At 68.9% G+C, this 115,343-nt stretch carries 98 protein-coding genes and 2 pseudogenes (2 of these 100 running past the window's edge); 19 read left to right on the top strand and 81 right to left on the bottom strand.

Annotated features, from left to right (window positions below):
• The 21 genes and pseudogenes from N787_RS05200 to N787_RS05100 form a co-directional block, all read right to left on the bottom strand.
• On the bottom strand, window positions 1–1,887 hold the 5' portion of the coding sequence (locus N787_RS05200) for a heavy metal translocating P-type ATPase (RefSeq protein ID WP_084590631.1). The gene continues 450 nt to the left of window position 1, outside the view; only the first 1,887 of its 2,337 coding nucleotides appear in the window; its start codon is at window positions 1,885–1,887; the stop codon falls past the left edge of the window.
• A 14-nt stretch (window positions 1,888–1,901) separates the two neighbouring features.
• Window positions 1,902–2,459: a DUF411 domain-containing protein gene (locus N787_RS05195; protein ID WP_245593961.1), complete on the bottom strand. Its 558-nt coding sequence runs from the start codon at window positions 2,457–2,459 to the stop codon at window positions 1,902–1,904.
• Window positions 2,460–2,468: 9 nt separating this feature from the next.
• Entirely contained in the window at window positions 2,469–3,005 is a 537-nt protein-coding gene (locus tag N787_RS05190; RefSeq protein ID WP_034211226.1) for a YybH family protein, read from the bottom strand.
• Window positions 3,006–3,030: 25 nt separating this feature from the next.
• Window positions 3,031–3,786, bottom strand: a complete 756-nt coding sequence (locus N787_RS05185) for a c-type cytochrome (RefSeq protein WP_084062423.1) — start codon at window positions 3,784–3,786, stop codon at window positions 3,031–3,033.
• Window positions 3,787–3,801: 15 nt separating this feature from the next.
• The gene (locus N787_RS05180; RefSeq protein ID WP_211252130.1) at window positions 3,802–5,133 is read right to left on the bottom strand and encodes a multicopper oxidase family protein; all 1,332 of its coding nucleotides are present in this window, start codon (window positions 5,131–5,133) and stop codon (window positions 3,802–3,804) included.
• On the bottom strand, window positions 5,130–6,956 hold the full coding sequence (locus N787_RS05175) for a TolC family protein (protein WP_084590630.1): 1,827 nt from the start codon (window positions 6,954–6,956) through the stop codon (window positions 5,130–5,132). Before N787_RS05175 ends, N787_RS05180 begins: the two co-directional genes overlap by 4 nt.
• Window positions 6,957–7,054: 98 nt before the next feature.
• The gene (locus N787_RS05170; protein ID WP_034211224.1) at window positions 7,055–7,465 is read right to left on the bottom strand and encodes a CopL family metal-binding regulatory protein; all 411 of its coding nucleotides are present in this window, start codon (window positions 7,463–7,465) and stop codon (window positions 7,055–7,057) included.
• 185 nt (window positions 7,466–7,650) lie between these two features.
• Complete coding sequence (locus N787_RS05165; protein WP_034211223.1) at window positions 7,651–7,989, bottom strand: four-helix bundle copper-binding protein; 339 nt, start codon at window positions 7,987–7,989, stop codon at window positions 7,651–7,653.
• Between the two features lie 183 nt (window positions 7,990–8,172).
• Window positions 8,173–9,204, bottom strand: a complete 1,032-nt coding sequence (dmeF, locus tag N787_RS05160) for a CDF family Co(II)/Ni(II) efflux transporter DmeF (protein WP_052575173.1) — start codon at window positions 9,202–9,204, stop codon at window positions 8,173–8,175.
• A 29-nt stretch (window positions 9,205–9,233) separates the two neighbouring features.
• Entirely contained in the window at window positions 9,234–12,440 is a 3,207-nt protein-coding gene (locus N787_RS05155; protein WP_034211222.1) for an efflux RND transporter permease subunit, read from the bottom strand.
• Complete coding sequence (locus tag N787_RS05150) at window positions 12,430–13,680, bottom strand: efflux RND transporter periplasmic adaptor subunit (protein WP_034211221.1); 1,251 nt, start codon at window positions 13,678–13,680, stop codon at window positions 12,430–12,432. The genes N787_RS05155 and N787_RS05150 overlap by 11 nt, the downstream gene beginning before the upstream one ends.
• Window positions 13,677–14,954 carry a TolC family protein gene (locus tag N787_RS05145; RefSeq protein WP_034211220.1) on the bottom strand — a complete coding sequence of 426 codons (1,278 nt, stop codon included), beginning with the start codon at window positions 14,952–14,954 and terminating at the stop codon, window positions 13,677–13,679. The genes N787_RS05150 and N787_RS05145 overlap by 4 nt, the downstream gene beginning before the upstream one ends.
• 535 nt (window positions 14,955–15,489) lie before the next feature.
• Window positions 15,490–17,490, bottom strand: coding sequence for a heavy metal translocating P-type ATPase (locus tag N787_RS05140; protein ID WP_052575147.1), 2,001 nt, complete (start codon window positions 17,488–17,490; stop codon window positions 15,490–15,492).
• 77 nt (window positions 17,491–17,567) lie between these two features.
• On the bottom strand, window positions 17,568–17,897 hold the full coding sequence (locus N787_RS05135; protein WP_034211219.1) for a P-II family nitrogen regulator: 330 nt from the start codon (window positions 17,895–17,897) through the stop codon (window positions 17,568–17,570).
• Window positions 17,894–21,007 carry an efflux RND transporter permease subunit gene (locus tag N787_RS05130; RefSeq protein ID WP_034211218.1) on the bottom strand — a complete coding sequence of 1,038 codons (3,114 nt, stop codon included), beginning with the start codon at window positions 21,005–21,007 and terminating at the stop codon, window positions 17,894–17,896. The genes N787_RS05135 and N787_RS05130 overlap by 4 nt, the downstream gene beginning before the upstream one ends.
• Before the next feature lie 30 nt (window positions 21,008–21,037).
• Window positions 21,038–22,264 (bottom strand): efflux RND transporter periplasmic adaptor subunit, encoded by a 1,227-nt coding sequence (locus N787_RS05125; protein ID WP_052575146.1) that lies wholly within the window; start codon window positions 22,262–22,264, stop codon window positions 21,038–21,040.
• Window positions 22,261–23,553 (bottom strand): TolC family protein, encoded by a 1,293-nt coding sequence (locus N787_RS05120; RefSeq protein ID WP_084590628.1) that lies wholly within the window; start codon window positions 23,551–23,553, stop codon window positions 22,261–22,263. Before N787_RS05120 ends, N787_RS05125 begins: the two co-directional genes overlap by 4 nt.
• A 65-nt stretch (window positions 23,554–23,618) precedes the next feature.
• Entirely contained in the window at window positions 23,619–23,984 is a 366-nt protein-coding gene (locus N787_RS05115) for a hypothetical protein (RefSeq protein ID WP_034211216.1), read from the bottom strand.
• Between the two features lie 229 nt (window positions 23,985–24,213).
• Window positions 24,214–24,717 (bottom strand): annotated as a pseudogene (lspA, locus tag N787_RS05110) (signal peptidase II).
• Between the two features lie 77 nt (window positions 24,718–24,794).
• Window positions 24,795–25,403 (bottom strand): cation diffusion facilitator family transporter, encoded by a 609-nt coding sequence (locus N787_RS05105; protein ID WP_034211214.1) that lies wholly within the window; start codon window positions 25,401–25,403, stop codon window positions 24,795–24,797.
• Between the two features lie 189 nt (window positions 25,404–25,592).
• Entirely contained in the window at window positions 25,593–27,434 is a 1,842-nt protein-coding gene (locus N787_RS05100; RefSeq protein WP_245593960.1) for a cytochrome c/FTR1 family iron permease, read from the bottom strand.
• Window positions 27,435–27,636: 202 nt separating this feature from the next.
• On the opposite strand from N787_RS05100, the gene N787_RS05095 reads away from it, so the two are divergent.
• The 3 genes from N787_RS05095 (at window position 27,637) to N787_RS05085 (ending at window position 30,408) form a co-directional block, all read left to right on the top strand.
• Window positions 27,637–28,038, top strand: coding sequence for a MerR family transcriptional regulator (locus N787_RS05095; RefSeq protein WP_034211210.1), 402 nt, complete (start codon window positions 27,637–27,639; stop codon window positions 28,036–28,038).
• 294 nt (window positions 28,039–28,332) lie between these two features.
• The gene (locus N787_RS05090) at window positions 28,333–28,845 is read left to right on the top strand and encodes a hypothetical protein (RefSeq protein ID WP_156968906.1); all 513 of its coding nucleotides are present in this window, start codon (window positions 28,333–28,335) and stop codon (window positions 28,843–28,845) included.
• A 492-nt stretch (window positions 28,846–29,337) separates the two neighbouring features.
• Complete coding sequence (locus tag N787_RS05085; RefSeq protein WP_052385545.1) at window positions 29,338–30,408, top strand: phospholipase D-like domain-containing protein; 1,071 nt, start codon at window positions 29,338–29,340, stop codon at window positions 30,406–30,408.
• A gap of 140 nt (window positions 30,409–30,548) precedes the next feature.
• On the opposite strand, the gene merR is transcribed toward N787_RS05085, so the two are convergent.
• The gene (merR, locus tag N787_RS05080; RefSeq protein WP_034211207.1) at window positions 30,549–30,968 is read right to left on the bottom strand and encodes a mercury resistance transcriptional regulator MerR; all 420 of its coding nucleotides are present in this window, start codon (window positions 30,966–30,968) and stop codon (window positions 30,549–30,551) included.
• 71 nt (window positions 30,969–31,039) lie between these two features.
• Here merR and merT point away from each other — a divergent pair, with 71 nt between their 5' ends.
• From merT to merA, 3 genes are read left to right on the top strand one after another with little or no spacing between them, the layout of a single operon-like run.
• Window positions 31,040–31,390, top strand: coding sequence for a mercuric ion transporter MerT (gene merT / locus N787_RS05075; RefSeq protein WP_034211206.1), 351 nt, complete (start codon window positions 31,040–31,042; stop codon window positions 31,388–31,390).
• A 12-nt stretch (window positions 31,391–31,402) separates the two neighbouring features.
• Window positions 31,403–31,681: a mercury resistance system periplasmic binding protein MerP gene (gene merP / locus N787_RS05070; protein WP_034211205.1), complete on the top strand. Its 279-nt coding sequence runs from the start codon at window positions 31,403–31,405 to the stop codon at window positions 31,679–31,681.
• 10 nt (window positions 31,682–31,691) lie between these two features.
• Complete coding sequence (merA, locus tag N787_RS05065; RefSeq protein ID WP_034211204.1) at window positions 31,692–33,374, top strand: mercury(II) reductase; 1,683 nt, start codon at window positions 31,692–31,694, stop codon at window positions 33,372–33,374.
• 262 nt (window positions 33,375–33,636) lie between these two features.
• Here the strand turns inward: merA and N787_RS05060 are convergent, their stop codons facing one another.
• Window positions 33,637–34,503 (bottom strand): helix-turn-helix transcriptional regulator, encoded by an 867-nt coding sequence (locus tag N787_RS05060; protein WP_169742284.1) that lies wholly within the window; start codon window positions 34,501–34,503, stop codon window positions 33,637–33,639.
• A 97-nt stretch (window positions 34,504–34,600) separates the two neighbouring features.
• On the opposite strand from N787_RS05060, the gene N787_RS05055 reads away from it, so the two are divergent.
• The 4 genes from N787_RS05055 to N787_RS14245 are packed head-to-tail and all read left to right on the top strand — an operon-like array spanning window position 34,601 to window position 41,225.
• Complete coding sequence (locus N787_RS05055; protein ID WP_156968905.1) at window positions 34,601–36,031, top strand: Wadjet anti-phage system protein JetA family protein; 1,431 nt, start codon at window positions 34,601–34,603, stop codon at window positions 36,029–36,031.
• Complete coding sequence (locus N787_RS05050; protein ID WP_034211201.1) at window positions 36,028–36,633, top strand: DUF4194 domain-containing protein; 606 nt, start codon at window positions 36,028–36,030, stop codon at window positions 36,631–36,633. Before N787_RS05055 ends, N787_RS05050 begins: the two co-directional genes overlap by 4 nt.
• Window positions 36,620–40,057: an SbcC/MukB-like Walker B domain-containing protein gene (locus N787_RS05045; RefSeq protein WP_034211200.1), complete on the top strand. Its 3,438-nt coding sequence runs from the start codon at window positions 36,620–36,622 to the stop codon at window positions 40,055–40,057. The genes N787_RS05050 and N787_RS05045 overlap by 14 nt, the downstream gene beginning before the upstream one ends.
• The gene (locus N787_RS14245) at window positions 40,032–41,225 is read left to right on the top strand and encodes a Wadjet anti-phage system protein JetD domain-containing protein (RefSeq protein WP_052575143.1); all 1,194 of its coding nucleotides are present in this window, start codon (window positions 40,032–40,034) and stop codon (window positions 41,223–41,225) included. Before N787_RS05045 ends, N787_RS14245 begins: the two co-directional genes overlap by 26 nt.
• 90 nt (window positions 41,226–41,315) lie before the next feature.
• Here N787_RS14245 and N787_RS05035 read toward each other — a convergent pair whose 3' ends face one another.
• The 23 genes from N787_RS05035 to N787_RS04925 all read right to left on the bottom strand — a co-directional run bounded on the left by N787_RS05035 (window position 41,316) and on the right by N787_RS04925 (window position 66,117).
• On the bottom strand, window positions 41,316–43,544 hold the full coding sequence (locus tag N787_RS05035; protein ID WP_034211199.1) for a TonB-dependent receptor: 2,229 nt from the start codon (window positions 43,542–43,544) through the stop codon (window positions 41,316–41,318).
• A 160-nt stretch (window positions 43,545–43,704) separates the two neighbouring features.
• A complete protein-coding gene (locus tag N787_RS05030; protein WP_034211198.1) occupies window positions 43,705–44,331 on the bottom strand; it encodes a hypothetical protein in 627 nt (208 codons plus the stop codon).
• 14 nt (window positions 44,332–44,345) lie between these two features.
• Window positions 44,346–44,804, bottom strand: a complete 459-nt coding sequence (locus N787_RS15210) for a hypothetical protein (RefSeq protein ID WP_211252129.1) — start codon at window positions 44,802–44,804, stop codon at window positions 44,346–44,348.
• A 79-nt stretch (window positions 44,805–44,883) separates the two neighbouring features.
• Window positions 44,884–45,561 carry a DUF6629 family protein gene (locus N787_RS05020; RefSeq protein ID WP_052575142.1) on the bottom strand — a complete coding sequence of 226 codons (678 nt, stop codon included), beginning with the start codon at window positions 45,559–45,561 and terminating at the stop codon, window positions 44,884–44,886.
• Window positions 45,562–45,660: 99 nt separating this feature from the next.
• Window positions 45,661–46,542, bottom strand: coding sequence for an alpha/beta fold hydrolase (locus N787_RS05015; RefSeq protein ID WP_169742283.1), 882 nt, complete (start codon window positions 46,540–46,542; stop codon window positions 45,661–45,663).
• 22 nt (window positions 46,543–46,564) lie between these two features.
• On the bottom strand, window positions 46,565–47,083 hold the full coding sequence (locus N787_RS05010) for a DUF1269 domain-containing protein (RefSeq protein WP_034211194.1): 519 nt from the start codon (window positions 47,081–47,083) through the stop codon (window positions 46,565–46,567).
• 67 nt (window positions 47,084–47,150) lie between these two features.
• Window positions 47,151–48,305 carry a cyclopropane fatty acyl phospholipid synthase gene (gene cfa / locus N787_RS05005; RefSeq protein ID WP_084590625.1) on the bottom strand — a complete coding sequence of 385 codons (1,155 nt, stop codon included), beginning with the start codon at window positions 48,303–48,305 and terminating at the stop codon, window positions 47,151–47,153.
• The gene (locus N787_RS05000; RefSeq protein ID WP_034211187.1) at window positions 48,302–49,429 is read right to left on the bottom strand and encodes an acetate/propionate family kinase; all 1,128 of its coding nucleotides are present in this window, start codon (window positions 49,427–49,429) and stop codon (window positions 48,302–48,304) included. The genes cfa and N787_RS05000 overlap by 4 nt, the downstream gene beginning before the upstream one ends.
• Complete coding sequence (locus N787_RS04995; protein WP_034211186.1) at window positions 49,426–51,033, bottom strand: ABC1 kinase family protein; 1,608 nt, start codon at window positions 51,031–51,033, stop codon at window positions 49,426–49,428. The genes N787_RS05000 and N787_RS04995 overlap by 4 nt, the downstream gene beginning before the upstream one ends.
• Entirely contained in the window at window positions 51,030–53,492 is a 2,463-nt protein-coding gene (locus N787_RS04990) for a phosphoketolase family protein (protein ID WP_052575141.1), read from the bottom strand. The genes N787_RS04995 and N787_RS04990 overlap by 4 nt, the downstream gene beginning before the upstream one ends.
• A 40-nt stretch (window positions 53,493–53,532) precedes the next feature.
• The gene (locus N787_RS04985; protein WP_034211184.1) at window positions 53,533–54,450 is read right to left on the bottom strand and encodes a ribose-phosphate diphosphokinase; all 918 of its coding nucleotides are present in this window, start codon (window positions 54,448–54,450) and stop codon (window positions 53,533–53,535) included.
• Window positions 54,447–55,958 carry a thymidine phosphorylase family protein gene (locus N787_RS04980; RefSeq protein WP_034211182.1) on the bottom strand — a complete coding sequence of 504 codons (1,512 nt, stop codon included), beginning with the start codon at window positions 55,956–55,958 and terminating at the stop codon, window positions 54,447–54,449. The genes N787_RS04985 and N787_RS04980 overlap by 4 nt, the downstream gene beginning before the upstream one ends.
• A complete protein-coding gene (locus N787_RS04975) occupies window positions 55,955–57,346 on the bottom strand; it encodes an MBL fold metallo-hydrolase RNA specificity domain-containing protein (protein ID WP_034211179.1) in 1,392 nt (463 codons plus the stop codon). The genes N787_RS04980 and N787_RS04975 overlap by 4 nt, the downstream gene beginning before the upstream one ends.
• Before the next feature lie 119 nt (window positions 57,347–57,465).
• Complete coding sequence (locus tag N787_RS04970) at window positions 57,466–57,867, bottom strand: hypothetical protein (RefSeq protein WP_052575140.1); 402 nt, start codon at window positions 57,865–57,867, stop codon at window positions 57,466–57,468.
• A complete protein-coding gene (locus tag N787_RS04965) occupies window positions 57,864–60,296 on the bottom strand; it encodes a heavy metal translocating P-type ATPase (RefSeq protein WP_245593959.1) in 2,433 nt (810 codons plus the stop codon). Before N787_RS04965 ends, N787_RS04970 begins: the two co-directional genes overlap by 4 nt.
• The gene (locus N787_RS04960; protein ID WP_034211177.1) at window positions 60,293–60,946 is read right to left on the bottom strand and encodes a methyltransferase family protein; all 654 of its coding nucleotides are present in this window, start codon (window positions 60,944–60,946) and stop codon (window positions 60,293–60,295) included. Before N787_RS04960 ends, N787_RS04965 begins: the two co-directional genes overlap by 4 nt.
• Complete coding sequence (locus N787_RS15455; protein ID WP_211252135.1) at window positions 60,943–61,233, bottom strand: DUF2933 domain-containing protein; 291 nt, start codon at window positions 61,231–61,233, stop codon at window positions 60,943–60,945. The genes N787_RS04960 and N787_RS15455 overlap by 4 nt, the downstream gene beginning before the upstream one ends.
• Window positions 61,234–61,329: 96 nt before the next feature.
• Window positions 61,330–61,605 (bottom strand): c-type cytochrome, encoded by a 276-nt coding sequence (locus N787_RS04955; protein ID WP_169742282.1) that lies wholly within the window; start codon window positions 61,603–61,605, stop codon window positions 61,330–61,332.
• 43 nt (window positions 61,606–61,648) lie between these two features.
• Window positions 61,649–62,296 carry a c-type cytochrome gene (locus N787_RS14885; protein ID WP_169742281.1) on the bottom strand — a complete coding sequence of 216 codons (648 nt, stop codon included), beginning with the start codon at window positions 62,294–62,296 and terminating at the stop codon, window positions 61,649–61,651.
• A gap of 11 nt (window positions 62,297–62,307) precedes the next feature.
• A complete protein-coding gene (locus tag N787_RS15125) occupies window positions 62,308–63,399 on the bottom strand; it encodes a hypothetical protein (protein WP_034211174.1) in 1,092 nt (363 codons plus the stop codon).
• Entirely contained in the window at window positions 63,396–63,680 is a 285-nt protein-coding gene (locus N787_RS04935; RefSeq protein WP_156968901.1) for a DUF5676 family membrane protein, read from the bottom strand. Before N787_RS04935 ends, N787_RS15125 begins: the two co-directional genes overlap by 4 nt.
• Window positions 63,677–64,426 (bottom strand): MerR family DNA-binding protein, encoded by a 750-nt coding sequence (locus N787_RS15405; RefSeq protein ID WP_084590623.1) that lies wholly within the window; start codon window positions 64,424–64,426, stop codon window positions 63,677–63,679. The genes N787_RS04935 and N787_RS15405 overlap by 4 nt, the downstream gene beginning before the upstream one ends.
• A gap of 569 nt (window positions 64,427–64,995) precedes the next feature.
• Window positions 64,996–66,117, bottom strand: a complete 1,122-nt coding sequence (locus N787_RS04925; protein ID WP_034211172.1) for an MFS transporter — start codon at window positions 66,115–66,117, stop codon at window positions 64,996–64,998.
• 141 nt (window positions 66,118–66,258) lie between these two features.
• On the opposite strand from N787_RS04925, the gene N787_RS04920 reads away from it, so the two are divergent.
• Entirely contained in the window at window positions 66,259–67,503 is a 1,245-nt protein-coding gene (locus N787_RS04920) for an MgtC/SapB family protein (protein WP_034211171.1), read from the top strand.
• Here N787_RS04920 and N787_RS04915 read toward each other — a convergent pair.
• The 10 genes from N787_RS04915 to N787_RS04870 all read right to left on the bottom strand — a co-directional run bounded on the left by N787_RS04915 (window position 67,500) and on the right by N787_RS04870 (window position 79,881).
• A complete protein-coding gene (locus tag N787_RS04915) occupies window positions 67,500–68,618 on the bottom strand; it encodes an ABC transporter permease (protein WP_034211169.1) in 1,119 nt (372 codons plus the stop codon). The two genes, N787_RS04920 and N787_RS04915, sit on opposite strands and share 4 nt — an antisense overlap.
• The gene (locus N787_RS04910; RefSeq protein WP_034211167.1) at window positions 68,615–69,712 is read right to left on the bottom strand and encodes an ABC transporter permease; all 1,098 of its coding nucleotides are present in this window, start codon (window positions 69,710–69,712) and stop codon (window positions 68,615–68,617) included. Before N787_RS04910 ends, N787_RS04915 begins: the two co-directional genes overlap by 4 nt.
• Window positions 69,709–71,394: an ATP-binding cassette domain-containing protein gene (locus tag N787_RS04905; protein ID WP_034211473.1), complete on the bottom strand. Its 1,686-nt coding sequence runs from the start codon at window positions 71,392–71,394 to the stop codon at window positions 69,709–69,711. Before N787_RS04905 ends, N787_RS04910 begins: the two co-directional genes overlap by 4 nt.
• Entirely contained in the window at window positions 71,391–72,350 is a 960-nt protein-coding gene (locus tag N787_RS04900; RefSeq protein WP_034211159.1) for an HlyD family secretion protein, read from the bottom strand. The genes N787_RS04905 and N787_RS04900 overlap by 4 nt, the downstream gene beginning before the upstream one ends.
• Before the next feature lie 40 nt (window positions 72,351–72,390).
• Window positions 72,391–72,897 (bottom strand): hypothetical protein, encoded by a 507-nt coding sequence (locus N787_RS04895; protein WP_156968900.1) that lies wholly within the window; start codon window positions 72,895–72,897, stop codon window positions 72,391–72,393.
• The gene (locus tag N787_RS04890) at window positions 72,894–73,541 is read right to left on the bottom strand and encodes a methyltransferase family protein (protein WP_034211155.1); all 648 of its coding nucleotides are present in this window, start codon (window positions 73,539–73,541) and stop codon (window positions 72,894–72,896) included. Before N787_RS04890 ends, N787_RS04895 begins: the two co-directional genes overlap by 4 nt.
• A 14-nt stretch (window positions 73,542–73,555) precedes the next feature.
• Window positions 73,556–73,852, bottom strand: coding sequence for a DUF2933 domain-containing protein (locus tag N787_RS04885; RefSeq protein WP_084590652.1), 297 nt, complete (start codon window positions 73,850–73,852; stop codon window positions 73,556–73,558).
• Window positions 73,853–74,061: 209 nt separating this feature from the next.
• The gene (locus N787_RS04880; protein WP_052575137.1) at window positions 74,062–77,223 is read right to left on the bottom strand and encodes an efflux RND transporter permease subunit; all 3,162 of its coding nucleotides are present in this window, start codon (window positions 77,221–77,223) and stop codon (window positions 74,062–74,064) included.
• A gap of 1 nt (window position 77,224) precedes the next feature.
• A complete protein-coding gene (locus tag N787_RS04875) occupies window positions 77,225–78,577 on the bottom strand; it encodes an efflux RND transporter periplasmic adaptor subunit (RefSeq protein ID WP_052575136.1) in 1,353 nt (450 codons plus the stop codon).
• Window positions 78,574–79,881 carry a TolC family protein gene (locus N787_RS04870; protein WP_052575135.1) on the bottom strand — a complete coding sequence of 436 codons (1,308 nt, stop codon included), beginning with the start codon at window positions 79,879–79,881 and terminating at the stop codon, window positions 78,574–78,576. Before N787_RS04870 ends, N787_RS04875 begins: the two co-directional genes overlap by 4 nt.
• 730 nt (window positions 79,882–80,611) lie before the next feature.
• Here N787_RS04870 and N787_RS04865 point away from each other — a divergent pair.
• The 3 genes and pseudogenes from N787_RS04865 to N787_RS04855 all read left to right on the top strand — a co-directional run bounded on the left by N787_RS04865 (window position 80,612) and on the right by N787_RS04855 (window position 82,931).
• Window positions 80,612–81,928 (top strand): hypothetical protein, encoded by a 1,317-nt coding sequence (locus tag N787_RS04865; protein ID WP_052575134.1) that lies wholly within the window; start codon window positions 80,612–80,614, stop codon window positions 81,926–81,928.
• A gap of 314 nt (window positions 81,929–82,242) precedes the next feature.
• A pseudogene (locus N787_RS15450) lies at window positions 82,243–82,431 on the top strand (helix-turn-helix domain-containing protein); the annotation flags it as partial.
• Window positions 82,432–82,505: 74 nt separating this feature from the next.
• Window positions 82,506–82,931 carry a DUF11 domain-containing protein gene (locus N787_RS04855; RefSeq protein WP_156968899.1) on the top strand — a complete coding sequence of 142 codons (426 nt, stop codon included), beginning with the start codon at window positions 82,506–82,508 and terminating at the stop codon, window positions 82,929–82,931.
• Window positions 82,932–83,074: 143 nt separating this feature from the next.
• Here N787_RS04855 and N787_RS04850 read toward each other — a convergent pair whose 3' ends face one another.
• The gene (locus N787_RS04850; protein ID WP_034211149.1) at window positions 83,075–83,824 is read right to left on the bottom strand and encodes a hypothetical protein; all 750 of its coding nucleotides are present in this window, start codon (window positions 83,822–83,824) and stop codon (window positions 83,075–83,077) included.
• A 111-nt stretch (window positions 83,825–83,935) separates the two neighbouring features.
• On the opposite strand from N787_RS04850, the gene N787_RS04845 reads away from it, so the two are divergent.
• On the top strand, window positions 83,936–84,484 hold the full coding sequence (locus N787_RS04845; RefSeq protein ID WP_034211147.1) for a DUF2058 domain-containing protein: 549 nt from the start codon (window positions 83,936–83,938) through the stop codon (window positions 84,482–84,484).
• Here N787_RS04845 and moeB read toward each other — a convergent pair whose 3' ends face one another.
• On the bottom strand, window positions 84,485–85,618 hold the full coding sequence (gene moeB, locus N787_RS04840; RefSeq protein ID WP_034211145.1) for a molybdopterin-synthase adenylyltransferase MoeB: 1,134 nt from the start codon (window positions 85,616–85,618) through the stop codon (window positions 84,485–84,487).
• A 123-nt stretch (window positions 85,619–85,741) separates the two neighbouring features.
• Between moeB and N787_RS04835 the strand changes: the two genes are divergently transcribed.
• The gene (locus tag N787_RS04835) at window positions 85,742–88,315 is read left to right on the top strand and encodes a cation-translocating P-type ATPase (protein WP_034211460.1); all 2,574 of its coding nucleotides are present in this window, start codon (window positions 85,742–85,744) and stop codon (window positions 88,313–88,315) included.
• Here the strand turns inward: N787_RS04835 and N787_RS04830 are convergent.
• From N787_RS04830 to ndk, 9 genes are all read right to left on the bottom strand, one after another.
• The gene (locus N787_RS04830) at window positions 88,312–89,550 is read right to left on the bottom strand and encodes a molybdopterin molybdotransferase MoeA (RefSeq protein ID WP_034211143.1); all 1,239 of its coding nucleotides are present in this window, start codon (window positions 89,548–89,550) and stop codon (window positions 88,312–88,314) included. The two genes, N787_RS04835 and N787_RS04830, sit on opposite strands and share 4 nt — an antisense overlap.
• Window positions 89,547–90,122 (bottom strand): molybdenum cofactor guanylyltransferase, encoded by a 576-nt coding sequence (locus tag N787_RS04825; RefSeq protein ID WP_034211141.1) that lies wholly within the window; start codon window positions 90,120–90,122, stop codon window positions 89,547–89,549. Before N787_RS04825 ends, N787_RS04830 begins: the two co-directional genes overlap by 4 nt.
• Window positions 90,119–91,516, bottom strand: coding sequence for a ribosome biogenesis GTPase Der (gene der / locus N787_RS04820; RefSeq protein ID WP_034211139.1), 1,398 nt, complete (start codon window positions 91,514–91,516; stop codon window positions 90,119–90,121). Before der ends, N787_RS04825 begins: the two co-directional genes overlap by 4 nt.
• Window positions 91,517–91,545: 29 nt before the next feature.
• Window positions 91,546–92,766, bottom strand: coding sequence for an outer membrane protein assembly factor BamB (gene bamB / locus N787_RS04815; protein ID WP_034211137.1), 1,221 nt, complete (start codon window positions 92,764–92,766; stop codon window positions 91,546–91,548).
• Between the two features lie 4 nt (window positions 92,767–92,770).
• Window positions 92,771–93,415: a YfgM family protein gene (locus N787_RS04810; protein ID WP_034211135.1), complete on the bottom strand. Its 645-nt coding sequence runs from the start codon at window positions 93,413–93,415 to the stop codon at window positions 92,771–92,773.
• A gap of 69 nt (window positions 93,416–93,484) precedes the next feature.
• Complete coding sequence (locus tag N787_RS04805; protein WP_052575133.1) at window positions 93,485–94,447, bottom strand: helix-turn-helix domain-containing protein; 963 nt, start codon at window positions 94,445–94,447, stop codon at window positions 93,485–93,487.
• Complete coding sequence (gene pilW, locus N787_RS04800; RefSeq protein WP_052575132.1) at window positions 94,444–95,235, bottom strand: type IV pilus biogenesis/stability protein PilW; 792 nt, start codon at window positions 95,233–95,235, stop codon at window positions 94,444–94,446. The genes N787_RS04805 and pilW overlap by 4 nt, the downstream gene beginning before the upstream one ends.
• A complete protein-coding gene (gene rlmN / locus N787_RS04795) occupies window positions 95,225–96,406 on the bottom strand; it encodes a dual-specificity RNA methyltransferase RlmN (RefSeq protein WP_052575168.1) in 1,182 nt (393 codons plus the stop codon). The genes pilW and rlmN overlap by 11 nt, the downstream gene beginning before the upstream one ends.
• A gap of 23 nt (window positions 96,407–96,429) precedes the next feature.
• A complete protein-coding gene (ndk, locus tag N787_RS04790; RefSeq protein WP_034211133.1) occupies window positions 96,430–96,855 on the bottom strand; it encodes a nucleoside-diphosphate kinase in 426 nt (141 codons plus the stop codon).
• A 232-nt stretch (window positions 96,856–97,087) separates the two neighbouring features.
• Here ndk and N787_RS04785 point away from each other — a divergent pair, with 232 nt between their 5' ends.
• The 3 genes from N787_RS04785 to N787_RS04775 are packed head-to-tail and all read left to right on the top strand — an operon-like array spanning window position 97,088 to window position 101,321.
• Entirely contained in the window at window positions 97,088–97,711 is a 624-nt protein-coding gene (locus tag N787_RS04785) for a TetR/AcrR family transcriptional regulator (protein WP_034211126.1), read from the top strand.
• A 36-nt stretch (window positions 97,712–97,747) separates the two neighbouring features.
• Window positions 97,748–100,117 (top strand): 3-hydroxyacyl-CoA dehydrogenase/enoyl-CoA hydratase family protein, encoded by a 2,370-nt coding sequence (locus tag N787_RS04780; RefSeq protein WP_034211124.1) that lies wholly within the window; start codon window positions 97,748–97,750, stop codon window positions 100,115–100,117.
• Between the two features lie 4 nt (window positions 100,118–100,121).
• Complete coding sequence (locus tag N787_RS04775) at window positions 100,122–101,321, top strand: acetyl-CoA C-acyltransferase (protein ID WP_034211122.1); 1,200 nt, start codon at window positions 100,122–100,124, stop codon at window positions 101,319–101,321.
• Between the two features lie 215 nt (window positions 101,322–101,536).
• Here the strand turns inward: N787_RS04775 and N787_RS04770 are convergent, their stop codons facing one another.
• The 14 genes from N787_RS04770 to serC all read right to left on the bottom strand — a co-directional run.
• Window positions 101,537–101,884: a tRNA-binding protein gene (locus tag N787_RS04770; RefSeq protein WP_034211120.1), complete on the bottom strand. Its 348-nt coding sequence runs from the start codon at window positions 101,882–101,884 to the stop codon at window positions 101,537–101,539.
• A complete protein-coding gene (locus N787_RS04765) occupies window positions 101,881–103,170 on the bottom strand; it encodes an NAD(P)/FAD-dependent oxidoreductase (RefSeq protein WP_034211118.1) in 1,290 nt (429 codons plus the stop codon). The genes N787_RS04770 and N787_RS04765 overlap by 4 nt, the downstream gene beginning before the upstream one ends.
• Window positions 103,171–103,184: 14 nt before the next feature.
• Complete coding sequence (gene galU / locus N787_RS04760; protein ID WP_034211112.1) at window positions 103,185–104,063, bottom strand: UTP--glucose-1-phosphate uridylyltransferase GalU; 879 nt, start codon at window positions 104,061–104,063, stop codon at window positions 103,185–103,187.
• Entirely contained in the window at window positions 104,060–105,952 is a 1,893-nt protein-coding gene (locus tag N787_RS04755) for a nucleoside-diphosphate sugar epimerase/dehydratase (protein WP_052575131.1), read from the bottom strand. Before N787_RS04755 ends, galU begins: the two co-directional genes overlap by 4 nt.
• Window positions 105,953–105,955: 3 nt before the next feature.
• Window positions 105,956–106,963: an MraY family glycosyltransferase gene (locus N787_RS04750; RefSeq protein ID WP_052575130.1), complete on the bottom strand. Its 1,008-nt coding sequence runs from the start codon at window positions 106,961–106,963 to the stop codon at window positions 105,956–105,958.
• The gene (gene lapB / locus N787_RS04745; protein WP_034211110.1) at window positions 106,960–108,135 is read right to left on the bottom strand and encodes a lipopolysaccharide assembly protein LapB; all 1,176 of its coding nucleotides are present in this window, start codon (window positions 108,133–108,135) and stop codon (window positions 106,960–106,962) included. Before lapB ends, N787_RS04750 begins: the two co-directional genes overlap by 4 nt.
• On the bottom strand, window positions 108,128–108,391 hold the full coding sequence (locus tag N787_RS04740) for a lipopolysaccharide assembly protein LapA domain-containing protein (protein ID WP_034211108.1): 264 nt from the start codon (window positions 108,389–108,391) through the stop codon (window positions 108,128–108,130). The genes lapB and N787_RS04740 overlap by 8 nt, the downstream gene beginning before the upstream one ends.
• 56 nt (window positions 108,392–108,447) lie before the next feature.
• A complete protein-coding gene (locus N787_RS04735) occupies window positions 108,448–108,747 on the bottom strand; it encodes an integration host factor subunit beta (RefSeq protein WP_034211102.1) in 300 nt (99 codons plus the stop codon).
• 78 nt (window positions 108,748–108,825) lie between these two features.
• The gene (rpsA, locus tag N787_RS04730; protein ID WP_034211101.1) at window positions 108,826–110,508 is read right to left on the bottom strand and encodes a 30S ribosomal protein S1; all 1,683 of its coding nucleotides are present in this window, start codon (window positions 110,506–110,508) and stop codon (window positions 108,826–108,828) included.
• 159 nt (window positions 110,509–110,667) lie between these two features.
• A complete protein-coding gene (gene cmk / locus N787_RS04725; protein WP_034211099.1) occupies window positions 110,668–111,360 on the bottom strand; it encodes a (d)CMP kinase in 693 nt (230 codons plus the stop codon).
• 36 nt (window positions 111,361–111,396) lie between these two features.
• On the bottom strand, window positions 111,397–112,710 hold the full coding sequence (gene aroA, locus N787_RS04720; protein WP_034211098.1) for a 3-phosphoshikimate 1-carboxyvinyltransferase: 1,314 nt from the start codon (window positions 112,708–112,710) through the stop codon (window positions 111,397–111,399).
• Window positions 112,707–113,828 carry a histidinol-phosphate transaminase gene (hisC, locus tag N787_RS04715; RefSeq protein WP_034211097.1) on the bottom strand — a complete coding sequence of 374 codons (1,122 nt, stop codon included), beginning with the start codon at window positions 113,826–113,828 and terminating at the stop codon, window positions 112,707–112,709. Before hisC ends, aroA begins: the two co-directional genes overlap by 4 nt.
• A gap of 2 nt (window positions 113,829–113,830) precedes the next feature.
• Window positions 113,831–115,039, bottom strand: a complete 1,209-nt coding sequence (gene pheA, locus N787_RS04710) for a prephenate dehydratase (protein WP_034211096.1) — start codon at window positions 115,037–115,039, stop codon at window positions 113,831–113,833.
• Window positions 115,040–115,042: 3 nt separating this feature from the next.
• Window positions 115,043–115,343 carry the end of a 3-phosphoserine/phosphohydroxythreonine transaminase gene (serC, locus tag N787_RS04705; protein WP_034211094.1) on the bottom strand. It continues 785 nt past the right edge of the window, so 301 of the gene's 1,086 nt are visible here — the last part of the coding sequence; its start codon lies off the right edge, out of view; its stop codon occupies window positions 115,043–115,045.

The following is a 115,343-nucleotide window of genomic DNA, read 5'->3' as shown; positions in this document are numbered from 1 at the left end:
CACCGCTTGGGCCGTCGTTTCGCCATCGCCCGTGGCCATGATCAGCCGCAGACCGGCAGCGCGCAGTTGGGCGAGCGCCTCGGGCGTGGATTCCTTGATGGGATCGGACACCGCCAGCAGGCCGGCGATGCGGCCATCAACCGCCAAGAACATCACACTGGCGCCCTCGGCCCGCAGCCGCTCGGCGGCGCCCTGCAGGACGGTCACCTCCACCCCTTCTTCGGCCATCAGGGTCCGGTTGCCCAGCGCCAGCGCCCGGCCATCGACGCGGCCGCGCACGCCAATGCCGCTGGCCGACTCGAACGCGTCCGGGACCGACAGCGCCAAGCCGCGGTCGCGGGCTTCGGTCACGATGGCCGCGGCGAGGGGATGCTCGCTGCCCTGGTCGAGGCTGGCGGCCAATCGCAGGACTTCAGCGGGACTGAAACCCGGCAAGGCGGCCGTGTCCCGATAGCGCGGCCGCCCTTCGGTCAGGGTGCCGGTCTTGTCGACGATCAGCGTATCGATCTTGCGCAGGTTCTCGATCGCCTCGGCATCGCGGAACAAGACGCCGACGCTGGCAGCGCGACCGGTGGCCACCATGATCGACATCGGTGTCGCCAGGCCCAGGGCGCAGGGGCAGGCAATGATCAGCACCGCCACGGCATTGAGCACGCCATACACCCACGACGGCTCGGGGCCGAACAAGCCCCAGACCAGCAGGGTCGCCAAGGCGATCGCCAACACCGCCAGCACGAACCAGAACGACACCGTGTCGGCCATGCGCTGCATGGGCGCCCGCGAGCGCTGGGCGTTGGCGACCAATTGCACGATCTGGCTGAGCACCGTGTCGGCGCCGACCTTGTCGGCCACGATCACCAGGCTGCCGGTCGTGTTCTGGGTCGCGCCGATGACCCGGTCGCCCGGGTTCTTGCCCACCGGCATGGGTTCACCCGTGAGCATGGACTCGTCCACGCTCGAGCGTCCCGCCACCACCTCGCCGTCGGTCGGCACGGTCTCACCCGGGCGCACCCGCAGGCGGTCCCCGACGTGAACGTGGCTCAGGGGAATGTCTTCCTCGCCGCCATCGGCGTTGATGCGACGGGCGGTCTTGGGCGCCAGCCCCAGCAGCGCCTTGATGGCCGCCGAGGTCTGCGAACGTGCCTTGAGCTCGAGCAGCTGGCCCAGCAAAGTCAGGGACACAATGACCGCCGCCGCTTCGAAGTAGACCCCGACGCGACCGTGCTCCTGGAACGAGGCCGGGAACCACCCGGGCGCTACCGTCGCCGCGACGCTGTAGCCGAACGCGGCACCCACGCCGGTGCCGATCAGGGTCCACATATTCAGGTGCCCGGTCCGCAGCGACGCCACGCCGCGCACGAAGAACGGCCAACCGGCCCACAGCACCACCGGTGCCGACAGCCCGAGCTCAAGCCAGGTTCGTGTCACCGTGTCCAGGCCGCTCCAACGGTGCCCAAACATCGCCAGCACCAGCACGATCGCTGTCAGGGGTAGGGTGCCCCAGAACCGGCGGGTGAAGTCGACCAGTTCGGGGTTTTCCTCCTCCTCGAGCGAGGGCAGCATCGGCTCGAGCGCCATTCCGCATTTGGGGCAGGTGCCCGGTCCGTCCTGGACGATCTCCGGGTGCATCGGGCAGGTGTAGCGAGCGCCCGGCACGGCCGCGACGGGCGGCGCCGATGTCATCCCGTCTTTGGGCTCGTCTGTCGCCAGGTAGTGCTCGGGGTCGGCCAGAAACTTCTGGCGACAGCGCTCCGAGCAGAAGTGATAGCGGGTGTCCCCGTGCAAGACAAACAACGGACCGGCGACGAACATGCCGCAGACCGGATCGCGGGGCTGCTCGGTAGGCGTCGTTGCCGACGGCGGGGGATGGCTGGCGTGGGTGGTCATGAGGGCGACTCCGGTCAATGACCGTGTTGGCTAAAGGGCGTGCTGCTGCCGTCTTTGCCAATCAGGTACACGGTGTAGGGGCGCGGCGGACCCGGCATGCCGGGGGAGCCGATCGGCATGCCCGGGGCGGACAGGCCGCGGGCGTCGGGGCGCTCGGCCAAGAGACGGTGGATGTCCTCGACCGGCACATGGCCTTCGATGAAGTAGCCCTCGACCTGGGCGGTGTGGCAGGAGCCCTTGCCGGCAGGAACGCCCACGCTGCGCTTGAAGGCGTCCATGTTGCGATCAACGACCACGCTCACGGGGAAGCCGGCGCCCTCGACATGCCGGGCCCACAAGCTGCAGCACTCACAGTAGGGGTCCTTGTGCATCGTGATCGGCGGCAACGCCGTGGGGCGCTCGGCGACATGGGGCGCGGAGGTGTCATCCGCCCGCAGTGGCGTCACGCTCGCAGCCGGAGTCGCCACCACATGGGGACCGAAGGCTTCCGGCGGCGGGTCCTTGCGGCCCTCGCACGAGGCGAGGGCCAGCGGCAGCACCACGGTGGTCACAATCGAAGTGAACCGGCGCATGGCGACCTCCTAGTGATGATCGCCCGGCGCTTTCGTGCGCGAGGACCAGTGGATGTGGACGATTTTCCAGCCAGCGTCCGAGCGCTGCACCAGCATGGTTTCGGTGCTGAGCACCGTGACCGGCTTGCCGTCCTTGCTCAGGTGCAGTTCGCTTTCGCTCGCGACCCAGGCCAGATCGCCGCTGACCTGGGCCGTGCGGCGGATCAGCTGGATGTGCGCGGTCTTGAGGAAGGCGGCGTCGCCCTTGGCGTGACCCCCCAGGTACTCGGCGGCGGAGCGTTCGGCGCCGCCGCTCTCCAGGATCAGCACATTCGGATCGAGCTCCGCGCCGGCGGCGTCGAGTCTTCCCGCGACCAGCGCGGTGGAGAAACGTTCGACGGTCGCCACCGCCGGCTGCGCCTGCGCAGGAATGTTCAGCACCGGGCCGGCGGTTGCCTGCGCGGTGGACGCGTCGTGAGCGTGGGGCGGGGTGACCGGGCCTTCAGCGAACGCGGGGCTACCGGCGGCGGCGAGAGAAAAGACAGCAAGGGTGGCAATACGCTTCATGGTGGTGGGTCCTGTCAGAGAGGGGTCAGTGGTCATGCGGTGGCGCGCCAGCGTCGTCGTGGGCCGGCGGCGGGGGCGCGTCGTGGTCGTGAGGCGGTGCACCGGCATCGTCGTGCGCAGCCGGGGCGGGGGCACCGTGATCGTGCGGCGCCGAGCCGGCATCGTCGTGCGGCGCGACCTCCGCGCCACCGTGGTGATCCGCGCTCTCGCCGTCCATGCCCGCCATGCCGGGCATGCCGTCGTCGTGCGGCATGCTCTCGCCGCCGCCGTGGTCATGGCCGCCACTGCTGGCCACCAGGGCCTGGTATTGCTCGGGCGACATCGTCGGCATCTGCTGCAGGAAGGCGACCATGTTCCAGATGTACTCGTCCGACATGCTCTTGCCCCAGGCAGGCATGCCCGAGGCCTTGATGCCGTGCTTGATGACCCAGAACGCGCGGGCGGGATCGGGCGCCCCCAGTTGGGTCAGGTTTGGCGGCGCGGGATACAGGCCTTGGCTGAGCTCGGTGGCAGCCATGCCCGGCGCGAGGTGACAGGTGGTGCACATGGCGGCGTAGTTGCCCGCGCCGGATTTCAGCTGGGCCGCCTCCCCCAGTGCGGGCACGGTGACGTCGTGGGCGCGCACGGCGATGGCGCGGTCCCGCGCCGTTTCGATCAGCTTGAAGACGACCGCCGAGTGCGGTTCATCGGCGCCGGGGTGCACGGCGCCAAAGTAGATGCCACCGGCCACAGCCGCGGCACCGAAACCCACGAGAATCAAACCACTCTTGATAAGGGACATTTGCGGATCTCCTGGTTAGCGGGGGCGACGGGGCGGGTTGCCGAACGCGGGATCGTTGCTGACGCGCCGGGCGACGGAGCCGGCAGGATTGCGGTACCAGCCCGGGTCGCTGAAATCGCCCGGCGCGAGGTCATCGCGCACCTTGACCACGGTGAGCATGCCGCCCATCTCGATGTTTCCGAACGGGCCCTTGCCGGCCATCATCGCCAGCGTGTTCGGGGGCCCTGGCATGCCGCCATCGGTATGGTCCTGGTGCTCGCCCATGCCGTCTTCGCCCATGGCCATGTAGCCCGGGAGCATCTGGCGGATCTTCGCCTCCACGCCGCGCTGGTCCACCCCGATGGTGTTCGGGATGTCATGTCCCATCGGTCCCATCGTGTGGTGCGACATATGGCAGTGGAACGCCCAGTCGCCCGGCACCGCGGTGAACTCGATATCGCGCATCTGGCCAACCCCGACGATTTCGGTGACCTCCGTGCGCCATTGCGAGCGCGGCAAGCGGCCACCGTCGCCGCCCGTAATGTGGAACTGCACGCCGTGCAGGTGGATCGGATGGTTCCACATGCTCAGGTTGCCCACGCGGATCCGGACCCGCTCGCCGGTACGCGCCACGATCGGTTCGATCGCCGGGAAGACCTTGGAGTTGAAGGTCCACAGGTCGAAGTCCTGCATCACCGCCGGGTCCGGCCGGCGGGTGCCCGGGTGCAGCGCGAAGTTGTGCAGCAGGAACGCGTAGTCGCGGTCAATCGGCACCGCCTCGCCCCGCCTGGGGTGGATGATCAGCAGGCCCATCATGCCCATCGCCATCTGCACCATCTCGTCGGCGTGCGGGTGGTACATGTGGGTGCCGTGCTGCTTGAGCGTGAACTCGTAGGCGAAGGTCTCTCCGGGCTTGATCTGCGGCTGGTTCAGGCCGCCCACGCCATCCATGCCGCTGGGCAGGATCAGGCCATGCCAGTGGATGGTGGTGGCTTCGCGCAGGCGGTTGGTGACGAAGATACGGATCCGGTCGCCCTCGGTCGCCTCGATGGTCGGCCCCGGCGTGGAGCCGTTGTAGCCCCAGCAGATCGCCTTGGAGCCGGGCGCGAACTCGTGTTCGAACTCCTCGGCGACCAGATGGAATTCCTTGACGCCGCCGTTCATGCGGTAGGGCAGGGTCCAGCCGTTGAGCGTGCGTACCTTGCCCGCTCGCGGGCGGGAGACCGGTGGCGCCTCCGGAGGCGCGTCGGGCTCTTTCATCTGGCTCATGTCGTGGCCCTGACTCTGGGCGCGGGCCATGCCCGTCGCGGCCGTCGTGACCAGACCGGCCCCTGCGCCCAGCAGGATGTCGCGTCGTGTGATCTTCATGGGGTGTCTCCGTGGGCGCTGTGGTCGGGCGGGGTGGGGGTGTCTTCCTCGGTTTCCTTCTCATCCTGCGTCGGCGGTGCGGGGGACGCCGGCGGCGCACCGTGCTGGGAGTGATCGACCGGTGTCGGTGTCGCCGGCATGTCATGGCCGCTGTGGTCCATGCCTTCCATTTCGTCGGCGGGCGCAGACGCCGGAACCGCGGGCGCGGCCGGTTTTGCTGGCATGTCCATGCCGCTGTGGTCCATGCCTTCCATCGCGTCGGCGGGCGCAGCCGCGGGGGCCATCGGCGCATCCGGCTTCGCCGGCATGTCCATACCGCTGTGGTCCATGCCCTCCATCGCGTCGGCCGGAGCGGCAGGCATCGACGACATGTCGTGGCCGCTATGGTCCATGCCCGGCATCGCCTCCTCGGCCGAGGGCGTCAGGATGTCCTGCACGCTGGGGGTGCGGTCCCCAATGGCGGCGTCGCTAGGCAGGCGCTGGCCGACGGCCCGCATCAGCTCCACGCGAGCCAACCAGTAATCGCGCACGGCTTCAAGATAGCTCTCGTAGGCGTTGTATTCCTGCACCTTGGCCTGGATCAGCTCGAACACGCCGATGAGCATGAAGTTCTGCTCCTGCTGGCTGCGCTCGACCACTTTTTCGCGCTGCGGAATCAGGGCGTCCCGGTGGATCGCCACGACCTGACTCAGTTCGCGGACCTGTTCGGCCCCCAGGCGTACCGCGTTGTCGACGCCGAGCTCTGCCGTGGCCACGCGGGCGCGAGCCCGGGCGAGCAGCGCTTCGGCCCGGGCCAACTTGGCTTGGCCCTGATTGAAGATCGGCAGCTCCAGATCCAGTGTCGGACCGCGTAGACGCGACCCGTCCGCGTCGCGTTCGCGTTCGTAGCCGATCTCGCTGCCGCCGAGCCACCGCAGCTTGCGGGTAATGCCCAACGCGTCGACCAGGATCTCGGCCTGCTGGCGCGCCGCCAGCAATTCCAGGCTGGAGGTGCGCGCCAGGTCCGCCAACTGCTGGGGATCGTCTTCGGCGCCCACCGGCATGGGCAGGCGATCGCTGGTCGCCCACGCCGCATCTTCGCCGCTGAGGCCCAGGAGGGTATTGAGGGTGAGGCGGGCGCGGCCGGCATCGGCACGGGCCCGGGCGGCGATGATGCGCGCCTCGCTGGCGGCCGCCTGTTCCTGCTTGAGCTGCAGCTCGCTGATATTGCCGGCATCAAAGAAGCGCTGCGCCAGTTCGGCCGCGGCATCGGCGCCACCGGCCACGGCCGTACGCATATCCGCGACTTGCTGGGCACCCACATAGGTGTACCAGGCGGCTTCCACGTCGGCCGCGACGTTCAGGACCGCGCCGGCGATCTCGAGCTTGGCGCGCTCGTACTCGGCGCGGGCCAGGCGCGTGCGCACCGGCAGCACCAGTAGATCGGCCAGTGGCATGGTCAGGCCGGCCAGACGGTTGTAGCCGCTGCCCGGGTCCAGATAGGACCGGGAGAGCGAGAGGGTGGGGTTGGCCACTTGCACGGCCTCGAGCACGTCGGCCCGGGCCAGGCCCAGCCGCGCATATTCTTGCTGGAGGCGGGGACTGCGCAGCATGGCAACCCGCACCGCCGCCTCCGCGGTCATCGGCGCACCGAGCCACTGGTCGATGGCCTGGCGTTCTGGGGGCGGTTGGCCCACCGCGGACCACTCGACCTGCGGGCCACGTCGTTCGGCCAGCAGGGCATTGATGTCGGTGTCACCGGGGCGCGAGGCCAGAGAAGCACAGCCGGTCAGGGCCACGCTCAGAGCCACGGCCAGGGCGGCCGGGCGGAAACGTACAGTCATGGGAAACCCTCCAAAGCACCCGCGGCGACAGGCCACGGGCAACACGACCCGGATGCCGGGTCGAGCGAATGGGGCGGATCAAGATCCGCCGGGAGGGCTTAGGCGATCGGAGGTCGGATGGCCGGCGCCGAGGGCGCGGCCGGGACCGACGCCAGGCGGCCCAATTGGGCCACCCAGCGATAGGGGGAAACCGCCCACGGGGCGTCGGTGATCACGACGACCGGCGCATGATGCAGGCAGCTGCAGGTGCAGGTCCCGCCGTCACAACAATCCAGCGGCGAGTCAGGGCTGGGCACGACGGGCGTCACGGCGGCCGTCACGGCGGCCTCGTCATGGCACGACGCCATGTCGCCGTCGGCCATCGAATGCCCCGCCGCCGCCATGTCCTGGTCCACCTCCGCGCTCTGGTGCGCGACATGATCGACCGCGGACGCGACCGACGGCAGCCCGGCGTTGGCGATCAACGCCAAAGCGAGCAGCAGGTGGCCGACGGTGCGCAGCAGGGACATGGCCGGAGTCTACACCCAGAAAAAAGCGATGGGATACACCCCAGAACTGGGGAAGATGCGGTCTAGACCGCCATTGGAGCCAGAAAGTTCCCCGGGCGGAGCGGTTCGCCGATGTTCCCCGGCCCCCGTGGGGCCGAAGGAACGGGTTACCCGGCTTGGGAAGTTTTACCGCGTGGGGACGTCGTTCAGGGCGACGCCGCCATCGCCTCGCAGGCTTGTGCGCACTGCCGGCAGGCGCGCACGCAGGCCTCCATGCCGTCCAGTTCTTCGCAGCTGGCGGCGCAATCGCGGCAGATCTGCGCGCACAGGCGGCAGAACTCGGCGTGGTACGGGGAGTGATTGATCATGAGCGCGGCGGCGGCGCGGCAGGCCTCGGCGCAATCGATCATCAGGCGAAAATGATCCGGCGCCACGTGGGGGCCGCCTTTTTCCAGGCAGGTGGTCAGGGCCATGTGCTGGCAGTGCTGATAGCAGTCCAGACAGCTGCGGATGCAGGCCTGCATTTCGGACGAGAGCTGATGCATGAGGGGCTCCTTGGGGGGGGGTGACGGGACGTCGGCAACGCGCCCCGTCCCCTGACGTAGCAAGGTTTATGCCAACCGGACGCTCGCGTTTACCGGGAATTCCCACGCCCGTTGGATTCCCCTGATCCTGCAGTCTGCCTATCCCACGCCCGACGGCCGCGCAAAATGCACTGCCCATCGCCGTCACAAGGTCGCGCCAGGGCTCGCGGGGTTGACCGGACGGTCGGCCCCGGCCTCAGACCGGCCTAGGGGCGCATCGCAACAATGAACTTCAATCGTCGCGTGCACGACTTCGGAGTGGATCGCCAGTCGCTCGCGGATATGTTGCGCCGTCAGCGTCGCGTCAGGCGTCACCACCGTCAGGGCGCAGGCATAGGACGCCCGGCCCACCCGCCAGACGTGGAGGTCGGTCACACGGCTCGGCGCGCCCTCTTGTGCGAGATCGATGGCCTCGCGAATTTCCTCGACGACCGGATGATCCATTTCCCGGTCCAGCAACACCCGGGACGTGTCGATGATCAGACGCCGCGCCCAAATGGCCACCAGCACGGCACCCACGATGCCCATCACGGGATCAAGCCACTGCCAGCCGTACCACCAGCCGCCCGCCAGGGCGATCAGGGCAAGCACCGACGTGGCCGCGTCGGCCAAGACGTGCACGTAAGCTGAGCGCAGGTTCAGGTCGGTGGCGGACTCCGGCCCGTGGGAGTGCCCGTTTTCATGGCCGTGCCCGTGCCCGTGGTCATGGGCATGCCCATGGGTATGGCTGCGCCCCAAAATCCACGCGCAGACCAGATTGACTCCCAGCCCGACAGCCGCCACGAGCAGCGCCTCGCGATAGCGGATCGGTTGCGGATCCAGAAGCCGCTCGATCGAGGCAAATGCCATCAGCGCCGCGACCCCCAGCAGCAGCACCGCGCTGGCAAAGCCGCCCAGCACCTCGATCTTCCAGGGGCCGAACGCGAACCGGGGGTCGTCCGCGTAGCGCCGCGCCGCCCCATAAGCCAGCACGCTCAGACCGATGGCCAGCGCGTGCGAACTCATATGCCAGCCGTCGGCCAGCAGGGCCATCGAGTTGTATACCCAGCCGGCGATGATCTCCACGACCATCGCCAGCAACGTGATCCACAACACCACGCGGGTACCCCGTTCGGCGGCCGACGTATCGGCCGCATAGTCATGCCGGTGGCTCCACGGCGACGTGTCAAATTCCATAGCCTCGCTCTCCCGCAAAGAGTCGTTGGTCATCGATGAAGTTGGCCATCACCCGCCTCGGTGTCCCGGTGCAGCAGCCGGTACAGCGCCGGCAGCACCAGCAGGGTCAGCAGCGTCGAGGACACGATACCGCCGATGACTACGGTGGCCAGTGGGCGTTGAACTTCCGCGCCGGCGCCAACGTTGAAGGCCATCGGCACGAACCCGAGCGAAGCCACCAGCGCCGTCATCAGCACCGGTCGCAGCCGGCCCAGAGCGCCATCGCGGATGGCGTCCTCCAGCCGGTCGCCCTCCTGCCGCAGCTTGCGGATGAAGGCGATCATGACCACGCCGTTGAGTACGGCCACGCCCGACAAAGCGATGAAGCCCACGCCGGCCGAGATGGACAGCGGGATGTCTCGCAGCCACAGGGCGAGCACGCCGCCGGTCAGCGCCAGCGGCACGCCACTGAAGATCACCGCGGCATCCCGTCCCGAGCCGAACGCCATGAACAGCAGCCCGAAGATCAGCATCAGCGTGACCGGAACCACCACCGACAGCCGCTGGCTAGCCGCGATCAGCTGCTCGAAGGTGCCGCCGTAGTCGACCCAGTAGCCGGACGGTACGGTGACCTCGGCATCGATGCGCTCGCGCAGATCGGCGACGAAACTGCCCAGATCGCGGCCCCGCACATTGGCGGTCACCACGATGCGGCGCTTGCCGTTCTCGCGGTTGATCTGGTTCGGCCCCTCGACGATCTCGATCGTGGCCAGTTCCCGAAGCGGCACCGTCGTGGGAATGCCGCTGGCCCAGTTGGCGCCGCGGCTGGCTTCATCGCGCCCCACGTCCTGGGAGGGCAACGGCACCGGCAGGTCCGCCAGCCGGGCCGGGTCGGTGCGCAGGGCCTCGGGCAGCCGCACCACGAGGTCAAAGCGCCGGTCGCCCTCGAACAGTTGGCCGGCCACCGTGCCGCCCACCGCGGTGCCCACCGCCTCCTGCACCGCGACCTGATTCAGCCCGTAGCGGACCAGACCTTCGGGGTTGGGGGTGATGGTTAGCAGCGGCAGGCCGGTCGCCTGCTCGAGCTTGACATCGGCGGCACCGGGCACGGACTTGGCGACCGCCTCGAGCTGTTTGCCGACCTCCACCAGGGTTTCAAGATCATCGCCGTATAGCTTGATCGCGACGTCTGCGCGGACGCCCGAGATCAGCTCGTTCATTCGCATCTGGATCGGCTGGGTGAACTCGTAGTTGTTGCCGGGCAGCTGCTTCACTGCCGCCTCGATCTCGGCCACCAGCACGGCCTTGGTCTTGCGGGGGTCCGGCCACTGCTCGCGTGGCTTGAGCATGATGAAGGTGTCCGCCACGGACGGCGGCATCGGGTCCGTGGCCACTTCGGCCGTCCCCAGCTTGCCGAACACCCGCGCCACCTCGGGGAACTGCTTGATGCGCGCTTCCAGGGTGGCCTGCATGGTCACGGCCTGACCCAGGCTGGTACCCGGGATGCGCAAGGCGTGCAGGGCGATGTCGCCCTCATCCAGGCTGGGGATGAACTCCGAGCCCAAGCGCGAGGCCAGCAGACCGAACACGACCACCAGGGCCGCCGCGCCAGCCACCACGGGGACCCGGAACCGCAGGGCCCAGTCCAAAGCCGGCGCATAGGCGCGACGGACGGCCTGCAGTACCCGGCTTTCCTTTTCCTGCACCTTGCCACCCAGGAACACCGCCACCGCCGCCGGCACGAAGGTCAGCGACAGCAGCATCGCCGCGGTCAGCGCCAGCACGACCGTGAAGGCCATCGGGTGGAACATCTTGCCCTCGATGCCGGTGAGGGCGAATACCGGCAGGTACACGGCCGCGATGATCGCCACGCCGAACAAGCTGGGCTTGATGACCTCGGCCGTGGCAGACGCCGTCAGATCGAACCGCTCCTCCCGGGTCAGCAGCCGGCCCAGTGCGTGCTGGCGGTCGCCAAAGCGGCGGATGCAGTTTTCGATGATGATCACCGCGCCGTCGACGATCAGGCCAAAGTCCAGGGCGCCCAGGCTCATCAGGTTGCCCGAGACCCCGCCGCGCACCATGCCGGTGATGGTCATCAGCATGGCGATCGGGATCACGGCCGCCGTGATCAGTGCGGCACGGATATTGCCGAGCAGGAGCAGCAACACCACGATGACCAGGATCGCGCCCTCGACCAGGTTCTTGGTCACGGTGGCGATGGTGCGATCGACCAGCGAGGTTCGGTCGTAGACTGGTGTGGCTGCGACGCCCGGAGGCAGCGATTTGGACACCTCGGCCAAGCGTTCGGCGGTCGCGCGGGCCACGGCGCGACTGTTTTCGCCGACCAGCATGAACACCGTGCCCAGCACCACCTCTTCTCCGTTCTGGGTCGCGGCGCCCGTGCGCAGTTCGGGACCTTCGCCGACGGCGGCGACATCGCCGACCCGGATCGGCACGCCCTCGCGGCGGTCGAGCACAATCCGCCGCAGGGCCCCGAGGTCCGCCACCTGGCCCGGCACGCGCACCAGGTACTGCTGGCCGTTGCGCTCGATGTAGCCGGCGCCGATGTTCTGGTTGTTCCGGGCCACGGCGTCGACGACGTCCTGCAGTGTGAATCCGAAGGCGACAAGCTTGGCCGGGTCGGGCGTGACGTGGATCTGGCGGGCGAAGCCGCCAATGGTGTTGACCTCGGTCACGCCCGGCGTATTGCGCAGCTGCGGCCGCACCACCCAGTCCTGCAAGGTGCGCAGGTCCGTGGGCGTCCAAGGCGTGCCGTCGGGCTTGGTCGCCCCCGGGGCGGCCTCCACGGTGTACATGTAAATTTCGCCCAGGCCGGTGGCGACGGGCCCGAGTTCGGGCTCCAGGCCAGGCGGCAGCTGCGACTTGGCCTGCTGCAATCGCTCCGCCACCTGCTGGCGGGCGAAGTAGATGTCGGTGCCGTCCTCGAACACGACCGTGACCTGCGACAACCCGTAGCGGGAGATGGAACGGGTGTACTCGAGTCGGGCAAGGCCAGCGATCGCCGTCTCGATCGGGAACGTCACCCGCTGCTCGGACTCGAGCGGCGAATAGCCGGGGGCCTCGGTGTTGATCTGGACCTGGACGTTGGTGATGTCCGGAGTAGCGTCGATGGGTAGTTTGGTGAAGCTCCAAATCCCCAGCGCGCATAGCCCTGCCGTCAGCAGCAGCATCAGCCACCGATGCGCGATGGCGAACCGGATCAGTTTCTCGAGAAACCCAGGCGTCTCAGTGGTCATGGGACGCTCCCGACTTCTCGATGTCGGCCTTCACCAGATAGCTCTGGGCGACGACCACCGGATCGCCAGCCTTCAGACCACCGAGCACTTCGACATTGACGCCATCGCGGCGACCCAGTTCCAGCGGCCGGATCTCGTAGTCATCGCCGAAGCGAACGAACACCACGTCCCAGTCGCGGAATCGCTGCAGTGCGGCCAGCGGCACCATCAGGTCCACCGGCTGCTCGGCCACGGTGACGCGGGCGCGCACCGCCGCGCCTGGCCGCCAGCGACCGTCGGCGTTGTCGATAGTGGCGCGGGCGACCGTGCTCTGGCTGGCCGTCGCCGTGCCGGGCAGCACCCGGTCTAGCGTGGTGCGGGCACTGACGCCATCGCTAAGCCGGGTCACTTCGACCGGCAGGCCGGGCGTGATGTGCTGGGCGTCGGCGCCGAAGAGGTGAAGGTCCACCCACAGCGCCGAGAGGTCGGCGATCTCGAACAGCGGCTGTTCACCCGCCAGATCGCCTACGGCCACATTGCGCGCCAGCACGGTGCCCGCCAGTGGCGCGGTCACGGCATAGTCCGACAAGCTGACGTTGCTTTCGATCGTCGCCAGCGACTGGCCCGCCCTTACGCTGTCACCCAGACCCACGCGCACGGCCTTCACCGGTCCCGGGAAGCGGGCCACGATGCGGGCATGACGACCTTCCATGGGCGTGAGCAGGCCCTGCACATCATGTTCGTCGCGGATTACGCCGGGGACGACCGGGGCGACCACTATGCCGGCGTCCTGGGCCACGGCGGCCGGAATGGAGGTGCGGCCTTCGTAGCTGGGGAAGGACCACGCCAGTGTCTGGCCATCGATGCGGGCGGTGACAGCCACGTCGAAGGAGTGCGGCTCAAAGACCTCCAGGCTGCCCTGCAAGTATTCGTCTTTGGCGGTGAATGCATGCGTGTCAGTGACATCGCCCAAGCGCGTGAGCACGACCGTCAGCTCGCCAGCGGTCGGCGGCAGCGGCTCGCCGTCCTTGTAAAGCCAGGCGCGGTACTCAGGCGGCACGCCGTCTTCGAAGATTGCCAGCTCCACGGTGTAGGGCCCGTCGGTGAGCAGGCGGCCGTTGTGGGCGCCCTTGGCGGGCTCGGCGTCGGCTTCGGACTCCGAGTGCCCGGCGGTTTCGCCCTGGACCTCGGGTTGGGAGCCACCGCAGGCCGCAAGGCTCAGGGTCAGCAGGAGCGGGATCAGGAATGAACGCAAGGTCATGGCGTGCTCTCATCAGTTGTGCGCTCGGCGAGCACGAAGGGCTCAGCCGTCAGACGCTGGATTTCAATCAGGGCTCGGTGGAAGTCGCGTGCGGCAGCAATGCGGTCGCGGCGGGCGGCCAGCAGTTCGGACTGAAGCTGCGCCCACTCCAGGTAGCTCAGTGCGCCTGCGCGGTAGGCCTTGCCGGCCGCAGCCTCGGCGCGCTCAAGCGCTGGCAGCACCTTTTCCGTGGTCTGGTGCACGGCCAGGGCATCGACCTGAAGCCGGCCGTGGGCTTCGGCCAGCGTTGCGCGAAGGTCCAGTTCGCCGGCTTCCCGCTCTAGGGCCAGGGCGTCGAGTTCAGCCCGTGCGGCCCGGATCGCGGGTTCGGCGCGGCGCCGGCTGCCCAGAGGCATCGAAAGTCCGCCCATCAGCGCCCAGTCGTCGCTGCCCTGCAGGCGGCGCAGGCCCACCTGCCACTCCAGATCCGGACGAGTTTGGGTCTGCGCCAACTGCAGGCGGGCTTCGCGCAGGCGGGCTTCGCCAGCGAAACGCTGCAGGTCCGGCGTGCTTTCCAGTAGCGTGACCACGTGGTCGAAGTCGGGCGTGGCTGGCAGCGCCAGCAGTTCGCCCTCCACGGTCCCGACCGGATCACCGCCCCACATCAGCGCCAGTCGACGGCGGGCGGCTGCCGTGGCGGCCTGCGTGCGGGCGAGCTCGAGCTCGGCACGTGCCACTGCGGCTTCAGCGCCCAACTGCACCGACGCCGGCGAAGCGCCGGCGCCCACGCGGCGACGCGCGGCCGCCGCCGCGGTGCGCCGCTGCGCGACCGTCGCGTCCAGCGCCGTGGCTTCCTCCTGAAGGGCGAGCACCTCCAGATAGCGGCGGGCGACTTCGGCCAAGAGGTCCAGACGGCGGCCTTCGGCCGCGATATCCAGTCCAGCCAGGCGGGACTGCGCCAGACCTACGCGTGCGTCACGGCGTGCCTGGGGCTCGATGACAGAACCCAAGCTCAGGGTTAGTTCGGCGGCATCGGCGCCGCGATAGGGGCCCGTGCCTAGCGCGTTTTCCACCCCAGCGCCTGCTACCCAAGCGGGGGACTGGGCGGCCAGGTCGGCTTCGGCGGTCAGGGCCACTTGCTGCAGCGGCAGTCGCCGCAAGTCGGGATGGCGCTCGAGCGTGAGCGCGAAGGCCTGATGCAGGTCCAGTTTTGGCGCGGGCGAGGTGGCCTGGGCCGGCAGAGCCAGCACGGCACAGCACCACAGGACGGCCAGGGCCGTCTTGGTTCTCAACATGGGAATTTTCTCCGGGAACGGGCAATCGGGGCGTGAGCCCCGGGGACGTGAGGACGTCAGGCCGCGATCGGAGGGCGCAGGAACCGAGAGAGGGGCGAGGGGACCGCGAGAGGCAAAGCCGTTTGGGGTGGCACACTGCGCAACATGCACGCAGACCACGGTAGTCCAGTACCGGTCAAGGCAGTAGCATTTACGTAACCGTCAAAGGCATGCAGCAACCCATCCAGGGTGCCTGGAATCGGGGATACCTGGGCGGCCGACGTGCTGGCGTCGCCGGTCGCATCCAATTGCGCATGTTCCCACTCGTGAAGGTCCTGGACCGAACTCAGCACGGGCTGGACCATCACACCCAACAAAATCAGCGCCCAGAAAAGGGCGCGGACAACTCGGAGTAGGGGACGGGGGGTATGGCTCACAGTCATAAGGTTACAGCGTAGTGCGCCCGGTCCACAACTTTCTACTACGCTTCGTATCCGATCAGCAGAGAGGTAGGCGCTAACTTCTATCGCCACACCGGCAACCACGATGCGCGTCGCTAGTCCAGAACGGGACGGTACGCTAGCAGGCGCAGCGCGTTCGCCACCACCAAGAGGGTGGAACCCTCGTGGAAAAGCACGGCGACGCCCATCTTCATGCCCAGGATCGTTGCCGGAATGAGGATAGCCACCATGCCTAGGCTGGCCCACAAGTTCTGGCGGATGATGCGCCGGGTCTGCCGGCTCAACCCCACGACGAACGGCAGGTGCTCAAGCTTGTCGCCCATCAAGGCCACGTCCGCTGTCTCAAGCGCGACATCTGACCCCGCGGCTCCCATGGCAATGCCGACCGACGCGCTGGCCAGCGCCGGCGCATCGTTGACGCCGTCGCCCACCATGGCGACCTCGCCTTCGGCACGCAGCGTCTTGATCGCCTTGACCTTGTCCTCCGGCATCAGGTCGCCATAGGCCCGGTCGATGCCCACGCTGGCGGCCACCGCATCGGCGACCCGTTGGTTGTCGCCCGAGAGCATCACCAGCCGGGTCATGCCGAGTTCACGTAGCTGTGACATCACCGCCCTGGCTGCTTCCCGGGGCGTGTCCATCAAGCCCACGACACCCAGATACCGCTCTCCCTGGCGCACCACAAACACCGTCCGGCCTTGATGCTCCAAGTCCAGCACCCGGGCCTTCAGGGAGGGGGGCAGGCCCGGACCGCCGATCGCATCGAACAGGCTCTTCTTGCCCAGGTGCACCGTCTCGCCCGACACGGACGCCTTCAGGCCGCGCCCGGTGAGGCTCTCCAGGTCCGTCGCCAGCGGCGTGGCGTGTTCGCCCAGCCGGACCAGGCCATCGCGCACCACTGCGGCAGCCAAGGGATGGTCACTCAGACGTTCGACCGCGATGGCCACGCTCAACAGTTCCTGCGTCGTCACGCCATCGGCGGGCATGACGTCCGTCACCTGCGGTCGGCCCTCGGTCAGCGTGCCGGTCTTGTCGAACGCGAGCGAGTGCAGAATGCCTAGCCGCTCCAGCGGGCCGCCCCCCTTGATCAGCACGCCGCCACGTGCGGCCCGCGCCACGCCGCTCAACACCGCGCTGGGCGTGGAAATGGCCAAGGCACAGGGACTAGCCGCGACCAGCACCGCCATGGCGCGGTAGAAGGTCGCGCTGAACGGTTCATCCACCACCAATCCGGCGAACAGCAGCAGGCCCACCAGCACCAGCACTGCGGGAACGAAGATCTTCTGGAAGCGGTCCGTGAACAGCTGCGTCGGGGATTTCTGGTGCTCCGCCGAACGCACCAGTTCCACGACTCGGGCCAAGGTGCTCTGGCTGGCGAGGCGGGTGACTTCGACCTCCAGGACCTTGCCCTGGTTGATGGTGCCGGTGAAGACGCGATGCTCGGGGCCGACCGCGTCAGGGCGTTGCCTGGCCTCGGCCACGTCCACCACCGGCCGCTTGTCGACCGGCACGCTCTCGCCCGTGATGGCGGCCTGGTCGATGCTGCTCTCGCCCAGCACGACGAAGCCGTCCGCCGCCACGCGTTCATCAGGCTTGACCACCACGACATCGCCGATGACCAGGTCGTTTACGGATACGTCGACCAACTGGTCACCGCGACGCACCAGCGCCGTCTCGGGCCGCAACTCCGCCAAGGCCTCGATGGCGCGACGGGCGCGGCCCATGGCGTAGTTCTCAAGCGCATGGCCGAGACTGAACAGGAACAACAGCAACGCGCCCTCGGCCCATTGGCCCAGGACCGCTGCGCCCGCGGCCGCCACGATCATCAGGGAATCGATCTTCAGCTCGCGGTGCCGCAGATTCTCGATCGCCTCGCGCACGGTGAAAAAACCGCCTGCCGCATAGGCCAGCAGCAGCAAGATGAAGGGACCGGTGGCATTGTCGCCCTGCGTTCGACCCCAGGCCCAGCCGGCCAGGAGGAAGGCGCCGGAGGCCAGGGAAAAAATGATCTCGGCGCGGCCGGCCCAAGGGCCCCCGCTGCCGTGATCGTGGTTGTGTCCCGCGCTCGCGGCCGGGGGAGGCGTGGCATCACTCATCGGACATTCCTCGAACGTGGATACTGCAGGCGCGCTCGGACCGAGCGCGCCTGCCTCGTGGCCTTCGTGGTGCTGAGCTAGGCCGGCACGTCCGCCCGGTCGATCAGCAGCACATCGTCGATGGAACTGGTGAAGATCCATCCGGCATTCACCTGCCCGGTGCGGCCGTGCTGCCGGATCAACGCAATGATCGTGTCGACCCGCTCGTCCTCGCAGAACACGTCCAGCTGGATTTCCTGGGTCACCCGTTCACCCAGCTCGACCGAGTAGTCCTGCTCGCGGGCGCTGGCGGCCTGCAACAGCCCTCGCGCCTGGACCACGCTCAGACGCCGCTCACCGGCGGCCTCCAGGGCGTGCACGATGTCGCTCATCCGATGGGCGTGCAGCAAGGCAGTAATGCGCTTCATGGCGTTGCCTCCGGGTTCTTGCGTTCGGCGCGGGTTTCCAGCCACTCGTAGAGCACGGGCAGCAGGAACAGGGTCAGCAGGGTGGCGCTGAGCAGGCCGCCCACCACCACGGTGGCCAGCGGGCGCTGGGTCTCGGCGCCGACGCCACTGGAGATCAGCATCGGCACCAGGCCCAGAATCGCCACGCTCGCGGTCATGAGCACCGGGCGCAGCCTGAGGGCCGTGCCTTGCAGCACCGCCTCGCGCACCGAGAGACCACGTTCGCGCTGCTCGTTGAGGAAACTCACGAGCACGATGCCATTGAGCATCGCCACGCCGAACACGGCGATGAACCCGATCGCCGACGGCACCGACAGGTACTGGCCGGTCAGGAACAGGGCCAGCAGGCCGCCGATGGTCGCGAAGGGCACGTTGGCCAGGATCAGCGCCGCGAACTTGATCGAGTTGAACGCGGTGTACAGCAGCACGAAGATGAAGAAGATCGTGATGGGCACGATCAGGCTCAGCTTGGCCAAGGCGCGCTGCTGGTTCTCGAACGCACCGCCCCACTCGATCCAGTAGCCGGGCGGCAGGTCCACCTGCGACTTGATCGCCGCCGTGGCATCGGCCACGAAGCCATCGACATCCCGGCCCCGAACGTCCATCTGAATCACGGCATAGCGCTGCAACTGCTCGCGACGGATGAACGAATAGCCCTCGGCGACCGATACCGTCGCAACCTCGGACAGCGGCACCAGCGCTCCCGAAGCGGCCTTGAGCGGAATCCGTCGCAGCGCTTCGACCGAACTGCGCGTACCGTCATCAAGGCGCACGGAGATGTCGAACCGCCGCACGCCGTCCAGCAGCACGCTGACCGGTTCGCCACCCAGGCCATTGCGCACGATGGTCAGCACTTCCTCGGCGTTCATGCCGTGCCGGGCCAACTCGGCCCGATCCACCTCGATGCGGATCTGCGGCTTACCGACGTTCGCTTCCAGCGAGAGGTCGGCGACGCCGTCGATACCGGCAAGAACCGGCTTTAGCTGACTACTGAGGCGATCAAGTTCGCCCAGATCCTCGCCGTAGAGCTTGAGCGCGAGGGTCGCGCGCACGCCGGAGATCAGCTCTTCGACGCGCATCTGGATCGGCTGGGTGTAGCCTGGCACCACGTTGGGCACGACCTCCTCCAGCGTCTCCTGCATGGCCTCCTCGAGCTCCTTGATCGAGCGGCCGGTGGTCCAGTCCTCCTCGGGGGTCAGCGCCGTGTAGATCTCCATGTAGTTGACGTCGGCGGTCTCGCCCTTTTCGGCGCGGCCGATCATGGCCAGCGTGGTCTCCACTTCCGGGAACTTCTTGAAGGCCTCGGCAATGACATTGCTCGTGCGGATCGACTCATCCAAGGACGTCGACGGAATACCCGTCACCCGCCACATGATCGAGCCTTCCTGCAGCTGGGGCATGAACTCCTTGCCCAGGAACGGGAAGAGCCCCAACGCCAGCACCAGCGCCACGGAAGCCGTGATCACCACGGCGCGTTTGGCGGACAGGGCACGCTCCAGCAGCGGGCGATAGCGACGCTTGAGGAAGGCCACCAACCGGGTGTCCTTCTCTTCCTTTGGCTTGAGGATCATGGCCGCGAGAACCGGGATCAGCGTCAGGCTCAGCAGCATCGAGCCCGCCATCGCGAACGCGATGGTGAAGGCCATGGGCTTGAACAGCTTGCCCTCCAGGCCCTCGAGGCTGAACAGCGGCAGGAACACCACGATGATGATCAGGATCGCAAACGAGATGGGATTGGCCACTTCCTTGGCCGCCGCCAGCACCGCCGAGGTCCGGTCCACCTTTTCGCCATGGGCGTGCCGCTCGGCCATGATGCGGTAGGCGTTCTCCACCATCACCACCGCGCCGTCCACCATCATGCCGATGCCGATGGCCAGGCCCGCCAGGGACATCAAATTGGCCGACAGTCCGAACTGGCCCATGCCGATGAAGGCCATCAGCATCGCCAGCGGCAGGGTCACGATCACGACCAGCGCCGAACGCAACTCGCCCAGGAACAGGAACAGCACGATGGCCACCAGGATCGAACCCTCGATCAGGGCCCGCGTTGCCGTGCCCACGGCCTTGTTGACCAGGTCGGTACGCTCGTAGATCGGGCGCACGACCATGCCCTCGGGCAGCGCGTCCTGGACGGTGGCCAGCTTGGCCTTGACGGCCTCGACCACGTCCTTGGCGTTCTCGCCGATGCGGGCCAGCGCCATGCCCAGCACCACTTCTTCGCCATCGCGGGTGACAGCGCCAAAGCGCGGCGCCGGCGACTCGATGATCCGGGCGACATCGCGCAGGTAGACCGGCACGCCGTCCTCGGATTTGAGCACGATCGCGCCGATGTCCTCGGTCGAGGACAGCAGGCCCAGGCCGCGCACCAGGTACTGCTCGCGACCCACGTCCATCACGTTGCCGCCGACCTGGCCGTTGTTGGCCGGCAGGGCCGCAATCACGTCGGCAAAGCCCAGGCCCCGGGCATAGAGCCGCTGCGGGTCGATCCTGACCTGGTACTCACGTTCGCCGCCGCCCCAGGAGCTGACGTCGTCCACGCCCGGCGCTGTGCGCAGGATCAAGCGCACCGTCCACTCCTGCCAGGTACGCAGGTCCATGTCGGTGACCTGGTCCTTGCTCACGCCCGGAGCGCGCTCGACCGTGTACCAGAACACCTGGCCCAGGCCCGAGCTGTTCGGACCCATGCTGGGCTTGCCGTAACCCTCGGGCAGGCGGTCGCCGATTTCCTGCAGCCGTTCATTGACCAGCTGCCGAGCGAAGTAGATCTCCATGTCGTCCTCGAAATAGACGGAGACGTAGGAAAGACCAAACAGGCTCACCGAGCGGATTTCCTGCACCTTGGGCAGGCCCGCCAACGCGGACTCCACCGGGGTGGTCAGCAGCAGCTCGACGTCTTCTGCCGCCAGGCCCGGCGATTCGGTATAGATGTTCACCTGCGCCGGGGTCACGTCCGGGAAGGCGTCGATGGGGACGTCACGCACGGCGCGCAGGCCCAGGAAGGCCACCACGGCGAAGATGATCAGGACCAGGAACTTGTAGCGCAGGGAGAGTTCGACCAGGCGGTTCAGCATGGCGCACCTCCGCGCTCGGCGACTCGGGCGTCAATGACCATGACCTTCTCCCAGTTGCGCCTTGAGCATCTGGGCCTTGAGCACATAGGCGCCCTCCACGACCACCCGGTCGCCGATGACCAGGCCGTCGGCGATGACGGTGTGGTCGCCGACCACCGGACCGGGGCGAACCGCCACGGGCGCCAGGGCGCCATCGGTCTCCTTGAAGACCACGTTCTCGCCCTCCAACTGCACCAGCGCCGCCGTCGGCACCGCCAGCTGCGGGTCGCTGCCACCGCCGGCATCGAGGTAGACCTCAACGTAGTCGCCACCGTGCAGGCGATCCCCGTCATTCGCCACCTCGATCCGCACCAGCGCGGTCCGGGTGTTCTCGGACGTGCGGTGGGCGCGCTGCACCACCTTGCCGGGCAGTCGCACCTGGCCCAGCACCACCTGCGCAGTGCTGTCGATGGCAATGCGGCGGGCTTGCTCGGCCGGCAGCGTGGCATCGACCCACACCACGGACTCATCAACCAGGCGGAACAGCGTGCGGCCGGGCTCAATCCGCTCGCCGACCACGAAGGCATCCTCGGTCAACCGCCCCGCGTGCGGCGCGGTCAGCGTGAACTCGCCGTTGGACCGGCCCGTGGCCGTGCCCGGCAAGCCGTAGGCCCGCGCCGTCGCCCGTGCCTGCTCGACGGTGACCTGGGCTTCCTGGTAGCGGCGGCCCGACACGGCTTCGCGTCCCAGGGATTGAACGCGCTTCCAATCCTGCTCGGCGATGGCCAGCGCCCCTTGGGCTTGGGCCACCTCCACGGACGACAGCGTCACCAGTGGCGCGCCGGCGGCCACTTCGTCGCCAAGCTTGGCATGGCGGCGGACCACCAGGGCCTCGACCCGCGGCGTGATCAGAGTGGTGCCGTAGGCGTTGTCCAGGACTTCACCCGGGGCCTGCAGCGGTTCGCTCAGTGAACGCGCATCCAGGGTCGCCAGCGTGATGCCGGCGGCTTCCAGCGCGGCCGCGTCCATGCGAACCGGTTCCGCGCCTTCTTCCGCCTCATCGTGGCCGGCCTCTTCGTCATGCCCGGCCTCATCGCCGTGGCCCGCATCTTCCTGGCCTGCCTCGTCGGCATGTTCAGCGTCTTCGCCGCGTGGCGTGCTCGTGTCGGCGGCAACGGCCTTGGGTGAAGGCGTCGCGGCGGGCTCGGCGCCACAGCCTGCCAAGGACAGGACCAGGACCGCACCGGCGGGAATCAACAGGTAGTTTTTCGGGTTCATCGCGAAGTTTCTCCAGTCGCGTCATTCATTCCGAGCCAGGCTTCGAGCTGGCCGGTGGCGGCGAGGTAATCGGTGGCGCGGCGCCAGAGCTGACCTTCCAGCGCGGCACCGGCAAGGGCGGTATCCAGGGTCTGCTTGAGCTGGAGCAGGTAGTCGGCGGTCGAGAGCTCGCCGGCGCGCCAGAGGCGTTCCAGCAGTTCGGCACGCTTTTCGACATCGGTCCCGGTGCTTTGGCTCCAGCGGGTAAAGGCCCGACGGACCGCGGCATAGCTGGCCGCCGTGCGCTGGGCCCGTGAGGCCAACTGCGCCCCGGCGATGTCGGCCTGGGCTGCTGCGGCATCGGCATCGGCAAGCGCGGCCGCGACCTCGGCCCGGTAGGGGTTGCGCACGAACAGCGGCACGCTGAGCGACACGCCCACCACGTTGTCGGAGGCCGGGCCGAAGTCGATGCGGCCGCCCGTGAGTGCAAGCGTCGGGTCCGGAACCCGGTTGCGTTGGGCGACGGTGACTTGACGTGTCGCTCCTTCGGACTGGGCCTGCGCGATCTGCCATTCCGGCAAGGCCTCCCAGGTCGTGGGCGCGGGCGCCACGTCCGGCAGCGCCTGCGACCACGCCGGGTCCGAGGCCAAGGCGTCGGGCTGTCCGCCCACGTTGCGGAAGGCCTCCTCGGCCTCCGCGGCTTCGGCCAGCAGCGCCGCCTGTTCCGCTTCGGCTTCATCGCGGGCCAGCCGGGCCAGATCCCGTTCAAGCGACGAGATGTCGCCCACGCCGAACTGCTTGTCGGCCAGATCGGCAAATCGGGAGATCAGCGCCAGGCGTTGCTCGCCTTGCTGCACCCGCCGTGACGCGCTTTGCCAATCGGCCCAACCCACCAGCCAGGCGGCCACGAAATCACGTCGGCTCAGCCGGGCTTGGGCCACGGCAATGTCCAACTGCGACGCGGCCGCGTCGCGCCGGGCACGGCGTTTGCCGCTCAGGTCCAGCGCCAGGCTGACGCCGGCGGTGGTGGTGCGGTCTGTGCCTTCGTCATCGGCCGCAAACTGGACTTCGGGGTTGTAGAGCGGACGGCCGGCAGCGTCGGCGCGGGCGCGGGCGGCGGCCAAGGTAGCGTCTGTGGCTCGGGCGCTGGGGTGGGCGCGCCAGGCCGCGGTGACGGCATCGCGCAGGGCGATGGGAGACGCCGCGGGCGCGGCGGCATGGATGGGCGCGGCCAACGCGCCCGCCAGGAGCAGAACGATCGTCGGCAACGACACGACGCGCAAGCGTCGCGGGGGAGAGATAAAACGCATGGAAACATCCTCTGAGCACACGTCGACCCCGACGCCTCGGCGTCAGGGAGCGAAAACGAGAGGGCTCAGAGAATGGGAGGGCGAAGCTCGTTGCGTGCGGGACCGATCGGCATGGCGATCGGAACGGGTAGAACGCGGGCCATGGCCGGCGGTCCGGCCAGAAGGACGACCACGGGCGGCAGGGCCGCCGCATGATGGCAATGGCAGTCCAGGCAGCCGCCCGCGGCATGCGAGAGGAGCGACGAAGGATCGTCCGCTGCCGACGCATCGGGCGTCAGTGCGGTATCGGCCGCCGGCCCCTGGGTGCTGGTCGCCCCCCAGGTGCTGTCCTGCATCTCATCTACCGTGCAAGCCGCGACCATGCCCACCTTGAGCAGGAACACCAACAGCACCCACGCAGCCACCCGCACGGATGCGCGAAGTCGGGCCATCAGCAGGGGAGGGGAAGTACGCATGGCTGCGGCAGCTTATCTGACGGCACTGGAGTTACACAATTTCATTCTCCTCTGCACGCCGCATCGCGTTCAGGAGGACATGAGATTACGGGGAGCTGCAAACAAATCGCGGGCGTGAAGGGCCTCAAGGGGCTACAAAGTCGCCGGGAGCCGACAGCCCAGCCGATGCCAGGCCACCGCCGCATCCGGCGTGCCGAGAAAGACTTCATGACGCCTGTCCTTGCGACAGCTTCGGTGGCATCAGGCCGTTCGCCACGATCGCCACCGCCCCGATGACGATGGCCATATCGGCCACATTGAAGGTGGGCCAGAAGAAGTCCCGCCAGTACCACTGAATGAAGTCGACGACCTGCCCCCGACTGAGCCGATCGGCCGCATTGCCCAAAGCACCACCAATCACCAAGGCGTACGGAACCGCCAGTCGCCATGCCCGTCGGGGCAGGCGGTAAAGCGAGTACACCAGGTAAGCGGACACGCCCAGCGCCAATGCCGCAAGCACCGGTCACTGCCAGCCTCCCGCACCGCCCAGCAAACCAAACGCCGCACCGGGGTTGTAGGAACGACGCCAGTTCCACCACCCTTCCACGACAGCGATGGCCACGTCATCGGGGATCGCCGTCATCGCCCACCACTTGGTGACTTGGTCCAACAACAGCACCGCCAGCGAGAGCAGCAGCCATGCGATGGCGCTCGTGCGGATTCCCTCCACTCCGGGCGCTCCCTGCCGCGCATGAACGTCGCCAGCGCGCAGGGCGTCGCCGGTTCGTTTTGACCGGTCAGGCTGCCTCATGTGCCAGCCCCCTGCCGGGCACGGCGGGCATCGCGCAGAATCTCGAAGGATTCCTTGATGACATACAGTCCGATCAACGTGCCGATCATGAAATCGGGATAGGGCGAGTCGAGCCACAGGACCAGACCGCCCGCAAGGATGACCCCCACGTTCGCCACAACGTCGGCGCGGGTGAACAGCCACGTCGCGCGCAGGTGCACCTCTCCCGTCCTTAACGGCGCGAGCAAGCGCAATACGGTGACATTGACCGCCAAAGACAGCAGTGCCGTCCCAATCATCCAACTGCTGGCCGGTTCGGCGCCGTGAACCACCCGGCGCCCGACCTCGGCCAGCACGCCCAAGCCCAACACCAGCAAGATGCTACCGCTGAGCCAGGCCGCATTGGCTTTGAAACGCGCGGCGCGTCCAATGGCGACCAACCCGATCGCGTAGGCGATGGCATCCGACAGCATGTCCAGTGCATCGGCCAGCAGTCCGGTCGAGTCGGCGATCCAACCGGCGATGCCGCCGATCACCGCCATCGCGGCATTGAGAGCCAACGCAATCTTCAGGATGCGGCGCTCTTGCGCGTTCTTGGCATCGTGGTGGCAACCGCAGTCACTCATGGCTTTCTCCGTTGGCGGGCGAGCATGAACCGCAGCGATCACCCAACGTGGGCCACCTCGCGGCAAGGCCCCAGCCCGAGGCGAACTCGGCGCGCAGGCCATGCATTGGCCACGGCACGCTGTTCAGGAGGAGTGCGGCGCACGCGGAGGTCGCGGCGCGGCGGCAATATCGCAAGTCCCTTGGGCAGCTCATGAGCGCGAGGAAGATGCGGCCGACGCTTTCAGCGACCGGGTGTTGGTTATGAAGCCAATGATCGCCAGCGTCGCCACGCCCAACTGCACCAACAAGGACTCCCAGGACGGGTACACGCCCAGCCATTCGATGCGTGGCCCCGTCACCCCTGCTTGGGTGACCCAACCCGCCTCCTGAAGGGCAGCCACGCCTTTGCCCGCCAAGACGACGGCCAGTACGGCGATCAGGAGCGAACTGATCGAGAAGAACCGGCCGACGGGAAGACGTGCGCTGGCGCGAACCATCCAATAGGCCACCGCGGCCAAGACCAAACATCCGGCCGCGAAGCCAGCAAGGATGGCGCCGGAGACAGCTTCGCTCCACATCGCGATGAAGAACAGGATGGTCTCAAACACTTCGCGATACACCACGATGAACGCAAGCACGAACAAGAAGAGAGCCGATCGCCGCGTCAACGCCTTCGACAACTTGGCCTGCAGGTACTGCTGCCAGCGTCCGGCCAAACTCTTCTGATGCATCCAGATACCAACGCTCAGCAGCACGGCAGCGGCGAATAGCGCCGATAATCCTTCGGTCAGCTCCCGATTGGCACCGCTGATGTCAATCAAGTAGGTCGCTGCCGCCCAGGTTGCCGCGCCGGCCAGCAAGGCGCTGGCCCATCCCGCATGGACGTACGGCAAGATGTCGGCGCGCTCGGCCTTGCGCAGGAACACGATCATGCCCATCACGATCAGGAGCGCTTCCAGACCTTCCCGCACCAGGATGGTGAAGCTGCCCAGAAAGGCCGTGGTCGTGTCCATCCGGGTATCCGTCAGTACCGTCTCGGCGCGATCCAACAGCGCGTTGACCTCCGCCGCCTGTGCGCTCACGTCCGCCAGGGCGGCGGGGCGAGCGAGTTGGCTGCGGTAGCGGGCCATGGCCGTCTCGATCTCTCGCATCAGTGAGGGATCGCGGGTACCCAGGGCCGCCTCAACCGGCTCTACGCCGTCCAAGTAGGCTGACAACGCCGACGTTGTGGCTTGCGCCGTGTCGCCGGCGGCATACGCCCGCTCGCTGGCGGCCATACGTTGGCGGGCGAGGGAGAACGGATGGGAACGGCCCGGCGACTGGTTCACCGCCTCAGGGCGTGATCGAAGGTAGGCCACGATGGCGTGCGCCTCCGCCGGGGAGACCGTGGCCGCCAGCTCCGCCTCGCGGGTCCGGGTCAGGGCTTCGAGCGTCGGGATGCGGCCGCGGAGGTCGGCCCGGGCCCGCCACAAGGTCTCCCCGTCAGTGCGGGCGCGAGCGGAGTACGCCAGACTGCCCGTGTAGAACGCCAGCGCCCAGCGATCGGCTTCCGACAGCGCCGCGAAGCCGGGCATGCTGGTGCCTGGCACACCCTGCGAGATCACTTCATACAGCGCCAAGGGCGTCCGCTGGGCCGCGCGACCCGCGTCGGTAAAGGCGATCGGCGGGGGATCCAAGGTGGCTCCCGCCAGACCGTCTCCGCGCCCGGTCGGACCGTGGCAGGCCGCACATTGCTGGGCGTAGAGCGCCGTGACGCGGGCCGGCTCCGGTGGCGACGCTGGCACGGCCCCGATGGGATAGTCGGCCAACAGATCGTCGGCCATCCCGCGAGCCAGCGTGGCGACCTGGGTGGGCTCGGCCTTGAGGTCCACCGCCGCGACCAACTGGTCGGCTCGGGCCAGCAGCCGCGGCTGGTGCGGACTCGCCGGCAGGGTTTGGAGTTGCGTGAGAACCGCCCCGGCAAACTCCTGCATCTCCGCATACTCGCCAGGCGACAGGATGCGGCCACCGTGGACGGCAGCGGCATAGTCCACCGCGATGTAGTCGAGCATTTGCCACGTTTGTCGCGGCTCAACGGGGGGTGCCTGGGCGTGAACCGGCAGCAGCACCAGACCAATCACGAACGCTGCGATCCAGTACTGCCTAAGCAGTGCGAGCAGAGGGCGGTTCTGAGGCATGGCAGGGGCACTTCGTTGGCAGCGGGAGAGGGGTAGCGTAAAGTCCGTAGGCACTACAGAGTCAAGCGGGATGCGAATGAAAATCAGTGAAGCTGCCGCCGCCAGTGGCTGTCACTTGGAGACCATCCGCTACTACGAGCGCATCGGCCTGCTTCCTGGGCCGGTCCGAACGGGGAACGGCTATCGGGTCTATGGCCACCACGACGTGGCACGGTTGCGTTTTATCACCCGCGGCCGGGAACTGGGCTTCAGCCTGAGCGAGATTCGCGACCTGATGCGATTGGCGGAGGATCCGGACCTGTCCTGCGGCGACGTGGACCGGCTCGCGCGCCACCACCTCGCCGAGATCCGGGAGCGGCAGGCCGAACTGCAACGAATGGCGCAAGAGTTGGAACGCACCATTGCCGATTGCTGCGGCGGCCGCCGCGGCACCTGCGCTATCTTGAGCGGCTTGCAGACGCCGGCGAAGCCAGTGTGATCCCATCCACTGGACATTCGAGGGCCAAGGAGGCGATGACGACAGGATCAAGATCCCCGGAGCGGCTGCTCGGTCTCCGGATGGCGCTTCCAGAAGCGTTTCAGGGCGCGGATGGCGATGATGCAATGCGTCGTCTCAATTTGGGACTATGGCATGCTCAAGTACTAAGCTTCAGCGGCGGGAGTCGGGAACGAAAGGGCGCCCAAAGAATGGCGGCCTACCGAACCAGGGATGAAGATTTTCATCTTCCCGCATGGTCCAATCGGGGCCCAACGTCCCTATCGGAACCCTGCCTTGACCCCCGACACGGCGTACCACGAGGCGGGACACATTGTCTTTGCCCACCTGACCGGCATTTGCATTGCGGTGAAACTGACCGGTGAACACACCGCCACCCAAGCCGCTGCAATTTACGACCGTCACCACGATCTGGCCGCCGCCCGAGCGCGAGGTGCGGGAAATGTAGAGATCGACTACGCGCTGGAGGAAGCCATCATCGCGGCGGCTGGGTACGTCGCGCAGGAACGGTATCGACAGTGCGTTGGCGCAACGGTCTCGGAGGATGAGTTGTTTCGAGACGCACACGGCGATGTACTGGCCGTGCGTGCGGCCTTGGGTCCGCTCCGGTGGTTTGAGGTTTGTGACAAGGCGCGGAGCTATCTCGCGCAACCCGGGGTGTGGCAAGCCATTGAGCGGGTCGCCGAGGCGGCCTTGCAGCGCGGCGCCCTGTCCGAATCACAACTAGACACCCTCTTGCATTCCGCAGACGTCGATTTTGACCTGCCGACGGGAACGGTTCTGCGGTGACCCGATCGCGTGCGGCGTGCCCCTGAAGCAGGCTGCTGTCGCCTGGGCAGTGGGATGACGGGGGCTCGCAGAGCCCTGCCTGATCCGGATCGGGGCCTACGCCGCGCTGTCCGAGCCGGGCCTTCCCAAAGAAAACGGCCCGCCGGAGCGGACCGCTGGAGAAGTGGGGCGGAATTCGCAGCGGGAACCAGCCCAAGCCCGCGCTCCTTTCCCCTTTAGTTTTTGGGTGACGCCACGGTCATTACCTAATCATAAGGCCCATGCTGCGCCGGCCGTCAATGCAAACCGACCACGGACCGGCTGCAAGCGCAGGGGAAAGCGCCTCAGGGCGCTGAAGGTTGCGACCACGGGACCTGCTGCGGCGGCAGCATGCTCAAGGCGCTGGTCGCCGGCCGGGATGCCGAGGTACGCGCCCGCTTTCCGGGCTAGCGGCCCAGGGCCCCGGCCGCGCTGCTAGGCTGATCCCCGGAACTACGCTGACCCGCCATTGCCATGCCATCCATAACGGAAACGACCACGGTCTTCGTGGAGGGGGACGCCCTCTACGAGGCGATGCACGCGGACCTCGCCGGCGCCACGCGAGACGCGCGTCTGGAGTGTTACATCGTGGCGGATGATGACGTCGGCGGGCCGATGCTCACCGCCTTGGCCGATCTGGCACAGGCCGGCCGGCGGGTCCAGGTTCGTATCGATGCCGTGGGCTCTTGGCGTCTGATTCCACCCGAGCGGGTCCGTGCCCTGATCGCGGCCGGCGTGCAGTGGCACTGGAGCCGGCCGTGGTCGTGGCGCCAGCCGGGGCAATTCCACGTCCGCAATCACCGCAAGCTCCTGGTTATCGACGACGCGGTCGCGTACCTGGGCGGATTCAACCTCGACCGGCGCAATTCCCAGCGGGCGGTGGGGGCGGCTCGCTGGCGCGACACCCATGTCCGTCTAACCGGCCCTCGGGTGGCCGAGGCCATCCGGTTGTTCGACGACTACCCCCGGGCGCCACGCGTCCCGGCGCCCACGGCGCGGTCGCCTTTGGCACTGCTGTCGAACCGTTCGCGTCGTTGCCGGCATCGCCTGCGCTGCGCGTTCACCGAGGCGTTCGACCAGGCCCGGGAGCGGCTCTGGCTGACGACGCCGTACTTCGCACCGGACCGGCGCAGCCAGCGGGCCTTGTGCGGCGCCGCTCGCCGCGGCGTGGATGTCCGCGTGCTGGTGCCAGGCAAAAGTGATGTTCCGTTGGCGCAATGGGCGGCACGGGCGGCCTATGCACACATGCTCGACGCGGGGGTGCGCATCTGGGAGTACCAACCACGGGTGCTGCACGCCAAAACCGCCCTGGTCGACCGGGACTGGGCGACGGTCGGCACCGCCAATTTCGACTACCGCAGCTTCTTCCTCAACGACGAGATCAACCTGCTCGGGCAGGCGCCAGCCCTCAACGCCACGTTGGCGGAACACTTCGTGCTTGATCTGGCCGAGTCCCGAGAGGTGCTGAAGGCGGCTTGGAGACAGCGACCTTGGTACGCGCCGGCCCTGGAGCTGATCGGCTGGTGGGCGCGGCGTTGGCTCTAGCAGCCGTCACGCGGCCTTTTCAGCGCTATCCGGAAACAGCGTGGAAACGACGCCCAACTCCGTCTGGACAGACCGCGACCCCTTGCAAGGGTCCCGTATCAACTTCGTGTTTTCTCGCCTGGCGTGCCTTAAAGGCAGTATTAGTCAGCGGCGGTACGTCGGTGAAGGGAGGCGATCAAAGGGCAAGTCACGTGGTCTTGGCTTGAACTGCACGCCGTTACCAGTCGGGACAGCGCTGATTCCATGCGCTTGAGGTCGGCCAACCGCAAGCGAACGTCTTTCAGGCGCGCTGCTGCCAGGTCGGCCGCTTCGTGGCAATGGGTGCCGTCCTCGAGTCTGAGCAGCTGGGCGACCTCGTCCAGATTGAATCCCAGTCGTTGGGCGGACTTCACGAACCTCACGCGGTCCACGTCCGCTGGCCCATAGCGACGGATACCACCGATAGGGCGATCCGGCTCCGGCAGCAGCCCCTTGCGCTGATAGAAGCGGATCGTTTCCACGTTGACCTCGGCGGCCTTGGCAAAGGCTCCAATGGTCAGGGTGTCTGGTGTGTCGGCCATAGCGCTTGACTCCGTACCTGACTACGGAAGTAACGTTAGCGCATCACGCGAAGTCTCGGAAGGAGAATCCCATGGCAGACCTCCGCACCGGTCGTGGCGCGCTGGCCGCCGGCGGCATCGCCGCGCTTCTTGCCTCTACTTGCTGCCTCGGTCCGCTGGTGCTGATCACGCTGGGCTTCTCCGGTGCCTGGATCGGCAACTTGGCCGTGTTGGAACCCTACCGACCGGTCTTCATTGTCGCAGCGCTCGTGGCGCTTTTCTTCGCATGGCGCCGAATCTTCCGGCCTGTAGCCGCCTGCGCGCCGGGCGACGCATGCGCCGTGCCTCGGGTGCGGCTGGCCTACAAGGTGATGTTCTGGATCGTCGCTGGCCTGGTGCTGATGGCCCTCGTGTTTCCCTATGCCATGCCCCTGTTCTACTGAAAGGAGATACCCATGAAGAAGTTCCTTGCGTTGCTCGTCCTGACGGTCGGTCTGAGTGCGCCGGTCTGGGCTGCCACCCAGACCGTTACGCTGTCGGTGCCCAGCATGACCTGTGCCACCTGTCCGATCACCGTGAAGGTGGCGCTGTCAAAGGTCGAAGGCGTCATCGAGGCCAAGGTGACCTGGGAGCCCAAGGAGGCGGTGGTGACCTACGACGATACCAAGACCACCCCGGCCGCCCTCACCGAGGCCACGGAGAACGCGGGCTATCCCTCTACGGTCAAGCAGTGAGTCCGCGCTGATGACACAGACCATCTTGCTGCACATCGAGGGCATGACCTGCGGGTCGTGCGCCGCGCACGTCAGGCAAGCATTGGAGAGCGTGCCGGGTGTGCGCACGGTCTCGGTGTCCTTCCCAGATCGCCAGGCTGAGATCGAGGTCAATGTCAATTCAAACGTGGACGTTAACTCTCTTTCCGAGGCGGTATCCGGCCTGGGTTACCGGGCGCAGCTTGTCCAGGCGCGCCCCCTGCGGGAGAACACCCTACGTCGGCCGGTGGGGGAACCAGAGCATGCGCAGGGTGCGTCGAAGCTTCACGTCGTGGTCATTGGGAGTGGCGGCGCGGCAATGGGGGCGGCCCTGAAGGCTGTCGAGCAAGGGGCGCGCGTGACGCTGATCGAGCGCAGTGTCCTTGGCGGCACCTGCGTCAATGTCGGCTGCGTGCCGTCCAAGATCATGATTCGCGCGGCCCATATCGCTCATCAGCGACGCACGAGCCCCTTCGATGGCGGCGTTTCCGCCGCCTCGCCGAAGATACAGCGTGAGCGCTTGCTGGCGCAGCAGCAGGGACGCGTCGATGAACTGCGCCTTGCCAAATACGAAGGCATCCTGGCGCGCACCCCCGCCATCACCGTGTTGCGCGGGGAAGCCCGGTTCAAGGACGCGCACACGCTGGCCGTGGCGATCACTGAGAATGACCTGTGCGAGGTGAGTTTTGACCGCTGCCTCATCGCCACCGGGGCCAGCCCGGCGATTCCGCCGATTCCGGGTTTGAAGGACACGCCTTTCTGGACATCGACCGACGCGCTGGCCACCGACATGATCCCCGAACGATTGGCGGTGATCGGTTCGTCGGTGGTGGCGGTTGAACTCGCGCAGGCTTTTGCCCGACTGGGCAGTCAGGTGACTATCCTGGCGCGCAACAAGCTGTTCTTCCGCGAAGACCCCGCCATCAGCGAAGCTGTCTCGGCCGCATTCCTCGACGAAGGCATTGAGGTGCTGGAGCGTACGCAAGCCAGCCGGGTCACCCATCTGGATGGAGAGTTCCTGCTGACCACCGTACGCGGCGAGCTGCGCGTTGACCAGCTGCTGGTCGCCACGGGGCGCACTCCCAACACCCGTACGCTCAACCTTGATGCGGCCGATGTGGCCGTCAATGCGCAAGGCGCCATCGTCATCGACAAGGGGATGCGCACCAGCGCACCGCATATCTATGCCGCCGGCGACTGTACCGACCAGCCGCAGTTCGTGTACGTCGCAGCGGCAGCCGGCACCCGCGCTGCAATCAATATGACCGGTGGCGATGTGGCGCTGGACCTGACGGCGATGCCGGCGGTGGTGTTCACCGACCCGCAGGTCGCTACCGTGGGCTACAGCGAAGCTCAGGCGCACCACGACGGCATCGAGACCACCAGCCGCACGTTGACGCTCGACAACGTGCCGCGGGCGCTGGCTAATTTCGACACCCGCGGATTCATCAAGCTGGTCGCCGAGGCTCATTCCGGCCGCCTGATCGGCGTACAGGCCGTAGCTCCTGAGGCGGGTGAGCTGATTCAAACAGCGGCGATCGCCATCCGGGCACGAATGACGGTGCACGAGTTGGCCGACCAGCTGTTCCCGTACCTCACCATGGTCGAGGGACTGAAGCTCGCGGCACAGACCTTTACGAAGGATGTGACGCAACTGTCGTGTTGCGCGGGATAGCGACGTGATGAGCGTTCAAAGCCAAAACCGCGCTGTCATCGCTGAGGCAACCGCCTAAGTTGGGGCGACCACGTATCAGGGCGGGTAAACACACCCACATACTCAGGTTCCATGCATGAGCGACCTAGATTCTGGCATCTGGTGTTCGTCTCTGGAATCGACTGCAACGGCAGCCCCTGATCTGGAATGTCAGACCAAACTCCGCCTCCTTTGGTCCCGGGACAGATACCGGACGGCGTCGGAAGGTTCTGTCCCCACGCCATTAGCTCCCGAGCACCCCGCCGTCCGACGTCTCCGCCCACCGGGCACAGGGTGGCAATTGCTCGGGCTCGTGAACCTGCAGCAAAAACGCCGGCGGCAACTCGCGGTCCGGATCCAGCGCCGCGCGATAGGCCTGGATGAGGTAGGGGACCAAGGGAGCGCGCCGCGTCAACGCCAACCCCACCGTACCTTCGAAGTACTCCAGGCGAATCATCTGGCTCTGCGCAGCCGTGAGCGCTTGATGCGGTCGCAAGCGCAGGGTGGCCGGCGTGTTCCACTCCACGTCCTCCGCGCCGGTAGCCGGGGCGCTGACCGGTACCGCCGTCGCGCTGCGCACTCGCCCCAGATTGAAATCCCGGAAGGCCTGAGCCCGCTCGCAATAGGCCCGGACGTGCCAGCGCACCCCGGCCTGGATCAGGGCATGGGGAAAGATGCGCCGACGCGTGCCCTCAGGATGGCGCAGCGACTGATACTCGATGTCCACGCCTTGGCCGGTGCGAATCGCCGCATGCACGACGGGGAAAATTCGAAGTGACGTGTGCGTGGCATCTTCGAGCACCGATTCCGACGGGACGCCCGTTTGCAGGCCGCCTTCGCTGCCGGCGGCGCCAACCAGCTGCTGGTACTCCCGAAACGATCCTTCGGTGAGAACCGGTTTGACCCAGTCGGTCGCGCGATACCCCCGCTCCCCCGGAACCGGGTGGCAGTTATGCTCGGCCTGCTCGCGGTACGCGGTCAGGTCCCGACTGGCCTGGACCGCGTGCACTGGGAAAAATTCTCGCAAACGGCTGTTGGTGACCCGACCCTCCCAAAGCAGCAGGGTTTCGATCGCTTTGAGGCGGTCCAGAGGGGCTTGGCGGCGCGGCATGGGGAAGGGGAGGCCCGCGGAAAGGTGGGAAAACCATAACATGGCGTTTAACTAAACACCATGTTATGTTTAACTTCATGTTACGTTTGTGATGCCCGTGACTGATCCCAACGCCAACACGCTGTTCGACCGCCTGCCCCGGACCGTGTTCCGGCCCTTGGCGGCCGCCAACAACACACGCTACTGGGATCTGCTCGGTCGCCTGGTCGACGAGTTCTGGGGCGACGGGGCGCGTACGCCCGGTGAAGACGTTCCCAAAAGCGAGTTGATTGCGGCCCTGGAGTCGTACCTGGTCGTAAGCGACCCCTGGGAAGCCGAGGACGGCGCGGCGCCCGATACCCCAGCCAACATCCGGGCCCATGGCATCTACAGCGTGTTTCGGGACAGCGGCTGGTTGAGCCAGCGCAAACGCGGCGTACGCGACATGGCCACCATTCGCCCGGTGCTGGCCCAGTTTCATACGCTGCTGCGTGAATTCGGAACCAAAGAGCCTGAGTTCCTCGGTAGCGAGGTCCGCTCCGTATTCCTCAACCTCCAGGAGGCCGCGGGCGGGAAGGGGGACGCCTACGCCAAGGCGGCGCGTGAAGCCAAGCACTGCATGACGCATCTGGCGAGCACGGGCGTGGCGGTGTACGACCTGATGGCGTCGCTGCAATCGGTGGCCAGCACCCGGGAATTCGTGGCGGGCTATTTCGATGACTTCATCCGTCGGCATTTCATCGGTGACTACCACGAGCTCCGAACAAAGGCGCACCCCCTGCAGCATCGGACCGCCATCGTCACTTTGACGCTCCAGATTCAACACGACCCGGAGCGGCGGAAAGACATCGTCGCTTGGTACCAACACAACACCGCCGGGGGCGACGCGGATCGGGCCGAAGCCTATTTCGAGCGCGACACCCGCCGTTTGATGCGCCTGGAAAGCGTGGAGGACGAACTTCGCCGACTGGATGACGAGATTCGCGCCGCCAACCAGCGGGCCTTGGCGTATCTGGATTACCGCCTTCGTGCTCCCAGGCATTTTGACAAACTGATCGCCCGGGCGATTACCGGCGTGGCGTCGCTGCGCGACGGCGATCGCGCCTTTCCGGCCGGGGCAGCGGGCGAGCTGGCGGGCGAGGGTTGGCTGGGCAAGGCCCGGCAGGTCACCCGCGAGCCCGACGCCACCCGGGTGCAAACGCGGGTCCCCACGCTCGAGGAACTGGCCCTGCAGTCATTGCGCAAACGCATGGCGGACGCTCGCTTGGTCCGCCCAGACAAGCTGGCGGCCTATGTCGCGAGACACCTTCAGGGGGCCACCCCCGTGTTCTCTGACCAGTTGCAGATTGAGACCGTCAGCGACTTGTGTTGCTACCAGCGCTTGCTGCTGATCGCCTCGCGCAACGAGGCCCCGCTCGCAGCGGCGCGCCAGGATCCGTTCGTACAGATGTTGCCGGCGGTCCGCATCCAGTTCGTCGATGGCCCGCGCACCCTCAACCCCTACGTGGAACACCGGCGTTTTGTTATTCAACGGGAGAAAGCCGCATGACCGCCTCATGGGAGCGGCTGGCCGAGGCCACCGACGGACGTTACACCGGCGCCGATTTCGAGCGGGCGGCCTACCAATTGCTGGTCGAACAGGTGGTCTACGCCGCTGATCGCGGCAGCGCGACCCCGTATCACCTGCTGGTGACCTACGCCGCCGCGTTTAAGGACGTGCTCGACCGACTCGGCGTCACGATGCAGCACAATCACCACCACAACTACGTGGTCGCGCTCGCGCGGCACCGGGTGGGCCCACGCATGCGCCTGTCAGAGACGCGCCTGGCACTGGTGCTTCGTCGACTCTACGACGATGCCATCCACCGGGCGGACGTGACCGACGGGGAGGCCTTGGTCGGGTTGGAGGATCTGGAGCGCGCCTACGGTGAATTGCTCGGTCGTCCCTTTCCGTCCAAAGGCGAATTGGACGACCTGTTGCAGGCCCTGCGTCGCTACGGCATCGCGAAGATCGAGGGTGCGGAGGATCCCCTGCAGCCCTACCACGTGGTAATTCGCGCCGGGATCGTCGATGTCCTGGGCGAGTCCGCGCTGCTGCAGCTGGCGGCGCACGGGGTTGATCCCGAGGAGGGAAGCGATGAAGCTGCTTGAGTCGGTGACGTTGGTGCAGTTCTTCCTGTACGAGCGGCAGGACCTGACCATGGGTCGCAATACGGCCTTCCTAGGCCCCAACGGCACCGGCAAGACCGCGTTGCTCGACGCCATTCAGGCAGTGATGCTGGCGGCGGATGCGCACCGGACCCATTTCAACGCGCAGGCGGACGGCAAGAAGCGGGCGCGGACGCTGCGCGACTACTGCCTGGGGGTCTTTGACCAGTCCGAGGAAGGCCGGTGCCGCGATGTGGCCAACACGTACGTGGCCTTGGGCTTTCGCGACGAGACGTCAGGCCAGGTCGTCACCGCGGGCATCGCGCTGTCGGCGAGCGCGCACAGCCCGGAGGTCATCGTCCAGGGGCTGTTCATCCTGCCCGGCGTGGCCGTCGACAGCGCCTCGTTCCTGGAGCAGGGGAGCGGTGGCTCGCAGGTATTGCCTTGGAAACGATTCCAGGCCCAGGCGGCCGATGCGTGCCGACAGGCAGGCTCGATCGGCACCGCCGTGTTCACCACGAACCGGGAAGACTTCACCCGGCGCTTGCTGGTCGAACACCTGGCGGCGCCTGGCGATCGCCCGAACCCGCAGGCGTTCCGAAATGCCTTCCAGCGCTCGCTGCAGCTCAAGGGCATGGACGATCTGAGCGTGGCGCTGCGCGACCACCTGATCGAGGCACGGCCCACGAATGTGCGCGAGTTCCGGCTCAGGCTCGACCAGTTCCGCCAGGTGCGCGACGTGGTGCGACTCACCAAGGAGAAGATTGACCAGGCCAGCGTGGTCTGCGGCAAGTACGACGTGGTGCGCCGGGAACGGATTGCGGAAGCGAACTATGCGTGCCTGCGGGCCGTGTACGACAGCGAGCGGCTGGGCGAGTCGATGGCGGAGGCGAGCGATACCGTCACCACGCTGGCCGGCGAACTCGATCGCGCCCAAACCGAGCACCGCCGAGCGCAGGCTGCTTTTGAGGCGGCCGACGCGGCGAAGGAGCGGGCGATTGCAACGCTTAACCAGGATCCTGACTACGCCCGCCAGGCCGGCAGCGCGCAGCACCTCAGTGACCGCCAGAAGGATCTTGCGCAGCAGCAGCGAGCGCTGCGCGCCAGTGTCCAGGCGATGACGGCTGCCGTGCGCACGGCCGGCGGGTTGCCGGTGCTTCTGGAGAGGCGAGGCCTGTTCGAGGCCGCGCTCACACAGTTGGCTGACCTGGACAGCAGGTTGGCGCCGGACGCCGGCACGGCCCCGGACGCCGTGAGCGTGGCCAGCGCCCTGCGGCAGGTCGAGCTGGCGTACCAGGCCGTCCGGCGTGCCTTGGCCGCGGCCGAGGCCGAATACAAGGAGGCCGAGGCCCGGCGCAAAGACGCGGCCTTGGCCCTGGAGCGCTCAAACCGGGGCTTGGCTGAGCTCAACCCGGAGGTCGCTCGCCTCCAGCGCGAGCTCACCGAGGCGGGAATTGACTGCACCCCGGTTTGCGATCTGGTGCGGATCTCGGCGCCGGCGTGGCAGCCGGTGATCGAGGCGTATCTGGGGCCGCACGTGCAGGCGCTGCTGGTGCCCCGGGGAAAGGAAATCGCCGCCGTACGGGCCTATGAGGGCCTGCGCGGCACCCAGGCGGTGTATGGCGTCAAGCTGGCCCTGCCGTCGCGCCTGCGGCCTTACCGGGCCCTGGCGGGAGGTCAGCCCGCCGCCCTTCTGCTCGATGGCGAGAATGCGGATGCGGTGACCTACCTGCGCGGCGAGCTCGGGTCGGTGATGTGCGTGGAGTCCCTCCCGGACCTGGTGGCAGGTCAGAAGGGATTCACCCGCACCGGCATGATCGCGACCGGCAGCGGCGTGGAGCGCCGGCGGCTGGCCAGTGCCGAGCATCTTCGGATCGGGCGAACCGACTCGCACGCGCAGCGGCGCAAGGCACAGGCCGAACTCGAGGAGAGCACGCGCCTGGCCACTGCCCGCAAGGCCGAGGAGCAGGCCCTGCAGGGTGCCCTGCTGCAACTCACGCCGTTCGGCAACCTCCAGGTTACGCAGCACGATATCGAACAGCGGCTGGCCGAGATCGCCGCCGGGCAGGCCGTGGTTCAGGACTTGACCGAGCGCCTCGCCACCACCGCCACGCCGGGAACCCGGTCTTTGCAGGACGCCGTCACCGCGGCGCGCCTGGCCGCCGTCGAGGCCAAGCGCCAGGAAAGCCAGGGGCTCGAACGGGTGACCACCCTCAAACAGCGACTGGAGACGTCGCAGCGGACCGTCAACGAGCTAGCCGGGCAGCTCGCGCTGGCCGCCGGCACCGAGCGCACGGCCCGGCAGGATGCGCTGTACGACGCGCAGGAGGTAGATCGCCATCGGGCGCGCCTGGACGAGCGCCACCCGGTCATGGACGCCCGGATGCAGGCCTGCGAGGCGGCCATCCAGCGGGCGCGCTCGAGCGCCGCCAGCGCGGATCGAGAGGCCTGGTCTTTGCTGGCGGCCTATGTGGCCCAATACCACCTGGCCGCCGAGGGCCTGGACGGCCAGTGGATTCCGGCCCAGCGCTTTATCCAGCGCGAGCGCCAGCGGCTGGAGGAGACCGAACTGGCTGCGCGGCTGGAGGAATCCGAGGAGGCTTACCAGCGGGCCCTGGAGATCTTCCGGACCGACGTCGCACAAGCACTGCTGTCGGGTTTCGACCGCGTGGACGAGCAAATGCGCGGTCTGAATCTGGTGCTGAAGAACGCACCGCCGTTCTCCAACAACGAGCGCTATCAGTTCCGCTCCCGGGTAGTCGACCTGCACCGCCCCTTGTACGACTTCCTGCAGCGGGTCCGGGAGGTCGGAGGCGACAACGGACTGTTTGGCGAGGCCGGCCAGGTGCCGGAGGCGTTTAGGGAGCTGATGGAGGGCGACGCCAGCTCGGTATTGCTGCAGGACGGCAGTCCGTTGGCCGACTACCGGCGCTTTTTCAGCTTTGATGTCGAGATCAGTCGCGAGGGCAAAGTCATTGGCCTGCTGAGCAAGCGTTTCGGCCCCGGGTCCGGTGGCGAGCATCGCACGCCCTTGTACGTGATCTTCGGCGCGGCACTGGCGGCGGCGTATGGCAAGGTACAGGGGCACAACGGCGGCGGCGGGATCATGCTGCTCGACGAGGCGTTCGACAAGATGGATACGCAGAATGTCCGTGCGGCCGCGCAGTACCTAAACTCCCTCGGCCTGCAGCTGATCATGGCCGGCCCCGAAACCGACCAGCCGAAGCTCTCCTCGTTCCTGAGCGTTTACTACGACATGGGCCGCTACGGCGGAAAGACGATCCAGATGGACTGCACGGTGCTGACCGACGCCACGCGCGAGCTGCTGGCCAGCGACAACCCGATGTACCACCCGGAGTTGGTCGAACAGGAGATGGCAAGGCTGGCCAGGGAGCGAGGCGATGGATCTGAGCCAAGCGACGCTTGAGCAATTGCTGGCGCGCGGCGAGAGGGCACTGCACGCGGCGAGCACGCGGACAATTCGGGCCTCGTTCAAGGACACCCAAAGTCCGTACTGGGCGCTCACGCTGGATGACCGGGTCCTCCTGCATGAGCGCATGCGCGCGGCCGAGACGGCTGGGGCGGTGCGCCTGGAGTGGTCGAAACTGGGCGGCGACGAACGCCCCCTCGATGGCGTGGTATTGGTCAGCCTGCGGCACCTGGCCGCGCACCTGGGCCGTCCCACCGTCGCCGATCAGGTGGACACTGCCGAACGTGTGTTGGCCCCCTGGGCGGCGTCGGAACTGCCGATCCCGACCCTGCTGGCCACCTGGCGGGCCCTGCGCACGGTGCGCGGAATGGGGCCTGACGCCGCGCCGGACTTCGCGGACGCCGCGCGGCTGGTCTGCCACCTTCGCGGGCAGCCGGCGGAGGACCGCGTCCTGCGGCAGGTCAGCGTCGAGCTGTTCGCCCACAGCAAGCGGATCGAGGCGTTGCAGCGGCACGTCGACGTGCTGACCGCCGAGGACGTGCAGGCCCCCGCGCGCCACGCCGAAGAAGTCTTCGCACGCATCGGTTTGCGCAAAGAGCCACAACCGTTCCTCGTCTCAGGGCACGGCAAGATCCTGCTCCCAGGCGAGGCATGCCGGATCGTGCGGCCCTATGTGGGCGTCTCACCGTCGGCGGTTATCGGCTACGCCGGCGCGCCCGCGTGGATCCTCACCATCGAGAACCTGACCACCTTCCACGTCGCGGCAATGGCGCTTGGGGCCCGCACCGACGGCCTCATCCTCTACACCGGCGGCATGCCATCGCCGGCGTGGTGCCGCGCCTATGCCCGGATCCGAGCGGCCTTGCCGCCGCGGGCCACGGCCTATCACTGGGGCGACATCGATGAAGGCGGGTTCCGGATCGCCTTGGTCATACAGCAGGCGGACCCGGCAACTGCGGGACTGCACCCGTGGTTGATGGACCCCATCGCGTGCGGTGGAAGACGGGTCGAGGTCTCGCCGGCCGCGTGCGCGGCCATGTCTCGAAACGCGCTGCGATTAGGTTGGAACGCCGTTGCCAACGGAATTCGCGATGCGGGTACCCGGGCAGGGTGCGAGCAGGAGAGCATTCCTGTTCGCCTTCCCGGCCTGGGCCCCGCCGGCTAGCGTCGGAACGCTCACCTTTCCAGTGCCTGCGTGGCCTGCGCCCGCGAGCTGTGGGTCGGCGTCGCAATCCCTGCCTGACCCATGCATCGGCTAGAACGCGAATCGCGCACTGAGATAGTAGCTGCGCGGCGCGCCGGGCGTAATGTTGCTATCGCTGTGCGCGGACGGGAAGTAGGTCTTGTCGAAGAGGTTTTCGACATTCAGCTGCAGGTCGACATTCTCGTTGACGGCGTAGTACACGGCGCCGTCGAAGCGACTGTAGCTCCGCAGCGTCACCTGGTCGCTGGTCGAAGCAAAGGACCGGCTTCGGTAAATCGCACCCAACCCGAGCCCCCAGCGTTCCGAGAGTTCGAAGCGGTTCCAGAGCCCGGCCATGTGCTTGGGGGACTGGGCCAGCTCCGTACCCTCCGGCGTGACGCTCGTGGGGCCGGTGCGGATATCGCGCGTGATCACCGCATCCTGATAGGTGTAGCTGGCCACCACCTGCCAGGTCGGCGTGATTTCACCACTGAGCGAGAGCTCCAGTCCCTCGGTTCGCTGGCTGTCGCCCGCGAACAGGATCATCTGGGTCGGGTCGATCGGGTCGACCACCGCCACGTTGCTGCGGCCGAGCCGGAAGGCGGCCGCCGTCGCGCTCAAGCGCGGCGTGATGTCCCACTTCGCGCCGATCTCGTAGTTCTTGAACTCTTCGGGATCCAGGGCTTGCGTACCCGGCGTCAGCGATGCCAGCTGCTCGCCCGAGCGCGGCAAGTACGTGACTCCGTAGCTGGCATAGAACGAGAGCTGGTCGGCCGGCTGATAGACCAATCCGACCCGGGGCGAGAACAAATCGTCGGACGAGGAGAGGTCGCGATTGGCCGGCGACACCCCGTTGCGCTGGTCGGTGAAGTCCACATCAAACCGATCCCACCGAACACCCAGGACCGCTTCCCACTCTGGCGAAAGGGTGATCTGGTCCTGGGCGTAGAGCGCGGCGAAGCGGGTGACACCGGCGTTTCGGGCATCACCGCTGCCGCCGGCGCTGTTGTTCGCATAGTCCACCGACAGCCGCACGTTCGGATCCGACAACGCCACCAGACAAGTGCTGGCCGAGCTCCCGGGCAGGCAGACGGACTGACCCGGCGCGAAGCGGCCGCTGCGACGCTCGTTGCTCGTTTCCTGACGACCGATTTCGGCGCCAATCAGGAAGCGGTGTTCGATGGGGCCGGTGGCCAGGTCAAACGTCAGGTCCGTCTGGTTGAATGCATTCTCGCGTCGGGTGTCGTTGTTGTACGCCGAGAGCGCCACGGTGGTGCCGGCCGCATTGACGTTGCCGGGGAACACGTTCTGATAGAACTTGTCGTAGTCCGCATAGCGGAACCGGTTGCGCAGGAACGCCCCGCCGAAGTCATGTTCGATCAGCGCGGTAAAGGCGTTGACGTCCACCGATGCCGGACTGCCTTGAGGATCGCCGAAGAAGGTCTCCCGGTCGGTGCTGACCGGATAGCGCGTGCCGTCGAACGCTTGGGCGGCGGACAGGCTGGGGATGCCGCGATCTGCCGTGCGTTCGTCGCGGAAAACCTCATAGCCCAGCGTGACCACCGTGGCGTCGGTCGGCCGCAGCGATAGCGTGGGGTTCAGCCCCTTGCGGCGCAGTTCGAATCCGTCTCGAAAGCCGTCGGAATCCTCATAAACACCGGAGACGCGGAAGGCCGCACGGTCATTGAGCGGCTGGTTGAGGTCGGCCGTCAGGCGGCGCTTGTTCCACGAACCTATCTGCAGGCCAATCTCGCGGGCGGGGTCGGCGCCCGGCACTTTGGTGACGCGGTTGAGCAGGCCGCCGGGGCTGCCGCGACCGAAAATCATCGCATTGGGTCCTTTGAAGGCTTCAATGCGCTCGATGTTGTACGTATCGCGGTAGTACTGCGTGTCATCGCGCAATCCATCCACGAACAGATCCGCCGTGGAGCTGTTGCCTCGAAACACCAGGCCATCGCGATTGCCTTCGCCCTGGGTGACGCTGATCCCTGGGACATAGCGCACCGCATCGGCCATCCCCTGGATGCCCAAGTCCCGGATGAGGTCTTGGGTGATGACGGTCACCGCCTGGGGCACGTCGAGCAGGTCGGTGTCGGTCCGGGTCGCGGTCAAGGTGGTCTTCTGGACGTACCGGTAATCGACCTTGCCGGTCACCTCGATGGTGGCAAGCTGGGTGGTCGGCGCCGCACCCGACGCGGGCGCGTCGGCGTCAGGGGCGGCGGCGGCAGCCAGCGTTGGGGACAGGATCAGGGCAAGGGCAGCGGCCAGCGGGGCAGGGCGGAGGGCAGATCGGGACGTCATGGCGAAAGATTCTGGTGTGCGGCACGGGCCGCGGCGGCGCCACTTTAATGCGAATAGGTCGCATTTACAACACGAACGCCGGCCCTTGGGCCACCGGGTCCGTCGGCACCGGCCCCGGGGCGGGCGCGGGGGCCTCCGCCCCCCGCCGCCCGCGCCGACCTCAGGTGGGCAGCGCCTCGCTTTGCCGCAGCCAACTGGACGTCACGGTCGCGTACTCGTTGAAGAGCAGGTCTCCCGGGTCGAGTGCCATTTCCTCGCACAGGGCGGGCAGGGCCGCCTGAAACTGCCGATAGCGGGCCTGGACCCGGGCCGCGCCGGGGATGGTCTTGCGCTTGGTCGCGTTGGCCAACCAGTTGCGGACGCGGGCGATCAGCACCAGCGGGTCATCGTTGTGCGCCTGGATGTCCTGACCGGCAATATCGGACAGGAACTGCTGATAGCGGAAGCGTTCGCGATCGACGATCAAGCTGAACTTCTTGGCTTGGTCACCTTGTCCAAAATAACGGGCGCCCAGGAAGACGCCCAACTCGAACGGCATGTTGAATCTCGGCAGCGCATTGCCCTCGCTCAGCTCGGTCCGCGAGATATCGTGGATCCCGAACTTGCAGGCCTCGATGATGCGCCGGATCTTTTCGATCCGGACATCGCCGCCGTCCTCGACCTCCTGCGCGCAGCGCGGTTGATAGCCGCAATCGATAATCGCGAACACGGCGGCGAACAGCATCGGGCGGTACTGCTCGTCAAACGGGCAGTTGATGAACACGCTGGCGGCATAGGACGCCTTCATGGTGTGCGCCCGGCTCACTTCTTGGACTTCCGGCCCGTCAGGACGCGGTTGACCGCTTGCTCCACCCGCCGGGGCGCCAGGGCGCCGCTGCTGATGGGCTTGAGCACCACCCGCGTGGTCTGGCCATCGGCCGTGCGGCGCGTGCTGACGTGTTGGGTAAGCGCGGACCCCGCCAGGCTTTTCGCCGACGATTTGGTCGCCCCGCCCTTGGCGGCTCCAGGCGTCGATTTCGACTTGCCCGTCGTCTGCGTCAACACGCTGCCGGCCAAGGAACGCGTCGCCGGCCGAGCGCGGGGATCGGCCAAGACGGCCCCTGCTTTTCTTGCCACACCGGAGGAGGTTTGCTTTTTCGTGCCCGCCTGCGCCAAGGCGCTACCGGCCAAGGACTTGGCCCGGTCGCTCGCCCGCGCATCCTTGAGCACTTTGCTGGACTGGGTGGCGACACGGGACGAGGTTTTCTCAGACTTGGCCATGGGGCCTCCAGGGACGGCAGGGTCAACCCCCGCACTATGGCGTAGGTGCGTGGACGGGGAAAGTCGTTGCCCAACGGGCCTAGGTGCGTTGCCAGCGCGGATCGGCAGGGATCCCGAGCCCCGAGCTCGGCCCAGGGCGGTGCCTTACGTGCAGATGGATGACCCCGCTCAGCAGCGCGGCGAAGAAGCACCAGACCGAAATAAACCATTGGGCATAGGCCACGTAGGCCGCCACCGCGGAGATCAGCGCCAACACGCCGAACCAGCGGATCCAATGATGGCTGGAGAGCATCTGACTCACCGTCGTGGCGGCCAAGTACAACCCCAGCACCATCGCGATATAAAAGTGCGGCGAGTCGTAGTCGATATGCTGGCCAACCGGGCGGGCCACAATCGGATTCACGACCATGCCGTAGAGCAAGAAGCCGCCGACCAGGGCGCCGGCCACCATGAACCCGAACAGGCCGTGGCGCCGGGGTCCGGGAGGTTCGGCGAGCCACACCGCGAGCGGCACGTAGATCGGCCACAGCACGTGCGAGAAGAGGGAGTAGACCTGCGTGGCCGGCCCTAGCAGGCCGTGAAGCGTGCCGTTGAGGCCCAACCACACCAGGCCCTCCAGCGCCTGCTGGATCGCGAACAGCACCGGGATGGCGGCCAAGGCCCGATCCCCGGGTCGCTCCACCCGACGCAGGGTCAGCGCGCCGATCCCCAACAGGACGGCGCTGGCGGTGAAACTGGCGGTGGCGGAAAAGCACATGGGCAGACCCTCGATGGTGGGGAACGGTTTGGATCACGGCATCGCCCGAACTCGCATGACCACCTGCCGGGCGCGATATCCCCTGCTGGCGCACCCTCCTCAGTCGCCAGCCCCGGGCGTGATCGCACCGGTCGAGTGGACGGTGGCGGGCGGTCGTATTTGACCCAACAGATCGCCAATCGCGGCCTGGCAGGCGCGTGGCTGGCGAAGCCACGGATGGTGGTCCGCATCGAGCTCCAGCAGTGCCCAATGGGCGCGGTGGCGATGCAGGGATCGAATGCGACTGATCGGAGCCGTTCTGTCGTCCCGCCCGTGGATGCAGACCACCGGCAGATCCGGGGGCAATGCGGCCGCATCGGCCGCGCTGTCGTGCCGGTAGATGACATTCCACAACGACGTGGCGGAGCTCATGGCGTTGTGTTGGACGAGGTCTTGCGCCACCACCCGCGGGACATCGCGTATCAGGTGCGGCAGCAGGCCGCGGGCTACGCGCCGCGTCACCACGCAGGCGAGCATGGTCGCCAGCAGGTTGGTGTAGATCCAGCCCCCCGGTTGCTGGCGAAACCAGGTCGCGGCATCGTCGCGCGAACCAAACTGCGGCAATCCAATCAGGACCAGGCCCTGGACGCTGGCCGGGTGCAGCGCGGCAAAGGCCAGCGCCAGCGCCGCACCCAACGAATGTCCGACCAGGACCTGGGGCCGCGAACTGCACAGAGTGCGCCGGAGCGCTTCCAAGTGGCGTGCCACCGTGTAGCGGCACCAGGGGCGGGGAGAGGCGCCGAAACCGTAGAGGTCGACCAGTTGCGTGTGGATGCCCGGAAAAACCGGCGGCACGGGCGTGGACTGCCAGTAGCGCGCGGTTCCTCCCAGCCCATGCAGAAAGACGACGGAGGTGTCCCCCGCGCCCAGGTCCACGGTATGCAACCGGCGCACGCCGTGGTGCGCGCCCTGCTCAGCGAAACCGGGCAAGTCTCGGGTCACGGCGCAGCGGTCCTCCGCGCGGTCAGTGGGGCGCCGGGGCGGGCGCCGCACTCGCCAAGGCCTGCTGCAGGCGCACCTCGATATCGGACGGCAGCGAGGTCTTGAGCAGGCGTCCGCCCGTGCCCTCGAGCTCAGCGATCACCTTGTCGGTGGTCATCGACCGGACGAGCACGAACAAGGCCGAACAGCAGGGCTCGACCTCGACGCTCAATTCGCGGATGAACTCGTCGTCGATGCCATAGTCGGCCTGTCGGCCCGCCAAGGCGCCGAGTCCGGCGCCGCCCAGTCCGCCCACGGCCAGGCCCAGCGGCCCGGCGAAGATGACGCCGACCAACAGGCCCCAAAAGGCCCCGGTCGCGGCGCCCGCCGAGATCAGGTTGACGGATTGCTGCAAATGAAGTTTGCCATCGGCGTTTCGGCGCACGATCACGGCATCCTCCAGCGCGATCAGGTATTCCCGCTGCAGGTCTTGCAGTCGCGCCAGGGTCTTGGCTGCGGCGTCTTCCTGATGCTTGTAGATCACGGCAATGAGGGTATTCATGGGCGGACTGCGGTGGGGTGGGTGAATGGTGGCGCGGGTGGAACGGTCAAATCGTTCAAGGGAGGGCTCAACGAGGCGCGACATAGCCGCCGGGCACGCCCCGCGGGGACAGCACGAGTTGCCAGAGCTGACACTGGCGCTCCCTGAAGGTCGCCATGCTGGCGGCCAAATAGAACCGCCACATGCGCCGGAAGCGCGTGTCGTAGCGCGCCGACAGGCGGTCCCAGGCGGCCTCGACGTTGTCGCGCCACGCCTGCAAGGTCCGGTCGTAGTCGGGCCCGAAGCTGTGCCAGTCCTCGAGCACGAACCGGCCTTCGCTGGCGGCCGTGATCTGGGCGGCCGAAGGCAGCATGGAGTTGGGGAAGATGTAGCGCTCAATCCACGGATCGGTGCGATTGGTCGAGACGTTCGTGCCGATCGTGTGCAGCAACATCAATCCGTCGGCCGGCAGGCACTGTGCGGCCAATTCGAAGTAGTGGCGGTAGTTGCGCACGCCGACGTGTTCGAACATGCCGATCGAGAAGATGCGGTCGACGGGCTCCTGGAAGTCGCGGTAGTCCTGTACCCGGATCTCGATCGGCAGGCCCCGGCACAATTCGCGAGCGTAAGCCGCCTGCTCGCAGGAGATGGTCAGCCCGATGCCGTGGATGCCATAACGCTCTGTGGCGAACCGGAGCGCTTCGCCCCAGCCGCAGCCAATGTCGAGCACGCGCTGACCCGGGGTCAACTGCAGCTTGCGGCAGACCAGGTCGAGCTTGGCCTCCTGCGCGGCGTCCAGGGTTCGGGCGCTGCGCCAGTAGCCACAGCTGTAGACTAGGCGCTTGCCCAGCATCGCGGCGTAGAGGTCGTTGCCCAGGTCATAGTGGCGCTCGCCCACGGTGACGGCGCGACGCCGCGTTTGGGCGTTGATCAGCCGCGCCCGCACGGCGGCCCAACGATCGGCCCACCCCACCACCTGGTGATTCAACCGGGCGCGCAACAGCCGCGCCAGCAAGGCGTCGAGGGCGGGTGCGTCCCAGTCCCCGTCCATGTAGGACTCCCCCAGCCCCAGCGAGCCCTGCGCCAGCACCCGGGCGAAGAAGCGCGGGTCATGCACCTGCAGGTCCCACGGCTGATCGCCATCGAGCGTCACCTCGGCCCGCGCCAACAGCGCCGCGACCCGATCGCGAAGCGCGCGGTCACCCCGGGACAACGTCCGCTGCGGCGCGCTCGCCCGGCTCATGGCGTTGGCTCCGCCAGCGCCGCCAACGCCAGCTCCTGCTCTTCGTCGGCCCGGACAACGAAGACCGAGATCGCCGCGCCGGCCGCGTGGATCTGCGCCACCCCGGCTGCATTGGCCTCCGGGTCCAGGCGCAGGCCCATCCAGGCCAGACGTTCGGCCACGGCGGCCCGGATCGGCGCGGCGCCATCGCCAATGCCACCCGAGAACACGATCGCGTCCACCCCGCCGAGGCTGGTCGCCATGGCCGCGACGGCCTGCGCGATTCGAAGGGCGTAGTGCGCCCGGGCGTGGCCGGCCGACTCACTGGTATCGGCCAGCAGTTCGCGCATGTCGCCACTGCCGCCCGACAGCCCCCGCAGGCCGGACTCGCGCCAGAGCAGGTGTTCGATCTGGGGCAGCGGCATGTGCCGTGTCTGCGCGAGGTACAGCACGACGCCGGGGTCGAGGCTGCCCGACCGGGTCGCCATCGGCACCCCGTCCAGGGGCGTCATGCCCATGGTGGTATCGACGCTGCGGCCGTTGGCCACCGCGCACAGGCTGGAACCACCGCCCAGGTGCACCAGCACCAGCCGCGCCTGCGCCAGCGCCGGGGCCAGCGCCGAGAGTTGGCGCACGGCCGAGGCGAAGGCGAGGCCGTGGAAGCCGTAGCGCATCACGCCAGCCGCATGCAGGCTCGCCGGTACCGGCAGGCGCCGGGCCCACGGCGCGAGGGTCGCATGCCAACTGGTGTCGAAAGCGGCCACCTGCGGCACCCCCGGCCAGCGGTGCCGGGCGGCATCGATCAGCCGCAGGGCCGGGCCTTGATGCAGGGGCGCCAACGGCGTGAGCGCCGTCAGCTCGGTCATCAATGCCTCGGTGACGCGGGCCGGACCCGGGCGGGCCGCGCCGTGCACGACCCGGTGCGCCACGCGCGAAGGCTGCCCGGCCCTGGCCGGCAGCTGCACCAGCAACTGCGACAGCCAGCGGTCCGCACTGCGGGCGTCATGCGCATCCTCGGGCAGCACGGCGATCTTGGCGCGGGCCGCCGACGTGATCAGGACGCCCTGCGCATCCATCGCGTAGTACGCCGCCTTGACGGTGGCCGAGCCGACGTTGATCGTCAGGACATCGCGCGGCGCGCTCATAGGTGCCCCGAGCGCGAGATGGCGCGCACCAGCCGCCAGGACAGCACGAGCGCGGCCGCGAACGCCAGCCCCGAGAGCACCGGCAGATGGCCCCACAGGCGCGGCCCGGCGCCGTGCAGCATCATCACCGACCCGGCCAGGTACAGGCCCAGCGTCACCAGCGCCAAGGCCAGGCGATTGCCGGTGCGCGCCAGCGTCGTTTCCAGCGGCTCCAGGCCGCGATGGTGCAGCGACAGCGCGGGCCGCCCTTCGTCCAGTTGCAGCTGCCGAAGCATCTGCATCGCCACGACCGGCAGCTGCTCGGCGCTCTTGAGCAGTTGCTCATGCATCGGCCGCCCGCCCGCCTGCTGCTGCAAAGTCTGGACCATGCGTTGGGCGCGGGCGCCCAGGGCCTGCATCAGGTCCAGATCCGGGTCCAGGCCCCGCAGCGTGTTCTCGGCCAGGAACAGCGTGCGCATCAGGACCAGCAGATGACGGGGCAGCCGGAAGTTCGCGCCCGCCCCGATCCGCGCCACCCGCCAGATCGCATCAGCCATGGACCATTCGTTGAGGGGCAGGGTGGCCAGGCTGCTGAGGATTTCACTGATGGCACGGACGTAAGCCTGACGGTCAACCGGACCCGAGATGAACCCCATGGCCACTACGGCGTCGAGTACATCCTGGGGTTCGTTGGCGACCAAGCCCTCAATGAGTTGCGCGAAGGCCACGCGCGCCGCGGGGTCCAGGAAACCGATGGACCCAAAGTCGTGGAAGCACAGACGACCGTCCGGGAGCTCAAACAAGTTTCCGGGATGGGGATCGGCGTGGAACACCCCGGACCCCATCAGCTGGTGCACATAGGCATCGAGCAGCCGTCCGGCCAGCTCGCGCCCACGCGGCGTGCGATTCCGGGTCGCGATGGGCGCTCCGTGGCTGAATTCCTGGACGATCACGGCGGGCCCCACCCACGGCTCGACCACGTGGGGCAACGAGAGGTAGGGGAGCGGGTCGAGCGTGTGGGCCAGACGGCGCATGTTGCGCGCTTCCTGGACCATGTCGATCTCCTGATGCAGGGACTGCCCGAGTTCGTCGACCAGCTCCAGCGGCTGATAGCGCCGCAGACCCGGCACCAGCCACTGGCTGACGCGCACGAAGCGCCGCAGCAGCCGCAGATCGGCATGCACCTGGGCCACAATGCCAGGCCTTCGCACCTTGACCGCGACCGTGCGCCCATCGGGCAGTTGGGCCCGGTGCACCTGGGCCACCGAGGCGGCCGCAAACGGCACCAGCTCGAATTCCGCGAACAACTGGCTCACTGGCTGGCCGAACGCCGATTCAATCGCCGCCACGGCCAAGGCCGACTCGAACGGGGGCACGTGGGCATGTAGCGCTTCCAGTTCCGACAGGTACGGCGCCGGCAACAGGTCCCGCCGCAGGCTCAACCCCTGGCCCAGTTTGACGAAGGTCGTGCCCAAGCCTTCCAAGGTCTCGCGCAGCCGCGCCGGCAGGCTCTCGGGGGCGCGCCGATGGCGCCGCCACCAGGTCCAGCCGAAGCCGCCCAGGGCGACCGCGATCTGCAGGCTGCGGGGCAGGCGCGAGGCAGGCTTTGGCTGAGAGCTGCTCATGCCGGGTACGTGATGACGGTCGGGTCGCCGCGGCCGGCCAGGGCGGCTTGCTCGTCGGCGCGCAGTCCGTCGTTGAGGGGGCGACCCAGCACCGCCAGCGCCGCCGCCACCGTGTGCGCCCAAGTGCAGCCATTGGCGAACAGCAGCCCGGGCACATCCAGCGTGCCGCCTTGGTTCACAAAACCCAGCGCCCGCGTGGTGGCGGGCCCGGTGTCGATTCGGCGCAACGCGCCCAAATACGGCTCAGGCCGGGTGTGGGTCACGAACACGCGCGGGGTGCCCGCCGGGAAATGGCGCAGCACCAACGCATCAGACAGCACGTACGCGCACTCCCGCGCGTCGCGCCCGGCCCGCAACCGCCCGGGCTCGCCGATATAGATCACCGCCGCGGCGATACCGGCTTCGCGAAGACGCCGATGCGCCCGCAGCACTTCCCCCAGCTGGTAGCTGCCCGTGGCGGCCAACAAGACGGCAGCCGTGTCGGGATCGCCGTGCAGCAAGAGCAGGCCCTCGTCTGCCAACAGGCGGGCCTGCGCCGGCGTCAGCCGATTGGGGACCTCGCGTTTGGGCACGACCAGGGCCGTGATCGTGCCCAGAGCTTGGATACTGTGGGTAAGGGCCGCCATGGCGCTGTTGCCATCGGGCGGGAAACACACGCGGGCACCGTCCGCCATTTCGCCGAGCAAGGCTTCGGCCAGGGTGGGGTCCTGGTGCGACTGCTCGTTCTTGGCGTTCTCCCAGGTGTGCGAGGTCAGTACGACCGGCACGCCCAGCCAGCCCGGCGGCCGCCCGGCCTCGCGCAGATGCCGGGAGAAAATGAGTTCCTGGCGCAAGGCGCCCAGCATCTTCGGGGCGAAGGCCTCGTACGTCACCACCAGGTTGAGCCCGCCCTTGTTGGCCAGGGCGGCGCAGACGACGGCCTCCTCATTGAGCGCGGTGATCACGGCGCCGGTGCGCGATTCTGCGACGCCGGCTTCCGGCTCCTGCACCCGGTGTTTGAGCAGGTCCAGGGTCGCGTCGAGTTTGTTGCTGCGCAACTCATCGGGATTACCCACGCGCGGGCGCAGCTGCGGGTTGGCCTGCACCAAGCGAACAAACTGACCATCCAGAGCGGCCATCGGCGAGCCAATCGTGCCGGGCTCCGCCCAGGCCGGCTCGGGCACGGTCGGCAGCGCCACCTGGCGGGTCGCGAGCGCGTGGTCGCGCTCGCGCGGCCGACCCTGAGTCGCGTGTGTATTGAGAGCCGCAATCGCCGCCTGCAGATCCGCCGGCGGCACGTAGAGCGGCGCACAGCCGGCATTGAACTGCTCGCGGGCGGCCGCATCGCGGTGGGGATTACCCGATAGCGGCAGGTTGTGGGCGGCGTTGGTGCCGGCGCCGGGAAACCCAAAGCCCTTGGGCGCCTCGGCGACACCGTAGCGCAGCGGGATTCGGAAATCGCCCTCGGGATGCAGCGCGGCCGCCTCGGTGCAGGCCTGCAGCCGCGACTCGATGACATGGATGCCCCAGGCGATGCTGGCCGGATCGCGCCCGTCCAGGCCGATGGGTTCGAATCCATTGAGCCGCAGGTGGCGATACAGCCAGTCCTCGCCGCCCTGCTGTTCGATCTGGCTGCGCTGCTCGATGCGCCGGCCGTTGAGGATCATGATGGGCGCGACCAAGCCCGAATCGTCCGGGCGCCACCAGCGCGGCGCCCAGTCGCCGCCACGCTGCTCCTCGAAGGCGCCATCGCTGACGAACGCGACCAGCCGCTCACCGGGCAGCGGCGCGTGCACGTAGTGCAGCTCGGCAAAGCCCAGATAGCCGCCTTCCTGCAGGCCGCCGGCGGTGTGGGCGTTGACGTGCGAGCCCAGCGGCGAGGCCGGCCGCCCCTCGGGCGTGAGCGCATAGGAGTAGAAGTCGCCCACGAATCGCGCCAGCCGCGGCTCATCCAGGCCATAGCGGGCCGCATGCGCCGGGCTCATGTTGTCGACGATCACGTTGAGCGCATCGATCGCCGCCACGCAGTGGCCTTGGCCCATCATCCAGGCGCGGGTTACCCCATCGAGCGCATTCATGGCCAGGTAGCCGGCGTAGGCCGGCACCATGTTCAACGCGCCGCCGGTGTGGCCCTCGGGCTGCGGCTTGAAGTCATCGGCCTCCAACGGCGCGCCGTCCAGGCGGACCCGCCGGGCGTAGGTCATGTGTGCTACCAGCCACATGCCGGCGCTGGCCACGCGATCGGCGGCGCTCAGGCGCCGATAGCCCGTCGCGCTGTCAGGCAGAGCGCCGGTCGCGACCAGTTCCTCGATCATCGCACGCACGCGCAATTGGGTGAGCGGGGTGTGTGCGATGACGCCATAGCCCGCAGCCCAGGCGGCGAAGGCCGGATCGGCCTGCGCGTAGCTCCGGGCCAGCTGGTCAATCCGGTGCTGGTCAATGGCGCTCAGGGCGCTGGCGGGACAGGTTAGGTCGTTCATCGGATCTCCAAGGCGCAGGCGGGGATGGGGGCAGCGCGCATCACGGGGCGGCCAGCGACGGTGTGCGCTCGGCAAGCAGCGCCTCGCAGGCCACGGCCAGGAGCGGTGCCATCCCAATGGCATTGCAGGCCGGGTGGGCAATGGTGTCGGTGCTGACGACGCGCTGGGCGCCCGCAGTCAGCAGGCGTTCGTAGGCGTCTTCGGAGAACACCGCGTGGGTGACCAGGCAGGTCGCGGGGAGCAATCCCAGCGTGGCCAGATGCTTGAGGGTTTCGATCATCGTGTGGCCCGAGGAGACGATGTCATCGACCACCACCGGCGTACGGCCGCGGGCGGCAATGGGGTCGGGCAGGCTGACACGCACTGCGCGATCCCCCTCCCGGATCTTGGCCAGCACCTGGAACGGCACCTGCGCTCGCGCGGCGATATCGCCGACCCATTGCGCCGACTCGCTGTCGGGGCCGATCAAGATCGCGTCGGGGACGTTGGCCTGCACCCAGGCCGCCATGGCCGGTGCCGCCGCCACGTGGCGGGTGGGGATCGAGAACAATCCGTCCAGGCGCGGATTGCGGTGCAGGTGTGGATCGACCGTCACCAGCCAGTCGACGCTTTGCTCCAGGAAGCGGGCAAAGATCGGCGCGCTGATCGCTTCGCCGGGATGGAAGCGGGTGTCCTGGCGCATGTAGGGCAGGTACGGGGCGACCAGGCCGACCGAACGGGCGCCCAGCTCGCGGGCGGTCTCGGCGACAAAGCGCAGCGCCAGCGCCACCGAGTCCACGTTCCTCAGGCCGGCCACCACCACCACGTCGACTCCGCTGAGTTGGGGGTCGAGCGTCACCAGCGATTCCCCGTCGGGGAACCGGCGCCAGCCCACGGGTGCCACGCGGGCGTTCAAACGCGCCGCCAAATCCACCGCCAGCGGCTGCAAATCGGGAAAGGGGATCAGCACGCGGCTCATGGGGTCTCCAGGGACAGGATGTCGGTGTGGGTCTGGGCGTAGGCCAAGGCGTAGTCGCGCTCGCCGGGGGACTGGGCGTGCACGGTGTACAGCGGTTGCCCGGCTACGACCGGATCCCCGATGCGCAACGTGCAGACGACGCCGGCCAAGGCCGCGCCGGGTGCGCCGGCCAACTTGGCCACCTTGGCCAGGCGTCGGTTGTCGATCGCGGCGATGCGCCCGGCACGGGGGGCCACTACCGGCGCCTGGAAGGGTGCTTCGCCCGGCTCGCTGAAGCCGCCTTGCGCCTCACAGATGGCCAGGAACTTGGCCCAGGCGCGACCCGAGTCCAATGCCTGCGTGGCCAGGGCCGGTCCCTGACCGGGCGGCGTGCCGGGCGCGAGCTCGAGCAAAGCGCCGGCGACGGCCAAAGCCCGCGTGCGCAGGTCGGCCGGGGCCCCGGGCGCGCCGCGCAGCACGGCCAGCACGTCGCGGGCCTCCAGCGCCGGGCCGATGCCCATGCCGACCGGCTGGCGACCATCGGTGTGCAAGACCGCCAGGTTCAGGCCCATCGCGGATCCGGTGACGGTCAGTCGTGCTGCCAGCGCCTGCGCCGCCGCGTCCGAGCGCACCTTGGCGGTGGGCCCAACGGGCATGTCGATCAGCACTTGGCTCGCGCCGGCGGCCACCTTCTTGGACAGCACACTGGCGACCAGTTGGCCGTCGCTGTCGAAGTCCAGCGGTCGCTCGACCCGGATCAGCACGTCGTCGGCCGGACTCAGGCGCACATTGCCGCCCCAGACGATGCAGCCGCCCTCGCGTTCGACCACCCGCCGCATCGCCGCCAAATCCAGCGCCACCGGTGCCATCACTTCCATCGTGTCGGCGGTGCCGGCCGGCGAGGTGATCGCTCGCGACGAGGTCTTGGGGATGCGATGCCCCAGCGCCGCGATGATCGCGACCACGATCGGGGTGGTGCGGTTGCCGGGCAATCCGCCCACGCAGTGCTTGTCCAGCACCGGGCCGCCGCCCCAGTCCAAGCGCTCGCCCACAGCCACCATCGCCCGGGTCAGGGCAATGGTCTCGCCGTGATCCAGGCGTTCGCCGGCGCAGGCGGTGACGAACGCCGCCAGCTCGATGTCCGACAGCCGATTGGCGGCCGTATCGCGCATCAGGGCCAGACAGTCGGCGTCGTCCAGGCGCGCCCCGAACACCTTGGCGCGCAGGGCGCCGGCCGAGGCGGCCGGCTCGGGATGCTGGAAGGTCGCGTAGGCGCCGGCCTCGGGCGTTACGGCCTGCCAAGCCGCGTCCGACAGCGCCACCTCATCGACCGCCAGGTGATCGCCCGTGACGACGTTCAGGGTGGCGATGACCTCGCGTGTCCCGACCCGCATCTGGACCCGGGTCAGGGCCGCAAAGCCCTCCGAGCGGCAGACGGGGCAGTCGCGGTGCATATAGACCACCGGCTGCTGGTAGGTATCGATGCCGGCGCGCACCACGCGCAGGCGGGTGTGGGCGTGCTCGGTCATGCCGCCGCCTCGCCGCCGAGCGGCACCCGTTCCAGATGCTCAGGGACGCGGCAGTGCCAGCCGAGCTCGCGCTCGATCCGGCCGCGCAGGGCATCGGCGGCGTCGGGTTCACCATGGGTGATGTAGGTCATCTTGGGCGTGACCGGGGCCGGGCGCAGCCAGGCAAGCAGTTCCTCGCTGTCGGCGTGGCCAGAGAAACTCTCCATGGCCACGACCTCGGCCTGGATCGGCACCTCCTGCCCGAAGATGCGCAACGATTTCTCGCCGCGCACCAGCGCCGCGCCCCGGGTGCCGCCGGCCTGGTAGCCGGCCAGCAGGATTGCGTTGCGCGAGTCCTGGCCAAACGCCACCAGGTGATGCAGGACGCGCCCACCGGAGAGCATGCCGCTGGCGGAGATGATGATCATCGGCCCGCGCTGCATATTGAGCGCCTTGGACTCCTCCACGGTCCGCACCATGGTGGCCAGCTCAAACATGTCCCGGCACTCGGCGTCGGTCACGTGGTGCTCGTCATGGTGGCGGTGGTAGAGGTCGGTGGCATTGATTGCCATCGGGCTATTGAGATAGACCGGCACGCGCGGGATCTCGCCGCGCTGACGCAGCCGGGCGATATGCAGCATCAGGGCCTGGGCCCGGCCGACGGCGAAGGCGGGAATGACAATGACGCCGCCGCGGGCGGCGACCCGCTTGATCACGGGCGCGAGCTCCGCCTCGGCGTCGGCGGTGGGATGTCGGCGGTTGCCGTAGGTGGACTCGCACACCAGCACGTCCGCACCCTCGAACGGCGCCGGGGCTTTCATCAGCGCGTCACTGGCGCGGCCGAGGTCGCCGGTGAAATGCAGGCGGCGACCGTCAATGGTCAGCGCAATCTGGGCGGCGCCCAGGATATGGCCGGCCGGGATGAACCGGGCACTGACGCCCGGCGCGAGGGCCTGCGGCTCCAGGAACGGGCGGCCATCGAATCGGGTCAGGCACGTCATCGCATCTTCCTGGGTGTACAGCGGCAGCGGATTGGCGTGCTTGGAGTAGCCCTTCTTCTTCGCGTAGCGCGCTTCTTCCTCCAGCAGATGGCCGCTGTCGGGCAGCAGCAGTTGGCTCAGATCGCGCGTGGCCTCGGTGCAAAGGATCCGTCCAGCGAAGCCTTGCTTGACCAGGGCCGGCAGATAGCCTGCGTGATCCAGGTGGGCATGGGTCAGCAGCACCGTGTCGATGGACGCGGGCGCGACCGGAAAATCCGCCCAGTTGCGCTCGCGCAGCTGCTTGTAACCCTGGAACAGGCCACAATCGACCAAAATCCGCTGGCCGGCGGCCTGGATCAGGTAGCGCGAGCCGGTCACGGTGCCAGCGGCGCCGAGGAAATGCAGGGAGCGGGACGCAGGGGAAGACATGAGGGGAATCCTTGTGGGGTAAGGGGCCGCCCGGGGCAGGCGGTTTCGGGGCCAGGCGCCGGTCGGAGCGTCGCCAGCCCTCAGGGCTGGCCAACGCTGCGGCAGGCGCCGTTCGTTCATCAGCGGATCAGTTCAACGGTGTCGTTGACCTTGGGCTTGCCGGTGACCACCTGGGCCTGGGCGTAGTGCGTATCGAACAGCTCCGTGATCCGCACTTGGCCGACTGGCTCACGACGGAACCGCGGGCCGGCCGCCTTGGGGCCGCGCGCGATCCGCTTGTGGCGGACGACGTCGAGGACCTGCCCGACCTGGGCGCCATCGGCCTCGCCTACGCAGACGACCAAGGCGCCTGCGTCGGCCTCAAGGATCTGCCCCCGCATGAGGACTTCATGGCGGAAGCTACCGTCCTGCGCATAGGCGGAGGTGGCGAGGGCCAACAGCAGGGCCACGGGGGCAAGCACGCGGCCGGCGCGCTGGCGCAGGGTCGCGGCGGGCGGAGCAAACGCGTAGGAACGGTTCATGAGATGGACTCCTCAGACACAGCGGGGGATTCCCCGGCGACGATTGAGGCCGTCGCCAGGGGCAGGCGCTTGAGCAGCAGCGCGTTGACCGCCACGATTACCGAGCTGCCGGACATCGACAGCGCGGCGATTTCGGGCGAGAGCACGAACGGGAAGAGCACGCCGGCCGCCAAGGGAAAGGCCAGGACGTTGTAGCCCACGGCCCAGGCCAGGTTCTGGTGCATCTTGCGCAAGGTGCCGCGCGCGATCGTGATCGCCCGCACCACGTCGTAGGGGTCGCTGCGCATCAGCACCGTGTCGGCGCTGTCGATCGCCACGTCGGTACCGGCGCCGATCGCGAAGCCGACCTCGGCTTGGGTCAGGGCTGGGGCATCGTTGACGCCATCGCCCACCATGCCGACCTTCAGGCCCTGGGCCTGGAGCTTCTTGACCTCGGCGGCCTTGTCGCCCGGCAACACGTCCGCGAGCACGATGTCGATCCCCAGGTCGGCCGCCACACGCTCGGCCGTCGGGCGGTTGTCGCCGGTGATCATGGCGACCCGGATATTGCGGCGATGCAGCTCTTCGATGGTGGCCCGCGAGGTTGGCCGAATGGCGTCTGCAATCGCGATGACGCCTGCCAAGCGCCGATCGACCGCCACGTAGATGACGGTGCGGCCGGCGCCCTTGAGTCCGTCGGCCTGGGCCTCCAGTTCGTCCACGGCCACGCCTTGCGCGGCCATCAGCAAGCGGTTGCCCAGATGCACCCAGCGCCCGCCCACCCGACCCATCGCGCCTTGGCCGTCGATATTGGTGTAATCGGTGGCGCGATCCGTGACCGGCCCGGCGTGCTTGAGAATCGCCTGTGCCAGCGGGTGCTCGGAATGCGCCTCCACGGCGGCCGCAACCTCGATCAAGCGCGCCTGGTCCCAGTCCGCCGCCGCCACGGTATCCACCACGTCGGGTTGTCCCACCGTCAAGGTGCCAGTCTTGTCGAAAATCACCACGTTGAGCCGGGCGCATTGCTCGATGGCCTCGGCATGTTTGAACAAGATGCCGTGGCGGGCCCCAAGGCCCGTGCCAATCATGATCGCCATGGGCGTCGCGAGGCCCAGCGCATCCGGGCAGGCAATCACGAACACCGTAATGGTCAAGGTCAGGGCGAACAGCAGCGTCTGGCCGAGCCACCAAAACCACACGGCAAACGTCAACACGCCGATCACGATCGCCGCCAGCACCAGCCACTGCGAGGCGCGGTCGGCCAGGAGCTGCGCCGGCGCCTTGGAGTTCTGGGCAGCCTGTACCAACTGGATGATCTGGGCGAGTGCGGTATCCGCGCCGACCTTGGTGGCGCGGTAGGTGAAGGCGCCGCTGCGGTTGATGGTGCCGCCAACCACCAGAGCGCCCGGCGCCTTCTTCACCGGCATCGACTCGCCGGTGAGCATCGATTCGTCGACCTGGGACTGGCCTTCGAGTACCTCACCATCGACCGGCACCTTGGCGCCTGGACGCACGACGACCACCTCGCCTACTTGGACGTCGTCGGTGGCGATCTCCACATCGACATTGTCCCGGCGCACGATCGCCCGCGGTGGCGAGAGTTTGAGCAGGGCCTTCATGGCATCCGAGGCACCGGCCCGAGCCCGCATCTCGAGCCAGTGGCCCAGCAGGATGAAGGTCAGCAGGACCGAGGAGGCCTCGTAAAAGTTGGGGCCGTCGAACACAAACGTCGCGCCCAGACTGAAGACATAGCCTGTGCCGACACTGAGCAACACCAGCACCGCCATGTCGAGCACGCCGCGGCGCAGCGAGCGGATCGCCGCCGTGAAGAACGGCCAGCCCGGGTAGAGCAGTGCGGCGCTGGCCAGCAACCACAGCCAGACGTTCTCAGGCAGACCGAATGGCGTCGCCGGCGCGCTCATCAGCCCCATCGGTGACCAGATGAACAGCGGAATGGAGAACGCCAAGGCGATGATGAAGCGCCGGCGCATGTCCGCCGCCGCCGCGTGCAAATCGCCCCCGTGGTGCATGCCCTCGTGCGGGTCCGCGCCGCGCTTGTCCGGCGCGACGGGCGCATGGCCCGCGTGCCCTTGCATCGACGGCGTCGCGTCCTCAGGGAGGGCCGACGCTGCGGGGGAGGGCGACGGGGCATGGCCGGCATGTGCAGAGTGACTGGCGGCCGACCCGGCGGAGGCGCCTGGCGGGACAAACTCGGCGGACGGGGCGCGGCAGGTGAAGCCGCAAGCGCGAATCGCCGCCGTAATCGCCGTCGGCTCCGCAGCGCCGCGGGTATAGCGCACCTGAAGCGTGCCGGCCGCAAAATTGGCTTCGGCGGCCTGCACGCCCGGCAACCCGCGAACCGTGGCGGCCAGCGTGCGGGCGCAGCCCTCGGTCAGCATGTCGCCGATCGGCCAGACCCTTACCGCCTGAGTGTTCATGGCGGTGCTCATGACGCCACCGCCAGCGGCCGGCGACGGCGTGGGAAGAACCGCGGCACCGCGTCCGCGTACTGCTCATACGCCGTGCCAAAGCGTGCCTGGGTTTCGTGCTCCTCGTTGATCGCCAGGCGCACATAGGTGATCAGCATCACCGGGTACAGCACCAGCGTGAGTAGGGTCGGCCACTGGACCAGGAAGCCGGTCATGATCAAGGCGAACCCGACATACTGCGGATGCCGTAAGCGGGCATAGGGGCCGGTCTGGGCCAGCTCGCCGCTGCGCTGGGCCTGATACAGCACCGGCCAGGCCCGAGCGAGCAGCCAGAAGCCGCCACCGATCAGCACGAAACTCAGGATATGGAAGGGGCCGAAGTGCGGATTGCTCCGCCAGCCAAACATCATCTCCAGCACATGGCCGGCGTCGTGACTGAGCCAGTTCACCTCCGGAAAGCGCGACGACAGCCAGCCCGACAACAGAAACAGGCTCAGTGGGAAGCCGTACATCTCGGCGAACAACGCCACAACGAACGCCGAGTACAGGCCGAAGCTGCGCCAGTCGCGTGTCGTGAGCGGAGTGTAGAAACTCCAGGCGAAAAAGATGAAGAACGCGGCGTTGAGCACGGCCAGCGTCCACAGGCCGTAGCCGGGAATGAGCGGGTTCATGGCAGGTCTCCCCGATGGACGTGCGGGCGCGGCGTCCGTGGGCCATCTCCCGGTGGGGTGGGGACATCGGCCGGCGGTGCGCCATTGGAGGACGCGCGGTCCGCGTCCCCATCGCCGTGCCCGCCGTGGCCCCCGTGCCCACCATGACTTCCATGGCCCCCATGGCCCCCGTGGCCAAACACGTGGAGCAAGGGACACGCCAGCAGGATCAGGATTGGCAGCCAGCGCCAGAGTCCGGACAGGTGCAGGCGGTGCTCGGCGATCAGGTAGAAGGCCGCAAACCCCATCAACACCCAGAAGATCACGCGGGCGCGTTGCTGGTTGGGGGAGCGGGGATGGACAGTGGGTGTGGTCATGGGGAGTCTCCTGGCGAACAGCCGCGTTCAGGACTTGCCGAGCGTGCGCAGGTAGCCGACCAGCGCCGTGGCATCAGCGGCAGTCAGCGCGGCATTGCCGCCCTTGGCCGGCATCGCCATTGGCGAGCCCGGCGTTTGGAATCCGTTGAGGATGCTGGCCGCAAGCTCCGCATCCGACTTGCCCAAGCGCGTGGCCAGGTCCGGTACGCCCGGAATGGCGCCCTTGCCCGTGGGCCCGTGGCAGGCCACGCAGGTGGTGTCGTACAGGGCCTTGGGCTCGGCCGCGAGGGCGGGGACGGTCACGGCGATCGTCAGCGCACACAGGACGGGAGAGAGGAGGCGCATATCAGTTGCTCCCTTTGAGAAACACGAGGATGTCGTCGGCTTGCGCGCCATCCAGGCCGGCCCGCAGCCGCATATGGGTGACCGCGACTTGCCACTGCTCGTCGGACAGCGACTTGGGATCACGCATGGCATGGCAGCGGGCGCAGTTGTCGGCCCAGGCCTGCGCGCCACGCGCGAAGGCCGTGCTATCTGCCGCGACGCCCGCAGAGGTCGCCCCCGCCGGCGCCGGGGCTAGCACGGCGGCTGGCGGGGAGGCGGGCGCGCCGTTGGCGGCCGACGGGGGCGGAGGGGTGCCCGCGCCGGATCGCAGGTAGCCAATGATGGCCTGCGCATCCTCCGCGGTCAGGGCGGGATTGCCGCCCTTGGCGGGCATCGCCATCGGCGAGCCTGGGGTCTGGAAACCGTTGAGTACGTTGTTAACCAGCTCGGCGTCGGGCTTGTCCAGACGCGTGGCCAGATCCGGCACGCCGGGAATGGCGCCCTTGCCGGTCGGGCCATGGCAGGCGACGCAGGTGGACTCGTACAGGGCCTTGCCATCGGCGGCGATGGCGCCAGCCGGCAGGATGACCAGGGCGAGTCCAAAGGCAGCCGCCACGGCCCGCAGGCTCTGGCTCGCGATGGCCGGGGAACGAAGAGGGAAGCGTGTCATGACAGGTCTCCTTAGAAGCCGTGGGCCAGCTGCAACAGCACGCGATCGGCCTCGGCCTCGGCGTTGTCGCTGTCGTTGATCTCCCAGCTGAGCTTGAGCTGGGTACCGGGGCGGAACAGGTAGTTCAGACCCAGGGCGGTTTGCTGGAAGGTCGACTCGCCGTGCGGCGAGAGCGAGTCGCCAACGCGCAGCACCGTCTCCCAGCGGTCGGCGCCGAAGCGATACGCCCCCTGCACATACCAGGCGCGCCAAGTCGCGCCATCGGGCGCCAGGCTCATCGGCGCGTCGCCGACCCGCTGGCGGATCCATTCGCCCCGCAGCGACACCGCCCGGCTGGCCTGCCAGGCCACGTCCACCCCCTCGACCCGGTAGGCACGGGCGGGCTCGGCCATGCCGATCCCCATCTCGCCCGGATCGAGCACCACATCGCCACGGGTCAGCGAGGCGCCCAGTTCCAGGCCGGGCCGCGGCAGCCAGCCGACGCGGCCACCCCAGACCCGTTCGCCATCGCGGTTGGTCGAGGATCCCTCGACATCCAGATCCAGCCCTTCCATGCCCTCGAGCCCCAGGCGCGGACCGTTGGCGACATACAGGGCGTAGTTGAGCTGGTGGCCATCCGCGAGGGCGCGACCGCCGCGCAGCTGGATACCCACATCGGTCAGCGGCGCGGCGCCACCGTGGCCAAAGCCGGCCGGCACCGAAGCGAGTTTGTTGATCCAGGACGGATGCAGGTTCTGGAAGAAATAGCCCACCGGGCTCAGGAATTTTCCGACCACCACGGCGGAGGAGTCGCCCAGCAGCCAGGTGGCGGTGGCGTACTCCAGACCGGCGGCCTGGTCACCGCGATCATCGGCCTCGAATTCAGCCTCGGCCTCAATCAAAAAACGCTCGCCGACCTGCAGGTGGAAGATCGGCGCGAACGTCACGGCACCCAACGTGCCGGCCTCGCCCTGGGTGTCGGTGACGGTAACGTCGCCATAGCCGGCAAAGTGGAAGATCACCGGGGTGTCGTCGGTCGGCTCGTCGGTCTCCGGCGGTGCGGCGACGGCCAACGGGGCCGCGAGCAGGCTCGCGAGCAGCAGGGAAACGTTAGAGCGGTTCATCGGTTACCTCCAATCAAGCGATTGACAATGGTGAACAAGGCGCCCGCCACGAAGGCGTAGCCGGCGATCGCGAGCGAACCGATCAGCACCGCGCTCCAGCGCAGTTCACCGACCGCCGGCGTGAGGCCGGACAGGCTCAGTCCGTGCACGACCAGGCCCAGGCCCGCGGCCAGGGCCCCGGGGGACCACGCCACAATCAGCGCGCAGGCCAGGTACAGCAGGACCGCCGTTACCGACAGCGACAGCCCGCAGGACAAGGGGGATTGACGGGGGCGCGTCATGAGGTCTTTTCCTCTGCAGAGGCGCGACGGCCCAAGAGGCGCCGCGAGGTGGATTTGGGAACGGCGGCGGCCTCGCTGGCCGCGACGGCCTCGATCAGCGCGCAGACGTCACTGCCCGTCGGCACGGCGTCGGGCAGGCGAGACCACTGGGCAACGGCTTGCTCCATTCGCGTCTGCAGCGCCAGGAGTTGCTCGAGCTGGTCGCGGGTTTCCGTCAGCCGACGGCTGATGATGTCGCGTACCAGCGGACATGGGCTCTTGCGCTGGCGGCTGCGCCGTAGGATTTCCTCGATCTCGGCGAGGGTGAAGCCGAGACGCTGCGCCGTGCGGATGAAATGCAGGCGATGCAGTTCCGCGGTCGAGAACAACTGGTAGCCGGCCTCGGTGTGGCTGGCGGCGCGAAGCAGGCCGCGGCGCAGGTAGTTGCGCACCACGTGCACGGTCACGCCTCCCAAGTGCGCCAGACGGGCACCGTCATCGGCGGATCGGATTTGCGAAGGTCGGCCGTCATTGCATGCTCCCGCAGAACCGTCCGGAGACCGTAAACCTGTGTGTCGAACACAGGTCAAGGCACGCCGGCCGGCGCAGAGCGGCAGTGACAACACGCTTGGAGTGGGACGATCCCATCGTCTTGGCCTCGCACGAACCGCTGCCCAAGGGCGATGCGGTAGGAGTCGGCGGGGCAGGCCGTGGACACGGCGGCTGCACCGAAGCGACCGGAGCCCGGACGGGCACCGGCCGGTCATCGGCGCGGGATCAGATCAGCAGGAGGCTCGCCGGGTGCGGCGTAGGTCGATGCCAAGCGCTATGCGGACGAGCGGCCACCGCGTGACCCGCCGCATCCGGCAGTCGCTGAACGGCTACGACTGGCAGAGTCGGCAGTGGGCCCAAGGCGGGGACAGACGCCAAGCGTGGCGCCTCCTTGCTCAGGTCACCTTGGCTGCAATGGGAGGCGCACAGGGGCGCATCGCTGCTGAGCGGGGCACCGTGGCACGGCGGGGGTGTTTCGACCGCGACGGCATCGCCGTGATCGGCATGCTGGGCGTGGGTGGGCATGGACGCCATCGCCGAAAGTGCGCACGCCGGATGGCTCGCCAGGGCCAGTTGGGCCCACACCAGTGCCAGCATCGCCAGCAGCGAAATCGGTGTACGCCAGCGGTGGCGGCGGAAGCGGTTCATTGTCGAAGCCACTCTAACGCGGTTCGCAGGGTCGGAAGTTGACTTGGGTCAAATGACGCAGCGTCGCGCCTGGTGCCTACCGACGCCACGACGATACGCTGGCTGCCGCACGGGTCAAGTCGTTCGCGTGCACTGCTCAAGGTTCGGCCCCTTGTACGGGCGGACGCCTCGCTATGGCGACCGCGACTACCACGGCGAGGCCCACCACGACGGCGATCCAAGCGGTCTGCGGTGTTTGAGCGCGGAATGCCACGCCGCCCAACAGTGCACCTGCGGCTTGTCCCAGCCCGCCCAGGGCGGCGCGCAGGCCCAGTTGCAACCCGTGCGCCCGGCCGGCGCTCCGTACGATCCACAGGCTGATCGTCGGTTGCAGGACGCCACCCCCAGCCGCCACCAATGCCACAACGGCGCCGAGCATCCACGCCTCCGACGTCCAGCGCAGCACACCGACCCCCAACGCCGAAACCAGAAATGCCGGCGCCAGCCAGCGCCACAAGCTGGTCGGGTCGCGCTGAGGTTGGAACACGCCGGTCTGCACCGCGATCATCACCAGGCCGCAGCCTGAGAACAACAATCCGATCGCCGGCGCCGACAGCCCCAGTTCTTCGCGCCCGCGCACACTCACCCCGACCTCCATGGCTCCCATCACCAAGCCGGCGACCATGGCTGCCGCGGCCAACAACCACAGGCGCGGCCGATCCGGGAGCCGCGACGGCGCGGCTAGCGACGCGGTGGTGGGTAGCGTGCGTATGCGCGCCACCACGATCGCGGCGATCAAGATCAAGCCCGTCGCCAGCGCAATCGGCAACCGCAGGCTGGCGCCCTGGGCCAGCGCCCCACCCAGTAGCGGTCCCGCCAGCCCGCCCAGGAGCGCCGCCCGTGACACCCGTGCAACCGCTGTCCCGTAGACCGTGGGCGGACACCACTGCGCCGCCAGCGTGAGCACGGCCGGCACGGCCACGGCGCCGAGCGCGCCCTGCAGGGCGCGGACCAGGACCAGTACGGTCAGCGACGATGGCCACCACAGGGCCAACTGCACTAGACCTTGGCCCACCAGACCGATCAACAGCAACCGGCGGGCGGAATAGCGGTCCAGCAGCCACCCCCACACCGGTGAGGCCACCACTGTCGCCAGCGTATAGGTCGCCATCATCATCCCGGTGGCGGCGGCGATGTCCTCGGGTGCCACCGTGGCAAGCAGGGCCGGCAGCACCGGCAACACCAGGCCGTACGCGGTGGCGATCACGAACAGCGCCAACAGTGGTCCACGTAGTTGCCGCGGCACCGAAGCAACGGCGGAGTCAGCGCTCACCGGCTCCATCGCCCTGCGACCTCCTTGACGGTGGATGGGCCCGACGTGCCATGCTGGCCGGCGAACTGACTCTTCGGGCGAGCCCACGTGGACGAACTGAGCGGGCTGTTGTTTTCCTTGGCCGCGGGCCTGTTGGTGGGTGTGGAGCGTGGCTGGCGCCAACGCTCGGTTGCCGAGGGCCATCGGCCGGCCGGCCTGCGCACGTTTGGCGTAATCGGCCTGCTGGGCGGCTTGGGCGCGCTGGGGGCGCAGCGCTGGGGCGACGGCGTGCTTATCGCGCTGGGCGCGGCCGTGGCGCTGGCGCTGGTGGCCGGATACGGGGCGACGGTGTGGATGCACCGTGCGATGGGGCTGACCACCCTGATGGCGGGCTTGGCGACCTTCATGATTGGCGCACTGGCCGCGGGCGGTGCACCGGCGGCGGCCGCCGCTGCGGCGGTCGTGATGGTGCTCCTCCTGCAGCTCAAGGACACGCTGCACACCGGCATCGCCCGACTCTCGAGCGAGGAGTTGGCAGCCGCGTTCCAACTGCTGCTGATCTCGGTGGTGATCCTGCCGGTCCTGCCCGACCAGGGCTTCGGGCCGTACGGTGCCATCAATCCGTACCGGTTCTGGTGGGCGGTCGTGCTGATCGCCGGCTTGTCGTTTGCGGGGTACGTCGCCATGCGCGTCACCGGCCCGCGTCGGGGCCTCATGATCACGGCGCTACTGGGCGGCATCGTGTCCTCCACGGCCACGACCGCAGCCTTGGCGCGGATGGCGGCGACCACCCCCGCGCTGGCGCGTCCGGCCGCCGCCGGCGCCATCTTGGCCTGCGCGGCGATGTTCGCCCGCATGATCGGGGTGATCGCCGTGACGGCGCCGCCCCTGCTGGCCCGCTTGTGGCCCATCCTGGCGGCAATGGCAGTTGCGGGCGGCGTGCTGGGCCTGCTGTGGCAGCGGACCTCCCACGCGTCGCTGCCCGAGCCCGCGCTCCGCAATCCGCTCGCGCTGCGCTTTGCGCTGGGCTTCGCCGCCTTGCTCGCTGTCGTCGCGCTGGTCAGCCGGGCGCTGACGGACTGGTGGGGTGAAGCGGGCTTGTTCCTGACGTCGGCGATCGCCGGTCTCGCGGATGTCGACGCCATCATCGTCAGCACCGGGCGAATGGTGGGCGAGGGGATCGTGACGCCGGCGGCGGCCGCCTGGGCGCTGCTGCTTGGCGCGGCCGTCAACCAGGCCACCAAGCTGGCGTTGGCCGCCGGTCTGGCCGGTCACGCCGTGGCGGGGCCCTTGGCGCTGGCGTACGCGCTGATGGCCACTGCGGGCGCGCTGACAGCCTGGTTCATGGCTTAGCCCACCAGCTTGCGCCGGAATACGGCGGCAGCCGCCACGAACAGCGCCAACCCGATGCCGGTCATCGCCAGCGCTTGGGGCCAGAGCTCGGCCCAGCCGGTGCCTTTGAGGAAGACGCCCAGCAGTACCTCCATGTAGTAGCGCAAGGGACTGAGCAGCGAGGCGCTCTGCAGCACCGGCGGCATCGACTCGATCGGCGTCATCGTGCCAGACAGGAACATCACCGGAAACAGTGCAAAGAAGGCCAGCAGCAGTGCCTGTTGCAAGGTGCGGGTCACGGCGGCCACGAAGACCCCCATGGCGATCGCGCTGAGCTGGAACAGTGCCGCGAGCACCATCAGCGTCACCAGGCTGCCGCGCTGGGGCACGTCGAACGCCGCCACGATCAGCAGAGCCGGGAAGATCGCCAGCAGATTCACCGCCACGGTCGGGATGGTCTTGGCGGCGAACAGCTCCAGCGGCGTGATCGGGGTCACCAGCAACTGCTCGATGGTTCCGTGCTCCTTCTCGCGCACGATCGATGCGGCCGGAACCATGACCCCGACCAGCATCGCGGCCAGGGCCATCATCGAGAGCACCATGAAGTTCTTGGTTTCCTGCTCGGGGTTGTACCAGACCCGGGGGACGGCCACGGCCTGGCCGGGGCGCGTGCCCAGCGCCACCTGCAGCGGGGGACGGTCGCCTTCAAACCGCCGCACGACCTGCATGGCGTAGTGGCGGGCGTTCTCGGCCACGTTGGAGTTGGTGCCATCGAGCAGCAGTTGCAGGGTCGGCCGGGTGCCGCGCTGGTAGGCCTGCTCAAACCCCGGCGGGATCACCCAGACCATGGCCACCCGCCCGGCCTGCAGGGCCTGTTCGCCTCGCCGGGGCTGATCGCTCACCTCGCGCAGCTCAAAGGTCTCGGTCGCCTGCAGCAAGGCGACCAAATGCCGGCTGGCCACGCTCTGGTCCTGGTCCACCACCGCCACCGGGAGTTCGCGGATCTCGAAGGTCAAGGCCAGCGTGCACATCACCGCTTCGACGGTGTACAGGAACAGGATCAGGAACAGCACGGTGCGGTCACGCAACACTTGCGTCACCTCCTTGCGCAGCAGGCCGACAAAGCGCCCGCTCACGCCGCCACCTTCTGGCGCAGGCGCCACGCCGCGAAGACAAACACCACCGCCGTGTACAGTGCCAGCCAGGCCAAATTGGGCGCCAGCGCCACCAGGCCGGCATCCTTGAGCACCACATCGCGCGAGATTTCGACGAAATAGCTCGCCGGCACCAAGGCGCTGTAGAGCTGCAGCATCAGCGGCATCGTGAACACCGGGAACAGGAAGCCCGAGAACAGGAACGAGGGCATCAGGCTGACGATCAGCGCCACCAGCATCGCACTGAGCTGGGTCCGGGTGATGGTCGAGACCAGCAGGCCGATGCCCACCGTGGTGAGCACGTAGACCCCGGACGCGGCCGCCAGCAGCGCCGGGCTGCCGGCGAACGGCACGTCGAACCAGACAATTCCGACACCGACCAACAGCACCATCTCCAGCAGCGCGACGCCGGCATAGGGCAGGAGCTTGGCCAGCACGAATTCCGCCGAGGTCACCGGCGAGGCGTAGATCTGTTCAATCGTGCCCGACTCCTTCTCGCGCACGATCGCCAATGCGGTGAGCAGGGGCGGGAACGCCATCAGGATCACGGCGAACAGTCCCGGGATAACAAAATTCGCGCTGCGAAGACCCGGGTTGTACCAGACCCGGACTTGGGTCTCGATCCGTTGGCGCGGCGCCGCCGGATAGCTGGCGACAATGGCTTCGGCGTAGCCCAAGGCCAGCGCGGCACTGGAGGCGAACGCGCCGTCCACCAGCAGCTGCACCGGCGCGGCCTCGCCGCGCACCAGCGCCCGCTGGAATCGGCGCGGCACGACCAGGACCACGCGCACCTGGCCGCGTTGCAACGCCTGTTCGGCCTGGCGCGTCGTGTCGAAAGCGTGGCTTTGCTCAAAGTACCCACTGGCCGTGAATCGATCCACCAGTTCCCGGCTCGCCGGGGACCGGTCTTCGTCCAGGACGCCCAGGCGGATGTTGTTGACGTCCAAGGTGACGGCATAGCCGAACAGGAACAGCATCACCAGCGGCATCAGGATCGCCAGGCCGATGGTCAGCGGATCGCGCGCCAGCTCCCGACACTCTTTGCCCATCAGCGCCAGCACGCGCCGGCGGTTCATGCGGCAGCTCCCGTCTTCGCCGTGGCCTGGGCGATGGCCTGCACGAACACCGTCTCCACCGAGGCATCCGCCGACTGACCGGTCTGGGCCCGCAAGGCGTCGAGCGTGCCCCAGCCGATCAAGGCGCCCTGGTGCATCAGGCCAATGCGGTCGCAGTACGCCGCCTCGTCCAGGTAGTGGGTAGTGACCAGGATGCTCATGCCGCCCTGGGCCAAGCGCCGGATCAGCCACCAGAAGCGATAACGCGCCAAGGGGTCCACGCCGGAGGTGGGTTCGTCGAGAAACAACACGGCAGGCTGGTGCAGGATGGCGCAGGCCAAGGCCAGCCGCTGGCGCTCGGCGCCGGACAGCGCCGCCACCAGCCGCCCCGACTCCAGGGTCAGTCCCAGTTGCGCGGTCGCCTGCGCGATCGCCTCGCGGGCCCGTGCACCGCGCAGGCCGTAGGCGCTGGCGAAGAAATCGAGGTTCTCTTGCGCCGTGAGGTCGAGGTAGAGCGAAAAACGTTGGGACATGTAGCCGATGCGCTGGCGCACGACGGCGATCTGGTCGGGCAGCGACAAGCCGGCGACCTGCGCCTGGCCTTCGGAAAAGGGCACCAGCCCACACAGGCCCCGAATCAGCGTGGTCTTGCCGGCGCCGTTGGGCCCGAGCAGGGCGAGCAACTCGCCGGGCTGGATAGACAGCGACACCCGGTCCACGGCCCGGAAACCGCCAAACACAACCGAGACCTCGCGGGTGACCAGGCCGGGCCCCGGGGCCGCTGCGGCCACCGGTGGTGCCGCCGGCGTCTCGGGCTCGGGCGCCGTGTCGTGCAGGACGAACACGTCTTCCAGGCCGGGCACCGCCGGCTGGCTGCCGGGGACCGGCGCCGCAGCCGGATCGCGGGACTGGAAACGCACCCGGTCGGGCAGGACCTGCAGGCCCCGTACCTGGGGCAGGGCGCGCAGGGCGGGAAGGCGCTGCGCAAGGTCCGGGCCGCGCAGTTCGAACACCCGGCCCGCGGCCTGGGTTCGCAAGCCCGACGGCGTGTCCAATGCGAGGGGCTGGCCGTCGCGCAGCAGCAGGACCCGGTCGCAGCGTTCGGCTTCGTCCATGTAGGACGTGGCCACGATCGTGGCCACCCCGGTCTCGCGGTACTGGGCGAGCATCGTCCACAGCTCCCGCCGTGACAGCGGGTCCACACCCAGCCCCGGTTCATCCAAGATCAGCAACTGCGGGGCATGGATCAGGTTCGTGCACAGCGACAGCTTCTTGCGCATGCCGCCTGAGAGCTTGCCCGACAGGCGCTCGGTGAACCGGGCGAGACCCGCCATGGCCAACAGCTGCGCCCGCCGCGGACCGTAGTCGGCATCGCTGACGCCCCGCAGCGTGGCCGCCAAGCGCAGGTTTTCCTCGATGGTGAGGCGGTCGTAGAGGGTGAAGCCCTGGGTCATGTACCCCAGGCCCGCAGCGATGCGCTTGCTGTCGCGGCGTGAATCGCCGCCCAAAACGGTACAGGACCCTTCACTGGGATCCAGGATGGCGGCGAACATCTGCAGCAAGGTGGTCTTGCCGGCGCCATCGGCGCCGACCACGCCCAGCGTTTCGCCCGGGGCAAGCGACAGGCTGACATCCCGCACCGCCCAGCGCGGGCCAAACCGCCGGCCCAGCCCCTGGGCGACAAGGCGAGCGGTCGGCGTCACTGCGGCACACGCAAGGGCGTGGGCCAGGGCGCCTGCGCGTCCCATTGGATCCAGGCGTCCGCCGGCATACCCGGCTTGAGCTGCTGCTCGGCGTTGTCGATCACCAGGGTCACGCCGTAGACCATCTGTGCCCGCTCATCGGGCACGTGGATATCGCGCGGCGTGAACTGGGCGTAGGGATCGACCCGGGCGACGGTGGCCGGAAACGTCTGGTCCGGGTAGGCATCGACCCGCACCTGCGCCGACTGGCCCAGCTTGACCCGGCCGGCGTCGTTGGCGGCCAGGTACACCTTGAGCTCGATACGACGCAGGTCCGCCAGCAGGGCCAAGGGCTGGCCCGGCTGGATCACTTCGCCAACCTCGACCCCGCGCACGAGGACCGTGGCATCCTGCGGCGCCCTGACCTCGGTCCGGCTGACATTGGTCTGGGCCAGCCGCACCCGCGACTCCACGCTGCTCACCTGCGCCTGCAGGCTGGCCCGCTGCGCCCGCAGCCGTCCCAGTTCACCTTCGGCCTGGTTGACGGCGTCGTTGACGCTGTCCAGCTCCCGCGCCGTCGCGATTTGGCTAGCGACCAGCCGCTGAATCCGTGCCCGTTGCTGTCGGGCCGTCTCGACATGGTGCTGCCAGGACGCCATCTGCGCATCCAGGGCTGCCACGCTCGCCCGAATGGCCTGCGCCTCTTCCTGCACGCTACTGAGTTGGTCCTGCGTGGTGACCGGGTCGATCACCAGCAACACGTCTCCGGCCCGGACCGGCTGCCCCTCGACGAGCCGTTGCTCCACTACCCGGCCGCCCGTTTCGGCGGCCAGGCGCACTTCCGTGGCTTCCACGTGGCCGCTGCCATAGGCGAATCCGGCCGGCAGGGGAGGTGCCCGCAGCCATTGGTAGGCGAGCGCGGCGGCGCCGGTCAGCGCCACCACCGCCAGCAAACTCCACACGATTTGGCGACGCATCAGGTGATTTCCCCTCGCTGGGTTGGCGCCCGGCAGTCCATCACGGACCGCCGTGCAGGTTGTCGTACACCACGTCGAACCGATCGACGGTTTCGCCCCGGCGAACTTCGATGCGCAAACGGTGATTACGCCCTTCGGCGATGACCAGGGTCGTTCCGAACGACAGCGCGTCTCCCAGCGGCATGGGCTCGAGCACCTTGCTCATCGCCGCGCCCTGCGGCGGGGTGTGCCGCACGGTCACCGTGGCCTGCGTGATGCGCTGGCCGGTTGGGGTATCAAACAGCGCGACGACCAGGTGATGGGTACCCGCCGCAGGCCGGACGGTACCGTGCACGTCCGGCGCCGGCGGGTGCGCCGCCAGAGCCGCCTGGGACAGGGCCGCGGGCACCACACCGTAGTAGAGCGTGATCCGCTCGTTCTGTTGCCGCTGGTCCGTGGGCGCCGCGTGGGCTATCGCAACGAACGCGGCGAGGACGACCCCCGCGGTGCCCACCACGGCCCATCCCAGGCGTCGGGCATATGCCGTCGCGTTGCCGGGCCCGCTCATGCCGTCACCGCCGGCCGGCGCCGGCCCGGGATGAAGGCGGGTGTCACCGCCTGGTAGCGCGCGTACGATTCGCCAAACCGCGCCAGGCTGTCGCGCTCCTCCGCCTTGGACAGCCGCCAGTAGGCGATGACCAGGATCGGGAACATCGCCAGCGTGATCAGGGTCGGCCACTGGAGCAGGAAGCCGAACATGATCAGCACGAAGGCCACGTACTGCGGGTGCCGGATCCGGGCATAGGGGCCCGTGGCCGCCATCTGACCCAGGCGCTGGGCGCGATAGAGCACCGCCCAGGCGCTGGACAGCAGCCAAAATCCCCAGACGATGAACACCATGCTCAGGACATGGAAGGGCCCGAAGTGCGGGTTGGCCCGCCAACCGAAGATCATCTCGAACACGTGGCCCGCATCATGCGAGAGCCAGTTCACCTCCGGGAAGCGGCTGGTCAGCCAGCCCGAAAGGAAATAGAGCGACAGCGGGAAACCGTACATCTCGGCAAACAGCGCCACGATGAACGCCGAGTACATGCCGAAGCTGCGCCAGTCGCGGCGGGTGGCCGGCGTGTAGAAGGTGTAGGCGAAGAAGATGAAGAGCCCGGCATTGAGGACCGCCAGGGTCCACAAGCCATAACCGGAAGCGCTGGACATGACCGTCTCCTCGTTTAGTGGTGGTGGCCGCCGGGCGGGCGGTCGTCGTCGGCGGGGGGTGCGGGATTGGACGGCGGCGGCTGGGTCTTGTCATGGCGGTGACCGCCGTGGCGATGGCCGGCATGCATGCCCAGGTGCAGAGCAAAGAACGCGCCAATCAGGAGGTAGGGCAGGGCGCCAAACAGATGCGCGCCATGCTCGACGAGCAGGAAAAAGCCGGCAATGGCCAGGAAGCCCAAGAAGGCCAGCCGGATCCACCAAGGCGCAGGGGCGCGCGACGGCGGAGAAGGGTGCGAGTCGTGATGGTTCATGACGAACTCCGGGTGCAAGTGGATGACAGGACAGCCCGCAGAACCGGGGAGCGGACCGTCAGCCCGGGCGACGCGCCCGGGCCGTACGGCCGCCCCCTAGCTTCGGCGCCGTACCCGGGCTGGACGCCATTGCGCAGCACGCCCCGCTGGGGGTGCGACGACCCTAAAGCTGGGTGCCGCACACAGGTCAATGGCCGAGGACCGGAGGCTCATCGCGCCGCCTCCGGCAGCTCAGCGACGGGTCCGGACGAAGCACGAGGACCCAACAGCTCCCGGCGCTTGACCAGCGCGTAGATCGCCGGGATCACGACCAGGGTCAGGATCGTGGACGACACCATCCCGCCGACCATCGGCGCGGCGATGCGCCGCATGACCTCCGAGCCGGTGCCCGTGCTCCACATGATCGGCAGCAGACCCGCCATGATCGCGACCACCGTCATCATCTTGGGTCGGACGCGTTCGACCGCGCCTTCGACGATGGCATCGGTGATATCTGCCAGCGTCAGCGCCTCACCCTTGGCACGGCGGGCCTGGGCCCGAGCGTCCAGCGCGTGGTCGAGGTAAATCAGCATCACCACGCCGGTTTCGGCGGCGACACCGGCCAACGCGATGAAGCCCACGGCGACCGCGACACTCAGGTTGTAGTCCAGCGCCCACATCAGCCACACACCACCCACCAGCGCGAAGGGCACCGACAGCATCACGATCAGCGACTCGGTGACCCGGCGGAAATTCAGGTAGAGCAGCAGGAAGATCAGAGACAGCGTCACCGGCACCACGATCTTCATCTTGGCGATCGCCCGCTGCATGTACTCGTACTGGCCGCTCCAGGTCGCGTAGTATCCCGGCGGGAAAGTAACCGACTTGGCCACGGCCTCTTGCGCGGCACGGACGTAGGCTCCCATGTCCGGATCGCGCGTATCGACGTAGATGTAGGCCGAGAGCAGGGCATTCTCGGTACGGATCGACGGCGCGCCCTTGCGAATTGTCACGTGCGCCAGCTCGCCCAACGGGATTTGGGCGCCGTCCATGGTCGGGATCAGCACTTGCTGCGCGATCGATTCCGGGCTGTCTCGCAACTCACGGGGATAGCGCACGATCACGCCAAAGCGTTCGCGTCCCTCCACCGTGGTGGTGACCATTTCGCCACCCAGCGCGGCGGCGATGACGTCCTGTAGCTCGCCCACCGGCAGGTTGTAGCGCGCCAGCTGGCGACGGTCCGGCTCGATGTCGAGGTAGAACCCCCCGGTCAGGCGCTCGGCGTAGGCGCTGGTGGTGCCCGGGACCGTGCGCACGGCAGCCTCGATTTCCTTGGCCAGTCGCTCCATCTCGCCCAGGTCCGTCCCGAACACCTTGATGCCAATCGGCGTGCGGATGCCGGTGGCCAGCATATCGGTGCGAGCTTTGATCGGCATGGTCCAAGAGTTGGCCACGCCCGGGAACTGCAGCGCCGTATCCATCTCGGCGATCAGCTTGTCGATGGTCATGCCTTCCCGCCACTGCTCCTCGGGTTTGAGGTTAATGACCGTCTCGAACATCTCCAGCGGTGCCGGGTCCGTGGCGGTGAGGGCCCGGCCGGCCTTGCCGAACACGGACTCGACTTCCGGGAAGGTCTTGATGATCCTGTCCTGCTGTTGGAGCAGCTCCGCGGCTTTGGTGACCGACATGCCGGGCAGCGACGCAGGCATGTAGAGCAGGGTGCCCTCGTTTAGCGTGGGCATGAACTCACTGCCCAAGCGCGCAGCAGGCCAAGCCGTTCCGAGCAAGGCAACCAGCGCCAGCACCAAGGTGGCCGCCTTGTGCCGAAGCACAACGGCAATCACCGGCCGATAGATCGCGATCAGGAACCGGTTCACCGGGTTCTTGGCTTCAGGCAGAATCTTGCCGCGCACGAACAGTAGCATCAGCACCGGCACCAGGGTCACCGACAGCAGGGCGCCGCCCGCCATGGCGAAGGTTTTGGTGAACGCCAGCGGGTGGAACAGACGGCCCTCCTGCGCCTCCAGGGCGAACACCGGCAGGAACGACACGGTGATGATCAACAGACTAAAGAACAGGGCGGGGCCGACTTCGCGGCAGGCATCGATGATCAGCTGGATACGAGGCTTGGTTCCATCATCACGCTCGATGTGCTTGTGCGCGTTTTCGATCATCACGATCGCCGCGTCCACCATCGCGCCGATGGCGATGGCGATGCCGCCCAAGCTCATGATGTTGGAGTTCATGCCCAGCAGGCGCATCGCCAGGAACGCGATCAGCACGCCTACGGGCAGCATGATGATGGCCACCAAGGCGCTGCGCACGTGGAAGAGAAACACGATGCACACCAGTGCGACGATCAGGCTCTCTTCGAGCAGTGTCCAGCGCAGGGTGGCGATGGCCCGGTGGATCAGGTCGGAGCGGTCGTAGACGGCGCGGATCGAGACGCCCTCCGGCAGGCCCGGGCCGATCTCCGCGATCTTTTGTTTGAGTCCCTCGATCACCGACAAGGCGTTCTCGCCGTAGCGCGCCACCGCAATGCCGCCCACCGCTTCTCCTTCCCCGTTGAGCTCGGTGACGCCACGGCGCTCATCCGGCACCAGCTCGACCCGGGCCAGGTCGCCCACGAGAACCGGGGTGCCGTCCTCGGCCTTGACGACCAATTGTTCGATGTCTTCAATGCCGCGCAGGTAGCCGCGGCCGCGGATCATGTATTCCGTTTCCGCCATCTCGAGGACGCGTCCGCCGACGTCCCGATTGCTGCTGGCGATCACCTCCGAGATCCTCGAGAGAGGAATGCCGTACTGGCGCAGCCGGCCGGGGTCGACCGTGACGGAATACTGGCGAACAAAGCCGCCGACGCTGGCCACTTCCGCGACGCCGGGCGCCTTGGTCAGCTGGTAGCGCACATACCAGTCCTGGATGGCGCGCAGCTGGTCGAGTGACCATTGTTCGCCCTCAAGCACGTACTGGTAGACCCAGCCCACGCCCGTAGCGTCCGGACCCAGCGTGGGGGTCACGCCTTCGGGCAGCTTCTTGGACGCAAAGTTCAAGTACTCGAGCACGCGCGAGCGCGCCCAGTAGATGTCGGTACCGTCCTCGAAGATTACATAGACGAACGAGGCCCCGAAGAACGAGAAGCCACGCACGACCTTGGACTTGGGCACCGCCAGCATGGCCGTGGTCAGCGGGTAGGTGACCTGGTCCTCGACCACCTGCGGCGCCTGACCGGGCACTTCGGTGAATACGATGACCTGCACGTCCGACAGGTCGGGCAGGGCATCGAGCGGGGTTTTGGCGACGGCGTAAATGCCGGCGGCAGTGACTGCGATCGCCATCACCAGAACCAGGAAGACGTTGCGGACCGACCATTCGATCAGGCGGGCGAGCATGTCACTGCCCTCCCGCGTGGCCGGCGTGCGGATCTTCGACCGGCGGTGCCGTCGGCTCCGCGGCCGCTTCATGGGCGCTGTGGTCTTCGGTCGGGGGGGGCGATCCGTGTTCCATGCCCTGCATGGCCGATCGCAGGTTGCTCTCAGCATCGATCAGGAAGTTCGCTGAGACCACGACCCTCTCTCCGGCCTCAACGCCTGACAGCACGGCGACCCGGTCGTCGGCGCGAGCGCCCAATCGAACCTCGCGTGGCGCGAAGCGGCCCGGCGCCGTTTGCACCAGGACCAATTGGCGCGTCCCGGAGTCGATGACGGACGAACGCGGCACCACGACGGTACGCTCCCCGCTGCGGCCCTGCAGTTCCACATCGCCAAAGAGCCCGGGGCGCAGGACCCCATCGGGGTTGGGCAGTTCAATTCGCACGCCGACCGTGCGGCTGGCCAGGTTGACGACCGGCTGCAGGAAGCTCACCTCGCCTTCGAAGCGCTGTCCGGGCAGGCTGGGCGTCTCGAAAGTGGCCTTGCCGCCGATCGCCAGGTCGGCCGACGCCGACGTCGGCACGTCTGCGATCACCCAGACCGTGGAGAGGTCGGCGAGCCGCAGGATGGTCTGGCCCGGGGTGAATCGGTCACCTTGGACGACAGGCTTGTCGACCACAACGGCATCGGCGGGTGCCGACAGCACCAGGCGCGCCTCGCGGCCCTGGCGAGCGACATGTGCCCCTGCCACCTCCCAGTTGTGCAGGCGTGTTTGCGCCGCGTCGCGCAACTGGCGCATGGTGGCGGCGCTGGCCGGATCACTGTCGGCCAGACGTTTCGCCGCCGCGTCGGCCACCGCGTACTCGCCTTGGGCCGCGATCAGCTCCGGGCTGTAGATCGCCATCAGCGGCTCGCCGCGCCGCACCGTCATGCCGGTCTCGTTCGCGTACAGGGTCTCGATCCAGCCCTCGAAGCGCGGGGCGACTACAAATTGCCGGGTCTCGTCCACCTGCACCGAGGCGCTCGCACGGACGTTGGCGACCAAGGCCTCTCGAACGGCCACCTCGGTGCGCACGCCCAATTTCTGGACCTTGTCGGGCGGCAACACGACCGTTCCGGGCTCCGCCGCGGGCTCTCCGCCCTCAAATACCGGGATGTAGTCCATGCCCATGGCGTCCTTCTTGGGCACGGGCGAGGTGTCGGGCAGACCCATGGGGTTGCGGTAGTACAGGATTTTGCGCTCGCCCGATTCGGCCGAGGTCTCTTGGACGTTCAGCGAGCCGGCGTCCGGCGCCGAGGCGCGTCCCGACCACCACCCCAGGGCCAGCGCCGCTCCAACAGCGAGAGCCAGGACACTCCAGTTCATACGATTCATTCGACACTCCCAATCAGGGCGCGCACCGTAGCGGCGCCAACGAGTTCATTACGACGGACATCCACGCGCGACAGATCAGCGCCTTGCCAGGCCTCCAAGGCCTCCAACAAGGTGCCGAAGTCGACGTCGCCGACCCGGTAGCTGGCGAGGGCGGATTCGAAGTTGGCCTGCGCCTGCGGCAGCAACGTCTGCTCGATCAGGCGGCGCTGCTCGCGTGCACTCCGGGTCTGGGCCCACGCCTGGCCCAATTGGCCCTGTAGTTCGTTACCTATCGCCTGAGCGCGCGCCCGTGCGGCGTCCCCCATGAGCAGGACCTCACGCTCTCGCTCACGCAGCGCACGCCGCTGTAGCGGGATCTCCACTTCGAGCATCACCTCGTAGGCGTCGACGCGATCATCGCGCTGCATGACGCCCACGCCGAGCGTGAGGTCAGGCAAGCGGCGGCGGCGCTGAAGCTGTGCCGCCGTATCGGCCGCCCCGGCCAGGGCGGTACTGGCACGCAGGGCAGGATGCCGGGCCTCCGCCAGCAGGCCGAGCGCCTCGCCGAGCGAGGCCGCCGGCACGGCCAGCACGGGTTCGCCGGTCGGCTCGGCCAAGGGGGCGTCGGTCGGCCGGCCGAGGGTGGCGTTCAACATGGCCACGGCCTCTTCACGGATAGCCAGGCGCTCGATACGGTCGCGCTGCATTGCGGTGCGGGCCACCTGCGCGCGGATGGAATCCTGCTGGGCCGCGACGCCCAAGGCGTACCGTACCCGGGCAACCTCCTCCATCTGCGCCAACAGTTCGATCAGCCGGTCAACCACGGCCACACCCTCGCGGGCATGCCAGTAGCGCACATAGGCCTGCTCCGCCTGCGCCAGCAACCTCAGCGCCGCGGCTTCCCGCTCCAGCTGGACGGCGTCAGCCTGCTGTCGCGCCACGTCGCGGGCCAGCCCGCGCTTGCCCCACAGCGGGAAAGGCTGTTTCACGCTGTAGGTCGCCGTCCCGACGTTACCGGGCAGTAAGTTCGGGCGATCGGGGTTGATCCCCTGCAATGAGATGCCGACCATCGGGTCGGGCAGGGCGCCGGCTGGGTAGATGCGTGCCTGCGCTGCTTCCGCCTCGGCCTGCATCGCCTGCAGGTCCGGATTGTTGGCCAACAACCAGGCCCGCACGGACGCGACATCGGCGCCGGGTAGCGGCGTGTCGGCAAAGGTCACCGGCGCGAACGCGAGCAGTGTTGCCAGGGCCAGAGCGCGGAGCGCGCCACGGCGCGGGTGGGTAGGGCGGGGCCCCGGGGTGGTACGGGTGAGCGTGGATCCCATGATGTTCGCCTTGCACGGCTGCTGGCCACGGGGGCCGCAGGGGTGGGTCGGACGGTGCCGGCCGCAGGACGCGGCCGAACCGATGTCTCCGGCGACGGCGCACGGCGGCGCCGGCCAGTCATCGGTGCGGGATCAAATCAACAAGAGACTGGCGGGGTGGGCGGTCGGTCGATGCCAGGAGCGCAACGGCCCCGGAGCCTGGGCGGCATCGGGCTCATGAGGCAGTCGTTGCACGCTCACGACCGGAACGACAGACCAGGCGCCCAAGGCAGGAACGGCCAGCACGCGAGCCACGTCCGGGCTCAGGTCGCTTCGGCTGCAGTGGGTATCGCAAACGGGAGACGTCTCTGGGGACGGCGATGGATGGCAGGGGGCCGGCTCGGAATCGACGTGCGCGGTCGACACAACGTGGGCGCTGTCCATCGCCATACTGGCCAAGGTACAGGCCGGGTGGGCGGCCAGGACCAATTGCGACCACAGCAGCGCCACCATCGCCAGAAGCGTGAGGCGGGTACGCAAGCGGTGGCGGCGGAATTTCTTCATCCTAGGCGGCACGGTACCTGTTCTGGCGTCCTGGCGGCTTGACCTGCGTCAACTCACCGCCTCCGGGCATGGGACAGGCTGCGGACCGCAAAGTTCCTTCGTCCGCTCCCCGTGGGAAGCGTAGTATCGGACCCGGCCGCCCGCCCGCCGGCCGGCACGCACTCCCCGCTTAGAGGATCCACGCACCGTGACCGTAGTGACCCAGCCCGTCATTCGCCGCGTCCTGGAGGGTTGCGGCGCGCCATGCGTGGAAATCGTGACCGCCGAAGCCCTGCACCGTGACTGTTTCTGCGTTGCGGTGGATCCTGATGCCGTTCGCGACCAGGTCAACGGCCTGTTGGCTTCGGAGGGCGCACCCATGCGCTTAACGGACGCCCACGCGCACCTGTTCGCCGCTCTGCCGATCTTCGTGCCCGAGCACACCGTTCGACATATGGAAGCCGCCGTGCAGGCCTTGAGCGCGGCCGTCGCGACCCCTGCCTTCGTTGACGCCACGCTGGCCTGGGCGCCCCCTATCGCCCAGCACGATCCGGGCTCGCCCGGCGGACTGCTGGGCTTTGACTTTCATTTGGGGTCCGAAGGGCCCCGGCTCATCGAGATCAACACCAATCCCGGTGGCCTGCTGCTCAACGCCCTCTTGGCCAAGGCACAGCGTCTGTGCCTGCCGTCGCTGAGCGCGCCGGCCGCCTCCGCGGTGGCCGAACAGATCGCCATCGACGTCTTGCTCGAAGAGTGGCAGGCGCAGGGCGGAGGGGCGGCCCCCAACGCGCTGGTGGCCATCGTGGATCACGCGCCAGAGCAGCAGTACCTGTATGCCGAGTTCATGCTGTTCAAACGAGCGCTGGAAGCGCGGGGCCATCGGACGGCGATCTGCGACCCCGGCGACCTGCGATTTGTCGGCGGGGCACTGAGGCTGGGCGAAGAGCCCATCGGGTGGGTTTACAACCGCCTAACCGATTTCGCGTTGACGGATCCCGCGTCCCAGGCCCTGCGCCTGGCTTATTTGGCGGGCGCTGTAGCACTGAGCCCCCATCCGCGTGCCCACGCGCTGTGGGCCGACAAGCGCAACTTGACCTTATTGGGGGACCGCACGTTCTTGGCCCGCGCCGGCCTGCCGCCGGATCGGCAGGCGCTGATCGCCGAGATGGTCCCGCGGACGGTACTGGTGAGCGCGGACAATCGCGAGCACTTGTGGGCCACGCGACGAGAATGGTTCTTCAAGCCGGCCGGGGGCTTTGGCAGCCGTGCGAGCTACCGGGGCGACAAGCTGACCCACAAGACCTGGGCCCAGCTGGCCGAACAGCCGTACGTCGCCCAGGCCCTGGTCCCGCCCAGCGAGCGACACACGGGGCCCGATTCGCCTCCTTTGAAGGTCGACCTTCGTTGCTATGCCTATCAGGGGCAAGCGCTGTTCTTCGCGGCGCGGCTCTATCAGGGGCAAACCACCAATTTCCGCACGGCGGGCGGTGGCTTCGCGCCTGTGCTGACGCTGGCGAACACCTAGCTCCCAGCACCGCCGGACGGCATGCGGCATTCGACAGGGCGTTTTCTTACCCCGGAGCGCCGGCCGCTGCGTTAGTCTGCGATGCAGTTACGGGACGCGTCACGATTACCAAGCTTTCAAAGCCGCTCGCCCTGGGGCCCAACTCACGAACAGAAGCCGCAAGTCCTTGAAGTAAGTGCAAAGTGCGAGATTTCCGCGTCAGACTTACAGAACGTGACAAGGTAAGCGGGCCGCCGTCAGGGTAAGACGGTCGGGGACACGGGGACAAGCGCCCGCCACGACGGGCTTATTTCGTAATTGACATAATATACATTATGCGAACTAATTCGGGTAGGATTCCGAGGCATGGCCGTGCCTCCAAACAGCCCCGGAACGTTGCTGTGACGGCCTCTCGGTTCCGTGAGGCCCGCCAGACTTGCAGCCTGACCGTCCCGGCCGCTGCGAAACTTCTTCGTGTCACCGAGCGGACGTTACAGAACTGGGAATCGGGCCGCGCCCGCGTCCCGTATACCGCCTACAAGCTCGACCATGATCCGGTGCGGCTGGCCATCGGTGTCCGGACTTCCGCACGGCCGACCTGTCCATCACCGCCGGCGCCACGCCGGCCTCCGTCGCGGGCGGCGGCATCGCCACGTTCACTGCCACCGTCGACAACGACGGACCGAACGAAGCCATCGCGCCCAGCGTCGGACTGGTGTTCGACGCGCTGGTGTCGATGACGGCCAGCGAGCCGGTCGGCTGGAGCTGCGTGGCCGGCTCGCTGGGCAACGGCAACTTCAACACCGTCTGCACCGCCACCGGCAGCCTCGCCAGCGGCGCCCGCGTCAACTTCACCCTCAACGTCACGGCGCCGAACGTGCAGGGCCAGCCCACGCTGACCTACCGCGCCACGGTGGGCTCCACCACACCCAGAGACCCGTTGCCGGTGAACAACAGCGCCACCCGCACGCTGCAGGTCGAGGGCGCGCCGGCCGCGATCCCGGGCCAGTCCGGCCGCGGCTGACCCTTGGCGCCATCGCAAACCCCGGAAGCGCGGCCCAGGCCGCGCTTCTTTTTTTGGCCACTGGATCCCGGACCCGGGATGCGGCCCGGCGCCGTCCGTCAACGGGCCAAGCCCGCAGCCCGGCTCATGCCGCGGAAGAATCCTTAATCCGGATACACCGCCACGATCTCGCAGCCGCGCCTGGACAGCACGGCGCTGATATCGCTGCCGGCCATGCCGCCGAGGGACTCGGAGAGGATGACCCGGTCGCCCGGATTGCCGCAAATCCAGCCGATGCCGACGCCGGAGACGAAGCTCAGTTGGGTCGAGTACTCGGCTTCCGGGCACGCGCCGGTAAGTTCGAGGCGATAGCTGGCCCGCTCGCGCGAACCGCGCCGCGGCTGGGTGGTGACCACGATGTCGCCGTCGAGGGTGTGCCACCCGCGGACGCGGCGCGGATCCACGCAGTACTCCGGCGAGGGCGCGAAGCGGCGCTTGGGCTGGGACTTGCCGTCCACCACCACGGTGGCCAGGGTCGGCGTCGGGTTCTTGTGGGCGTCCTCGCGCAGGGCCAGCGCCCAGCCGCGCGCGTCGAGCGGCTGCACGCCGCCGATCGCGCAGTCCCTGTCGCCGACACGCAGCCACTCGCGGCCGGTGCCGCAGACCCAGCCGTGCGGGGCGATGGCCACCAGCGCTGCGCCATCCGCACGCGGGCAGGCCTCCGCCAACGTGATGCGATGGGCGCCGGTGGGGGTGCGCAGCAGGACGACGCGTTCGTCGAGATGCCGGGCCTCGGTGACGGCGCGGGCGTCCATGCAGTCCGGATGCGGTGCCGCGGGGCGCGCCGCCGGCGCGATGTCGGACGCGGCGACGTTCGTCGCCAGCAGGAGGCCCAGCCAGGAAAAACCGATCAACGCTTGGATCCTCCGTGCCTGCCGCGTGGGGCGGCGTTTCGCGGGATGCCGCGACCGCGGCACGATGGCGCTGACGGTATCATGGCCCCTCGTCCTTCAAAGCCCTGCCCCATGGCCAAGCCCAACCCGCTCCAGGAACAACTGCTCAAGGCCGGCCTGGCCAAGAAGTCCAAGGTCGCCGAAGCCGCCCGCGCCCAGGAAAAGGCCCGGCACGGCAAGGGCCCGGCGGAATCGGCGGAAATCCAGCGCGAGGCCGAACGCGCCCGACTCGAGAAAGTCGAGCGCGACCGCGCTTTGGCGGCGGAACAAAAGGCCAGGGCCCGCGCCAGCGAGCTGCTGGCGCAGGCCCGCCAGATCATCCAGGACAAGAAGCTGCCGCGCGCCGGCGACAGTGAGTATCGCTTCACCGCCGACGGCGCCATCCGCACCCTGCTGATCGACGCCGAGCAGCGCAAGCAGCTGGCCTCCGGCGCGATCGTGGTCGCGCGCCTGGGCGAGCGCTACGAGCTGCTGCCCCGCCGCGCCGGCGACCAGGTGCGCGAGCGCGCGCCCGACCTCATCGTGCTCGACCACGGCCAGCCCAGCGACGCGCCCGCTGCCAGCGACGAGGACGACGCCTACTACGCGCAGTTCAAGGTGCCCGACGACCTGGTGTGGTGATCAGCCGGCGCCGCAGGCAGCCAGCGTTTCCCAATACCCGGGGAAGGCGCGGCCCGGTGCACACACCGGGCAGGCCGGATCGGCCGGCAGCCGGGTCTCGCGGAAGCGCATGCGCAGGGCGTCGAAGTGCAGCAGCCGCCCGGTGAGCGGCTCGCCCAAGCCCGACAGCAGCTTGATCGCCTCGGTGGCCTGCAGCAGGCCGATGATGCCGGGCAGCACGCCCAGCACGCCGGCCTCGGCGCAGTTCGGCGCATCCTCGGCCGCCGGCGGTTCGGGGAACAGGCAGCGATAGCAGGGCGCCCTGCCCCGCTGGCGGCCGGCGTCGAACACGCTGACCTGCCCTTCGAAGCGGTGCACGGCGCCGTAGACCAACGGCTTGCCCAACTGCACGCAGGCGTCGGACAGCAGGTAGCGCGCGGCGAAGTTGTCGGCGCCGTCCACCACCACGTCGACGTCGCGCACCAGCGACTCGACGTTGTCGGCGGTGACGCGCACGCGGTGCGTCTCGATGCCGACGCGCGGATTCAGCGCGCGCAGCGCCTCGCGCGCCGAATCCACCTTTGGCACGCCGATGCGCGCCTCGGTGTGCAGGATCTGCCGCTGCAGGTTGCTGCGGTCCACCACGTCGTCGTCGGCCAGCACCAGCCGGCCCACGCCCGCCGCGGCGAGATAGAACGCGGCCGGCGAGCCGAGGCCGCCTGCGCCCACCAGCAGTATGCGCGACGCCGCCAGTTTGCGCTGGCCTTCGAGCCCCACCTGCGGCAGTCGCAGGTGGCGCGAGTAGCGCTCCAGGAAATCCGCGTCCTCGTCGGCACCGGACATCTCCGGCAAGCCGTCGCGCCGCCACTGCTCGAAGCCGCCGGCCACGGAGGCCAGCCGCGTGTAGCCGCGCGCGCGCAGCGCCCGGGCCGCCGCCAGCGAGCGCACGCCGCCGGCGCAGATCAGCAGCACTTCGGCAGCGGGCTCGGGCAACCACTGCGCCGGCGCGGCCTCGAGCGCGGCGCGCGGCACCGCCAGCGCATCGCGCGGCAGGCCCAGGGCGTGCTCGCCGGGCTCGCGCACGTCCACCAGGCGGGCGCCGGCCTGCTGCCGGCGCAGGGCCTCGGCGGGCCCGATTTCCTCGATCTCGTCCATGCCGCCAGTCTAGCGCCCTGCCCCGCCGGCCGGCAGGCGCTTGACCGCGGTCAACGGCGGCGGCCGGCGGGCATGGTGCAATCAGGCATGCTGCGGATGTCGCTGCGGACGGAGCGCGTTTCGATGACCGACCCGCTGTCCCCCACGCCTGCCGGCGGCCTCGACCCCGCCGAGGCGGTGCGCCGCCTCGCGGCGTTCGGCCCGAACGCGCTGCCCGCGCCGAAGCCGCGCAGCTTGGCGCGCATCGTCCGCGAAGTGCTGACCGAGCCGATGTTCCTGCTGCTGGTGCTGGCCGCCGCCAGCTACGTGCTGCTGGGCGACCTGGGCGAAGGCTTGCTGCTGGGTGCGTTCGCCGTGCTCACCATCGGCCTGGTGGTGATGCAGGAACGCCGCGGCGAGCGCGCGCTGCAGGCCCTGCAGGCCCTGGGCACGCCGGTGGCCACCGTGCTGCGCGGCGGCGAGGCGCGGTGCATCCCCGGGCCCGAGGTGGTGCCGGGCGACCTGCTGCTGGTGGAGGAAGGCGAGCGCATCGCCGCCGATGGCGTGCTGCAGGCCTGCCGCGGGCTGACGGTGGACGAGTCGCTGCTCACCGGAGAGAGCGTGCCGGTCGGCAAGCGCGCCGCGCGTGCCGGGGATCCCGACGCCGCCGACCCGGGCGGCGACGACCTGCCCTTCGCGTATTCCGGCACGCTGGCCACGGCGGGCGACGGCCGCGTGCTCGTATCCGCGACCGGGCTCGCCACGCGGGCGGGCCGCATTGGCCGCTCGCTGGCGGTGATCGAGACCGAGGCGACGCGGCTGCAGCTGAACACGCGCCGGCTGGTGCGGCTGTTCGGCCTGTTCGCCGCGGTCGTGAGCCTGGCGATGCTGCTCTTCCACGGGCTGGTGCGCGGCGAATGGGTGGAGGGTCTGCTCGGCTCGATCGCGCTGGCGATGGGCCTGCTGCCGGAGGAATTCCCGCTGGTGCTGACGGTGTTCTTCGCCATCGGTGCGTGGAGGCTGGCGAAGGTGAACGTACTGGCGCGACGTTCGGCGGTGATCGAGACGCTGGGCGCAGCCACGGTGCTGTGCGTGGACAAGACCGGCACGCTCACCGAGAACCGGATGCGCATCCGCTGCCTGGACGCCGGCGGCGAGGTGTTCACCGCGGACGACTCGCCGGGCGCGATGGACGCGGCGCAGCGCGAATTGCTGGAGCATGCCTTCCTGGCCACTCGGCCGCAGAGCTTCGACCCGATGGACCGTGCGGTCGGCGAACTGGCGCTGGCCTCGCTCGAGGGGCGCGACCCCCGGCATGCCGACTGGTCGCTGGGACGCCACTACGGCCTCACGCCCTACCTGCTGGCGATGTCGCAGGCGTGGCGCACGCCGGCCGGCCACCACGCCTTCGCCAGCAAGGGCGCGCCGGAAGCCGTCGCCGACCTGTGCCACCTGCCGGAAAACGACAAGGCCCGCTGGATGGCGCGCGTGGCGGCACTGGCCGCCGACGGTTTGCGCGTGCTGGCCGTGGCGGCGGGTGACCACCGCGGCGAGGCGCTGCCGGACGACCCGCACGACGTCGACTTCCGCTGGCTGGGGCTGGTCGCGTTCGAGGATCCGCTGCGGCCCTCGGTGCCCGCCGCGATCGCCGAGGCGCGGCGCGCCGGCATGGCGGTGAACATGATCACCGGCGATTTCCCGGCTACCGCCTGCGCGATCGCGCACCAGGCCGGCATCGACACCGGCGCCGGCGCCCTCACCGGCACCGAGCTCGACGCGCTCGACGACGCGGCCCTGCGCGCCGCGCTCGGGCGCACGCACGTGTTCGCGCGCATCCGGCCGGAGCAGAAGCTGCGCCTGGTCGAGGCCTTCAAGGCCCGCGGCGACGTGGTGGCGATGACCGGCGACGGCGTCAACGACGCGCCCGCGCTCAAAGCCGCGCACATCGGCATCGCCATGGGCCAGCGCGGCAGCGACGTCGCCCGCGAGGCGGCGGCGATGGTGCTGCTGGACGAGGACTTCGGCGGCATCGTCGCGGCGGTGGCCGTGGGCCGGCGCATCTTCGACAACCTGCGCAAGGTGATGCTCTACATCGTCGCCATCCACATCCCGATCGCGGGCCTGGCGATGCTGCCGCTGCTGCTCGGCCTGCCGCCGTTGCTGCTGCCGCCGCACGTGGTGCTGGTGGAGATGATCATCGACCCGATGTGCTCGGTGGCTTTCGAGAACGAGCCGGCGGAAGCGGACGCGATGCGGCAGGCGCCGCGGCCGCTGTCGGAGCCGCTGGTCGGCGCGCGCCAGCTGTGGGTCGGGCTGGCGCAGGGGCTGGCGCTGCTGGCGGCGTGCCTGGGCGTTTACCTGTTCGCGCTTAGTGGCGGCGATGGGGCAGAGACCGCGCGGACGCTGGCCTTCCTGGCGCTGACCGCCGGCAACCTGATGCTGGTGCGCAGCAACGCCAGCCGGCGCAGCGCCTTCCTGCCGGCGGCGCACCGGCGCACGGCGTTCTGGGCGATCACCGGCGTGGCGTCGGGCGTGGTGCTGGTTTGCCTGGCGGTGCCGGCGCTGCGCGCGCTGTTCGGATTCGGGCTGCCGCACGCCGGGGAAGCGATGCTGGCGATCGCCGCCGGTGCGCTCGGCGGCGCGCTGCTGGAGGTCGGGAAAGCGTTCCCGTGGGTACGCGCCGCGATCGGCCACGCACCCGCGGCGCGCGCGGGCTAGAGGCCGCCGAGCCCGCCGAAGGCCAGCACCTCGACGCGGTCACCCGCGGCATAGTCGGCCGCGCCCTCGGGCAGGCGGATCAGCGCATTGGCGTCGGCGGCGCCGCGCAGGCGGTGCGAAGCCACGGCGGGATTCGGCCGCACCTGCAGCTGGCCGGCGTCGCTGCACGACAGGTTGCCGCGCATGAACTCGAGGCGCGCATGCGGCTTGGCGATCGGCGTCAGCAGCTCCGCGCGCAGCGGCGGGCGCGGCGCGGTGCGTCCCTGCAGCGCATCGAGCAGGCCGCGCCCCAGCGTGAGGAAGGTGGCGAGCACCGACACCGGGTTGCCCGGCAGCCCAAGCACCAGCGCCTCGCCCAGCCGGCCGAACAGCACCGGCATGCCGGGCTTCATCCGCACTTTCCAGAAGTACACCTCGCCCTGCTCGCGCAGCAGCGCCGGCAGGTGGTCCTTCTCGCCGGCCGAGACGCCGCCGCAGGTGATCACCAGGTCGAACGAGAATGCCGCGTCGCGCAGCGCGGTGCGCATGCGCTCCGGATCATCGGGCAGCACCGGCCACGCCACCGGCTCCAGGCCTTCGGCCATCAGCAGGGTTTGCAGCAGCACGCGGTTGCTGTCGTGGATCTCGCCCGGCGCCAGCGGCTGGCCGGGCGGGCGCAGTTCGTCGCCGGTGGTGAACACGGCGACGGTGGGCCGGCGATGCACCTCGAGGCCGTCGTGGCCGAGCGCGGCGGCCAGGCTCAGCCGGGCGGGCGTGAGCACGTCGCCCGCCTGCAGCACGCGGTCGCCGACCGCGACATCCTCGCCCGCGCGGCGCACGTGCGCGCCGGGCGCGACCGTCGTCGTGGCGACCACGCGGCCGTCGGCTTCGCGTGCATCCTCCTTGATCAGCACCGCGTCGGCACCCGCGGGCATCGGCGCCCCCGTGGTGATGCGCGTGCACTCCCCGGCCCCGAGCACCAGGCCGTGGCTGGGGCCCGCGAACTGCTCGCCGGCCAGGCGCAGGCCCGCCGCACCGGCGGCGTTGATCTCGGCGGCGCGCAGCGCGTAGCCGTCCATCGCGGAATTGTCGAAGCCGGGGAGCGGCAGGCCGGCGACGAGGTCGGCGGCGAGCACGGCGCCGTGGGCGCGCGACAGCGGCTGGCGCACGCTCTCGAGGCGGCGATCGGCGGCGACCCGGGCGAGGATGGCCAGGGCGTCGTCGAAGGCGATGCGGGTCGGGAACGGATCGGTCACGGGTCGTAGCCTTCGGGGAAATCGTGCGGGGTGTTGAGGTTCTGGAGCCGGTGCGGCGCGAGGTCGAGGCGCGACACGCGCAGGCGCGCCACGAGCCGGCGTGCGGCGGATTCTCCCGCGTCGAGCATCGCGCCGGCGTGTTCGCGCAGCGCGTCCGTGCGCCACAAGCCGAGCAGCGGCTGCAGGCCGTCCGCATCCGTGACCACCACGCCGTCGCCGTCGGCCGAGGAGGCCAGGTCGTCGGCAAGGCCATCCGGCAGCCGGTCCAGGTCCACCGGCACGGTCATCAGCCAGGGCGTGCCGCAGGCGGCGGCCAGGGCCTCGATGCCGGCCAGCGGACCGGCGAAATCCTCGCGCCGGTCCAGCACCGCGCGCAGTCCCCGCGCGGCGAAGCGCGGATCGTCGGCGCGCACACTGACGAGGCGCTCGGCGAACGCCCCGGGAAACGCCATCAGGATGTTCTCGACCAGGGGCGCGCCGCGGTGCCGCACCCAGGCCTTGTCGCGCCCGCCCAACCGCTGCCCGCGTCCCCCGGCCAGGATGCCGAGCGTGATCGCGTCGCGGTCGATCACCGGCCCTTGACGTGCTTCATCAGGCGGCGCTTGGCCTTGACCTGGCGATCGGTGAGGACGTTCTTCTTGCCCTCGTAGGGGTTGTCGCCTTCCTTGAAGACGAACTTGATCGGCGTGCCGACCAGCTTGAAGCGCTTGCGGAAGAAGTTCTCGAGGTAGCGCCGGTAGCTTTCGGTCAGCGACGTCAGGCGGTTGCCGTGGACGATGAAGGTGGGCGGGTTGGCGCCGCCGGGATGGGCGAACTTCATCTTGGCCACGTGCCCGCGCACCACCGGCGGCGGGAAGCTTTCCACCGCCACCTGCAGGGCCTTGGTCGTCTCGGCGGTGCTGAATTCGTGCGTCGCCGAGGCGTGGGCCCGGTGGATGGCCTTGAAGAGTTCCTTCAGGCCGGTGCCATGCTTGGCCGAGATGGTCACGCGCTCGGCCCACTCGCAGAACGAGAGCTTGCGCTCGAGCATCGAGACGGCCTGCTCGCGGGTGTACTTGTCCTGGCCGTCCCACTTGTTGACGGCGATGACCAGGGCGCGCCCGGAGTTGAGCACGTGGCCCAGCACGGTGGCGTCCTGTTCGGTCACGCCTTCGCCGGCGTCGAGCATCACCACGGCCACCTGGCAGTTCTCGATCGCCTGCAGGGTCTTGAAGACGCTGAACTTCTCGACGGCCTCCTCGACCTTGGCGCGGCGGCGCAGGCCGGCGGTGTCGATCAGCTTGTAGGGCCGGCCGTCGCGCTCCATGTCCACCGCGATCGAGTCGCGGGTGGTGCCGGGCACGTCGGAGGCGATCATGCGCTCCTCGCCCAGCAGGCGGTTCACCAGGGTGGACTTGCCGACGTTCGGGCGGCCGAGGAAGGCGATGCGGATGCGGCCGGGCTCGTCGGGGACGATCTCGACGTCACGCTCGGCCGGCAGTTCGGGGATCACCTGCTCGAGCAGGTCGTCGATGCCGCGCTGGTGCGCGGCCGAGACCGGGATGACGCGGTCGACGCCGAAGCGTGCGAACTCGCCCAGCACCGCCTGTTCTTCCAGCCCATCGGTCTTGTTGACGACCAGGAAGAAGCGCCGGCCGCTCTTGCGCAGCCAGTGCAGGATGTTCTCGTCCAGCGCCGACGGGCCTTCGCGGCCATCGACGACGAACAGCACGAGGTCGGCCTCGCCTACGGCCGACCGGGCCTGGCGCGCGGTGGCGCCAGCCAGGCCCTCTTCGTCGCCCGACATGCCGCCTGTGTCGCAAAGCGCGAACGGATGGTCCTCGTCTAGGCGGCAGATGCCGTAGTTGCGGTCACGCGTGACGCCGGGCTCGTCATGGACGAGCGCGTCGCGGCTGCGCGTGAGCGCATTGAAGATGGTGGACTTGCCGACGTTCGGCCGGCCGACGAGAGCGACCAATGGCAACACGATGGATCTCTCCCGGTGGGCGCGGCCGATCAGTTCGGTTGCGGGAAGGCGGACAGCTTGCCTTCGTTGGTCAGCACGACCAGCATGCCGTTGGCGGCGACCTGCGGGGTGCCGAGGATCGGCGCGCGCTCGATGCGGCTGCGGCCGGCGACGGTACCGTCGGCGGTCCGGATCCAGTGCACGTAGCCCTCGACATCGCCGAACACGGCGTACTCGCCGTGGATGGCGGGCGTGGTCAGCTGGCGGCGCGCGAGGACGTCCTGCTTCCAGATCGCCGTGCCGCTGTTGCGGTCGAGCGCCCAGACGGTGCCGGCGCCATCGGCCAGCAGCAGGCGGTCGGCGAGCAGCGCGATGCCGCCGTAGCCACCGGCGTCGCGGTTCCAGAGCGGACGGCCGCTGTTGGTGTCGATGGCCATGGTCTGGCCCTTGTAGCTCGAGGCGTACAGGGTGCCGAGGCCGAGCTGGATTTCGCCGTCCACGTCGGACATGCGCTCGAGGTCGTTGCGGCCCTCGGGCTCGGCGACCAGCTGCTCCCAGGCGCGCTGGCCGTCGGCGAGGCGCAGGGCGATGACGCTGCCGTCGTCGTAGCCGAGGTAGACCAGGCCGTCGCCGGCCACGGGCGAGCCGTTGCCGCGGATGCCCAGGCCCGGCAGGCCACGGTCGAACACCCACTTGCGGCTGCCGTCGCCGGCATCGAGGCCGAAGGTGCGGCCGTCGCCGCTGCGCACGATGACCAGGCCGTCGGTGACCAGCGGCGTCGCGGTGACCTCGGAGGTGACCTTCGTGCGCCAGCGCTCGGCGCCGCCGTCGGCGTCGAAGGCGATCACTTCGCCGTTGCGGCCGCCGATCACGACCATGCCGTTGCCGACGCCCGGGCTGCCGGACAGGCCGGCATCGATCTTTTCACGGCGCCAGAAGAACACGCGGCTGCCTTCCTTGCCGGTCTTGACCGCCTCGGAATCCCAGATCGTGTCGCCGCTGTTGACGTCCAGCGCCAGCACGCGGCCTTCGTCGTTGGCGACGAAGATGCGCTCGCCTTCGATCGCGGGGCGCTGGCGCAGGCCGAGCTTTTCCTGGCCGTCGCCGAGGTTGCGCGACCACGCCGCGTCGACGTCGATCGGGTTGGCGATCTCGACCAGTTCGGCCGGCTCGATGGCCTTGTTCTTGCTGGAGCCGAACCAGTTCTTGACCGTCGCGCAGCCGGTGGACAGCGTCAGGATCAGGGCGATGAGCAGGGTGCGAAGCAGCATGCGGTCAGGACTCCGGCTGGGCCGCCGGCGAACCGCCGGCATCGGTGAGTTTCATCTCGACGACTGAACGCGTCGGGGCGGCGAGGTCGAGGGTGGCCAGGGCCTGCTCGTAGGCGGAACGGGCGGCATCGCGACGGCCGAGGGCCATCTCGGCGTCGCCGCGGATCTCGGCGGCAACCGAGGGGAAGGCGGATTCCGCGGACAGGCGCTTGAGCGCTTCCTCGGGCTTGCCGCTGGCCAGCAGCAGGCGCGCGGCGCGCAGCTGCGCCAGCTCGGCCAGCATCGGGTCGAGCTTGGCGGTGTCGAGCGCGTCGAGGGCGGCGATCGCCTCGGCGTCCTTGCCTTCGCCGTGCAGGCGCTCGGCCTGCTTCAATGCGACCAGGGCCGGGTAAATGGATTCGGGGTGTTCCTGCGCCAGCACCGTGGCGTGCGCCTCGGCCTTGGCCGCTTCGTCGGCCTCGAGGGCCTGGTTGAAGGCGCGGAATTCGACCGCGGCCTGCACTTTCTCGTTGGCCTGCTGGCCCTGCCACCACTGCCAGCCGCCGAGGCAGGCCAGGCCCAGGGCCACGCCGCCGATCAGGGAGGAGCCGTTGTTTCGCAGCCAGGCGCGAACGCGTTCGCCCTGTTCGTATTCGTCGATCTGGTCCATGGAAGGCTTCTTCTGGCCGGCGCAGCGGCGCCGGCGGGGGTGATCGGGAAACCGGCGGCGGGGCCGCGGTCAGTTGCCCGGGGGAGCGGGTTGGCCGGTAGAGGATACCGTAAAGCGGGCGACGTCCGCCGCGCGATAAGGCGTCATGTCCACCGGCTTGCCGGCGAAACTGACCTCGACCGCATCGGCGTTGCCGAGCGTAATGCGCGCCACCTGTCCGGCGGCGTAACGGCGCACGTCGCCGCCCGCGACCAGGCCGCGCTCGACGCGGCGACCCTGGGCATCAAGCACTTCGACCCAGCTCTCTTCACGGAACGCCAGCTGCAGGCCGGCCTGCTCCTCGCGCTTGAAGGCCGGGGCCATGGAGGCCATCACCGGGTCGGGGCCGTTGGCGGGCGTTGCCTGCGTCATCGCCGGGGCCGGCGTCGACGCAGGTTCGCCGCCGGGGGTCGTGCCGGCATCGGCTGGGCCCTGGGCCGCCAGCGTTGCCTCGGCAAGGCCCGCATCCGCGGGAGCCGCATCGGCAATTTCAGCGCCGGGCGCGGCGGCCTCCGGCATCGCCGGCGCGGCGACCGGCGTCTCGGGCAGCGGGGCCGGGGCCGAGTCGAGCGTGAGCTGCTCCGGAGCCGGGGTGTTCTGGTAGTGGCGGGCCACCAGCACCACCGGGACCACCAGCACGGCGGTCATGAGCAGGTAGACGGCGTTGCGCAGCGACTGGTCGAGCACGCGGCGCATGCGCGAGCGCGATCCCATCGGCACCAGCTGCGGCGTCGGCTTGGACTGCGCGGCCTGCTCCGCCAGCGACTCCGGCAGTCCGACCAGGCGCAGGTAGCTGCCAAGGTAGCTGCGGACGTAAACCGGAGCGCCCAGCCGGGCCCAGTCGTCGCGCTCCATCGCCTCGACGATGGCCACCGGCAGCTTGAGCTGCTGGCCCACCTCGGCGATCGAGAGTGACTGCGACACCCGCGCCTGCCTCAGGCGAAGGCCGATCGGATCCTGGAACAGGGCTTCCTGCGTGACGTCTTGGGTCATGGCTGGAGCGAACCTTGGTTGTCGGACGGCGTGAAGTCGGGGAATTGCTGCTGCAGGCGCAGGCGGTAGCGGCCGGCCGCGGCGGCGTCGCCGGCGCCCTGCTCGATCCGCACGGCCAGGTCGAGCAGCTCGGGCGTCACCGCGCCCAGCGACTCGCGCCGCTGGTAGAAGGCGCGCGCGGACATGAAATTGCCGCGGCGGAACTGCAGCTCGGCCATCTGGCCCAGCAGCGCGGGGCTCTCGGGCGCGACCTCGATGCCCTGGCGCAGGTGCTTCTCGGCCGCCTCGAGCTGGCCGGCGCCCATGGCGCACTTGCCGGCGTTGAAATAGGCCTGGTCGCGCGCCTTGTAGAACGGATCCTTGACCGCGCGCGTGAACACCGCTTCGGCCTCGGCGGCGCGGCCCTTCTCGCACAGCCAGGCGCCGTAGACGTTGAGCACGTGGCCGGACTCGGGATCGAGCTTTCCGGCGCGCTCGAAGTGCTCGCCGGCGCGGGCGCTGTCGCCGAGGCGCTCGCGGATCAGGCCGAGCACGACCTGCACGTCGGCGGAATTGGGATCGCTGCGCAGGGCGCGGTTGGCGCGGTCGAGCGCGTATTCGAGCTTGCCGGCGGCGAGGTAGTTCTGGGCCAGGTTGAGGTTGGCGATGCCCTTGTTGCTCATCGCCGCCTGCGAGCCCGGCGAGCTGCCGCCGCTGGTGGCGGCGCTGGGGCCGCCGGTGGCGGCGCAGCCGGCGGCGAGCGCGAGGGCGAAGGCGAGCAGGCTGTTGCGAACGGCGTCACGCGGCATCGGACACTCCCTGTTGTTCGAGCTTGCGCTTGAATTCGGACTGGCGGCGGGTCTTGTCCATCACCTGGCCCTTGAGCTGGCCGCAGGCGGCATCGATGTCGTCGCCGCGGGTGCGCCGGACCATGGTCAGCACCTTCTGGTCGAGCAGGATCTTCTGGAAGGCGCGGATGTCGGCCTCCTCGGAGCGCTCGAAGCGGGTGCCGGTGAAGGGGTTGAACGGGATCAGGTTGACCTTGGCGGCGTCCTCGCGCTGCACGCGCGCGTCGAACTTGCGCATCAGCTGGGCGAGCGCGCGGGCGTGCGCGGGCTGGTCGTTGACGCCCTTCATCATCGTGTATTCGAAGGTGATCGAGGTGCGCGGCTTGCGCAGCGCGTAGCGCACGCAGGCGTCGAGCAGCTCGGCGATCGGGTACTTCTTGTTCAGCGGCACCAGCTGGGTGCGCAGGTCGTCGTCCGGCGCGTGCAGCGACACCGCCAGCGACACGTCGCTGACCTCGGAGAGCTTGTCGATCATCGGCACCAGGCCGGCGGTGGACAGGGTGACGCGCTTGTTGGCCAGGCCGAAGCCGTAGTCGTCGCGCATCAGGCTCATGGCGCGCACGACGTTGTCGAAGTTCAGCAGCGGCTCGCCCATGCCCATCATGACGACGTTGGTGAGCTTGCGCTGGTGGTGGGTCTTGTTGCCGAGGTGCTTCGAGGCCGTCCACACCTGGCCTATGATCTCGGCGGTGGACAGGTTGCGGTTGAAGCCCTGGGTGGCGGTGGAGCAGAACTGGCAGTTCAGGCCGCAGCCGACCTGGCTGGACACGCACAGCGTGCCGCGGCCCTTGTCGGGGATGAACACGGTCTCGATCGAGTTCGAGGTGTCCATGCCCAGCAGCCACTTGTGGGTGCCGTCGCTGGAGCCCTGGTCGAGCACCACGTTGGGCGGGCGGATCTCGCAGTGCTGCTCGAGCCGGGACCGCAGCGCCTTGCCGACGTCGGTCATCTGGCCGAAGTCGGTGACGTGCTGGTGGTACATCCACTTCATGATCTGGTGGGCGCGGAAGCGCTTCTCGCCGAGGGTCTCGGCGAAGAAGCGCTCCAGGCCCTCGCGATCGAGGTCGAACAGGTTCACCCGCGCGCCGGCCTGCCCTTCCGGGTTGGTCAGCGAGGGGATCAGCTTGTCCATGGCCTCGGTCACGTGGGCATCGCTCAGCGCGGGCAGAGCTCGGTGGCGGCGAAGAAGTACGCGGTTTCGATCGCGGCGTTCTCCAGGCTGTCCGAACCGTGCACGGCGTTGGCGTCGATCGACTGCGCGAAATCGGCGCGGATGGTGCCGGCCGCGGCTTCCTTCGGGTTGGTGGCGCCCATCAGGTCGCGGTTCTTCTGCACGGCGTTCTCGCCTTCCAGCACCTGGATCATCACCGGGCCGGAGATCATGAACTCGACCAGCGCGTTGAAGAACGGGCGCTCGCGGTGCACGGCGTAGAAACCTTCGGCTTCCTTGCGGGAGAGGTGCTTCATCTTGGCGGCGACGACCTTCAGGCCGGCCTTCTCGAAGCGGGAGTAGATCTCGCCGATCACGTTCTTGGCGACCGCGTCGGGCTTGATGATGGAAATGGTGCGCTCCAGCGCCATGGTGAAACTCCGTGGGTTCTTAGGGGTTGTGGGGCCCGCAAATTTAACACAATTCCCCGTCCCGGCGAGGGTTTAGCGGCAATCCTTGCAAACTTCCCGAGGCTCGGTCACCCGGCCTTGCCCTGCCCCGGGGCCAAGGTTCGGCCAGCCGCTTGATTCAATCAGGCATTTGACGGCGGCCCGGACCGGCGTACACTCGCCAACAACCGTTTGAATCGAGCGCTGGCAGGCCATGACCACGACCCACTTCAACACCAAGGAACGCATCCTCGGCGCGGCCGAGGAGCTCTTCGCCCAGCACGGCTTCGCCGGCACCTCGCTGCGCCAGGTGACCAGCCGGGCCGACGTCAACATCGCCGCGGTCAACTACCACTTCGGCAGCAAGGAAAACCTGGTCAACGAGGTCTTCCGCCGCCGCATGGACGAAATGAGCGAGCGCCGCCTGGCCCAGCTGCGCCGGGCCCAGGAGGAAAAGCCCGGCGACCTCGAGGCCATCCTGGCCGCCTTCATCGAGCCGCCGCTGGCCCTGACCATCGACCGCCACGGCGGCTCGGCCTTCGTGCGCGTGCTGGCCCGGGCCTTCGCGGAGAAGAACGACCGCCTGCGCAAGTTCCTCTCCGACAACTACGGCCACGTGCTGCGCGAGTTCGCAAAGGCCATCGGCCAGGCCGTGCCGGCCCTGGCCAAGGAGGACCTGTACTGGCGCCTGGACTTCACCGCCGGCGCGCTCACCTACGCCATGGCCGATTTCGGCCTGATCAAGCGGCCGACCGGCGTGTCCGAGAAGGCCCACTGCGAGAAGGCCGCCCAGGCCCTGATCCGCTTCGCCGCCGCCGGCCTGCGCGCCGCCGGCTGACCTTTCCACGATCCCTCCTCCCACGGAGCTTTTCCCATGCCCCAACTCCGCATCCGCAAGGTGGCCGTCCTCGGCGCCGGCGTGATGGGCGCGCAGATCGCCGCCCACCTCGTCAACGCCGACGTCGACACGATCCTGTTCGACCTTCCCGCCAAGGAAGGCCCGCCCAACGGCATCGTCGACAAGGCCATCGCCAACCTCGGCAAGCTCTCGCCGGCGCCCTTCGCCAGCAAGGCCAAGGCCGCGGCCATCACCCCGGCCAACTACGACCAGCACCTGGACCTGCTCAAGGACTGCGACCTGATCATCGAGGCCATCGCCGAGCGCATGGACTGGAAGAAGGCGCTGTACGACCGGATCGAGGCCTACGTGGCCCCGAACGCGATCCTGGCCTCCAATACTTCCGGCTTGTCCATCAATGACTTGGCCGAAGTTCTTCCGGAATCACTTCACTCCCGGTTCTGCGGCGTGCACTTCTTCAACCCGCCGCGCTACATGCACCTGGCCGAGTTGATCCCTTGCGCGAAGACCGACAAGCAAGTGCTTGAAGGGCTTGAGACTTTCCTGGTCACGACCCTAGGCAAGGGCGTGGTCTACGCCAAGGACACCCCGAACTTCATCGGCAACCGCATCGGCGTGTTCTCGATCCTCTCCACCCTGCACCACACGGCCCAGTTCGGCCTCGGCTTCGACGAGGTGGACGCCCTGACCGGCCCGCTGCTGGGCCGCCCGAAGTCGGCGACCTACCGCACCTCGGACGTGGTCGGCCTCGACACCATGGCCCACGTCATCAAGACCATGGCCGATACCCTGCCCGACGACCCGTGGCACAAGTACTTCAAGGCCCCGGACTGGCTCAAGGCGCTGATCGACAAGGGCGCGCTGGGCCAAAAGACCGGCGCCGGCATCTTCATGAAGAAGGGCAAGGACATCGTGGTGCTGGACCTCAAGGCCCAGGACTACCGCCCGGCCACCGGCGAGGCGGCCCCCGAGGTCGTCGCCATCCTCAAGAACAAGAACCCGGCCGAGAAGTTCGCCCAGCTGCGCGCCAGCCCGCACCCGCAGGCGCAGTTCCTGTGGTCGGTGTTCCGCGACCTGTTCCACTACAGCGCCTACCACCTGGCCTCGATCGCCGAGACCGCCCGCGACGTCGACCTGGCCATCCGCTGGGGCTACGGCTGGAGCCTGGGCCCGTTCGAGTCCTGGCAGGCGGCCGGCTGGAAGCAGGTGGCCGAGTGGATCGCCGAGGACATCGTCGCCGGCAAGTCCATGTCCAACGCGCCGCTGCCGAACTGGGTGTTCGATGGCCGCGAGGGCGTGCACGCGGCCGAGGGCAGCTTCAGCCCGGTCCGCGGCGAAGTGCTGCCGCGCTCCAACCTGTCGGTCTACCACCGCCAGCGCTTCCCGGACCCGGTGCTGGGCGAGCGCGCGGACCCGGGCACCACGGTGTTCGAGACCGACAGCGTGCGGATGTGGCACGACGGCGACGGCATCGCGGTGCTGAGCTTCAAGACCAAGATGAACACCGTCGGCGACGGCGTGCTGGCCGGCATCGGCGAGGCCATCGACCGCGCCGAGAAGGACTTCCGCGGCCTGGTGCTGTGGCAGACCAAGGAGCCGTTCTCGGCTGGCGCCGACCTGTCCGGGGCCATGGCCTCGCTGCAGGCCGGGCGCGTGGATGAGTTCGAGGCGATGGTAAAGACCTTCCAGGCCACCAGCCAGCGCATCAAGTATTCGCTGGTGCCGGTGATCGCCGCGGTGCGCGGCCTGGCCCTCGGTGGCGGCTGCGAGTTCCAGATGCATTCGGCCCGCAGCGTGTTCTCGCTCGAGAGCTACGTCGGCCTGGTCGAGGCGGGCGTGGGCCTGCTGCCGGCCGGCGGCGGCCTGAAGGAGATCGCGGTGCGCGCTTCGGCGGCCGCGGGTCCGGGCGGCGACGTGTTCGCGGCGCTCAAGCCCTACTTCGAGACCGTGGCGATGGGCAAGGTGTCCGCCTCGGCGCTCGAGGCCAAGGAGCTGAAGCTGGCCCGCGACAACGACGTCGTGGTGTTCAACCAGTACGAGCTGCTGCACGTGGCCAAGGCCCAGGCCCTGGCGCTGGCCGAGTCGGGCTACCGCCCGCCCCTGCCCGCCCGCCAGGTGCAGGTGGCCGGCGACGTCGGCATCGCCACCTTCAAGATGATGCTGGTGAACATGCTCGAGGGGCGGTTCATCTCCCCGCATGACTACGAGGTGTCCTCGCGCATCGCCACCGTGCTGTGCGGCGGCGAAGTCGACCGCGGCGCCGTGGTGGACGAGGAGTGGCTGCTGAAGCTCGAGCGCGAGCATTTCGTCGCGCTGGCCCAGATGCCCAAGACGCAGGAACGCATCCTGCACACGCTCAAGACCGGCAAGCCGCTGAGGAACTGACCCCATGACCAAGCAAATCCAGGACGCCTACATCGTCGCCGCCACCCGCACCCCGGTCGGCAAGGCCCCGCGCGGCGTCTTCCGCAACACCCGCCCCGATGAAATGCTCGCCCACGTGCTGCGTGCCGTGGTCGCGCAGGCGCCGGGAATCGACCCGACCCGCATCGACGACGCCATCATCGGCTGCGCCATGCCCGAGGGCGAGCAAGGCATGAACGTGGCGCGCATCGGCCTGCTGCTGGCCGGCCTGCCGAACGTGATCGCCGCGCAGACCATCAACCGCTTCTGCTCGTCCGGCCTGCAGGCCGTGGCGATGGCGGCCGACCAGATCCGCCTGGGCCACGCCGACCTCATGCTGGCCGGCGGCACCGAGTCGATGTCGATGGTGCCGATGATGGGGAACAAGGTGGCGATGAGCCCGCAGGTGTTCGCCAAGGACGAGAACGTGGCGATTGCCTACGGCATGGGCATCACCGCCGAGAAGGTCGCCGAGGAATGGAAGGTCTCGCGCGAGGACCAGGACGCCTTCGCCGTCGCCTCGCACCGCAAGGCGCTGGCGGCGCAGGCGGCCGGTGAATTCAAGGCCGAGATCTCGCCCTACCAGGTGATCTCGCGCCAGCCGGTGGTCGGCTCGAACACGGTGAAGCTGCGCGAGCTGCTGGTCGAGCACGACGAGGGCCCGCGCGCCGACACCAGCCTCGAGGGCCTGGCCAAGCTGCGCCCGGTCTTCCGCAACGGCGGCAGCGTCACGGCCGGCACCTCGTCGCAGATGTCCGACGGCGCCGGCGCGGTGCTGCTGGCGTCCGAGAAGGCGATCAAGGAGTACGGCCTCACCCCGCTGGCGCGCTTCGTCAGCTTCTCGGTGGCGGGCGTGCGTCCGGAAGTGATGGGCATCGGCCCGATCGCGGCGATCCCGAAGGCGCTGCAGCAGGCCGGCCTGAACCAGGACCAGCTCGACTGGATCGAGCTCAACGAGGCCTTCGCCGCGCAGGCGCTGGCCGTGATCCGCACCTGCGGCCTGGACCCGGACAAGGTGAACCCGCTGGGCGGCGCGATCGCCCTGGGCCACCCGCTGGGCGCCACCGGTGCCATCCGCACGGCGACGATCGTGCACGGCATGCAGCGCCGCAAGGCCAAGTACGGCATGGTCACGATGTGCATCGGCACCGGCATGGGCGCCGCTGGCATCTTCGAGTCGCTCTGACTTCGCGTCGGAACTCGTGACTGGACGGGCCCTTCGGGGCCCGTTTTTTTGGCCACGGATGAACACGGATGGAGCGGTTGGAATTTAGACGCGGATGAACGCGGATAGAGCGAAACTTGCGTCTTGTCTATCCGCGTTCATCCGCGTCAATCCGCGTCTGGATCGCTCTTTCTCGATCCGTGCCCATCTGTGTTCATCCGCGGCAAAAAACGCCCTTACGCCAGCCGGGTGCCGTTCGGGACGGGGCGTTCGAGGGTGGTGATGACGACGCCCGCGTCGGTCGGGAAGCCGGTGAGGAGGAATTCGGAGAGGAAGGGGCCGACCTGCTTGGGCGGGAAGTTGAGGACGCCGACGATCTGGCGGCCGACGAGGTCGTCGGCGGCGTAGAGCGCCCTGACCTGGGCGCTGGTCTTGCGGACGCCGTGTGGGCCGAAGTCGACCCAGAGTTTCCACGCCGGTTTGCGCGCCTCCGGGAAGTCCTCCACCCGCAGCACGGTGCCGGCGCAGAGCTGCACCTTCTCGAAATCGGACCAGCTGATCGGCGGCGGGATTTCGGTATTCATCGGGGGCGTCCCTCCATCCGGTCCTTCCAGGCGTCGCGGGCCTGGTACCACCAGTAGCTGAGCTGGGCGCCGAGGAAGCCGGCCGGCTTCATGGCCGATACCAGGCCGTAGTGGCTGAATTCACGCCAGCGCGGGTCGCCTTCGGCAATCGCCGACGCCAGCACCTCGCCGGCCAAGGTGGTCGGCGCCACGCCGTGGCCGCCGAAGGCCTGGGCCAGCCAGAGCCCGTCGTCCACCTGGCCGATCTGCGGCATCTGGTGGCGGGCGTAGCTCATCAGGCCCGACCAGGCGTAGTCGATGCGGACGTCTTCGAGCTGCGGGTACACCTTGAGCAGGTCGCGCCGCAGCAGCCGCTTCACCTGGTCCGGCGACCGGTCGCGCACCGAAATGCGGCCGCCCCAGAGGATCCGCGTATCGGGCAGCGGCCGGTAGTAGTCGAAGGCGAAGCGGGTGTCGTAGATGGCGGCGCGGGTGCGGATGACCTCGTCCAGGCGGGCGCCCAGAGGCTCGGTCACCATCACGTAGGTGGCGATCGGCAGCACGCCGGCGTCCACCTCCCGGCGCAGGCCGGCCAGGTAGCCGCCGCAGGAGAGCACCACCTGCCGCGCCAGGACTTCGCCTTGCGGCGTGCGCACGCGCCAGCCCTGCCCCGCCCGCTCCAGCGCGATCGCCGGCGTGCCTTCGTGCACGGCCACGCCGAGGCCGGCGGCGACGCGCGCCAGGCCGTGGGCATAGTCGAGCGGATGGAAGTGCAGCGCATTGCGCTCGAACAGCGCCTCGCTGTAGCGCCGCGTGGTGACCTGCTGGGCCAGCTGCTCGCGCGACACCCAGTCCCACTGCGTGTCGAAATGCTCGGCCAGCAGCTTCTGGCGCGCACGCAGCGGTGCCGGGTCCCGGAACCAGTTCGCCCACAGCACGCCGGCATCGGTGGCCTGGCAGGCGATAGCGTGGCGGGCGATGCGGCGGCGGATCAGCTCGACCGCGTCCTGCGTGCCCTGGTAAAGCTTGCGCGCCGCGACCGGACCGAGCTCCGCGAGCAGCGCGTCCTCGCCGCGCGAGAAGCCGCCGAACACGAAGCCGCCGTTGCGCCCGGAGGCGCCGTGGCCGATGGTGTCGGCCTCGATCAGCACCACGTCGCGTCGTCCGCGCTCGGCCAGGCCCAGCGCGGTGTTCAGCCCGGCGAAGCCGCCGCCGACGATGCAGAGGTCGGCCTCGCGGACGCCCGACAGCGGCGGGAACGACGGGGCGGCGGACGCGGTGGCGCGGTAATAGCTGGCGACGCCCATCGCCGGAAGGCGCCTCAGCGCGCCAGCGCCGCCCGCATGAACTCGCGGGTCGGTTCGGCCAGGTCCTCGTGGTCGAGCGCGAACTGCATGGTCGCCTCCACCAGGCCGATGCGGCTGCCGCAGTCGAAGCGGCGCCCTTCGAAGCGATAGGCCAGCACGCGCTCCTTCTCCATCAGCGCGGCGATGCCGTCGGTGAGCTGGATCTCGCCGCCAGCACCGGGGCGCGTCTTCGCCAGCAGCTCGAAGATGCCCCCGCTGAGCACGTAGCGGCCCACCACCGCGAGGTTGGAGGGCGCCACCTCGGGCTTCGGCTTCTCGACGATGGCACTGATCTCGCCGTGTCGCCCGGAGAAGTCGCGGGTGGCGACGATGCCGTAGCTGCGGGTCTGCTCGCGCGGTACGTCCTGCACGGCGATCACGCTGGCGGACTCGCGTTCGGCCAGTTCGGTCATCTGGCGCAGCGCGCCGTGGCCGGTGTTCCAGATCAGGTCATCGGGCAGCAGCACCGCGAACGGCTCGTCGCCGACCACGGGGCGCGCGCAAAGCACGGCGTGGCCCAGGCCCAGCGCCTCGGCCTGGGTGACGAAGACCGCGCGCACGTGGCGCGGCAGCACGTCGCGGATCAGCGACAGCAGCTCGGACTTGCCGGACTTCTCCAGCTTCTGCTCGAGCTCGTAGGCCTTGTCGAAGTAGTCGGCCACCGAGTGCTTGTAGCGGTTGGTGACGAACACCAGGGTGTCGCAGCCGGCCTCGATCGCCTCGTCCACGGCGTACTGGATGAGCGGCTTGTCCACCACCGGCAGCATTTCCTTCGGCACCGTCTTGGTGGCCGGCAGGAAGCGCGTGCCCAGGCCCGCGACCGGGAATACCGCTTTCCTGACTCGAAACGTCATGCTTGGGATCCTTCTTCTCGTGCCTGGCCCGCGGCGTCGGAAGCCTCGTCGGCGTCGGGGTGGGGATTGTACTCGGGCACGGCTTCGCGCAGCACCGTGGCAAGCGCCTCGGCGCCATCGGCGCGCCGCAGCAGCTGGTCCACGCGCGCCAGAATGTCCTGCAGCGCCGCCGCATCCACGTCGCGCGGCTTGGCCTGCAGGATGCGGGGGTGGCGCGTGCGCTGGTAGCGCTCGTCGGGGTGGAACAGGATCTCGTGCAGCTTCTCGCCCGGGCGCAGGCCGGTGTAGCTGACCGCGATGTCGATGCCCGGCCGCTTGCCACTCAGGCGGATCATCTGCTCGGCCAGCTCGCGGATGGCCACCGGCCGGCCCATGTCCAGCGCGAACACCGCGCAGGGCTCGGCGAACAGGTCGACCGAATGCAGGATCAGCGCGCAGGCCTCGGGGATGGTCATGAAATAGCGCGTCACCTCCGGGTGCGTGACCGTGACCGGCCCGCCCGCGGCGATCTGCTTGCGGAACAGCGGCACCACGCTGCCGGCCGAATCGAGCACGTTGCCGAAGCGCACGATCGACAGCCGCACCGTGCTGCCGTCGAGCTCGGACTGGCAGGCCAGCTCGGCGAAGCGCTTGCTGGCGCCCAGAACGTTGATCGGCGCGATCGCCTTGTCGGTCGAGATCAGCACGAAATTGCCGACGCCGCGCTCGCGGCACATCCGCGCCAGGGTGGCGGTGGCGGTGACGTTGTTGCGCAGCGCCTCGCGCAGCTGGCCTTCCAGCATCGGCACCTGCTTGCAGGCGGCGGCGTGGAAGACGTAGTCCATGCCCTGCGCCAGCGCGATGCTGCAGGCGGTGGGGTCGCCGCAGTCGGCCAGCATCGGCTCGACGTCGGCCTCGGGATAGTCGCGGCGCAGCTCGTCGGTGATCTCCACCAGCGGCAGCTCGGCGCGCTCGAACAGCACCACCCGGGCCGCGCCCGCGGCCACGCACTGGCGCGCCAGCTCGGAGCCGATCGAGCCGCCGGCGCCGGTCACCAGCACGCGCTTGCCGACCAGGGCTTCGTAACGGGCGCCGAACTCCACCGGCTTGCGGCCCAGCAGGTCCTCGATCCGCACCTCGCTCAGCTCGAGGCGCGAGCCGCTCTTGCCCGAGAGCATGTCCGACAGCCGCGGCACGGTGCGGAACGGCAGCCCGGTCTCGTCGCAGAGGGTGACGACGCGCTGCATCTCGGCGGCGCTGGCCGAGGGCATGGCGATCACGATCAGCTTGGGCGCGGTTTCCTGCGCGATGTAGGGCAATTCATCGATGCTGCCCAGCACCGGCACGCCCTGGATCTTGGCGCCCTTGAGGGCGCGCTGGTCGTCGAGCAGGCCGACCGGCTGGTAGCGGCCGTCGGTGCGCAGGTCACGCAGCAGGGTCTCGGCCGTGCGGCCGGCGCCCAGCACCAGCACGCGTTGCGCGTCGGCGTTGTTGCCCGACTGGCGGAAATCCTTCCACAGGCGGTACAGCACGCGCGGCATGCCGAGCATCACCACCAGGGCGACCGGGTACGGGAACAGAACGCGCCGCGGCACGTCCGGCAGCAGCCCGGCCACGAACAGCAGGGCCACGATCAGCAGCACGCCGATCAGCGCCGCGCGCGCGAGGTTGGCCAGGTCCGGCAGGCTGGCGAAGCGCCACAGGCCCTGGTACAGGCCGACGGCGCGCAGCACGACCGCCTGCGTCAGCACCGCGATCAGGAGCTCGAGCTGCAGCGCGGTCGCCGGCGGCGCGCCGGCCAGGCCGGCCAGCCAGCGCAATCCCAGCCAGACGAACGCCACCATGGCCAGGTCGTGCACCACGATCAGCAGGCGCGGCAACAGCACCGAAGCGCCAGCGTTTTCCTTCATTCCCTAGGCATCCTTTCGCGGGTCGGTGCCCGGGCGTGGCCAGCGTCGGCCGCCCAGGGCGTGGCACATGATTCCAGAGAAGAGCCACGCGAGGGTGACTCCCCAAGCAACGGCGGACGGCGCCGCCAGCAGCCAAGCGGCCAGGCTGGCCGCGGCCAGGGTCCAGGCGGCGTAGGCCAGGCAGACGCGGCCGTGGCTCGCGCCGTGCAGGATCGCGCGCTGGTAGAGGTGTTCGCGATGGGCCTGCCAGACCCTCTCGCGGCGCGCCAGCCGGGACAGCAGGGTGAGGCTGGCATCGAGCAGGAAGGCCGAGGCCAGCAGCAGCGGCAGCCAGGGCGCGATCGCGCCCTCGCCTTGCATCGCCCGCAGCGCCAGCGCTGCCACGGTAAAGCCGAGCGCGTGGCTGCCAACGTCGCCCAGGAACAGGCGTGCCCGCGGCAGGTTCCAGGGCAGGAAGCCAAGCGCGCCCGCCGCCAACGCCAGCCCCAGCCACGCGGCCGGCGTGCCGGCGCCCGCGAACAGCGCCATCGCCGCGCCGAACAGCAGCGCCTGGGTCGCGGCCAGGCCATTGCTGCCGTCCATGAAGTTCCAGATGTTCACCAGCGCGATCACCAGCAGCCAGGCCGCGGCGACGCCAAGCACCGGCCCGAGCAGGCCCGGCAGCAGCGGCCAGGCCAGCGCAACCGGCACCGCGCCCAGCGCCTGCAGCAACAGCTTGGCCAGCGGCGGCAGCGGACGCAGGTCATCGTAGAAGCCGGCGCCGGCCGTCACCGCGAGGCCGAGCGCAAACGCCACGCCGCCCGACCCCAGCCACGGCGCCGCGGCGAGCAGCACCGCCGCGATGCCGAGTCCGCCACCGCGCGCGGTCGGCACCTGGTGCAGGCGGCGGTCGTCGGGGAGGTCAAGCACGCGCTCGCGCGCATGGCGCCACCAGGCGCCTGCGACGGCGGTCGAGAGGACCGTCGCCAGCAGCACCAGGAGCCAGGCGGGCAGCGCCGGGACTGCCGTCACTCGCTCACCGCGCCGTGGACCGGCTTGATGCTGCCCCAGGACTTGCAGCCCGGGCATTGCCAATGATGCGCGCGCGCGCTGAAGCCGCAGCGCTGGCAGCGGTAGCCGGGCGTACGCACCACCAGCTGGTCGGTGATTTGCTTTAGCGTGCGCAGCGTATCGGCCGGGTCGGCCTCGCCATCGCGCAGGCTCAGGTCGATGTATTCCGCCTCGCCGCGCACCGACGGGCGCAGCCGCAGCTGCCGCGACAGGAACTCGAGCGCCGCGCCCTGCCCTTCGTCGCGCTCGAGTAGGCGCGTCAGCGCCAGTACCGGCGACACGCCCGGGTAGTGCTCGATCATTTCCATCAGGAAGCCGCGCGCACGGGCGCTGTCGCCGCGGCGCTCGTAGCAGCGCAGCAGCGGCTCGAGCAGATCGGGCAGGAACTCGATGTCGTGCCGGGCCACGCGCTCGAAGGCGCGGATGGCGGCGGCGTCGTTGCCCGCGGCGAGCTCGAGCTGGCCTTCGGCCAGGCCGGCGCGCACGGAGTGGCTGTCGGCCTCGTAGGCCCGGGCGAGGTGGCGGCGGGCCTCGTCGAGGTCGCCGGCGAGCCGCGCCTTCTCGGCCAGCTCGCAGTGGAACTGCGCCACCAGCTTGCCCATCGGCTCGCCGCTGGCCGCCTCGAACTGGCGCGCGTGCTCGATCGCCTTGCCCCAGTCGCGCTCGGCCTGATAGATCGAGATCAGGTGCCGCAACGCCTGCGGCGCCAGCACGCCCATCCGCACGAGGTCGGTGAACAGCGTCTCGGCGCGATCCAGCAGGCCGGCGCGCATGTAGTCCTCGCCCAGCGCCAGCACGGCGCGGGTCTTCTGTTCGTCGTTCAGGCCCTCGCGCGCGACCAGGCTCTGGTGCAGGCGGATGGCGCGATCGACCTCGCCGCGGCGCCGGAACAGGTGGCCGAGCGCGAACTGCGTCTCCACCGTGTCCTTGTCCACCGCGGCGATCTGCAGGAAGACCTCGATGGCCTTGTCCTGCTGCTCGTTGAGCAGGTAGTTGAGGCCGCGGAAATAGGTGTTCGACAGCCGCGACACGCGCGCGCCGCCGCGGCGCTCGCCGCCGCGCCGGCCCGCCAGCCAGCCGCTGCCGGCCGCGACCGGCAGCAGCAGGAGCAACAGCCAGGCGAACTCAGTCATGGCGTTCCGGCGCCGGCGCCTCGGGCACCGGCGCGCTGCGCTTGAGCTGCAGGCGCAGCGGCCAGATCACGCCGGCGGTGAGCACGATGCCGGCCAGCACGGCGCCGGCCAGCACGGCCAGCAGCAGCGCGGTGCCGACGGTGCCGTCGACGCCCGTGAAGCCCAGCTCGATGCGCACGGCCTGGCGGTTCAGCGCGCCGAAGAGCACGCCGAAGGCGATGAACAGGAGGGCAAACAGGGCTTTGATCAGTCGCATCCGCGGCGGGTCCGTGGGCGGGATGCCGCAAGCTTAGCCCAAGGCGGGCCGGAAACTCAGCCTTCGGAGGCAGCCGGGCCGGCGTTGACGCGGTCGCGCAACTCCTTGCCGGGCTTGAAATGCGGGACGTACTTTCCGGGCAGGGCCACGGAGTCGCCGGTCTTGGGGTTGCGGCCCAGGCGCGGCGGACGGAAATGCAGGGAGAAGCTGCCGAAGCCGCGGATCTCGATGCGCTCGCCCTGGGTCAAGGCGCCGCTCATCATCTCGAGCAGGGTCTTGACGGCAAGATCGACGTCGTCGGCCTTCAGGTGGGCCTGGCGACGCGACAGCACCTCGATCAATTCAGACTTGGTCATGCCTGGGCGGAACCTCGAAACAGTGGCCGGAAGGTGCCGCGGCCCGGGAAACCCCGGGCCGCGGACCGGTGTCGCGGATTACTCGCCCTTGTTCAGCTGCTCGCGCAGCAGGGCACCGAGCTTGGTGGTGCCGGACGCGGCGTCGAAGGACTTGTTGACCTCCGCCATCGTTTCCTGCAGCTCGGCCTCGTCCTTGGCGCGGATCGAGAGCTGCATGACGCGGCCCTTGCGGTCCATGCCGATGAACTTGGCTTCCACCGCGTCGCCGACCTTCAGGTACTCGGTGGCGTCGTCGACACGCTCCTTGGCGATGTCGTTGGCGCGCACGTAGCCCTCGATGCCGCCGTCGAGCTCGATGGTGGCGCCCTTGGCGTCGACTTCCTTGACCACGCCGGTGACGATGCTGCCCTTCTGGGTGGTGGCCATGTACTGGCCGACCGGATCCTGCTCGAGCTGCTTCACGCCGAGCGAGATGCGCTCGCGCTCCGGATCCACGGCCAGAACGACCGCTTCCAGGGTGTCACCCTTCTTGAAGTTGCGGACCACGTCTTCACCCGTGGTGTTCCACGAGATGTCGGACAGGTGCACCAGGCCGTCGATGCCGCCGTCCAGGCCGATGAAGATGCCGAAGTCGGTGATGGACTTGATCTGGCCGGAGACCTTGTCGCCCTTCTTGAACAGGGCCGAGAAGGCTTCCCACGGGTTCGGGGTGCACTGCTTGATGCCCAGCGAGATGCGGCGACGCTCGCCGTCCACGTCCAGCACCATCACCTCGAGCTCGTCGCCCAGCTGGACGACCTTCGACGGGTTGACGTTCTTGTTGGTCCAGTCCATCTCGGACACGTGCACCAGGCCTTCGACGCCCGGCTCGATCTCGACGAACGCGCCGTAATCGGTGACGTTGGAGACCTTGCCGAACAGGCGCGAGGAGGTCGGGTAACGGCGGGCGATGTTGTCCCACGGATCGTCGCCCAGCTGCTTCAGGCCCAGCGAGACGCGGTTGCGCTCGCGGTCGAACTTCAGCACGCGCACGTCGAGCTCTTCGCCCACGTTCACGACTTCGGACGGGTGGCGCACGCGCTTCCAGGCCATGTCGGTGATGTGCAGCAGGCCGTCGATGCCGCCCAGGTCCACGAACGCGCCGTAGTCGGTGAGGTTCTTGACGACACCCTTGATCACGGCACCTTCCTGCAGGCGCTCCATCAGCTGCTCGCGCTCGACGCTCGACTCGGACTCGACCACCGCACGGCGGGAGACCACGACGTTGTTGCGCTTGCGGTCGAGCTTGATGATCTTGAACTCGAGTTCCTTGCCCTCGAGGTAGCCCGGGTCACGGACCGGACGCACGTCGACCAGCGAACCCGGCAGGAACGCGCGGACGTCGCGGATGTCGACGGTGAAGCCGCCCTTGACCTTGCCGCTGATGCGGCCGGTGACGATCTCGCCGGCTTCCATGGAAGCTTCGAGTTCGTCCCACACCATGGCGCGCTTGGCCTTCTCGCGCGACAGCACGGTCTCGCCGAAGCCGTTCTCGAGGTACTCCAGCGCCACCTTGACGGTGTCGCCCACGGCGACTTCGAGCTCGCCGGCTTCGTTACGGAACTGCTCGATCGGGATGATGCCTTCCGACTTGAGGCCGGCGTTGATCACGACGACGTCGGAACGCACCTCGACCACCATGCCGGAGACGATGGCACCGGGCTTGAGCTTGCTCAGGGCGCCCTGGCTCTGCTCGAACAGTTCAGCGAAAGATTCAGTCATTGTTGGATACTCGGTTAGACATACGGGCCACGGCATCTCCGCCGCGTCCCACCTGTTGGCGCTTGCGCGCGTGGATAGGAAGACCGCACCTCATGGCGCGGGGTGGTCCTGCGTTCGGAAACCGCGCCCGTGGCGGGGCGGGATGCGCCGGGGTGGCGGTTACGGCTGGCGGGGCGCGCGGAGTTTTTCCGGCAACACCGACAGCACGCGCTCGATCACCTCGGTGATGGGCGTCCCGGTGGAGTCCACGATCACCGCGTCTTCGGCGGGTTTCAGGGGCGCCACGGCACGCCCGGCATCGCGCTCGTCGCGAGCGGCGATTTCGTGCAGCAGGCCGGCAAGATTAACCGAAACCCCTTTTTCCTTCAACTGCTTATAGCGCCTTTGCGCCCTTTCCTCGGCGCTGGCGGTCAGGAAGACCTTGTAGGGGGCGTCCGGGAAGATCACGGTCCCCATGTCCCGGCCGTCCGCGACCAGGCCCGGGGCCTTGCGGAAGCCCTTCTGCAGGTCCACCAGGGCGGCCCGGACCGGCGGGTGGGCGGCGATGGCCGAGGCGGCCGCGCCGGCGGTTTCGGTGCGCAACTGGCGGGTGGCGTCCTTGCCGTTCACGATCACGTGGGGCTCGCCCGAGCCCTGGGTCTCGAACCGGATCTCGGTGCGGCGGGCGCACTGGGCCACCGCCTCCGGGTCGCTCAGGTCCACCACCTCCCAGGCCGCGGCCAGGCCGACGGCCCGGTACAGGGCGCCGGAGTCGAGGTAGTGCCAGCCCAGGCGCTCGGCCACGGCGCGGCTGATGGTGCCCTTTCCGGAGCCGGAGGGGCCATCGATGGTGAGTACGGGGATTCGGGGCATGGACGGGGATTCTAGTGGATTGCCCCGGGGACCGGGCTAGGCGTCGCGCAACCCGAACCCGGCCGAGCGCGCCAGCGCGTCGAAACCCGGGAACGAGGTGGCGACATTCGCGCAGTCCAGGATGCGCACCTCGCCCGCCGCGAGCTGGCCGGCGATGGCCAGGCTCATCGCCACGCGGTGGTCGCCGTGGCTGTCGGCCTCGCCGCCGTGCAGGCGGCCGCCGGTGATGACGGCCCCGTCCGGGGCTTCGACGATGTCGGCACCGAGTGCGCGCAGGCCGGCCGAGGTCACGGCGATGCGGTCGGACTCCTTCACCCGCAGCTCGGCGGCGCCGCGGACGACGGTGCGGCCCTCGGCCAGGGCGGCGGCCACGAACAGGGCCGGGAATTCGTCGATCATGTCCGGCACCAGGGCCTCCGGCACCTCGATGCCGCGCAGGCGGGCGTGGCGCACCTGCAGGTCGGCCACGGGTTCCCCGCCCTGCTCGCCCGGATTGAGTTCGGTGATGTCGGCGCCCATCAGCCGCAGCGCGGCCAGCAGGCCGGTGCGGCGCGGGTTCATGCCGACCCGCCGCAGCAGCAGGTCCGAGCCCGGCACCAGGCTGGCGGCGACCAGGAAGAACGCCGCCGAGGAGAAATCGGCCGGTACGTGCACCTCGGTGGCGCGCAGGCGATGGCCGCCGGACAGCACCGCTTCCCCCGGCGAGAACCGGATCGGCCAGCCGAAGGCCGCGAGCATCCGCTCGGTGTAATCGCGGGTCGGATGCGGCTCGCGGACGCGGGTCTCGCCGCGGGCGTAAAGCCCCGCCAGCAGCACCGCGGATTTCACCTGCGCGCTGGCAACGGGCAATTCAAAATCAATACCTTGCAGTTCATTACTGAAGTAAATTCTAAGTGGCGGCAGCCCGCCCGGCGCCGACTCGATGCTGGCGCCCATGCGCCGCAGCGGCTCGATCACGCGCGCCATCGGCCGGCGCGACAGCGAGGCGTCGCCGACCAGGGTGCTGGCGAAGTCCTGCCCCGCCAGCAGGCCTGCCAGCAGGCGCATGCCGGTGCCGGCATTGCCGCAGTCCAGGTCCGATTCGGGCGCCAGCAGGCCGTACAGGCCGACGCCGTGCACGGTCCGCCGGCTGGGGCTGGGGGCGTCGATGCGCACGCCGAGCTGGCGGAAGATCGCGGCGGTGGCGCGGGTGTCCTCGCCTTCCAGGAAGCCGTGGATCTCGGACACGCCCTCGGCGATCGCCGATAGCATGATCGCGCGGTGCGACACCGACTTGTCGCCGGGCACCTCCAGTTCGCCCGCCAGCGGACGCCCCGCGCCCGCGATCCAGTCCAGCCTTGCCACGCTCATGCCAACACCTCGTCCAACGCCTGCAGCAGCCGGCGGTTCTCGTCGCGCACGCCCACGGTCAGGCGCAGGCAGGTCGGCAGGCCGTAGCCCGCCATGGGCCGGGGCACCACGCCGCGCGCCACCAGCCCGGCCTCGACCGGGGCGGCGTCGCGGCCGAAGTCCACCAGCAGGAAATTCGTCTGCGAGGGCGACACCGCCAGCCCGCGCGCCGACAGCGCGTCGGCCAGCGCCTCGCGCTCGATCGCGTTCTGGCGCCGCACCCAGGCCAGGTGCTCGTGGTCGGCCAGCGCCGCCTCGCAGGCCGCCAGGCCCGGCAGGTTGACGTTGAAGGACTCCCGCACGCGCTCGAGCACGGCCACCAGGCCGGGATCGGCCAGCAGGCAGCCCACGCGCAGGCCGGCCAGGCCGTAGCCCTTGGAGAACGTGCGGGTCACGGCCAGGTTCGGGAACCGGGCGAGCAGCGGGACGGCGGAGGTGAGCGCGGGGTCGGTCACGTACTCGAGGTAGGCCTCGTCCACCACCACCAGCACGTTCGCCGGCACGCGGGACAGGAAATCCGCGAGCGCCGCGGTGTCGAACCAGGTGCCGGTGGGATTGTTCGGGTTGGCCAGGTAGACGATGGCTGTGTCCGCGCCGACCGCGGCCAGCAGCGCCTCGAGGTCGTGGCCGCGCGGCATGGCGTCGTCGACCGGCCGCGCCGGCGCCGGCGTCCAGGGCGCCCCCGCCGCCTGCGCGGCCAGGGCGTACACCGCGAATCCGTACTGGGACGACACCACGCCCCGTCCCGTTCCGGCGAACACCTGGCCCATCAGCATCAGCAGTTCGTGCGACCCGTTGCCGAGGATGACCTGTGCCGGCTCGAGGCCGTGGCAGGCCGCGAGCGCGCGCCTGAGGTCGCCGCCCAGCGGATCCGGGTAGCGGTGCAGCGAATGCAGGGAATCCAGGATCGCGGCGCGTGCCGCCGGGCTCGGCCCGTGGCTGTTCTCGTTGGAACCGAGCTCGACCAGTGCGCCTTCGGCGAACCCGCGCCGCAGCGCCACCAGGTCCAGGCCGGGGTCGTAGGCGCGCAGCGCGCGGATGCCGGGCTGGGCCAGCGCGACGTAGTCCAGGGCCGCCATGGTCAGCCCAGCGCCACCGGGTAGGAGCCGAGCACTTTCACGTCGGCCGCGTACTCGCCCAGCTCCGCCAGCGCCCGGGCGACGCCCGGGTCCTGCACGTGGCCGCTGACGTCGATGAAGAAGGCGTACTGCCAGCGCCCCGCGTGCGAGGGGCGCGACTCGATGCGGTTCATGCTGACGCCGTGGCGCGCGAACGGGCTGAGCACGCCATAGAGCGCACCCGGCTGGTCGCGCACGTAGACCAGCAGCGAGGTGCGGTCGTGGCCCGAGGCCGAGAACAGCTCGCGGCCCAGCACCAGGAAGCGCGTGGTGTTGTCCGGACGGTCCTCGATCGGGCCCGCGACCACCTTCAGGCCGTACACGTGGCCGGCGTTCTCGCCGGCGATGGCGGCGGCGTCGTCCGCCGTGCGCGCGCGGCGCGCGGCCTCGGCGTTGCTCGACGCGGCGATCTTCTCCGCCTTGGGCAGGTGCTGGCGCAGCCAGGCGCGGGCCTGCGCGAGCGACATCGGGTGCGAATAAACCCGCTCGATGTCCTCCAGCCGCCCGGTGCGCGACATCAGGTACTGGTGCACGGCCAGCTCGACCTCGCCGCAGATCTTCAGCGGCGAAGTCAGGAACATGTCCAGCGTGGACTGGATGGTGCCCTGCCCCGAGTTCTCCACCGGCACCACGCCGAAATCGGCGTTGCCCGCTTCGACTTCCTGGAACACCTCCTCGATGCTGCCCAGCGGCAAGCCCTTGGCCGAGTGGCCGAAGTGCTTGTGCAGCGCCTGCTGCGAGAACGTGCCCTCGGGACCGAGGTAGCCGACCTTCAGCGGCTCCTGCTGGGCCAGGCAGGCGGACATGATTTCGCGGAACAGCCGCAGCAGGACTTCGTCGCTCAGCGGGCCGTCGTTGCGGTCCAGCACCTGGCGAAGCACCTGCGCCTCGCGCTCCGGGCGGTAGTAATCCACGGCGGCCTTGAGCGGCCCCTTGGCCTTGCCGACCTGGCGCGCCCAGCCGGCGCGCTCGGCGATCAGGGCCTGGATCTGGCGGTCGATGCCGTCGATGCGCTCGCGCACTTCCGACAGCACCGGCGCGGGCTCGCTGGCCGCCGGCGCACTGCCCGCTCGCGGCTTGGTGACCGGTTTGCGGGAGGCCGGCGGCTTGCGCCGCGGCTCAGCCGCGGGCTTGGCCTGGCCGGCTTTCGGGGGAGCCTTGCGGGTGGCCACGGCTCATCCGTTCCGGCGCGCGAAGTCGGCCATGAAGCCGGCCAGCGCGGCGACGCCGGCTTCCGGCATGGCGTTGTAGATCGAGGCGCGCATGCCGCCCACGGCGCGGTGGCCCTTCAGGCCCAGCAGGCCGGCGGCCTCGGCTTCCTTGAGGAAGGGCTTGTCCAGCGCGGCATCGGGCAGGAAGAACGGCACGTTCATGGTCGAGCGCGCGGCCGGCGCCACCGGGTTGCGGTAGTAGCCGCCCGAGCCGTCGATGGCCGCGTACAGCGCCGCCGCCTTTCGGGCGTTGCGCTCGCCGATC

This window comes from Arenimonas metalli CF5-1 (genome assembly GCF_000747155.1).
GTDB classification, from domain to species: Bacteria; Pseudomonadota; Gammaproteobacteria; order Xanthomonadales; family Xanthomonadaceae; genus Arenimonas; species Arenimonas metalli.
Note: the sequence above shows the minus strand (reverse complement) of the source record. Positions and strands in the feature narration are given on the sequence as shown.

What these genes read in the sequence shown, in the direction of transcription:
- N787_RS05195 (WP_245593961.1), bottom strand. Translation starts at nt 2,459, where the DNA reads ATGCGCCGGTTCACTTCGATTGTGACCACCGTGGTGCTGCCGCTGGCC.
- N787_RS05190 (WP_034211226.1), bottom strand. Translation starts at nt 3,005, where the DNA reads ATGAAGCGTATTGCCACCCTTGCTGTCTTTTCTCTCGCCGCCGCCGGT.
- N787_RS05185 (WP_084062423.1), bottom strand. Translation starts at nt 3,786, where the DNA reads ATGTCCCTTATCAAGAGTGGTTTGATTCTCGTGGGTTTCGGTGCCGCG.
- N787_RS05180 (WP_211252130.1), bottom strand. Translation starts at nt 5,133, where the DNA reads ATGAAGATCACACGACGCGACATCCTGCTGGGCGCAGGGGCCGGTCTG.
- N787_RS05175 (WP_084590630.1), bottom strand. Translation starts at nt 6,956, where the DNA reads ATGACTGTACGTTTCCGCCCGGCCGCCCTGGCCGTGGCTCTGAGCGTG.
- N787_RS05170 (WP_034211224.1), bottom strand. Translation starts at nt 7,465, where the DNA reads ATGTCCCTGCTGCGCACCGTCGGCCACCTGCTGCTCGCTTTGGCGTTG.
- N787_RS05165 (WP_034211223.1), bottom strand. Translation starts at nt 7,989, where the DNA reads ATGCATCAGCTCTCGTCCGAAATGCAGGCCTGCATCCGCAGCTGTCTG.
- dmeF (WP_052575173.1), bottom strand. Translation starts at nt 9,204, where the DNA reads ATGGAATTTGACACGTCGCCGTGGAGCCACCGGCATGACTATGCGGCC.
- N787_RS05155 (WP_034211222.1), bottom strand. Translation starts at nt 12,440, where the DNA reads ATGACCACTGAGACGCCTGGGTTTCTCGAGAAACTGATCCGGTTCGCC.
- N787_RS05150 (WP_034211221.1), bottom strand. Translation starts at nt 13,680, where the DNA reads ATGACCTTGCGTTCATTCCTGATCCCGCTCCTGCTGACCCTGAGCCTT.
- N787_RS05145 (WP_034211220.1), bottom strand. Translation starts at nt 14,954, where the DNA reads ATGTTGAGAACCAAGACGGCCCTGGCCGTCCTGTGGTGCTGTGCCGTG.
- N787_RS05140 (WP_052575147.1), bottom strand. Translation starts at nt 17,490, where the DNA reads ATGAGTGATGCCACGCCTCCCCCGGCCGCGAGCGCGGGACACAACCAC.
- N787_RS05135 (WP_034211219.1), bottom strand. Translation starts at nt 17,897, where the DNA reads ATGAAGCGCATTACTGCCTTGCTGCACGCCCATCGGATGAGCGACATC.
- N787_RS05130 (WP_034211218.1), bottom strand. Translation starts at nt 21,007, where the DNA reads ATGCTGAACCGCCTGGTCGAACTCTCCCTGCGCTACAAGTTCCTGGTC.
- N787_RS05125 (WP_052575146.1), bottom strand. Translation starts at nt 22,264, where the DNA reads ATGAACCCGAAAAACTACCTGTTGATTCCCGCCGGTGCGGTCCTGGTC.
- N787_RS05120 (WP_084590628.1), bottom strand. Translation starts at nt 23,553, where the DNA reads ATGCGTTTTATCTCTCCCCCGCGACGCTTGCGCGTCGTGTCGTTGCCG.
- N787_RS05115 (WP_034211216.1), bottom strand. Translation starts at nt 23,984, where the DNA reads ATGGCCCGACTTCGCGCATCCGTGCGGGTGGCTGCGTGGGTGCTGTTG.
- N787_RS05105 (WP_034211214.1), bottom strand. Translation starts at nt 25,403, where the DNA reads ATGAGTGACTGCGGTTGCCACCACGATGCCAAGAACGCGCAAGAGCGC.
- N787_RS05100 (WP_245593960.1), bottom strand. Translation starts at nt 27,434, where the DNA reads ATGCTCGACTACATCGCGGTGGACTATGCCGCTGCCGTCCACGGTGGC.
- N787_RS05095 (WP_034211210.1), top strand. Translation starts at nt 27,637, where the DNA reads ATGAAAATCAGTGAAGCTGCCGCCGCCAGTGGCTGTCACTTGGAGACC.
- N787_RS05085 (WP_052385545.1), top strand. Translation starts at nt 29,338, where the DNA reads ATGCCATCCATAACGGAAACGACCACGGTCTTCGTGGAGGGGGACGCC.
- merR (WP_034211207.1), bottom strand. Translation starts at nt 30,968, where the DNA reads ATGGCCGACACACCAGACACCCTGACCATTGGAGCCTTTGCCAAGGCC.
- merT (WP_034211206.1), top strand. Translation starts at nt 31,040, where the DNA reads ATGGCAGACCTCCGCACCGGTCGTGGCGCGCTGGCCGCCGGCGGCATC.
- merP (WP_034211205.1), top strand. Translation starts at nt 31,403, where the DNA reads ATGAAGAAGTTCCTTGCGTTGCTCGTCCTGACGGTCGGTCTGAGTGCG.
- merA (WP_034211204.1), top strand. Translation starts at nt 31,692, where the DNA reads ATGACACAGACCATCTTGCTGCACATCGAGGGCATGACCTGCGGGTCG.
- N787_RS05060 (WP_169742284.1), bottom strand. Translation starts at nt 34,503, where the DNA reads ATGCCGCGCCGCCAAGCCCCTCTGGACCGCCTCAAAGCGATCGAAACC.
- N787_RS05050 (WP_034211201.1), top strand. Translation starts at nt 36,028, where the DNA reads ATGACCGCCTCATGGGAGCGGCTGGCCGAGGCCACCGACGGACGTTAC.
- N787_RS05045 (WP_034211200.1), top strand. Translation starts at nt 36,620, where the DNA reads ATGAAGCTGCTTGAGTCGGTGACGTTGGTGCAGTTCTTCCTGTACGAG.
- N787_RS14245 (WP_052575143.1), top strand. Translation starts at nt 40,032, where the DNA reads ATGGATCTGAGCCAAGCGACGCTTGAGCAATTGCTGGCGCGCGGCGAG.
- N787_RS05035 (WP_034211199.1), bottom strand. Translation starts at nt 43,544, where the DNA reads ATGACGTCCCGATCTGCCCTCCGCCCTGCCCCGCTGGCCGCTGCCCTT.
- N787_RS05030 (WP_034211198.1), bottom strand. Translation starts at nt 44,331, where the DNA reads ATGAAGGCGTCCTATGCCGCCAGCGTGTTCATCAACTGCCCGTTTGAC.
- N787_RS15210 (WP_211252129.1), bottom strand. Translation starts at nt 44,804, where the DNA reads ATGGCCAAGTCTGAGAAAACCTCGTCCCGTGTCGCCACCCAGTCCAGC.
- N787_RS05020 (WP_052575142.1), bottom strand. Translation starts at nt 45,561, where the DNA reads ATGTGCTTTTCCGCCACCGCCAGTTTCACCGCCAGCGCCGTCCTGTTG.
- N787_RS05010 (WP_034211194.1), bottom strand. Translation starts at nt 47,083, where the DNA reads ATGAATACCCTCATTGCCGTGATCTACAAGCATCAGGAAGACGCCGCA.
- cfa (WP_084590625.1), bottom strand. Translation starts at nt 48,305, where the DNA reads ATGAGCCGGGCGAGCGCGCCGCAGCGGACGTTGTCCCGGGGTGACCGC.
- N787_RS05000 (WP_034211187.1), bottom strand. Translation starts at nt 49,429, where the DNA reads ATGAGCGCGCCGCGCGATGTCCTGACGATCAACGTCGGCTCGGCCACC.
- N787_RS04995 (WP_034211186.1), bottom strand. Translation starts at nt 51,033, where the DNA reads ATGAGCAGCTCTCAGCCAAAGCCTGCCTCGCGCCTGCCCCGCAGCCTG.
- N787_RS04990 (WP_052575141.1), bottom strand. Translation starts at nt 53,492, where the DNA reads ATGAACGACCTAACCTGTCCCGCCAGCGCCCTGAGCGCCATTGACCAG.
- N787_RS04985 (WP_034211184.1), bottom strand. Translation starts at nt 54,450, where the DNA reads ATGAGCCGCGTGCTGATCCCCTTTCCCGATTTGCAGCCGCTGGCGGTG.
- N787_RS04980 (WP_034211182.1), bottom strand. Translation starts at nt 55,958, where the DNA reads ATGACCGAGCACGCCCACACCCGCCTGCGCGTGGTGCGCGCCGGCATC.
- N787_RS04975 (WP_034211179.1), bottom strand. Translation starts at nt 57,346, where the DNA reads ATGTCTTCCCCTGCGTCCCGCTCCCTGCATTTCCTCGGCGCCGCTGGC.
- N787_RS04970 (WP_052575140.1), bottom strand. Translation starts at nt 57,867, where the DNA reads ATGAACCGTTCCTACGCGTTTGCTCCGCCCGCCGCGACCCTGCGCCAG.
- N787_RS04965 (WP_245593959.1), bottom strand. Translation starts at nt 60,296, where the DNA reads ATGAGCACCGCCATGAACACTCAGGCGGTAAGGGTCTGGCCGATCGGC.
- N787_RS04960 (WP_034211177.1), bottom strand. Translation starts at nt 60,946, where the DNA reads ATGAACCCGCTCATTCCCGGCTACGGCCTGTGGACGCTGGCCGTGCTC.
- N787_RS15455 (WP_211252135.1), bottom strand. Translation starts at nt 61,233, where the DNA reads ATGGGGTTTGCGGCCTTCTACCTGATCGCCGAGCACCGCCTGCACCTG.
- N787_RS14885 (WP_169742281.1), bottom strand. Translation starts at nt 62,296, where the DNA reads ATGACACGCTTCCCTCTTCGTTCCCCGGCCATCGCGAGCCAGAGCCTG.
- N787_RS15125 (WP_034211174.1), bottom strand. Translation starts at nt 63,399, where the DNA reads ATGAACCGCTCTAACGTTTCCCTGCTGCTCGCGAGCCTGCTCGCGGCC.
- N787_RS04935 (WP_156968901.1), bottom strand. Translation starts at nt 63,680, where the DNA reads ATGACGCGCCCCCGTCAATCCCCCTTGTCCTGCGGGCTGTCGCTGTCG.
- N787_RS15405 (WP_084590623.1), bottom strand. Translation starts at nt 64,426, where the DNA reads ATGACCGGCCGGTGCCCGTCCGGGCTCCGGTCGCTTCGGTGCAGCCGC.
- N787_RS04910 (WP_034211167.1), bottom strand. Translation starts at nt 69,712, where the DNA reads ATGAACCGCCGGCGCGTGCTGGCGCTGATGGGCAAAGAGTGTCGGGAG.
- N787_RS04900 (WP_034211159.1), bottom strand. Translation starts at nt 72,350, where the DNA reads ATGCGTCGCCAAATCGTGTGGAGTTTGCTGGCGGTGGTGGCGCTGACC.
- N787_RS04895 (WP_156968900.1), bottom strand. Translation starts at nt 72,897, where the DNA reads ATGAGCGGGCCCGGCAACGCGACGGCATATGCCCGACGCCTGGGATGG.
- N787_RS04890 (WP_034211155.1), bottom strand. Translation starts at nt 73,541, where the DNA reads ATGTCCAGCGCTTCCGGTTATGGCTTGTGGACCCTGGCGGTCCTCAAT.
- N787_RS04885 (WP_084590652.1), bottom strand. Translation starts at nt 73,852, where the DNA reads ATGAACCATCACGACTCGCACCCTTCTCCGCCGTCGCGCGCCCCTGCG.
- N787_RS04880 (WP_052575137.1), bottom strand. Translation starts at nt 77,223, where the DNA reads ATGCTCGCCCGCCTGATCGAATGGTCGGTCCGCAACGTCTTCCTGGTT.
- N787_RS04875 (WP_052575136.1), bottom strand. Translation starts at nt 78,577, where the DNA reads ATGAATCGTATGAACTGGAGTGTCCTGGCTCTCGCTGTTGGAGCGGCG.
- N787_RS04870 (WP_052575135.1), bottom strand. Translation starts at nt 79,881, where the DNA reads ATGGGATCCACGCTCACCCGTACCACCCCGGGGCCCCGCCCTACCCAC.
- N787_RS04845 (WP_034211147.1), top strand. Translation starts at nt 83,936, where the DNA reads ATGGCCAAGCCCAACCCGCTCCAGGAACAACTGCTCAAGGCCGGCCTG.
- moeB (WP_034211145.1), bottom strand. Translation starts at nt 85,618, where the DNA reads ATGGACGAGATCGAGGAAATCGGGCCCGCCGAGGCCCTGCGCCGGCAG.
- N787_RS04835 (WP_034211460.1), top strand. Translation starts at nt 85,742, where the DNA reads ATGACCGACCCGCTGTCCCCCACGCCTGCCGGCGGCCTCGACCCCGCC.
- bamB (WP_034211137.1), bottom strand. Translation starts at nt 92,766, where the DNA reads ATGCTGCTTCGCACCCTGCTCATCGCCCTGATCCTGACGCTGTCCACC.
- N787_RS04810 (WP_034211135.1), bottom strand. Translation starts at nt 93,415, where the DNA reads ATGGACCAGATCGACGAATACGAACAGGGCGAACGCGTTCGCGCCTGG.
- N787_RS04805 (WP_052575133.1), bottom strand. Translation starts at nt 94,447, where the DNA reads ATGACCCAAGACGTCACGCAGGAAGCCCTGTTCCAGGATCCGATCGGC.
- pilW (WP_052575132.1), bottom strand. Translation starts at nt 95,235, where the DNA reads ATGCCGCGTGACGCCGTTCGCAACAGCCTGCTCGCCTTCGCCCTCGCG.
- rlmN (WP_052575168.1), bottom strand. Translation starts at nt 96,406, where the DNA reads ATGGACAAGCTGATCCCCTCGCTGACCAACCCGGAAGGGCAGGCCGGC.
- ndk (WP_034211133.1), bottom strand. Translation starts at nt 96,855, where the DNA reads ATGGCGCTGGAGCGCACCATTTCCATCATCAAGCCCGACGCGGTCGCC.
- N787_RS04785 (WP_034211126.1), top strand. Translation starts at nt 97,088, where the DNA reads ATGACCACGACCCACTTCAACACCAAGGAACGCATCCTCGGCGCGGCC.
- N787_RS04780 (WP_034211124.1), top strand. Translation starts at nt 97,748, where the DNA reads ATGCCCCAACTCCGCATCCGCAAGGTGGCCGTCCTCGGCGCCGGCGTG.
- N787_RS04775 (WP_034211122.1), top strand. Translation starts at nt 100,122, where the DNA reads ATGACCAAGCAAATCCAGGACGCCTACATCGTCGCCGCCACCCGCACC.
- N787_RS04770 (WP_034211120.1), bottom strand. Translation starts at nt 101,884, where the DNA reads ATGAATACCGAAATCCCGCCGCCGATCAGCTGGTCCGATTTCGAGAAG.
- N787_RS04765 (WP_034211118.1), bottom strand. Translation starts at nt 103,170, where the DNA reads ATGGGCGTCGCCAGCTATTACCGCGCCACCGCGTCCGCCGCCCCGTCG.
- galU (WP_034211112.1), bottom strand. Translation starts at nt 104,063, where the DNA reads ATGACGTTTCGAGTCAGGAAAGCGGTATTCCCGGTCGCGGGCCTGGGC.
- N787_RS04755 (WP_052575131.1), bottom strand. Translation starts at nt 105,952, where the DNA reads ATGAAGGAAAACGCTGGCGCTTCGGTGCTGTTGCCGCGCCTGCTGATC.
- lapB (WP_034211110.1), bottom strand. Translation starts at nt 108,135, where the DNA reads ATGACTGAGTTCGCCTGGCTGTTGCTCCTGCTGCTGCCGGTCGCGGCC.
- N787_RS04740 (WP_034211108.1), bottom strand. Translation starts at nt 108,391, where the DNA reads ATGCGACTGATCAAAGCCCTGTTTGCCCTCCTGTTCATCGCCTTCGGC.
- N787_RS04735 (WP_034211102.1), bottom strand. Translation starts at nt 108,747, where the DNA reads ATGACCAAGTCTGAATTGATCGAGGTGCTGTCGCGTCGCCAGGCCCAC.
- rpsA (WP_034211101.1), bottom strand. Translation starts at nt 110,508, where the DNA reads ATGACTGAATCTTTCGCTGAACTGTTCGAGCAGAGCCAGGGCGCCCTG.
- cmk (WP_034211099.1), bottom strand. Translation starts at nt 111,360, where the DNA reads ATGCCCCGAATCCCCGTACTCACCATCGATGGCCCCTCCGGCTCCGGA.
- aroA (WP_034211098.1), bottom strand. Translation starts at nt 112,710, where the DNA reads ATGAGCGTGGCAAGGCTGGACTGGATCGCGGGCGCGGGGCGTCCGCTG.
- hisC (WP_034211097.1), bottom strand. Translation starts at nt 113,828, where the DNA reads ATGGCGGCCCTGGACTACGTCGCGCTGGCCCAGCCCGGCATCCGCGCG.